At 67.5% G+C, this 115,343-nt stretch carries 100 protein-coding genes and 2 pseudogenes (2 of these 102 running past the window's edge); 53 read left to right on the forward strand and 49 right to left on the reverse strand.

Annotation, left to right across the window (positions count from 1 at the left end):
- The 4 genes in view from DM992_RS19210 to DM992_RS19225 are tightly spaced (at most 14 nt apart) and all read left to right on the forward strand, a layout consistent with a single transcriptional unit that may run on beyond the window.
- Positions 1-320 carry the 3' end of an acyl-CoA dehydrogenase family protein gene (locus DM992_RS19210; protein ID WP_111018202.1) on the forward strand. 877 nt of this gene lie to the left of the window's left edge, so only the last 320 of its 1,197 coding nucleotides appear in the window; the start codon falls outside the window, past its left edge; its stop codon occupies positions 318-320.
- A gap of 14 nt (positions 321-334) precedes the next feature.
- The gene (locus DM992_RS19215; protein ID WP_111018203.1) at positions 335-1,291 is read left to right on the forward strand and encodes an amino acid--[acyl-carrier-protein] ligase; all 957 of its coding nucleotides are present in this window, start codon (positions 335-337) and stop codon (positions 1,289-1,291) included.
- A complete protein-coding gene (locus tag DM992_RS19220) occupies positions 1,288-2,352 on the forward strand; it encodes a DUF1839 family protein (RefSeq protein ID WP_111020292.1) in 1,065 nt (354 codons plus the stop codon). The genes DM992_RS19215 and DM992_RS19220 overlap by 4 nt, the downstream gene beginning before the upstream one ends.
- Complete coding sequence (locus DM992_RS19225) at positions 2,349-4,832, forward strand: glycoside hydrolase family 2 protein (RefSeq protein ID WP_111018204.1); 2,484 nt, start codon at positions 2,349-2,351, stop codon at positions 4,830-4,832. The genes DM992_RS19220 and DM992_RS19225 overlap by 4 nt, the downstream gene beginning before the upstream one ends.
- 55 nt (positions 4,833-4,887) lie before the next feature.
- On the opposite strand, the gene DM992_RS19230 is transcribed toward DM992_RS19225, so the two are convergent.
- Positions 4,888-6,279: a sigma-54 dependent transcriptional regulator gene (locus tag DM992_RS19230; protein ID WP_162631694.1), complete on the reverse strand. Its 1,392-nt coding sequence runs from the start codon at positions 6,277-6,279 to the stop codon at positions 4,888-4,890.
- Between the two features lie 690 nt (positions 6,280-6,969).
- Positions 6,970-8,193: a glycosyltransferase family 4 protein gene (locus tag DM992_RS19240; protein WP_343212467.1), complete on the reverse strand. Its 1,224-nt coding sequence runs from the start codon at positions 8,191-8,193 to the stop codon at positions 6,970-6,972.
- Positions 8,194-8,493: 300 nt separating this feature from the next.
- On the opposite strand from DM992_RS19240, the gene DM992_RS19245 reads away from it, so the two are divergent.
- Both DM992_RS19245 and DM992_RS19250 read left to right on the forward strand, forming a co-directional pair.
- Entirely contained in the window at positions 8,494-9,078 is a 585-nt protein-coding gene (locus tag DM992_RS19245; protein ID WP_111020294.1) for a drug:proton antiporter, read from the forward strand.
- Positions 9,075-10,655, forward strand: coding sequence for a mannose-1-phosphate guanylyltransferase/mannose-6-phosphate isomerase (locus DM992_RS19250; protein WP_111018206.1), 1,581 nt, complete (start codon positions 9,075-9,077; stop codon positions 10,653-10,655). Before DM992_RS19245 ends, DM992_RS19250 begins: the two co-directional genes overlap by 4 nt.
- Before the next feature lie 45 nt (positions 10,656-10,700).
- Here DM992_RS19250 and DM992_RS19255 read toward each other — a convergent pair whose 3' ends face one another.
- The 5 genes from DM992_RS19255 to DM992_RS19275 form a co-directional block, all read right to left on the reverse strand.
- Positions 10,701-11,942 carry a right-handed parallel beta-helix repeat-containing protein gene (locus DM992_RS19255; RefSeq protein ID WP_239511456.1) on the reverse strand — a complete coding sequence of 414 codons (1,242 nt, stop codon included), beginning with the start codon at positions 11,940-11,942 and terminating at the stop codon, positions 10,701-10,703.
- A gap of 59 nt (positions 11,943-12,001) precedes the next feature.
- Entirely contained in the window at positions 12,002-13,060 is a 1,059-nt protein-coding gene (locus DM992_RS19260; RefSeq protein ID WP_111018207.1) for an acyltransferase, read from the reverse strand.
- 109 nt (positions 13,061-13,169) lie between these two features.
- On the reverse strand, positions 13,170-14,504 hold the full coding sequence (locus tag DM992_RS19265) for an oligosaccharide repeat unit polymerase (RefSeq protein WP_111020296.1): 1,335 nt from the start codon (positions 14,502-14,504) through the stop codon (positions 13,170-13,172).
- Between the two features lie 64 nt (positions 14,505-14,568).
- On the reverse strand, positions 14,569-16,836 hold the full coding sequence (locus tag DM992_RS19270; protein ID WP_111018208.1) for a polysaccharide biosynthesis tyrosine autokinase: 2,268 nt from the start codon (positions 16,834-16,836) through the stop codon (positions 14,569-14,571).
- Positions 16,837-16,891: 55 nt separating this feature from the next.
- A complete protein-coding gene (locus DM992_RS19275; RefSeq protein WP_111018209.1) occupies positions 16,892-18,100 on the reverse strand; it encodes a polysaccharide biosynthesis/export family protein in 1,209 nt (402 codons plus the stop codon).
- Between the two features lie 127 nt (positions 18,101-18,227).
- Here DM992_RS19275 and DM992_RS19280 point away from each other — a divergent pair, with 127 nt between their 5' ends.
- The gene (locus DM992_RS19280) at positions 18,228-18,647 is read left to right on the forward strand and encodes a hypothetical protein (protein WP_111018210.1); all 420 of its coding nucleotides are present in this window, start codon (positions 18,228-18,230) and stop codon (positions 18,645-18,647) included.
- Between the two features lie 161 nt (positions 18,648-18,808).
- Here DM992_RS19280 and DM992_RS19285 read toward each other — a convergent pair whose 3' ends face one another.
- Positions 18,809-20,665: an alpha/beta hydrolase gene (locus DM992_RS19285; RefSeq protein WP_111018211.1), complete on the reverse strand. Its 1,857-nt coding sequence runs from the start codon at positions 20,663-20,665 to the stop codon at positions 18,809-18,811.
- 639 nt (positions 20,666-21,304) lie between these two features.
- Here DM992_RS19285 and DM992_RS19290 point away from each other — a divergent pair.
- The 3 genes from DM992_RS19290 (at position 21,305) to DM992_RS19300 (ending at position 26,368) form a co-directional block, all read left to right on the forward strand.
- Positions 21,305-22,561, forward strand: a complete 1,257-nt coding sequence (locus tag DM992_RS19290) for an oligosaccharide flippase family protein (protein WP_111018212.1) — start codon at positions 21,305-21,307, stop codon at positions 22,559-22,561.
- Positions 22,562-22,634: 73 nt separating this feature from the next.
- Entirely contained in the window at positions 22,635-23,714 is a 1,080-nt protein-coding gene (locus DM992_RS19295) for a glycosyltransferase family A protein (protein WP_111018213.1), read from the forward strand.
- 452 nt (positions 23,715-24,166) lie between these two features.
- Positions 24,167-26,368 (forward strand): glycoside hydrolase family 3 C-terminal domain-containing protein, encoded by a 2,202-nt coding sequence (locus DM992_RS19300; protein ID WP_111020297.1) that lies wholly within the window; start codon positions 24,167-24,169, stop codon positions 26,366-26,368.
- Between the two features lie 329 nt (positions 26,369-26,697).
- Here the strand turns inward: DM992_RS19300 and DM992_RS19305 are convergent, their stop codons facing one another.
- Positions 26,698-27,276 carry a DUF4865 family protein gene (locus tag DM992_RS19305; protein ID WP_111018214.1) on the reverse strand — a complete coding sequence of 193 codons (579 nt, stop codon included), beginning with the start codon at positions 27,274-27,276 and terminating at the stop codon, positions 26,698-26,700.
- A 129-nt stretch (positions 27,277-27,405) separates the two neighbouring features.
- Here DM992_RS19305 and DM992_RS19310 point away from each other — a divergent pair, with 129 nt between their 5' ends.
- From DM992_RS19310 to DM992_RS19320, 3 genes are all read left to right on the forward strand, one after another.
- Entirely contained in the window at positions 27,406-28,263 is an 858-nt protein-coding gene (locus DM992_RS19310; protein WP_111018215.1) for a LysR family transcriptional regulator, read from the forward strand.
- A gap of 196 nt (positions 28,264-28,459) precedes the next feature.
- On the forward strand, positions 28,460-29,047 hold the full coding sequence (locus DM992_RS19315; RefSeq protein WP_111020298.1) for a YigZ family protein: 588 nt from the start codon (positions 28,460-28,462) through the stop codon (positions 29,045-29,047).
- Between the two features lie 265 nt (positions 29,048-29,312).
- The gene (locus tag DM992_RS19320) at positions 29,313-29,603 is read left to right on the forward strand and encodes an H-NS histone family protein (protein WP_111018216.1); all 291 of its coding nucleotides are present in this window, start codon (positions 29,313-29,315) and stop codon (positions 29,601-29,603) included.
- A 55-nt stretch (positions 29,604-29,658) separates the two neighbouring features.
- Here DM992_RS19320 and ppk2 read toward each other — a convergent pair whose 3' ends face one another.
- From ppk2 to DM992_RS19335, 3 genes are read right to left on the reverse strand one after another with little or no spacing between them, the layout of a single operon-like run.
- A complete protein-coding gene (gene ppk2 / locus DM992_RS19325; protein WP_111018217.1) occupies positions 29,659-30,609 on the reverse strand; it encodes a polyphosphate kinase 2 in 951 nt (316 codons plus the stop codon).
- 57 nt (positions 30,610-30,666) lie between these two features.
- Complete coding sequence (locus tag DM992_RS19330; RefSeq protein ID WP_239511413.1) at positions 30,667-30,882, reverse strand: hypothetical protein; 216 nt, start codon at positions 30,880-30,882, stop codon at positions 30,667-30,669.
- A 35-nt stretch (positions 30,883-30,917) separates the two neighbouring features.
- Positions 30,918-31,367 (reverse strand): helix-turn-helix domain-containing protein, encoded by a 450-nt coding sequence (locus tag DM992_RS19335; protein WP_089453165.1) that lies wholly within the window; start codon positions 31,365-31,367, stop codon positions 30,918-30,920.
- A 348-nt stretch (positions 31,368-31,715) separates the two neighbouring features.
- Here DM992_RS19335 and DM992_RS19340 point away from each other — a divergent pair, with 348 nt between their 5' ends.
- Positions 31,716-32,639, forward strand: a complete 924-nt coding sequence (locus tag DM992_RS19340; RefSeq protein WP_111018218.1) for an alpha/beta fold hydrolase — start codon at positions 31,716-31,718, stop codon at positions 32,637-32,639.
- A gap of 84 nt (positions 32,640-32,723) precedes the next feature.
- On the opposite strand, the gene ggt is transcribed toward DM992_RS19340, so the two are convergent.
- A complete protein-coding gene (gene ggt / locus DM992_RS19345) occupies positions 32,724-34,445 on the reverse strand; it encodes a gamma-glutamyltransferase (RefSeq protein WP_111018219.1) in 1,722 nt (573 codons plus the stop codon).
- Positions 34,446-34,844: 399 nt separating this feature from the next.
- Here ggt and DM992_RS19350 point away from each other — a divergent pair, with 399 nt between their 5' ends.
- The 3 genes from DM992_RS19350 to DM992_RS19360 all read left to right on the forward strand — a co-directional run bounded on the left by DM992_RS19350 (position 34,845) and on the right by DM992_RS19360 (position 41,461).
- Positions 34,845-35,369, forward strand: a complete 525-nt coding sequence (locus tag DM992_RS19350; RefSeq protein WP_072436609.1) for a metal-dependent hydrolase — start codon at positions 34,845-34,847, stop codon at positions 35,367-35,369.
- Between the two features lie 227 nt (positions 35,370-35,596).
- Positions 35,597-40,051 (forward strand): DEAD/DEAH box helicase, encoded by a 4,455-nt coding sequence (locus tag DM992_RS19355; protein WP_111018220.1) that lies wholly within the window; start codon positions 35,597-35,599, stop codon positions 40,049-40,051.
- 135 nt (positions 40,052-40,186) lie between these two features.
- Positions 40,187-41,461 carry an amino acid permease gene (locus DM992_RS19360; protein ID WP_111018221.1) on the forward strand — a complete coding sequence of 425 codons (1,275 nt, stop codon included), beginning with the start codon at positions 40,187-40,189 and terminating at the stop codon, positions 41,459-41,461.
- Between the two features lie 155 nt (positions 41,462-41,616).
- Here DM992_RS19360 and DM992_RS19365 read toward each other — a convergent pair whose 3' ends face one another.
- From DM992_RS19365 to DM992_RS19380, 4 genes are all read right to left on the reverse strand, one after another.
- Positions 41,617-41,913, reverse strand: a complete 297-nt coding sequence (locus DM992_RS19365; RefSeq protein ID WP_111020299.1) for an XRE family transcriptional regulator — start codon at positions 41,911-41,913, stop codon at positions 41,617-41,619.
- A gap of 71 nt (positions 41,914-41,984) precedes the next feature.
- Complete coding sequence (locus DM992_RS19370; protein ID WP_111018222.1) at positions 41,985-42,344, reverse strand: type II toxin-antitoxin system RelE/ParE family toxin; 360 nt, start codon at positions 42,342-42,344, stop codon at positions 41,985-41,987.
- Between the two features lie 125 nt (positions 42,345-42,469).
- A complete protein-coding gene (pcaQ, locus tag DM992_RS19375; protein ID WP_111018223.1) occupies positions 42,470-43,456 on the reverse strand; it encodes a pca operon transcription factor PcaQ in 987 nt (328 codons plus the stop codon).
- Between the two features lie 77 nt (positions 43,457-43,533).
- Positions 43,534-44,271, reverse strand: coding sequence for a helix-turn-helix transcriptional regulator (locus DM992_RS19380; RefSeq protein ID WP_111018224.1), 738 nt, complete (start codon positions 44,269-44,271; stop codon positions 43,534-43,536).
- A gap of 120 nt (positions 44,272-44,391) precedes the next feature.
- Between DM992_RS19380 and DM992_RS19385 the strand changes: the two genes are divergently transcribed.
- The 3 genes from DM992_RS19385 (at position 44,392) to pcaG (ending at position 46,540) form a co-directional block, all read left to right on the forward strand.
- Positions 44,392-44,955, forward strand: a complete 564-nt coding sequence (locus DM992_RS19385) for a YiiX/YebB-like N1pC/P60 family cysteine hydrolase (RefSeq protein WP_111018225.1) — start codon at positions 44,392-44,394, stop codon at positions 44,953-44,955.
- 280 nt (positions 44,956-45,235) lie between these two features.
- Positions 45,236-45,943 carry a protocatechuate 3,4-dioxygenase subunit beta gene (gene pcaH / locus DM992_RS19390; protein ID WP_034179751.1) on the forward strand — a complete coding sequence of 236 codons (708 nt, stop codon included), beginning with the start codon at positions 45,236-45,238 and terminating at the stop codon, positions 45,941-45,943.
- 3 nt (positions 45,944-45,946) lie between these two features.
- Positions 45,947-46,540 (forward strand): protocatechuate 3,4-dioxygenase subunit alpha, encoded by a 594-nt coding sequence (gene pcaG, locus DM992_RS19395; RefSeq protein ID WP_111018226.1) that lies wholly within the window; start codon positions 45,947-45,949, stop codon positions 46,538-46,540.
- Positions 46,541-47,006: 466 nt separating this feature from the next.
- On the opposite strand, the gene DM992_RS19400 is transcribed toward pcaG, so the two are convergent.
- The gene (locus DM992_RS19400; protein ID WP_111018227.1) at positions 47,007-47,786 is read right to left on the reverse strand and encodes a helix-turn-helix transcriptional regulator; all 780 of its coding nucleotides are present in this window, start codon (positions 47,784-47,786) and stop codon (positions 47,007-47,009) included.
- Between the two features lie 142 nt (positions 47,787-47,928).
- Between DM992_RS19400 and DM992_RS19405 the strand changes: the two genes are divergently transcribed.
- Positions 47,929-48,708 (forward strand): alpha/beta hydrolase, encoded by a 780-nt coding sequence (locus DM992_RS19405; RefSeq protein ID WP_111018228.1) that lies wholly within the window; start codon positions 47,929-47,931, stop codon positions 48,706-48,708.
- Positions 48,709-48,743: 35 nt separating this feature from the next.
- Here the strand turns inward: DM992_RS19405 and DM992_RS19410 are convergent, their stop codons facing one another.
- The 8 genes from DM992_RS19410 to DM992_RS19445 all read right to left on the reverse strand — a co-directional run bounded on the left by DM992_RS19410 (position 48,744) and on the right by DM992_RS19445 (position 58,082).
- On the reverse strand, positions 48,744-49,571 hold the full coding sequence (locus DM992_RS19410; protein WP_111018229.1) for a M55 family metallopeptidase: 828 nt from the start codon (positions 49,569-49,571) through the stop codon (positions 48,744-48,746).
- Complete coding sequence (locus DM992_RS19415) at positions 49,568-50,650, reverse strand: P1 family peptidase (RefSeq protein WP_111018230.1); 1,083 nt, start codon at positions 50,648-50,650, stop codon at positions 49,568-49,570. Before DM992_RS19415 ends, DM992_RS19410 begins: the two co-directional genes overlap by 4 nt.
- Positions 50,650-51,543, reverse strand: coding sequence for a glutathione ABC transporter permease GsiD (gsiD, locus tag DM992_RS19420; RefSeq protein ID WP_111018231.1), 894 nt, complete (start codon positions 51,541-51,543; stop codon positions 50,650-50,652). Before gsiD ends, DM992_RS19415 begins: the two co-directional genes overlap by 1 nt.
- A gap of 7 nt (positions 51,544-51,550) precedes the next feature.
- Positions 51,551-52,471 (reverse strand): glutathione ABC transporter permease GsiC, encoded by a 921-nt coding sequence (gene gsiC, locus DM992_RS19425; protein WP_111018232.1) that lies wholly within the window; start codon positions 52,469-52,471, stop codon positions 51,551-51,553.
- 67 nt (positions 52,472-52,538) lie between these two features.
- The gene (gene gsiB / locus DM992_RS19430) at positions 52,539-54,101 is read right to left on the reverse strand and encodes a glutathione ABC transporter substrate-binding protein GsiB (RefSeq protein WP_111018233.1); all 1,563 of its coding nucleotides are present in this window, start codon (positions 54,099-54,101) and stop codon (positions 52,539-52,541) included.
- Positions 54,102-54,230: 129 nt separating this feature from the next.
- A complete protein-coding gene (locus DM992_RS19435) occupies positions 54,231-56,117 on the reverse strand; it encodes a dipeptide ABC transporter ATP-binding protein (protein WP_111018234.1) in 1,887 nt (628 codons plus the stop codon).
- 25 nt (positions 56,118-56,142) lie between these two features.
- Positions 56,143-57,141, reverse strand: coding sequence for an isoaspartyl peptidase/L-asparaginase (locus DM992_RS19440; RefSeq protein ID WP_111018235.1), 999 nt, complete (start codon positions 57,139-57,141; stop codon positions 56,143-56,145).
- Entirely contained in the window at positions 57,138-58,082 is a 945-nt protein-coding gene (locus tag DM992_RS19445; RefSeq protein ID WP_111018236.1) for a MurR/RpiR family transcriptional regulator, read from the reverse strand. The genes DM992_RS19440 and DM992_RS19445 overlap by 4 nt, the downstream gene beginning before the upstream one ends.
- 464 nt (positions 58,083-58,546) lie before the next feature.
- Here DM992_RS19445 and DM992_RS19450 point away from each other — a divergent pair, with 464 nt between their 5' ends.
- The 5 genes from DM992_RS19450 to DM992_RS19470 all read left to right on the forward strand — a co-directional run bounded on the left by DM992_RS19450 (position 58,547) and on the right by DM992_RS19470 (position 66,264).
- Complete coding sequence (locus tag DM992_RS19450; RefSeq protein WP_111018237.1) at positions 58,547-59,818, forward strand: MFS transporter; 1,272 nt, start codon at positions 58,547-58,549, stop codon at positions 59,816-59,818.
- A 27-nt stretch (positions 59,819-59,845) separates the two neighbouring features.
- A complete protein-coding gene (locus DM992_RS19455; protein WP_111018238.1) occupies positions 59,846-62,266 on the forward strand; it encodes a glycoside hydrolase family 31 protein in 2,421 nt (806 codons plus the stop codon).
- Between the two features lie 106 nt (positions 62,267-62,372).
- Entirely contained in the window at positions 62,373-63,560 is a 1,188-nt protein-coding gene (locus tag DM992_RS19460; protein ID WP_111018239.1) for a porin, read from the forward strand.
- Positions 63,561-63,869: 309 nt separating this feature from the next.
- Complete coding sequence (locus tag DM992_RS19465) at positions 63,870-65,891, forward strand: BCCT family transporter (RefSeq protein ID WP_111020300.1); 2,022 nt, start codon at positions 63,870-63,872, stop codon at positions 65,889-65,891.
- Between the two features lie 61 nt (positions 65,892-65,952).
- On the forward strand, positions 65,953-66,264 hold the full coding sequence (locus DM992_RS19470; protein WP_111018240.1) for a hypothetical protein: 312 nt from the start codon (positions 65,953-65,955) through the stop codon (positions 66,262-66,264).
- A gap of 105 nt (positions 66,265-66,369) precedes the next feature.
- Here the strand turns inward: DM992_RS19470 and DM992_RS19475 are convergent, their stop codons facing one another.
- Positions 66,370-67,218 carry a class I SAM-dependent methyltransferase gene (locus DM992_RS19475; protein ID WP_111018241.1) on the reverse strand — a complete coding sequence of 283 codons (849 nt, stop codon included), beginning with the start codon at positions 67,216-67,218 and terminating at the stop codon, positions 66,370-66,372.
- 136 nt (positions 67,219-67,354) lie between these two features.
- Between DM992_RS19475 and DM992_RS19480 the strand changes: the two genes are divergently transcribed.
- The 3 genes from DM992_RS19480 (at position 67,355) to DM992_RS19490 (ending at position 70,591) form a co-directional block, all read left to right on the forward strand.
- Positions 67,355-68,818, forward strand: a complete 1,464-nt coding sequence (locus DM992_RS19480; RefSeq protein ID WP_111018242.1) for a metallophosphoesterase — start codon at positions 67,355-67,357, stop codon at positions 68,816-68,818.
- Positions 68,815-70,218, forward strand: a complete 1,404-nt coding sequence (locus DM992_RS19485; protein ID WP_111018243.1) for a cytochrome c peroxidase — start codon at positions 68,815-68,817, stop codon at positions 70,216-70,218. Before DM992_RS19480 ends, DM992_RS19485 begins: the two co-directional genes overlap by 4 nt.
- A gap of 97 nt (positions 70,219-70,315) precedes the next feature.
- Positions 70,316-70,591 carry a hypothetical protein gene (locus tag DM992_RS19490; RefSeq protein WP_111018244.1) on the forward strand — a complete coding sequence of 92 codons (276 nt, stop codon included), beginning with the start codon at positions 70,316-70,318 and terminating at the stop codon, positions 70,589-70,591.
- A gap of 193 nt (positions 70,592-70,784) precedes the next feature.
- On the opposite strand, the gene DM992_RS19495 is transcribed toward DM992_RS19490, so the two are convergent.
- From DM992_RS19495 to DM992_RS19525, 7 genes are all read right to left on the reverse strand, one after another.
- Complete coding sequence (locus DM992_RS19495) at positions 70,785-71,213, reverse strand: DUF6691 family protein (RefSeq protein ID WP_111018245.1); 429 nt, start codon at positions 71,211-71,213, stop codon at positions 70,785-70,787.
- Position 71,214: 1 nt separating this feature from the next.
- Positions 71,215-71,649, reverse strand: a complete 435-nt coding sequence (locus DM992_RS19500) for a YeeE/YedE family protein (RefSeq protein ID WP_111018246.1) — start codon at positions 71,647-71,649, stop codon at positions 71,215-71,217.
- A complete protein-coding gene (locus DM992_RS19505; RefSeq protein ID WP_111018247.1) occupies positions 71,639-71,989 on the reverse strand; it encodes a metalloregulator ArsR/SmtB family transcription factor in 351 nt (116 codons plus the stop codon). Before DM992_RS19505 ends, DM992_RS19500 begins: the two co-directional genes overlap by 11 nt.
- A 357-nt stretch (positions 71,990-72,346) precedes the next feature.
- Positions 72,347-73,615, reverse strand: a complete 1,269-nt coding sequence (locus DM992_RS19510; protein WP_111018248.1) for an FAD/NAD(P)-binding oxidoreductase — start codon at positions 73,613-73,615, stop codon at positions 72,347-72,349.
- Entirely contained in the window at positions 73,612-73,845 is a 234-nt protein-coding gene (locus tag DM992_RS19515) for a 2Fe-2S iron-sulfur cluster-binding protein (protein ID WP_111018249.1), read from the reverse strand. The genes DM992_RS19510 and DM992_RS19515 overlap by 4 nt, the downstream gene beginning before the upstream one ends.
- Entirely contained in the window at positions 73,842-74,969 is a 1,128-nt protein-coding gene (locus tag DM992_RS19520) for an FAD-dependent oxidoreductase (protein ID WP_111018250.1), read from the reverse strand. Before DM992_RS19520 ends, DM992_RS19515 begins: the two co-directional genes overlap by 4 nt.
- On the reverse strand, positions 74,966-75,898 hold the full coding sequence (locus DM992_RS19525; RefSeq protein WP_111020301.1) for a 4-hydroxyproline epimerase: 933 nt from the start codon (positions 75,896-75,898) through the stop codon (positions 74,966-74,968). The genes DM992_RS19520 and DM992_RS19525 overlap by 4 nt, the downstream gene beginning before the upstream one ends.
- Before the next feature lie 251 nt (positions 75,899-76,149).
- On the opposite strand from DM992_RS19525, the gene DM992_RS19530 reads away from it, so the two are divergent.
- The 5 genes from DM992_RS19530 to ilvD all read left to right on the forward strand — a co-directional run bounded on the left by DM992_RS19530 (position 76,150) and on the right by ilvD (position 83,758).
- Complete coding sequence (locus DM992_RS19530) at positions 76,150-77,070, forward strand: dihydrodipicolinate synthase family protein (RefSeq protein WP_011547925.1); 921 nt, start codon at positions 76,150-76,152, stop codon at positions 77,068-77,070.
- A gap of 232 nt (positions 77,071-77,302) precedes the next feature.
- Positions 77,303-78,928 carry an APC family permease gene (locus tag DM992_RS19540; protein WP_111018251.1) on the forward strand — a complete coding sequence of 542 codons (1,626 nt, stop codon included), beginning with the start codon at positions 77,303-77,305 and terminating at the stop codon, positions 78,926-78,928.
- Between the two features lie 76 nt (positions 78,929-79,004).
- Complete coding sequence (locus DM992_RS19545; RefSeq protein ID WP_111018252.1) at positions 79,005-80,597, forward strand: aldehyde dehydrogenase (NADP(+)); 1,593 nt, start codon at positions 79,005-79,007, stop codon at positions 80,595-80,597.
- Positions 80,590-81,612 carry an Ldh family oxidoreductase gene (locus tag DM992_RS19550; protein ID WP_111018253.1) on the forward strand — a complete coding sequence of 341 codons (1,023 nt, stop codon included), beginning with the start codon at positions 80,590-80,592 and terminating at the stop codon, positions 81,610-81,612. Before DM992_RS19545 ends, DM992_RS19550 begins: the two co-directional genes overlap by 8 nt.
- A 286-nt stretch (positions 81,613-81,898) precedes the next feature.
- Positions 81,899-83,758 carry a dihydroxy-acid dehydratase gene (ilvD, locus tag DM992_RS19555; RefSeq protein WP_111018254.1) on the forward strand — a complete coding sequence of 620 codons (1,860 nt, stop codon included), beginning with the start codon at positions 81,899-81,901 and terminating at the stop codon, positions 83,756-83,758.
- A gap of 156 nt (positions 83,759-83,914) precedes the next feature.
- Here ilvD and DM992_RS19560 read toward each other — a convergent pair whose 3' ends face one another.
- Both DM992_RS19560 and DM992_RS19565 read right to left on the reverse strand, forming a co-directional pair.
- Positions 83,915-84,835: a peptide-binding protein gene (locus tag DM992_RS19560; protein ID WP_111018255.1), complete on the reverse strand. Its 921-nt coding sequence runs from the start codon at positions 84,833-84,835 to the stop codon at positions 83,915-83,917.
- Positions 84,836-84,868: 33 nt separating this feature from the next.
- Positions 84,869-85,291: a hypothetical protein gene (locus DM992_RS19565; protein WP_111018256.1), complete on the reverse strand. Its 423-nt coding sequence runs from the start codon at positions 85,289-85,291 to the stop codon at positions 84,869-84,871.
- Positions 85,292-85,586: 295 nt separating this feature from the next.
- On the opposite strand from DM992_RS19565, the gene DM992_RS19570 reads away from it, so the two are divergent.
- The gene (locus DM992_RS19570) at positions 85,587-87,131 is read left to right on the forward strand and encodes a sigma-70 family RNA polymerase sigma factor (protein ID WP_111018257.1); all 1,545 of its coding nucleotides are present in this window, start codon (positions 85,587-85,589) and stop codon (positions 87,129-87,131) included.
- A gap of 174 nt (positions 87,132-87,305) precedes the next feature.
- Positions 87,306-88,187, forward strand: coding sequence for a helix-hairpin-helix domain-containing protein (locus tag DM992_RS19575; RefSeq protein ID WP_111018258.1), 882 nt, complete (start codon positions 87,306-87,308; stop codon positions 88,185-88,187).
- 55 nt (positions 88,188-88,242) lie between these two features.
- Here the strand turns inward: DM992_RS19575 and DM992_RS19580 are convergent, their stop codons facing one another.
- Positions 88,243-88,668, reverse strand: coding sequence for a helix-turn-helix domain-containing protein (locus tag DM992_RS19580; protein WP_111018259.1), 426 nt, complete (start codon positions 88,666-88,668; stop codon positions 88,243-88,245).
- Positions 88,669-88,808: 140 nt separating this feature from the next.
- Between DM992_RS19580 and DM992_RS19585 the strand changes: the two are divergent.
- Positions 88,809-89,314, forward strand: a pseudogene (locus DM992_RS19585) (DUF2938 family protein).
- Positions 89,315-89,431: 117 nt separating this feature from the next.
- On the opposite strand, the gene DM992_RS19590 reads toward DM992_RS19585, so the two are convergent.
- Positions 89,432-90,946, reverse strand: a complete 1,515-nt coding sequence (locus tag DM992_RS19590; RefSeq protein ID WP_034179788.1) for an acetyl-CoA hydrolase/transferase family protein — start codon at positions 90,944-90,946, stop codon at positions 89,432-89,434.
- Between the two features lie 653 nt (positions 90,947-91,599).
- Between DM992_RS19590 and DM992_RS19595 the strand changes: the two genes are divergently transcribed.
- From DM992_RS19595 to DM992_RS19625, 7 genes are read left to right on the forward strand one after another with little or no spacing between them, the layout of a single operon-like run.
- A complete protein-coding gene (locus DM992_RS19595; protein ID WP_111018260.1) occupies positions 91,600-92,280 on the forward strand; it encodes a CDP-alcohol phosphatidyltransferase family protein in 681 nt (226 codons plus the stop codon).
- Positions 92,277-93,086, forward strand: a complete 810-nt coding sequence (locus DM992_RS19600) for a 2OG-Fe(II) oxygenase (RefSeq protein WP_111018261.1) — start codon at positions 92,277-92,279, stop codon at positions 93,084-93,086. Before DM992_RS19595 ends, DM992_RS19600 begins: the two co-directional genes overlap by 4 nt.
- Complete coding sequence (locus DM992_RS19605) at positions 93,083-94,084, forward strand: HpnL family protein (protein ID WP_111018262.1); 1,002 nt, start codon at positions 93,083-93,085, stop codon at positions 94,082-94,084. The genes DM992_RS19600 and DM992_RS19605 overlap by 4 nt, the downstream gene beginning before the upstream one ends.
- Before the next feature lie 36 nt (positions 94,085-94,120).
- A complete protein-coding gene (locus DM992_RS19610; protein WP_111018263.1) occupies positions 94,121-94,888 on the forward strand; it encodes a phosphocholine cytidylyltransferase family protein in 768 nt (255 codons plus the stop codon).
- On the forward strand, positions 94,885-96,573 hold the full coding sequence (gene aepX, locus DM992_RS19615; protein WP_034179793.1) for a phosphoenolpyruvate mutase: 1,689 nt from the start codon (positions 94,885-94,887) through the stop codon (positions 96,571-96,573). Before DM992_RS19610 ends, aepX begins: the two co-directional genes overlap by 4 nt.
- Complete coding sequence (gene aepY, locus DM992_RS19620) at positions 96,570-97,751, forward strand: phosphonopyruvate decarboxylase (protein ID WP_111018264.1); 1,182 nt, start codon at positions 96,570-96,572, stop codon at positions 97,749-97,751. Before aepX ends, aepY begins: the two co-directional genes overlap by 4 nt.
- Positions 97,751-98,815: a 2-aminoethylphosphonate aminotransferase gene (locus DM992_RS19625; protein ID WP_111018265.1), complete on the forward strand. Its 1,065-nt coding sequence runs from the start codon at positions 97,751-97,753 to the stop codon at positions 98,813-98,815. The genes aepY and DM992_RS19625 overlap by 1 nt, the downstream gene beginning before the upstream one ends.
- Before the next feature lie 316 nt (positions 98,816-99,131).
- Here the strand turns inward: DM992_RS19625 and DM992_RS19630 are convergent.
- Positions 99,132-99,821, reverse strand: a pseudogene (locus DM992_RS19630) (CHAD domain-containing protein).
- A gap of 315 nt (positions 99,822-100,136) precedes the next feature.
- Entirely contained in the window at positions 100,137-100,460 is a 324-nt protein-coding gene (locus DM992_RS19640; protein ID WP_111018268.1) for a hypothetical protein, read from the reverse strand.
- Between the two features lie 203 nt (positions 100,461-100,663).
- Between DM992_RS19640 and DM992_RS42775 the strand changes: the two genes are divergently transcribed.
- From DM992_RS42775 to pstS, 3 genes are all read left to right on the forward strand, one after another.
- Positions 100,664-100,879 carry a hypothetical protein gene (locus DM992_RS42775; RefSeq protein WP_111020302.1) on the forward strand — a complete coding sequence of 72 codons (216 nt, stop codon included), beginning with the start codon at positions 100,664-100,666 and terminating at the stop codon, positions 100,877-100,879.
- 95 nt (positions 100,880-100,974) lie between these two features.
- A complete protein-coding gene (locus DM992_RS19650) occupies positions 100,975-101,241 on the forward strand; it encodes a hypothetical protein (RefSeq protein ID WP_162631696.1) in 267 nt (88 codons plus the stop codon).
- A 51-nt stretch (positions 101,242-101,292) separates the two neighbouring features.
- Positions 101,293-102,318, forward strand: a complete 1,026-nt coding sequence (pstS, locus tag DM992_RS19655) for a phosphate ABC transporter substrate-binding protein PstS (protein WP_111018270.1) — start codon at positions 101,293-101,295, stop codon at positions 102,316-102,318.
- 28 nt (positions 102,319-102,346) lie between these two features.
- Here the strand turns inward: pstS and DM992_RS19660 are convergent, their stop codons facing one another.
- Positions 102,347-102,655, reverse strand: coding sequence for a hypothetical protein (locus DM992_RS19660; RefSeq protein WP_111020303.1), 309 nt, complete (start codon positions 102,653-102,655; stop codon positions 102,347-102,349).
- Between the two features lie 475 nt (positions 102,656-103,130).
- Here DM992_RS19660 and DM992_RS19665 point away from each other — a divergent pair, with 475 nt between their 5' ends.
- The 3 genes from DM992_RS19665 to DM992_RS19675 all read left to right on the forward strand — a co-directional run bounded on the left by DM992_RS19665 (position 103,131) and on the right by DM992_RS19675 (position 105,189).
- Positions 103,131-103,958: an AraC family transcriptional regulator gene (locus tag DM992_RS19665; RefSeq protein WP_111018271.1), complete on the forward strand. Its 828-nt coding sequence runs from the start codon at positions 103,131-103,133 to the stop codon at positions 103,956-103,958.
- Between the two features lie 86 nt (positions 103,959-104,044).
- The gene (locus DM992_RS19670; protein WP_111018272.1) at positions 104,045-104,470 is read left to right on the forward strand and encodes a cupin domain-containing protein; all 426 of its coding nucleotides are present in this window, start codon (positions 104,045-104,047) and stop codon (positions 104,468-104,470) included.
- Between the two features lie 386 nt (positions 104,471-104,856).
- Positions 104,857-105,189: a putative quinol monooxygenase gene (locus DM992_RS19675; RefSeq protein WP_111018273.1), complete on the forward strand. Its 333-nt coding sequence runs from the start codon at positions 104,857-104,859 to the stop codon at positions 105,187-105,189.
- A 476-nt stretch (positions 105,190-105,665) separates the two neighbouring features.
- Here the strand turns inward: DM992_RS19675 and DM992_RS19680 are convergent, their stop codons facing one another.
- From DM992_RS19680 to DM992_RS19695, 4 genes are all read right to left on the reverse strand, one after another.
- A complete protein-coding gene (locus tag DM992_RS19680) occupies positions 105,666-106,280 on the reverse strand; it encodes a hypothetical protein (protein WP_162631697.1) in 615 nt (204 codons plus the stop codon).
- Between the two features lie 93 nt (positions 106,281-106,373).
- A protein-coding gene (locus DM992_RS19685) for an IS3 family transposase (protein WP_111016761.1) occupies positions 106,374-107,461 on the reverse strand; the annotation gives its coding sequence in 2 pieces (ribosomal slippage) (positions 106,374-107,200 and positions 107,200-107,461; 1,089 coding nt in all).
- A 60-nt stretch (positions 107,462-107,521) separates the two neighbouring features.
- Entirely contained in the window at positions 107,522-108,025 is a 504-nt protein-coding gene (locus DM992_RS19690) for an epoxide hydrolase N-terminal domain-containing protein (RefSeq protein WP_111018275.1), read from the reverse strand.
- Positions 108,022-108,951 carry an NmrA family NAD(P)-binding protein gene (locus tag DM992_RS19695; RefSeq protein WP_111018276.1) on the reverse strand — a complete coding sequence of 310 codons (930 nt, stop codon included), beginning with the start codon at positions 108,949-108,951 and terminating at the stop codon, positions 108,022-108,024. The genes DM992_RS19690 and DM992_RS19695 overlap by 4 nt, the downstream gene beginning before the upstream one ends.
- A 117-nt stretch (positions 108,952-109,068) precedes the next feature.
- Between DM992_RS19695 and DM992_RS19700 the strand changes: the two genes are divergently transcribed.
- Positions 109,069-109,965, forward strand: a complete 897-nt coding sequence (locus DM992_RS19700; protein ID WP_111018277.1) for a LysR family transcriptional regulator — start codon at positions 109,069-109,071, stop codon at positions 109,963-109,965.
- Between the two features lie 211 nt (positions 109,966-110,176).
- Positions 110,177-110,986 (forward strand): multidrug ABC transporter ATPase, encoded by an 810-nt coding sequence (locus tag DM992_RS19705; RefSeq protein ID WP_111018278.1) that lies wholly within the window; start codon positions 110,177-110,179, stop codon positions 110,984-110,986.
- 46 nt (positions 110,987-111,032) lie between these two features.
- Here DM992_RS19705 and DM992_RS19710 read toward each other — a convergent pair whose 3' ends face one another.
- Positions 111,033-112,184 (reverse strand): acyltransferase, encoded by a 1,152-nt coding sequence (locus DM992_RS19710; protein WP_111020304.1) that lies wholly within the window; start codon positions 112,182-112,184, stop codon positions 111,033-111,035.
- Positions 112,185-112,516: 332 nt separating this feature from the next.
- On the opposite strand from DM992_RS19710, the gene pip reads away from it, so the two are divergent.
- Positions 112,517-113,449: a prolyl aminopeptidase gene (gene pip, locus DM992_RS19715; protein ID WP_111018279.1), complete on the forward strand. Its 933-nt coding sequence runs from the start codon at positions 112,517-112,519 to the stop codon at positions 113,447-113,449.
- Between the two features lie 60 nt (positions 113,450-113,509).
- Here the strand turns inward: pip and DM992_RS19720 are convergent, their stop codons facing one another.
- The 3 genes from DM992_RS19720 to DM992_RS19730 all read right to left on the reverse strand — a co-directional run.
- Positions 113,510-113,782 carry a hypothetical protein gene (locus tag DM992_RS19720; protein ID WP_034179800.1) on the reverse strand — a complete coding sequence of 91 codons (273 nt, stop codon included), beginning with the start codon at positions 113,780-113,782 and terminating at the stop codon, positions 113,510-113,512.
- Between the two features lie 184 nt (positions 113,783-113,966).
- Positions 113,967-115,019 (reverse strand): transglutaminase family protein, encoded by a 1,053-nt coding sequence (locus DM992_RS19725; RefSeq protein ID WP_111018280.1) that lies wholly within the window; start codon positions 115,017-115,019, stop codon positions 113,967-113,969.
- Positions 115,013-115,343: the end of a circularly permuted type 2 ATP-grasp protein gene (locus tag DM992_RS19730; protein ID WP_111018281.1), read on the reverse strand. It continues 2,276 nt past the right edge of the window; the window shows 331 of its 2,607 coding nt (coding positions 2,277-2,607); its start codon lies off the right edge, out of view; its stop codon occupies positions 115,013-115,015. Before DM992_RS19730 ends, DM992_RS19725 begins: the two co-directional genes overlap by 7 nt.

Raw genomic sequence — 115,343 nt, forward strand, 5'->3', positions numbered from 1 at the left:
AGGCGATGCAGGCCCGCGTCGACAACGTGCTGCGGCTCCATGCGAATACGTCGGCCCGCTCGTGGTCGGCCGGCATGGCCTGGGCCGCCGAGATCAACACGCTGAAGACCTACGTGTCGTCGACCGCGCTGGAAGTCGCGCAACAGGCGATGATGATCTGCGGGATGGCCGGCTACAAGCAAGGCACGCCGTTCAGCATCGGCCGCCACATCCGCGACCTGCACGCGGCGCCGCTGATGATCAGCAACGACCGCATTGCCGCCAACACCTCGAGCCTGCTGCTCGCGCTGCGTCCTGCGACGCTGGAGAAACATTCGTGAACGATCGCCTCGCCATGCCCTCCGCCGCCTCCTCTCCCGCCGACGCGCCGCTCGACCGCGCGGGCGTCAACCCGCTGCGCGATGCGCTGATCGACGCGGGCCTGCTGGTCTCGACCGGCATCCAGGGCCTGTTCGGCCGCAGCGAACGCTTCGAGCGGGTCGTCGAAGCGCTCGACGCGTTCGTCACGCGCCTCGGCGCGGATCAACAGGCCGAAGTGCTGCGCTTCCCGCCGGCGATGAGCCGCACCGAATTCGAGCGCAGCGAATACATGAAGAGCTTCCCGCAGCTCGCGGGCAGCGTGCATGCGTTCTGCGGCGACGAGCAGCAGCACCAGCGCCTGTTGCAATGCCTCGATCGCGGCGACGACTGGACGGAAAACCAGAAGCCGACCTACGTCGTGATGACGCCGGCCGCGTGCTACCCCGTCTATCCGGTCGTCGCGCGGGCGGGTGCGCTGCCCGGCGACGGCCGGGTCGTCGACGTGTTCTCGTACTGCTTCCGCCACGAACCGTCGCTCGATCCGACCCGCATGCAATTGTTCCGGATGCGCGAATACGTGCGGATCGGCACGCCCGAGCAGATCGTCGCGTTCCGCGAGACATGGATCGAGCGCGGCACGCGGATGATCGACGCGCTGCGCCTGCCGAACGCGATCGATCTCGCGAACGACCCGTTCTTCGGGCGCGGCGGCAAGATCGTCGCGAACAGCCAGCGCGAGCAGAACCTGAAATTCGAGCTGCTGATCCCGATCGAGCACGACGACCGCCAGACCGCGTGCCTGAGCTTCAACTACCACATGGACCATTTCGGGCTGCTGTGGGACATCCGCACCGCGACGGGCGACGTCGCGCATACGGGCTGCGTCGGCTTCGGCCTCGAACGGCTCACGCTCGCGCTGTTCCGCCACCATGGCTTCGACATCGACGCGTGGCCGCGCGACGTCCGCGACGTGCTGTGGGGCACGCCATGAGGTTCGTTTCCCGCGACGGCGAAGACGCGTCGTTCGACGACGTGCGCCACCGTGCGCGCCACTACCGGCCGCACCCGCTGCACAGTCAGGAGATGGTCTGGAAGCAGACCAACTGCTACGTCGACATGTGGCTCGAGGTGCTCCGGTGGTGGGGCTTCAATCCGTACGCGGCGCTGCCGTTTACGATCGCACTCGATTTCGAGGGCGACCAGTTCACGTTCTTCAAGTTTCCGCACGACGAACTGGAGCGGCTCTACGGAATCGTCGTGCAGGAGCACTCGATCTACGAGCCACTCGACCAGCACATCGAAACGCAGGTTGCGCGCGGTCACCTGATGATCGTCGAGGTCGACGCATGGTTCCTGCCCGACACGCGCGGCAGCAGCTACCGCACGCAGCACACGAAGACGACGATCGGCATCGACGCGATCGACCGCGCGAAACACCAGATCGGCTATTTCCACAACAGCGGCTATTACGTGGCCGAGGATTTCGACTACAACGGTCTCGTCGGCGGCAGTTCGCCGATGACGCTGCCGCCGTATGTCGAAATCGCGAAACGGCGCTTTGCGCCGCTCGACGAGCGCGCGCTCTGCGACGCGTCGCTCGCCGCGCTGCAGCGCCACCTGCGGCGCCTGCCGGTCGTCGATCCGATCGCGGCATTCCGGCGGCAGTTGCAGACCGATGCGAAGACGCTCGCCGATGCGCCGCTCGAACACTTCCATGCGTACTCGTTCAATTCGGTGCGGCAGCTCGGCGCGAATTTCGAACTGTTCGGCCATTACGCGCGCTGGCTGCAGGCCAGCGGCTGCGTCGGGCCGTTCGCCGAGATCCGCGCCGCGTGCGACCGCATCGCATCCGAAGCGATGGTGCTGGAGTTCCGGCTCGCGCGTGCCTGCGCACGCGGCAAGGAAGAACGCGGCGATTCGACGCTCGACGCGATCGCGGCCGCCTACGTCGATCTCGTCGCCTGCGCGCGGCAGATCGGCTCGCCGCCGCGGCACGTGGCGCCCATGACGCCTGCACGCAGCGACGCGGCGCCCGTGCCGGCCATGCGGTGACGCGCGCACGTGCCCTGCCCGCGTGGTCGATGCTGGCGACGGCCGCCGGCGCCGCGCAGGAACCGCGCGACCTCCCGGCCGCCGGCGACGGCTGGATCGCGGCGCCGGTGCCCGGCACGGTTGCGCAGGCACTCGCGCTGGCCGGCCGGCTCGACGAAGCGGCGTCGCTCGACGAACGCGATCACTGGTACCGGATCGAGCTGCGCGGGCGCGGGCCGCGCGTGCTGCGCTTTCACGGCCTCGCGACGCTCGCGCAGGCGTGGCTCGACGACACGCCGATCCTCCACTCCGACAGCATGTTCGTCGCGCACGACGTTCCCGTGTCGCTCGACGGCGCGCACCGGCTGATGCTCTGCTTCCGCGCGCTCGCGCCGCACCTGCGCGACGCGCGCGCACCGCGCCGTGCGCGCTGGCGCACGCGGCTCGCCGAGCCGGCGGCGCTGCGCACGGTCCGCACGTCGCTGTTCGGACACATGCCCGGCTGGTTTCCACCGTACGTGCCCGCCGGCCCGTGGCGCCCCGTCGACGTGCTCGATCCGGCCGACGGCTTCGTTCCGGTCGACTGCGACCTGCGTACGCGCATCGAAGGCGACACGGGCTGGCTCGATGCGGAACTGACATTTGCCGCACCGTTGCCCGACGCGCTCGCGGCGCGGCTGTCGTGCGGCGAACATCATGCCACGCTCGAACGCGCCGGCGCCGACCGGCTGCGCGCGAGCGTCGCGGTGCCCGACGTGCGCCGCTGGTGGCCGCATACGCACGGCGAGCCGGCACTCTACGAGATCGTGCTGCATATCGGCGACGAACGGCGGCCGCTCGGCTCGACCGGCTTCCGCACGATCGAGATCGACGCCGGCGCCGACGGCAAGGGTTTCGGGCTGCGCATCAACGGCGTGCCCGTGTTCGCGCGCGGCGCATGCTGGAGCAGCGCCGCGCCGCTCGCGCTGCATGCGGACGACGCCACCTACGGCCGCCTGCTTGGGCTCGCGCGCGACGCCGGCTTCAACATGATCCGCGTCGGCGGCACGATGACCTACGAGGCCGACGCATTCCACGCGTGGTGCGACCGGCTCGGGCTGCTGGTCTGGCAGGACTTCATGTTCGCGAACTTCGACCTTGCGCTCGACGATCCCGCGCTCGCGGACAACGTCGACCGCGAAGCCGATCAATTCCTCGCGCGCCACGGCGCGTCGCCGTCGCTCGCGGTGCTGTGCGGCGGCAGCGAGATCGCGCAGCAGGCGGCGATGTCGGGGCTCGGACCGAAGCAGCGCTTCCTCGAGCTGACCGCCGAACGGCTGGCCGGCCATGCGGCCGCGCGCCGGCCCGACGTCCCGTACGTGCCCGATTCGCCCGACGGCGGCGTGCTGCCGTTCGCGCCGCGCGAGCGCGTGTCGCACTACTACGGCGTCGGCGCGTACCTGCGCCCGCTCGACGACGCGCGCCGCGCGGACGTGCGCTTCGCGAGCGAATGCCTCGCGTTCGCTAACGTGCCGTGCGATGCGACGCTCGCCGGCCTCGGCTGGCCCGGCGTGCATGAGCCGCGCTGGAAGGCGGCCGTGCCGCGCGACCCCGGCACGTCGTGGGATTTCGAGGACATTCGCGACCACTATCTGCAGACGCTGTACGACGTCGCGCCCGACCGGCTGCGCCGCGAGGATCCGGCACGCTACTTCGAACTGTCGAGGGCCGCGATCGCGGACGTGATGCGCGACACGTTCTCCGAATGGCGGCGCACCGGCTCGCGCTGCGCCGGCGCGCTCGTGTGGCAGTTCCAGGATGTCATGCCGGGTGCCGGATGGGGTGTGATCGACGCCACGCACCGGCCGAAATCGGCGTGGTATGCGCTGCGCCAGGTACTGCAGCCCGTGCAGGTGCTGCTCGTCGACGAAGGCTTGAACGGGCTCGACGTGCATGTAGTCAACGAGCGCCCGGCGCCGCTGTCGGCGGCCGTCGAACTGGTCGCGCTGCGCGACGGCCGCACGCCGGTCGCGCGGGCCGGCTGCCCGGTACGGATCGCCGCGCACGACACGATGCGGATCGGCTCGGCCGAACTGCTCGGCCGCTTCTTCGACTGGACCTATGCGTACCGTTTCGGGCCCTGCGAACACGACACCGTCGTCGCGACGCTGCGCGCCGACGACGGCACGCTGCTGTCGCAGGCGTTCCATTTCCCGTCCCGCACGCATCCGGCCGTGCTGGCGCGCCGCGAACTCGGAATCGAAGCATGCGTGTCGCGCACCGGCGACACGTGGCACGTCGACATCGACACGCGGTACGTCGCGCGCCACGTACAGATCGACGCGCCGGGTTTCATGCCGCGCGACGACTGGTTTCATCTCGCGCCCGGCACGCCGGCGCGCGTCGCGCTCGTTCCGCTGGAAACTGCCGGGAAGATTCAGGATGCAGACCGCGGGCCGCCTTCCGTGGAAATCCGTGCGGTGAACGCCGCGCGAGCGGTGCGCGCCACGCAGGCCGGTTGACGCGACGCTCGCGGCCCGGGTGTGCCGGTGCGCCGCGAACGTCGCAATTCGAACGTCAGTCGGACGAACCCGTGCCGCGCGGCCGCTCGATCCCGTATGCCTCCATCCAGCGATACAGCGTCGCGCGCGACACGCCAAGCTCGCGCGCCGAAGCCGCAACGCGCCCGCGCGTGCGCAGCAACGCGGTTTCGATCGCCTCGCGCTCGATCGACTTGCGGATGTCGGCCACGGACGGCGACGCCGCATCGAGACAGTATTCGAGCTCGAGATCCCGCGCGGTGATCAGGCGCCCTTCGGTCATCACGACCGCGCGGCGCACGCGGTTGATCAGTTCGCGGACATTGCCGGGCCAGTCGTGCTTGTAGAGTGCGGTGATCGCGTCCGTCGAGAAGCCGCGCACGCGATGGCGCGCATCGCCGCGAAAGCGTTCGAGCATGTGGTGCGCGAGCAGTTCGATGTCCTTGCCGCGCGCGCGCAGCGGCGGCTGGTCGATGCGCATCACGCACAGGCGGTGGAACAGGTCCGCGCGAAAACGCCCTTCCCCCATCGCGTCGCGCAGGTCGACGTGCGTCGCCGATACGATCCGGACGTCGACCGGCACCGGATCGCTGCCGCCGAGGCGATGGATCGAGCGCTCCTGCAGAAAACGCAGCAGGCTCGCCTGGCTCTCGTGCGGCAGGTCGCCGATCTCGTCGAGCAGCAGCGTGCCGCCGTTCGCGGCCTCGACATAGCCGATCTTGCGCGCGTTCGCGCCGGTAAACGCGCCGCGCTCATAACCGAACAGCTCCGATTGCAGCAGATGCGGCGGAATCGCGCCGCAGTTGACCGCGACGAACGGGCCGTTGCGCCGCTCCGAATGACGATGGATCGCGACGGCCGTCAGCTCCTTGCCGGTACCCGTTTCGCCGAACACGAACACCGGTGCGTCGGTGCGTGCGAAGCGCCGCACCGTGTCGAACAGCCGCAGCATCGCGCTGCAGGTGCCGACGATGCCTTTCTCGTCCGATTCGAGCTGTTCGCGGTCGCGCGCGAACAGGCATTCCATGCCGTACGCATGGCCGACCGTATCGGCGATTCGCTGGTGCGACGCGGGCAAGGTGACGTAGTCGAAGCAATAGTCGCGCAACAGCGCGCGCACGTTCGGGGAAGCGGTCTGGCCGACGTCGACGAGCGCGACCCACACGACGTCGCGCATCGACGCACAGGTCGACGCGATGCTGCCGATCGCATCGGCATGACCGCCGCTCAGGTCGAGAATGCCGCAGGTGATTTCGCCGGGCGTATTGCGCAACTCGCTCGCATGCTCGACGATCGACACCTTCCAGTCGCGTCGCGCCAGTTCCTTTCGCAGCATGACGGACGCCGACTGCGTCCAGTAAATCAGCGGACGCTGCCCGTTACCGCTTCCCCCGCCGGCGCTCTTATCGCGCGTTATTGGCATATTCATAACGAACCATCACTTTCTCCACTCCGCGAACCATTCGCGTGCGCTGCGGCCGGCGGCACATGGCCGCGTGTCCGCGCTGCGTTTCCGCAGCTTTGGCGAAGATCGAAACTGCACACGGCGAGAACCCCCGGAGGTCGAGCCGGATGTCATCCGGCCTCGTTGCTATCGAACTCGAAGGAAACGCGCAGCCGCGGGAGCCACGACGTTCCGGCTTTGATGCTACGCGCCGCCAGGCGGGGCACGTCGGCAAACGGGAAATCCGTCCGCATGTGCGTCGCGTGGTACACGACCGTCGCGCCCGATGCCGAACCGGATGGCCGCCAACCCGCTCCCGGAATGACCGCAGCATTTCATCCGTTCCGGAATCTACACCCCGTTTCGAGATGGCCGTGTTACCAAAAGATAAACATGATTCAGCCCATTACGCCACCGGTTGGCCCGCACAACGCGCCTTTGACCACTGAAATTTGATTATCTATGACTATTCCCGTCAATCAGTGGAAAATCCCACTTTTCGGCCCGATCGGTGTATCCATTGCGCGCAATTTTCACCGAAATCCCGGAATAAAGCCGGACGTCCCGTTCGGCGAGTCGATAATCGCGGCGCGCATGCCCCGCCGGCACCGCACCGCGAACGTACGCGCCCGGGTCGTCCGTTACAGCGTCGTAACCAAACGCCGGCGCCGCCGGTCAGGTCCGCAGTGCCGCCTCGCGTTGCCGGGCCTGCCGATCGTGCAGGCTGCCACGGACCGAAACGCCGTCGCCCGGCGTGAAACCGGCGGTGCCGGCCATCTCCTCCTGCAATGCAGCATAGCCATCCATCACGAAGCGCGTGAGCTCGTCCCGAAAACGCGCCGAGCCGAAGTATTCGGCATTTGCGCGGCACGCGTGCGGGTCGAACGAACCGCGCGGCAGTGCTTCGAAGTGGGCTAGCGCGTCGACCAGCGCATCGACCGTCTGCGCGCGATAGAACAGGCCCGTTGCGCCGGCGCACGGCCACGCGCGCACCGACTCGCGCACGCCGCCCTTCCCGTACGCGATCACGGGCGTGCCGCACGCCTGCGCCTCGACCGGCGAAATGCCGAAATCCTCTTCGGCCGCGAACACGAACGCGCGTGCGCGCTGCAGGTGGTCGTGCAGCACATCGAACGGCTGGTAGCCGAGCAGCGTGACGTTCGGCCCGGCGAGCGCGCGGATCTTCGCCATTTCGGGGCCGTCGCCGATCACGACGAGACGGCGCTCCGGCGTACGCGAGAACGCGTCGACGATCAGGTCGATCCGCTTGTACGGCACGAGCCGCGACGCGGTCAGGTAGAACGCGTCCTTGTCCGTGCGCAGCGACAGATGGTCGACGTCGACAGGCGGATAGATCACCGTCGCCTCGCGCCGGTAGGTCTTGCGGATGCGGCGCGCGATGAAGTGCGAATTCGCGGCCACGCGATCGACGCCGTTCGCCGAGCGCGCATCCCAGTTGCGGATGTAATGCAGCAGCGCCCGCGCGATCGCCGATTTCGGCCCGCGCGCGAGCCCCGCCTCGTTCAGATACTGGTGCTGCAGATCCCATGCATAGCGCACCGGCGAGTGCACGTAGCTGGCGTGGAACTGGTCCGGGCCGCTGAGCACGCCTTTCGCGACCGCGTACGAGCTCGACAGCACGATGTCGTATTCCGACAGGTCGAACTGTTCGATCGCGAGCGGAAACAACGGCAGATAGCCGCGGTAGCGCTTGCGCGCGAACGGCAGCTTCTGGATGAAGGACGTGCGTACAGCGCGGCCGCGCAGGCAGTCCCGATCCTCGAGGAAATCGACGAGGCTGTAGATATCGGCCTGCGGAAAGCAGTCGATCATGTGCGCCAGCACGCGTTCGGCGCCGCCAGGCACGACCAGCCAGTCGTGAACGATCGCAATCTTCAAGTACTGCCCCCGGGTTCTTCATTCACATTCGATGTCGGCAGATCGCGCAGTGCAGTGCGGACGCCGTGACATGCCAATTATCGGAAAGCCCCGGCACGGCCGGTGTGTGCTACCGCACATTGCGCCGCTGTCGGCGTGCGCATTGCCGCGCGGCACGCCGGCCGCGCGAAACCGCAGCGTGAGTGCGCTTTCGAACAGACCGGCGCGCGCGGCATCCGCATCATGACCATTGCCGCACCGCACGGAACGAACGCGTCCGTGCGGTACAGCGTGCTGAAGGCTTCACGCGAGGACCGCATCATGGAATGGCATTGTTGTGAATTCGAACATCTGAGCGCCGTCGATCTCTATGCAATCCTGCGCGCGCGCAACGCCGTGCTGGTGGTCGAGGATGCACACACGCATCTCGACATCGACGGCAAGGACGCCGGCGCGCTGCACGTGTATGCAAGCGTGCACAACGGCGACACGGCGGAAGTCGCGGCCTACGCGCGCATCCTGCCCGGCGACGACATCGATCCGGATGTCGTGATCGACAAGGTACTGACAAGCGAGGCGTGCCGCGACGGCGATACGCTCGAACGCCTGATCGAACGCGCGCTGACCGCCGCGCTGGCCGCGTGGCCGGACGCGGCGCTCCGCACGCACGTTCCCGCGCCGCGCCAGGCGTTCTACAAACGCTTCGGATTCCGCAAGGCGTACGGCCCGTATCTCGAACTGGGCGCGCCGTTCGTCGGCATGATCCGGCCGGCCGATCGTGCCGCCGGTGCGCTGCGTCAACTGCTGTCCCGGGCCGTTTCGACGCCCCGGCCCCGAAACGAAGACGTGCTCGCCGACGGCCGCGCGCACAACCGGCTGCCCGCCGATACCGGAGCCAATCGATGACCCGCACCCTTCGCCCGGTTCCCGAACCCGACCTGCCGCGCATCCTGCCGGTCATCCTCGCCGGCGGCTCGGGCACGCGCCTCTGGCCGCTGTCGCGCGAGCAGTATCCGAAACAGCTGATCGAGCTGACCTCGAACGAATCGCCGCTGTCGGCGACGGCGCGCCGCCTGAACGGCATCGCGAACGCGTCGCTCGGCGACACGCTGCTGCTGGTGTGCGGCGAACAGCATCGCATCATGAGTGCCGCGCAAGTGGTCGACCGTGCGGCGCCGGCGCGCATCCTGCTCGAGCCGGCCGCACGCAACACGGCACCGGCGCTCACGCTCGCCGCGCTCGACGCGAGCGTGCTCGCGGACGATCCCGTGCTCGCGGTGATGCCGGCCGATCACGTGATCGCCGATGTCGGCGCATTCCAGGACACCATCGCACGCGCGGCGCGTTACGCTCAGGAAGGCGCGATCGTCACGCTCGGCGTGCTGCCGCGCCGCGCGGAAACGGGCTACGGCTATATCCAGGTCGGCGAGCCGCGCACGGGCCGCCACGGCGGACAAGGCGGCTACTCGATCGGGCGCTTCGTCGAGAAACCCGACGCGACGCTCGCCGAACGCTACCTGCAGTCGGGCGACTACTGGTGGAACAGCGGGATTTTCGTCACGCGCGCGTCGGTCTGGCTGAAGGCGATCCGTGCACTGGCGCCCGAGATCCATGCGGCCTGCGAGGCGGCGTGGCGCGCGGGCGTCGCCGAGGATCCGTTCTTCCGGATCGACGCGGCGGCGTTCGACGCCTGCCCGTCCGACTCGATCGACTATGCGGTCATGGAGCGCCTCGCCGAAAGCAGCGAGCTCGGCATCGAAGGGATCGTGGTGCCGCTCGCGGCCGGCTGGTCGGACGTCGGCACGTGGGACGCGATCTGGGAAATCATGCCGAAGGACGATCACGGCAACGTCGCGCGCGGCCCGATTGTGTTCGAAGACACGCAGGACAGCTTCGTGCGTTCGGAGGGCCGGCTCATCGCATGCGTCGGGATGAAGGACGTCGTCGTGATCGAAACGCCCGATGCGGTGCTGGTCGCGAACAAGCACGACGTGCAGCGCGTGAAGAACATCGTCGCACGCCTGAAGAGCGACCGGCGTCCGCAGGCGAGCGAGCATCGCAAGGTGCAGCGTCCGTGGGGACATTACGATTCGATCGATCTCGGCGAACGGTTCCAGGTGAAGCGGATCGTCGTCGAGCCCGGCAAGCGGCTGTCGCTGCAGATGCACTACCACCGTGCGGAGCACTGGATCGTCGTGCGCGGCACCGCGAAGGTGACGCGCGGCACCGAGACGTTCCTGCTCAGCGAGAACGAATCGACGTACATCGCCGTCGGCGAGGTGCATCGCCTCGAGAATCCCGGCCGGATTCCGCTCGAGATCATCGAGGTGCAATCGGGCAACTATCTCGGCGAAGACGATATCGTGCGCTTCGACGACCAGTACGGACGCGCGGTCGTCGACGCGCTGCCGGAAACACGTGCGGTGCCGCTCGCTTCGCGTGAACCGCATGAGCGGGTTGTGGAAGGAGATATCGTGCGGTAAGCGCGTTAAGCGCGGGCAGTGCACGGTAGCGCGCGCATCGCGTCGTCAATCGATGCCGCGCTGCGACCAGCGTGCCTGCCTCAGCGATTCGCGCACGCGCGGCAACTGCGACGTGTCCGCGCCCACCGTCACGCCTGTCGCGAGCGGCTGTACGACCGCCGCCCCGCACTGCTCCACCTTCGATCCTCCTGCATCCGGGTGGCCCGCGGTACAGCCTCCTCCGCCACCGCCCACCTGCACCGGCATCCCGCCGATCGCGGACAACCGGTTATCCGCGATCCGGTATTGCGACACGTTTCCCCATACGCGAATGCCGGCGAACCGCGCGCGCGACACGCGGTTGCCGACCACGACCACGCGCGTCACCGAGCCCGACCACGTACTGACGTCGATCGCGGCCTGCTGCGTCAGCGGACGCGGATCGGTGCGCGCGGTCGCGGTCTGGATATCCGAGATCTCGTTGTTCTCGACCAGCACGCCGGACGCGCCGTAGGTCCGGAAGCTGTCCTCCTGCGCGACGAGAATGCCCGCACTCACCTGCACGTTGCGTACGATGTTGTTCGCGATCGTCACGTCCGCGCCGCCGACCACCGTGATGCCGCGCCCCCACGCATTGCCCTCGAGCGAGTTGCCGGTAATCAGCACGTTGCGGCTGAGCACGCCGTCGCCCTGGTAGCTCACCACCGCAATCATGTCGTCGCCGGTGCCGCGCACGACGTTACCCTGCACGAGCACGTTGCGCGCGCCGTGCGTGATGTGGATGCCGTCCGCCAGCGTCGCCAGCACCTCGTTGCCGACGATCGCGACATCCGCTCCGCCGAACACGAAAATGCCGCCTCCGCCGCCGTCGATCGCGTTGTCGAGCACCTGGACGCCGCGACCGGTCACTTCGATCTTGGTCGATTTCGGCGTTTCCATCCGCGTCGAGCCGGTTCCTGCGAGCCTGAATCCGACGATCGTCGTACCGTCGCCGCGCATCTCGATCGTCTGGTCGTCCGGCACGGTCGCGATCAGCGTCGCGCCGTAACCCGACAGCACGACCTGCGCTTGCCGAACGACGAGCGAACGGCCGACGATGTAGCGCCCCGGCGCGAACACGAGCCGCTGGCCGGGATGCAGCGCGTCCAGCGCGCGTTGCAGCGCGTCGGCCTGATCCACGCCGTCGGGTGCGGGGTCGACATGCGCATCCGGCACAGTCGCGCGGATCGCGCCCTGCGCCGCGGGTACGGCCGCTGCCGCTGCGTGCGCCGCCAGCGCGGGACTACCCATCGCCCATACGCCGAGCATCGCGCAGCAGAGACGGGAAAGGCATCGGCGTCTATGCATGCCGGCCGCTTCCACGCGTGTCATGCGGCCTGCGGGCGCACGACCGCCCCGCGCCCCGGCCACGACGGGAATCCGGCCACCCGCGCGATCCCCGTGCGCAACGCGATCAGGTAGACCGCCATCGGAACCGCCACGCCGGCGAGCGTGCCGAGCGCGAGGTGAGCCGCGAGACTGCCGACGCCCGCGCGCATCAGCACGATGCGCACGCCGGCCATCACCACGATATGCATCAGGTAGATCGGCATCGACGCCCACCCGACCACTGCCAGCCACCCGGCCCGCGCGGGGGACGATGCGTACCGGTACGCGAACTGCAGCATCAGCGCGATGCCGGCGAACGCGGCGGGCACGGCCCAGATGCTCGTTGCACCGCCCAGGCCGTGCGCCAAAACGACCGCCGCGACGAAGACCGCCGCCGTCACCGCGCATGCGGCTGGATCGCTGTGGCGTTCGAGCCAGCCCGGCAACGCGCGCGACGCAACGATACCGGCCACGAAGAACGGCCAGTTCATCAGCGTCGTCGACAGGATGCCCCATTGCGTCGCCGCGCCGATGGCCAGCCCGAGCACCGCGCTTGCAATGAGCGCGCCGCGAATGCGCGACGGCATCGGCACCTGTGCAAGCGCAGGCACCCGCCGTGCAAGCAGCCGGACGCCGATCATGCAAAGCATCAGCGCATACAGGAACCAGAACTGCGCGAACGGCCGCCAGCCGATCGCCAGCAGGTCGTCGAGCGTGAACGGATGATTGGTGCCGTGCGACGCCATCGCGATCTGCACGCCGCCTTGCAGGACCGACCACAGCAGGTACGGATAGGCGATCGTCCGCACCTTCGCCCCCATGAACCGGTGCGGCGCGCTGCGCAGCGAGCCGCACACGTGCAGCCCTGACAGGTAGAAGAACAGCGGCATGTGGAACGTGTAGATCACATAGTCGATCCATGCGAACACGGTATCGGGCAGGCCCGCCGGCACGAGGCCCGACGACGCGGCTCCGCGCAACACGTGTCCGTAGACGACAAGAATGATTCCCGCGCCACGGGCGACGTCGAGACTGGTTTCGCGTGCGGTCGTAGTCATGTGAGCGGTCGATGCGGCGGCCCCGTCAGGGCCCGCACGCGTTGCGAGTGGTCATGAGACGCTCCACTCTATGCATGCCAGCGGCGAAAGACTGTGGGCTGGACGACAGTTAGCCGATGTCGGGCGCATGCCGGATCGCGGCGACCCGCGCGGCTGCGGGCGACACACGTTGCGGCCGCTTCGCGAACCACCGGAACACGACGATCAGCAGCACGACCGGTACGAAGTTGCGTCCGCTGAACAGGTTCGGAATCCGCAGGATTTCCATCAGCGACACATAAAGCACCGCATGCGCGCAACACCAGAAGCCGTTCCCGCTCCGCCAGCCCGCGTAGCCGCGACCGAACACCCAGCCGGCAAACGCCGCGTTCAGCAACCCGAACCAGCCCCATTCGTAGAAATGAACGAAGATGCCCGACAGATTGTTGAACTCGGGGTCGGCGTAGCTGTTCAGGAACAGGTCGAGACTGCCGCCCGAATCGAGCCACGGCTGCAGCGTTGCGCCGATCACCGGGAAGCGCAGCAGCCAGTCGAACGTGAACATCGGATGCCCGCTGCCCCAGCCGAGCACGTTGAGAATCCCTGCGCCGTTGTTCAGCGAAGTCGAGTAATACAGGCCCAGGCGTTCGAGCGCGAAATCGAAGATGTTGTCGTAGATGTTGATGTAGTAGGTTTCCCACGAACGGTTGTATTCATTCACGATGAACAGGCCGAGCAGCAGCGGAATCGCCGCATACGGCCCGAGCGCCAGGAGCCGCGAACGCTTGCGGCCGAACCGGAACCGCACGACCATCAGCGCGAACGGCAACACCACCTCGATGATCGCGAGCCGCTCCGCGAAGATGAAGCTGCGCAGCAGCGTCAGCACGGTGAGCACGGCCAGGTACGCCTTGTAGCGGTTGAACCCCTTGACCGGCGTCCTGAACACGTAGAAATACAGCGCGACGAACGGCGCCGTCGCCTGCGTGAAGGTGCTCAGGCCGGTGACGCGCCCTTTCAGTTCGATCAGCTCGAACGTGTTCGCCGTGCCGGACAGGAACGACAACAGCACGGCCGGATGCGCGAGGATGCCGCTCATCATCACGAGATAGCCGAACAGCGAGAGCGCGAACACGAAATCGAGCACGCGCGGCGACAGCTCGACCGGCCCGTCGTTCGGCGCGCGCCGGAACTGCGCGTCGGTCGCCGCAAACCACGCGGACGCGGTCAGCACCAGCAGGAACAGGCCGCCCGCGAACGCGGCGTAGCCGTCGAAATAGATGCGCGTGATCGACTTCTGATCGCCGAGCAGGCCGATCGACAGCATCGCGTACAGCGGCAGGATGAAGATCAGCACGAGCCGCGCCGGATCCTCCCACCAGTAACCCGCGTAACCGGCAGCCCGGCGCACCGTCGCCGGCTGTCGCTGCCGCACGCGCACGCCGGCCGCCACTCGTTTGTTCATGATGTTTGTTCCATCGCTTCCCGTGCGCGCACCGCGCGAAACCCCGGTGCCGCGCGTTCGCCGCTCAGCGCGCCGGCCGCCGCGCCGCCATCGCGCCGGCAAAGCCGGACGCGGCCTGATGGGTGTTCGCCTCCGTGTATCCGTAGTCGTACCGTCCCGGCATACCCTTGAAGTCGTTCAGGATCACGCCGCGTACGTCGATGTGCGCTTGCTCGAGCCGCCGTGCGCTTTCGTCGAGTTCCGTCAGCGTCGTCACGCCGCTGCGCGCGACGAGGAACACGGTTCCGGCCAGGCGCCCGAGCACCAGCGCGTCGGCCACCGGCAGCAGCGGCGGCGCATCGATCACGACCATGTCGTAGCGCGACGCGACGCGCTCGATCAGTTCGGCGAGCGCGGGCTGCAGCAGCAGTTCGCCCGGATCGGGCACGACGTTGCCCATCGGCATGAAATCGAGGCCGGGCATCGCGTCGCGCTTGATCGCCTGGTCGAGCGCGTGCGTGCCGGCCACCACATCCGCCAGGCCCGGCGCGCGGCTGTAGCGAAACCGCTCGTGCAGCGAGCCCTTGCGCAGGTCCGCGTCGATCAGCAGCACGCGCCGCTTCGCGGCGCCCACCAGCGACGCGAGATTCGCGGCGACGAACGACTTGCCGACGCCCGTCGTCGGCCCCGAGATCAGCACGACGCGGTTCGGCGCGTCGGGCATCGACAATTGCAGCGCCGTGCGGAAATTGCGCAGGCTTTCGAGCGCCGCGCCCTCCGGAGCGCCCGGCGGTTCCGGCGTGCGCGCGGCGCGCCGCCGCGCTGCCTTCGACGGCGGCCCGGCTTGCCCCGACGCGGGGCTGTGCGGCACCGCCGCGAACACCGGCAGGCCTGTCGACCATTCGATTTCCTCGGCGTCGCCGACCGTGCCGGCGACACGCTGCCGCACGATCACGACCGCGGCGCCGGCCAGCAGGCCGAGGATCAGCGACGCAATCACGGCCATCCCGCGATGCGGCCCGGTGGGCGTCTCGGCGACCTTCGCGGCATCGACGATCCGCACGGTACCGGTCTTGCTGGCCCGCGCAAGGATCATCTGCTGGCGCGTGTTGAGCAGGTTCGTGTAGAGCGCAGTATCGACGGCCACGTCGCGCTGCAGCTGCAGCACGCCCTGCTCGACGGTCGGCAGCTGCTGGATCTGCTTGCGCACCGTGTCGAGCGAATGCTGTGCGTCGGCGAGCTGCGCGTCGACCGCGACGACGGCCGGATGCTTCGGCATGAACCGCGTCAGCAGCTCTTCGCGGCGCTGCTGCAGCGTCTGCACGCGCGTCTCGATGTCGACCGACTGCTGCCGCAGCGCCAGCCCTTCGTCGCTGGTGTTGACGGTGCCGTGCGACGCGCGGAACGCGTTGAAGCGGCTTTCCGCCTGTTCGAGCTGCGCCTTCAGTTGCGGCAACTGCGCGTCCATGAAACGGATCAGCTTGTCGGCCGCCGCGGACTTGCGCTGTGTGTTCTGCGCCAGATACGCGTCGCCTACCGCGTTCAGCACGCGGCTGTCATGCACGGGATCGGTGCCGTCGAGCGTCACACCGATCATGTTCGACTGCTTGCCGCGCTCCGAGATCAGCGCGTTCTTCTGCAGCCACGCCGTCGCCTCCTCGTCCGCGTAGCGCGTCAGGTCGAAGCGCGCGCCGGGCTCGCCCGCGACGCCGCGCACGAACACGTCGAGCGGCCCCTGCGGCGTCTCGACGTGCAGCGGCTGGCCGATCCTGCCCTGCCATACTGGGCCTGTCCGGCCGAGCAAGCCCGTGCGCTGCAGCGTATAGGCGCCGTCGTTGCCGACGGTCAGCGCGAAACGCTTGCCGAGGAAACGCTTCGGCACGTCGAAGGTCGCTACGTCGATGCGCTCCGTACCGTACACGTAACCGCCCGGCAGCGGCGACGACAGCCCGTCGGCCGCGTTCACGAACCGCCAGCCGACGATCGGAAGGTAATGCGGCCGCGCGTCGACGGCCAGGTTGGTATCGTCGACCGCCCGCGCCATCACCGCGCGCGATTTCAGCACCTCGATCTCGGTCGATGCATCGGTCTTCAGGTCGAACACCGACGACGGATCGCCCGGCGGCGAGTTCGGCTTCGACTCGGTCGGAGTCTGCTCGACCTGGAACAGGATGTCGGTCCGGTAGACGGGACGCGCGCAGAGCGCATAGACGGCCCCGGCAAGCGCGCCCGCGAGCGCCGTGCACAGGATCAGCCGCCGGCCGCAGACCAGCATGGTCCAGTAGCGGCGGTACGGATAGGACGGCCGCAACGCGGGCCCGTCGTGCTGGTCAGGCAGGGTCAGTGAGTTCATGCAGGATCAGTCCCGTAGGCGCGACGAGTCGCGATTGCGAAATCGGTCACGAGGTTCACGGCGAAATGGCCTTGGCCGTCAGCGCGCCCTGCGCGGACGACGGAATCAGCAGGTTGACGACACGGCTCCAGCGCACCAGCGACGACGCATCGACGAACACGACATCGCGACGCTCGAGCGGGAACCGGTCGGCCAGCGCGAACGAGGCCGGCGAACTCCCGTCGAGGTGAAAGACCTGCGGCCGGTTGCCGGGCCCGCGCCGCACCACGTACACCTGCCGCGCGTCCGCCGTGTACTGGCTGACACCGCCCGTGTCGCCGAGCGCTTCGCCGAGGCTCATCCGGCCGTCGGTCAGCGTCAGCGTCGCCGGACGCGACACTTCGCCGAGCACGAACACCTTGCTGTCGCTCGCCGCCCGCACGCGCACGAGATCGCCGTCGTGCAGCAGGATGCTGGTCGGGTTGATGCCGGCAGCCAGCAGGGCCGGCAGGCTCACCATCACGGTCTTGTCGCCGCGCGTCACCGACACCCGGGAGCGGTCGGCCGTCGCGGTGAAGCCGCCCGCGCGGTCGATTGCCTCGGGCAACGTCATGGGCATGTCGTTGACGATCTGCAGTCCCGGCGTGCGCACTTCGCCGTCGAGATAAACACGCTTGCTGCGGTATGCCTGGACGCGCACCGCGATCTGCGGCTTGCGCACGTATTCGCCGAGCCGCTTCGTCAGCACCGCGCGCGCCTGTGCCTCGGTCAGCCCTGCCACGTGCACGAGGCCCGCATAGGCGAACTGCACGCTGCCGCTCGCGTCCACCGTATAACCGGTCGCGACCGAGCTGGCGCCGACGCCGTCGCCGCCGCCCGTCGTCTGGGTCGTCGGCAGGTTCAGTTCCGGGTGATCCCAAACGACGATGCTCAGCACGTCGCCGGGGCCGATCACGTACGGCTTCGGCGTGCCGAACAACTGGCGGATTTCCGCGTCGACGCTGGCCGACCGTGCCGCATGCTGCTGCTCGACGAACGCCGGCGTGATCTCGATCAGATCCTCGCCCGATACGCTCTGAACGCCGTCGAGGCCGCCCGAACCCGATGCGTCGGCACCCACGCGCGCATTCGCGTCGCGTTCGGCAGGCGCGCGATACGTCATGCCCGGCGCCAGCGCGCACGCGCTCAGCGCGCACACGGAGGCCGCCAGCGCCACGCGCGACAGCCAGCGCGTGCGTGACAGCAGCCTGCCGGCCGTCGATTCCTTTTGCGTCGTCGTTGACATGGTGTCCTTCCGAAACTGTGCGGTAACCCGCCAAACGCGGCGGGCTCCGGCATTACGCTTGCCAGCGCGGCTCGCCATGCGGCGCCGCGCCTCCCTCGTCACCGCACGTCATTCCGTACGATTCGTCATGAACTGCTCTTCGTCACTTTCGTCGCTTTCATCGCTCGTCTGCATCCTGTCGGCCGGTTTCGCGTGCGCTGCCAGCGCGCAATCCGCGCGGTCCGACCCGGCCGACGCGCCGGCCTTCGCATCGTCGGCGCTGATTGCGCCGGCACCGCTGCAGCGTTCGGCGCAAACCGCGATTGCCGGCATCGCAACCGCGGCATCCGATGCCGCGGCACCGGACCTTGCGCTTCCCGGCATTCGCACCGCCGCGGAACCGGCATCGCGCGCCCGCAGCACGCTGCGGCGGCCGCTCGTGCCGGGCCGTCCGAGCCGCCCAAAAGCGGCCAGCGCGCCCGCCGACGACGCGTGGCGCAGCGACACGCTGTACGCATCGCCGTACACGACGTCGCCGCCCTATGCGCAGCCCGGCGATCCGGACTGATGCGATCCGGCCGGTCATGCACGGGCGTGACGGCGCCTGCACCGATACAGGATTGGACACCGCCGCGACAGGCGCGTCTGTGAGCGAGCCCACCGAACGCCGATCTTCATACGAAGCGCGGATCGAACCCCGTAATCCGCGCAACCGCGACGCGATGCGCGTCACGAACTTCCGACCGATACGTTCGCGTACGGCCGCCCGGCTGCGTCGGGTGCCGACGGATCGGCGACGCGTGCGGCCGGCCAGCCCGGGTCGCCGCCCAACGCCTGCATGCAGAGATCGATCACGGCGGCCGTTCCCGCCGCGCCGTACAGCGCGTGATCGACCTGCGGCATCAGGTGCAGGCGCACATGGCGCGAGCGCCGAAACGCGCACTCGACCGCGCCGAAGTGGCGCCGGACGTCGTCGATGCCGGGATCGAGCGCGCCGTACACGAGCATCGTCCACACGTTGCGCTGCGCGAGTTCGCGCATCACGCCGCGCGGCGTGCCGGCGCGCGGCTTCCAGCCGACGCGCGCGGCCGCCGCCTTCACCGGCACGCTGATGCGCGCGATACCGTTCGCCGCCACCGCGCGCAGGATCGGACGCAGGTCGCGCCGCTCGGCGACGAGCCGCTTCCAGCGCCGCCAGTCGCGCACCGACAGCCAGTAGCCGCGCACGGAGTTGATCCGCTGCTTCTGCGCCGCTTCGAGCGTGAGGCCGGCCGGCCACACGAAGCGCGCGAGATTGATCGCGATCACGCCGCCGAGCGACGCGGTTTTCACCGCCGCATGCAACGCCGCATACGCGCCGGAACAGATGCCGGCCGCGATCACGTCCGGATGGCCGATCGCGCGCAGCCAGTCCGCCGCCGCCGCGACGTCCTCGATCGCCTGCGGCGAATACACGACGCCCGCCTGGTCGTCCGGCGCACCGGGCCCGCTGTCGCCGACGCCGGTCACGTCGATCCGCAACGTCGTCACGCCGGCCCGCGCCAGTGCGCGCGCGATGCGCGCGCCGAAGCGCCCCTCGCCGCTGCGCGGATTCGTCGACGTGTTCGCGATCACGAGCGCCGGGCCGACCGGCGTTGCCGGCCGGGTCTCCGCCGGACGGCACAGCACGCCGACCAGCCGGCCCGGGCCGACCGCGACGACCTGCTCCGTCATGTCGCCCATGTCGAGCGCGACGGCCGACTCGCCGCTCCACATGCCGACCGTGTGCGGTGAAACGCGGGCTGCGACGGCCGTATCCGGTGCGCGCTCGACGATCCAGTTCACCAGCGCGTCGATCGCCGCGTGCGGCAGGCGCGAGCGCGTGCCGTCCAGCATCGTCGTCGGCCATTCGCGGAACGGATCGCACGTCACGTCCACGCCGCGCGCCAGCAACGCGTCGCGCAACGCGGGCCCGTCGCCCTGCTCCGGCTGGATCAGCAGCATCGCGCCGGGCAGCGCGGGCGCGTCGCGCACCACGTCGCACAGATCGGTCGCCTTCAGCGCATCGACGAGATCGGCCGGGTAGCGATGCCCGAGCACGTTCATGCACGGTTCGTCGCGGTGCGCGACACGGATCGCGGGCGGCGTCGTATCGAGCCACTGGCGATGCACGAACGACAGCTCGCGCAGGTATGCACGGCCGCGCACGACCGGCGACAGCGCCACCATCGCATCGACGCGCGACGACGTGTGCCGGCCCGCGCCCGCGGCGGCCAGCATCGCGAACAGCGCACCCGCGCGGAGGCCGACGAGCGTCAGCGCGGTCACGCCCGCTTCGTCGCGCAGCAGGTCGATCGCGCGATGAATGCTGTCGAGGCTGGCGGCATGCCGCCCGGCGTCGAGATCGTCGCCAGCCGAATCGCCGGCGCACGGATAGTTGAACCGCAACACCGTGACGCCCGCGCGGGCGAGACGTTCCGCGATCGCCCGCATGAGCTTGTGCGTCCACGCGGCCTCGTGACCCAGCGATTCGCACAGGATCACGCCCTGCCCCGTCTGTCCTTCGTGCAGCCACCCCACACAGCTGCCGAACGTTATCGGTTTCACTCGGTACTCCTCGGATCGGTATTTGTTATTCCATGCGCACGCGCGCCGGCGGCTCCACCGGATTGCGCGGCTGCGCGATTCCCGCGGCGGGTCTGCGACAGCATGAAGACCGGCGGCGGTCTTCCGCCGCGCCCCTGCGCGGCCCGCTCACCGTGTTCCATGTGTCGCACTGCCCCACGCGCGAGCCGACCTCGCGCAAGCGTGCGCCGGCCGGCATGCGTGACATTCGCCGCGTTGCACCGGCTTCATCCGCTCGCGGGCCGGTCGTGCTGCCGGTTGCAGGCTACGCCTGCATCACTTCCGCCGCGGACGAAACAGTGCATCTGATTAGATCATTCGGCCCGATCGGCCTTCGGTGCGCCAGCTTACAAATGCATTCATCACCGCGGCGATACAACACGGCGCGCCCTTTCGTGATTCGTTCCGCTTGTGTGAACGGAATCCGCGAACGGTAGGCTCGCGAACAATGCATCGCCGCACGGCCCGTATCATGGCCGCCATACGATGCGACGGAGCCGTGCCGGCATCACCGGAACGGGTCGCGAATCCTCGCAGCCGGGTCAGCGCCGACCGGCCGCGCATCCGCACGGCAGCACGCAACCCGCCGCCATGCGACACCCAACGGCGCCGACCGAGCGAATGTCAAACCTCAAGAAGAACTTCCTGCTGCTGCTGACGCTGCAGATTTCGATGTATGCGGTGCCACTGCTGATCGCGCCGCTGCTGACGCACGCGCTGGGCCCGGAAGGCTATGGCCAGCTCGCGTTCTCGCTCGCGGTCATCGCGTATCTCACCAATTGCACGAGCTACAGCTTCGACCTGACCGCGACGCCGCGCATCGCGCTCGCCCGCGACGACCGCGCCGAACGCTCGCGCATCTTCTGGGCGACGCTGTACGCGCAGATCGGGATCGCGGCCGTCTGCTTCGTCGTGCTGGTGGTACTGACGCTCGTGATCGGGCGCTTCGGCGAGGATCGCGACCTGCTGCTGATCGGGTTCGGCATGGTCGCCGGCGTGGCATTCACGCCCGGCTGGTATTTCCAGGGCATGGAGAAGCTGCGCGCGCTCAGCCTGATCCTGTTCGTCGGCCGCGTGCTGAGCCTTCCCGCGATGTTCGCCGTCGTGCACAGCCCGGCGGACATCGATCGCGCGATGATCGTCAACGCCGCCGTGCCGGTGCTGTCGGCGATCGCGCTGGCCGTCTACCTGTATCTCCATCGCGAAATCGACTTCGTGCGCGTCGGCGTTTCCGACATTGCCGAATCGCTGAAAGGCGGCTGGCAGGTGTTTCTCGCATCCACGTCGATCGCGTTCTATGCATCGACCAACACCGTGCTGCTCGGCTTCGTGTCGGGCAACGTCGCGGCCGGCTACTTCGCCGCCGGCGACAAGCTGATCCGCGCGGCGCTCAGCATGCTCCAGCCGCTGAAGGCCGCCACCTATCCACGCATCAGCTACCTGATGCGGCATGCGCGCAACGACGCGTTCTCGTTCCTGCGCAAGCTGTTCGTCGTGCAGGTCGTGATGGTGCTCGGCATCTCGCTCGTGATCTTCTTCGGTGCGCCGCTGGCGGTGCGCATCCTGTACGGCCCGTCGTACGAACCGACGGTTCACGTGCTGCGCTGGATGGCGTTCATCCCGTTCATGGCCGGCATGACCGACCTGTTCGGCGTGCAGACCATGCTGCCGCTCGGCATGAAAACTGCCTTCACGCGCATCCTGATGTCGTCCGGTATCCTGAATATCGTGCTTCTGCCGGTGCTCGCGAAGTATTTCGCCGAACTGGGCGCCGCCGCCGCCGTGCTGCTCGCGGAGGCCGCGGTTGCCGCCGCGCTCGCGGCCGTGGTCTATCGCGCCGGCATCCCGCTGCTCGGCAGCTCCGTTGCGCGCCGCTAGCGTGAGGCCGTACGACGGCACGGCACGGGCCGCCCGCGCCGGAAGACTCGAACCCGCTTCACCGGAGCTGCTCATGGCAGACCTGACCATTGCAATCTGCAACTACAACCACGGCGCCTATCTGCGTGCCGCGATCGACTCCGCGCTCGCCCAGACCGTGCACGGCATTCGCGTGCTGGTGATCGACGACGGATCGACCGACGATTCCCGCGACATCATCCGCTCGTACGGCGAGCGCATCGCGTCGGTCTTCCAGGAGAATCGCGGCCAGGTCGCCGCGTACAACCGCGCGCTCGAGCATATCGCGACCCGATACGTCATCCTGCTCGACGCGGACGACCTTCTCTATCCCGACGCCGCCGCCCGCGTGCTGGCCGCGTTCGCGGCCGGCGACTTCGTGAAGGTGCATTTCCGGCTCGACGTGATCACGCGCGACGGCGCCGCAACCGGCGTCACCGTCCCGCAGTCGGGCGTCGACACGGATTGCGGGCGCCTGCTGCGTGCGGGCTGGCTGTATCCGTCGCCGCCCGCGTCGGGCAACGCGTACCTGAGCGACGCGCTCCGTCGCATCTTCCCGGTGCCCGTCACGGCCGACAACCTGCACGGTGCCGATTTTTATGCGATCTACGGGATCGCGCTGCTCGGCGCCGTCCACATGATCGACGCGTCGCTCGGCGGTTATCGCGTTCACCAACCGGCCGCACACGCCGCCGGCGACGCGAACCGCGATACCGCCGATCTCGCGTTCGCCAATGCGGAGGACGCAGCCACGGGGGCGTCGAAGGCTGAACGCCGATGGTCGACGCTGCGCACGATTGCCCGCTCGCGGCTTCACGAAGCGCTGCCGCGCGAACCGTTCGATTTCTCGATCGAGAAGGCCCGCTTCGCGAGCACGCTGTACCGTGCGCCGCTCGCGCGCCGCTGGCGCTGGTTCCTGTCCGATTCGGGCCGTTACTGGCATACGGTGCTGCGCAATCCGTTCTGGCGTCCGTTCAAGAAACTGGCTGTCGCCGGGCTGTCGCTCGCGTGCCTGCTGCCATCGTCGACGCTCAGCGACCGTGCGATCCGCTACATCGCCAATCCTCTCGCACGCGCCCGCAAGCCGTCCGATCCGCGCACCGCACGCGATCCGGGATCCCGCGCCGCCGGATAACGACGGGCCCGCTCGATTCGATGCGCACGCAACGAGACGAATCTCCTTCATCTCCACGCTTCCCGGTGCAAACGCCTGTACGCAGGTACTTCTTACCCCGCCACACGGCCGCAATCGGGAACGATGACCGCCTTTTCGTCGCGTCGCGCGGCCGTCCCGAATAAAGATCGTACGTATCGGTAGAAACACCGATGCTGTAGTCGGACTACATTCATAACATTAGTCGCTGCTGAGAGTCGCTACATCCGATTCGGCAGCGTCGGACGGCCTGTGCGTCGCCGCCCGCGTTGACCGGTCGAGCCCAACCGGTCGTAACGATTCCCCGCCTGGCCTGGCATGCCGACGCGCAACCACCCTGCATCGCCAGCCGAATGCGTCCGGTGCGAATCCACCGGACGTGCGCAGCTCCAGACATCATCCGAACAACGAGCAATACGATCATGGAGAGCAACATGCGGGACAAACTCTGGCCGGCCGTCGTGCTGGCAGCGACCCTCTGCACTACCGCCTATGCGGGCAACGCCGAATTCAACTCGCAGGGCGACGCCACCGACGCGTTCGGGTCGGCTGCCGCGCAACGGCGCGCCGACCTGCTCGTGCGCAAGATGACGCTCGACGAAAAACTTCAGTTCATTCATTCGCAATACGAAATGTCGAAGGTGCCGGGCGGCGGCGCCGGCTACATCCAGGGCGTGCCGCGGCTCGGCATTCCCGATCTCAACATGGTCGACTCGGCGACCGGTTCCGGCAGCACGTCGCAGGCCAGCACGACGTTCCCCGCGACGATCGCCGTCGCCGCGAGCTGGGATCGCCGCCTGTCGTACGACTTCGGCAAGCAGGTCGCGATCCAGTTGCGCGCGCAAGGGTTCGGCATGGGTCTCGCCGGCGGCACCAATCTCGCGCGCGAACCGCGCGGCGGCCGCCTGTTCGAGTATCTCGGCGAGGATCCGCTGCTCGCCGGCGACCTGCTCGCCGAACGCACGCTCGCGACGCAGCGGCAGAAAGTCATCGCGACCATCAAGCACTACGCGGGCAACGAACAGGAGCACGGCCGGATGGGCGGCAACACGCAGATCGACGAACGCACGCTGCGCGAGCTGTACCTGCTGCCGTTCGAGATCGCCGCGAAGCGCGGGCGGCCCGGCAGCGTGATGTGCAGCTACAACCGCCTGAACGGCACGTATGCGTGCGAGAACAATCACCTGCTGAACGACGTGCTGAAGAACGAATGGGGCTTCCAGGGCCAGGTGCAGTCCGACTGGGGCGCGACGCACAGCACCGCCGCCGCGATCAACGCCGGGCTCGACGAGGAAGAGGACGTCGGGCCGAGCGTGTACCTGACGCCGGCGGCAGTCAAGCAGGCGATTGCGAACGGCTCGGTGTCGACCGCGCGCCTCGACGACATGGTGCGCCGCAAGCTCGCCGTGATGATCCGCGTCGGCGTGATGGACGATCCGGCCAAGGGCGGCGGCACGATCGATTTCGCGGCCGCGAACCGGTTCGCGCAGGCGGCGTCCGAGCAATCTATCGTATTGCTGAAGAATGACGGAAACCAGTTGCCGCTTGCCGCGTCCGCGCCGTCGCATATCGCCGTGATCGGCGGCCATGCCGATGCGGCCGTGCTGTCGGGCGGCGGTTCGGGCAACACGCGCGACCCGGTGACGGGTTCGTTCGCGGGCTGCGGCGGCCTGACGTTCGGGTCGTCGACGGGTTGCAGCTGGTGGCGCAATCCGTGGCTGAAGGTCGACGTGCCGATCGTCGCGGCGATCCGCGCGCTCGCGCCGGCCGCGCAGGTCACGTACGCGGGCAACAGCGACCAGCAGTCGCCATTCCGCGCGTACACGCAGCAGGAGATCGACCAGGCCGCCGCGCTCGCGGGCCGCTCGGACGTCGCGATCGTCGTGGTCGCGCAGCCGGCCGGCGAGGATTTCGGCGATCTGCAAAGCCTGAGCCTCGCGAACCCGTCGAACCAGGATGCGCTCGTCGAAGCCGTCGCGCGCGCGAATCCGCATACGATCGTCGTCGTCCAGAGCGGCAATCCGGTGCTGATGCCGTGGAAGGACCGGGTGTCCGCAATCGTCGAGGCGTGGTATCCGGGCGAAGCCGGCGGCAAGGCAATCGCGAACGTGCTGTTCGGCGCCGTCAATCCGTCCGGCAAGCTGCCCGTCACGTTCCCCGCCCGCGACCAGGATTCGCCGACGTGGGGGCAAAACGGCGCGTTCGACAACGATCCCGTCTACGCGGAGAAGCTGAACATGGGCTACCGCTGGTATGACGCGCGCAACATCAAGCCGATGTTCGAATTCGGCTACGGGCTGTCGTATACGCACTTCGCGTATTCGGGGCTGTCGGTGTCGCGGCAATGGGACGGCTCGCTGAGCGTCGCGTTCACCGTGCGCAACGACGGGCGCGTCGCCGGCGCGGAAACGCCGCAGGTCTATCTGGGCGTGCCGTACAAGGACGAACCGCCGAAGCGGCTGGTCGGCTGGGAGAAGATCCGGCTGAATCCGGGCGAGGCGCGGCATGTTCGCGTCACGGTGTCGCCGCGGATGCAGAGCGTGTGGGATACGTCGCGCAACGGCTGGCGCGTCGTGCCGGGCGGGACGGTGTATGTCGGTGCGTCGTCGCGCGATATCCGGCTGCAGGGTAACTGAGCGGCGATGTGAAGCAGCCGGAAGCGCCGCGCGTATCGCGTGCGGCGCTTCCGGTCATGCGACGGCGCGACGACTGCATCGCGTCTCGACTTGTTCACTTGTTCTTGGACGCCCCCGGGCTTGCCCGCCCGCTGACGATCTTTATCGGGCCATCAGCGCCAGCAACATCGTCAGCACGGCGATGGCAGCTATCCCTGCCGCCACGCCCGCCAGATGAGCCGCGACCGCGAGGCCGGCGGGCAACCGCATCGATGGCGCATCGCCCGCCCTGCCGAGCGATCGGCCGCGGGTCGCCGGCCGGGCCCGCGATCGCGACCCAACGCCGGCCATCACGCGCCGCTCCCTTCCAGCGTGTCGAGCAACGGTTTGGCCAGATGCAAGACCTGGTACACCGTGCCCGCACCGCCGTCGTCCGGTTCGTGTTCCGATACGAGGATCCGCGTCAGCCGCCAGCGCAGCGGATCGAGGCCGACCGCGGCCACGACGACACCCGGCTGCGCCGCCGCTTCGCGGTTGCGCGCGAGCTCCCGTGCGAGCGTCGCGTCGAGATCGGCATCCGCCGGAATATCGAGCGCCTCCAGACGAGCGAAACGCCCCGTCGACGCGCTGCCCTTGCGCGCGTCGAGCGCGACCTGCACGTCGATCGGCGCGCGCCCGAAGCTGTCCGTCACGACCCGATAGCGGCCGTCCGTCACGAACCCGGCGAACGCGCGGTCATTGCGCCACAGATAAAGCGACGCGTAGCCGTTTTCTGTCGCGCCGTAGCAGCCGGCCTCGCGCAGCAGGAATCCCTTGAACACCAGTTCCGGTGTGTCGTCCCAAAGCCTGCCGCGTTCGCGGACGCGATTGCGGATGATGTCGAGGTCGTAGTCCGCCGGCAGGCGGTGCACGTAGTACGCAGTCAGCATGCGTCGACTCCTGACGAAAGAAACGGGGGAATTCCGGACGGCTTGGGGAACAGAATAGAAGGCCTTGAATCATTTGAAAATACGATGGCAGAATATTTCAATGATTCAATTTCGAAATGAATAAGTGCGATGAAAACGCTCGACATCGAAGCTGTGCAGGCGTTCGTGCTGACCGCCGACCTCAAGAGCTTCACGCGGGCCGCCGAGGCGATGGACACGACGCAGTCCGCGGTGAGCCTGAAGATCAAGCGCCTCGAGGAGGGTCTCGGCCGCCGCCTGCTGGAACGCACGCCGCGGCAGGTCCGCCTGTCGGCCGACGGCACCGCGTTCCTGGAACCGGCGCGCGAACTGGTGGCCGCGCACCAGGGTGCGGTCGACGCGTTCGGCACCGGCCAGCGGCGGCTCGTGATCGGCGTCAGCCACCATGTCGTCGGAGCCGATCTTCCGATGCTGCTTCGGCGCATCAGCGAGGCCGAGCCGGGGCTCGTGCTGGAGATCCGCGTCGCCGCTTCGCGCGACGTGCTCGATGCGTTCGACCGCGGTCAGCTCGACGCGGCCGTCGCACTGCAGCTCGGCAGCCGGCGGCTGGACGGCGAAACCATCCTGTCGGAGTCGTTCGGCTGGATGGCAGCGGCCGATTTCGAGTACCATCCGCCGCAACCACTGCGGCTCGCGACGCAGGCCGAGCCCTGCAGCGTGCGCCGCATGGCGGTCGGTGCGCTGGACGAAGCCGGTATCGCATGGACGGAAGTCTTTGTCGGCGGCGGCGTCGCGACGATCGGCGCGGCGGTATCCGCGGGGCTGGCCGTCGCGGCGCTCGGGCATCGCGTGGCGCCCGCCGGTACGGTCGACGTGGGCGCGCGATACGGACTGCCGCCATTGCCGGCGCGCGATGTCGTGCTCTACTCGGGCCTGACCGATGCGCGGGCCCGGCAGGCGCTGCGCACGCTGGGTGCGGCGCTGCGGTCGTCGGTCGGGATGCGGTGACGTCGAACGCGGCATCGACGGATCGGCATGTGCGCCGGCTGCCGAACAAAAAAGCGTTCGCCGGACGTTTCTCCGCCCTCCCGCCTCGCACGCGGTATGCTTCGACACGCGCAGCGCATCGGCCGCGGCCGATCCAGACAACATCCGGAATACGGGCGAGCGATCGCATCGATCGCGCTTGCCCATGACGATCAACGTGACTTACACCCTATCCGCTTCCCGCACGACCGAACTCGAGATCCGCAAGAGCCGCTTCATCGCGTACGCGATTCCCGTCGACGACCGCGACGCCGCGATGCAGGTGCTGCAGCGCCTGCGCGACGAGCATCCGACCGCCACCCACGTTTGCTGGGCACTACTGGCGGGCGGCCAGTCGGGCATGTCGGATGACGGCGAGCCGTCGGGCACCGCGGGCCGGCCGATTCTCGAAGTGCTTCGCCATCACGATCTCGACGGCGTGCTCGGCGCGGTCGTGCGCTACTACGGCGGCGTGAAGCTCGGCGCGGGCGGGCTGGTGCGCGCGTACACGGATGCGATCGCGTCGGCGCTGCTCGATGCCGAGCGCGTCGAACGCATCCGCCAGACGCGGCTCGCGATCGAGATCGGCTATCCCGAGGAGGCACGCGTGCGCCGCTGGATCGAACAGGCCGGGTATGAACTGGTGGACAGCGCGTACGGGATGACGGTGAAGCTCGTGATCAAGCTGCCGGAGACCGCCGAGGCCGATGCGAGAACCGAGCTGTTCGATCTGACCCAGGGGCGGTCGGGGTTTCCGGAGCTGTAACGAACTGATGCGCCCCTCCCGCTTCGCCATCACGGCCTCATGCAAATTCAGCCGAGAATTCAGATACGTCCGATAGAAAAACGGCGCGCCGAATCTTAATCTCACCGGGTTCCCGGCGACACACTCCGCAAATGCCTTGCCGTCGGGCCGGGGCACGCTGCATGAGATGCGCCTCCGGCCAAGGCAGCACGCCATGGCCGGGCGTGCTGCCATGCAGCTCATCACGCGTCGCCAATAATCAAATCAGCCACGGGATAACGGACGCATGCAGCAAATCCAAAAACTGCAAGCCCAACTTGCAGAACTCGATCAGCGCATCAAGGCGGCCCGGCGCCGCGAACGCAATGTGGTGCTGGAGCAGGTGCGCGAACTCGTCACGAGCTACGCGCTGACCGCACGTGAAATCTTCGGTCACGGTTACAGCGACCGTGCGAAGCTGTTCACCGTCGGCGTGAAATATCGCGACCCCGTGACGGGCGCAACGTGGAGCGGGCGCGGCCGCGCACCCGCATGGATTGCCGGGCGCGACCGGGCCGCCTTCCTGATCCGGGAGTAACACGCGCCGCCTTGCGCGGCCGGTTCCTCGTCGCGGCCCAAACCCGTCCAGCCGCTCAGTAAATATCCGGCACGATCATGTTGTCCGGCACCGGCCGGCGGATGTAATCCTCGTGATGCTCGCGCTGCGGCAGATCGATCGTCGGGCGCGGCACGTCGTGATACGGCACCTGGCCCAGCAGATGGTGGATGCAGTTCAGCCGCGCGCGCTTCTTGTCGACCGCCTGCACGACCCACCACGGCGCCTCGGGAATATGCGTGCGCTGCAGCATCTCTTCCTTCGCGGCCGTATAGGCTTCCCAGCGGCGACGGCTTTCAAGGTCCATCGGGCTCAGCTTCCACTGCTTCAGCGGATCCTGGATCCGGGCCTGGAAGCGCACCTCCTGCTCGTGATCCGTAATCGAGAACCAGTACTTGACGATCTGGATCCCGCTGCGCACGAGCATCTTCTCGAACTCGGGCACCGAACGGAAAAACTCCTCGTACTCGTCATCGGTACAGAAATTCATCACGCGCTCGACACCCGCCCGGTTGTACCAGCTGCGGTCGAACAGCACGATCTCGCCGCCGGCCGGCAGATGCGCGACGTAGCGCTGGAAGTACCATTGCGTGCGCTCGCGGTTGTTCGGCGCGGGCAACGCGGCGACCCGGCACACGCGCGGGTTCAGGCGCTGCGTGATGCGCTTGATCACGCCGCCCTTGCCCGCCGCATCGCGCCCCTCGAAAATGACGATGAGCCGGTGCCCGGTGGTCATGACCCAGTCCTGCAGCTTCACGAGTTCGCCCTGCAGCCGGAACAGCTCGCGGAAATACTCCTTGCGCGCCTCGCGACGCTCCAGCGAGAACAGCAGGTCCTCGCCGTTGTCGAAGCGGCGGTCGTCGAGTTCCATCTCGAGCTCTTCGTCGTAAGCATCGACGAGGTCTTCCTCGAAGCGGCGCTGACGCGTCTCGATCGATTCCATATCGGTGAGGTTGTCGGTCTCGGCGCGGGTATCGTTGTCGCCCATGGGGCCTCCTTCCATCATTGACGCAGCCAAACCCGGCCATTATCTCAGTGTCGCGCGTCAAATTGATGAAAAACGCCTGGCCAGCACCGGGTTCGCCGAAATGTCGAACGTATTCGATGCGCGCGTCCGGTTCGGCTGGCTGATGTCGAGCGCAATTTTCGTACGCAGCGGAATGCAGCCAACCATCCCGGCGATACAGAACCGGCGCGTGATCTGGTAGCTCGCGCCGATGGCGAACACCGGCTCCCGCACGCTCTTCACATTTGCCGACACGTTGGTCCGCCCCGACGGCGGCAGGTCGCCGCGCGTCAGTCGGGCGGCGGCAGCACGACCGTATCCTCCGGCCCGAGCACGCGCCCGTCTTGCGAACGAAGCTCCAGTTTCCTGACCGGCAGCCCGGTCTTCCTGTCGACGAGCAGCACATGCGCCTCGTCCGGTTCGAAGAAGAAATCCTCGCCCCACTGCCGCAGCGCGACGAGCAGCGGAAACAGCCCGCGCCCCTTCTCGGTCAGCACGTATTCGTGATGCGCGCCGCCGTCGGCCGCCGGCACGATGTCCATGATCCCGTGCGCAACGAGGTTGCGCAGGCGCGCTGCCAGGATGTTCTTCGCGAGGCCGAGGTTCTTCTGGAACTCGCCGAAGCGGCGCAGCCCGTCGAACGCGTCACGAACGATCAGCAGCGACCACCAGTCGCCGATCGCGTCCAGCGGGCGGGCAACGCCGCATGGGGAATCCTCGTGCGTGGTTCGTCTGTTCATCGATGCGGGGGCGATGCCGTGCCCGGGATACGGGCAGGACAGCGGTCGTTTCCACTGAAAATAATAGTTTCAATATAAAACTAACTTCGCAATAGATCAATCATCCTGGCGCGACTGTTCTCGATGGACGAACGGAACCGGAGCTGCAGCGCGGATTGGTGATCCATTCTTGCTGTTCGGTCAATATTTCCCGGAATTTTCCTTCCTTTCGCTTCAAGGCGCGCCACGACTCCACCATTCAGCGGCTGAACGGATCATTCTTTCAGTTGCAACTTGAAACCACATATCCTACGCTCCTAAACGGTTTCAACTTGAAACCAAATTACTCGACTACCGAAGGAGCGCTCGATGATCCGGTCCGATGCCACGTTCGATGGCACCTTTCCATTCGCCCCGCATTTCGACGACGCATCCGGCTTCCGGATGCACTACGTCGATGAGGGCCCGCGCGACGGCGAAACCGTCCTGTGCCTGCATGGCGAGCCCACCTGGGGTTATCTGTTCCGCCATCTGATTGCGGCGCTGAGTCCGATGCACCGCGTCATCGTGCCCGATCACATGGGATTCGGAAAAAGCGCGACGCCGCAGGACCGCAGCTACTGGCTGCAGGATCATGTCGACAACCTGGAGCGTTTCGTCCTCGCGCTTGACCTCGATCGCATAACGCTCGTGATGCACGACTTCGGCGGCCCGGTCGGCATGGGGTTCGCCGCGCGTCATCCGGACCGTATCCGGCGCATCGTGTCGGCGAACGGACCGACGCCGTTCGGCCAGCCCGATCTCGTCGAGCGCCTGACTGCGAACGGCCGCGATGCGCCGTGGTTCCAGTGGATCACGCGCGCGGCGGCGGACGACACGCTCGAAACGGTACTCGGGCAGCTCGGCTTCAATATCCTGAGCACGCTGAAGCTCAACGGTTTCGAGAATCACGCGGTCATCGACGACACCTGGCTCGCCGCATACGGTGCGCCGTTCGCGCAACCCGCCGATTGTCTCGGCGCGATCGGATGGGCACGCGGGTTTGCAACCGGCGCGCACCGGTTCGAGGAACCCGATGCGGCGGCGATGCACGCGATACGCGCAAAGCCCGCGCTCGCGATCTGGGGAGACGCCGATCGAACGCTCGGCGCCGAACACTTCCTGCCGCTCTTTACCGCACTGTTTCCATCCGCGCCTGTCGAGCGGCTGGCGGGCGTCGGGCACTACTGTTTCGAGGACGCGCCCGACGAGATCGCGGCGCGGATCGCCGGATTCATCCGGACCACCGGCTGAATGCGTTGCGCGGCCGAAATCGGGCACCCGGCCGCGCAACGGCATGCGCGCCCGCTGTCGCGAACGCGCACGCATCGCGTCATGTCAATGGATGATCCGCGTCACCCCGCGCCCGCGCGGGTCGGCCATCGCCTCCGGCGTCTTGCCGTCGATCTTGATCACCTGGATGTCGCCGCTGAAATCCTGCCCCTTCAGCGTGTAGCCACGCGCCTCGATCTGCTTCGCGAGTTCGCCTTCGATCGGGTGGTACGGCTCCCAGAAGATCGTGTTCGGCGGCAGCAGCTGGTGATGGAAGCGCATCGCGCCGACGGCTTCCTTCAACGGCATCCTGAAGTCGTAGATGTTGTTGATCACCTGGAAGATCGACGTGAAGATACGCGAGCCGCCCGGCGTGCCGATCACGAGCGACACCTTGCCGTTCCTGGTCATGATCGTCGGCGACATCGACGACAGCGGCCGCTTCTTCGGTTCGATCGCGTTCGCGTCGCTGCCGACCACGCCGAACATGTTCGCGACGCCCGGCTTCGCGGAGAAGTCGTCCATCTCGTCGTTCAGCACGATGCCCGTGCCGTCGGCGATCACGCCCGAGCCGAAATAGCCGTTGATCGTGTACGTGTTAGACACAGCGTTGCCCCACTTGTCGACGACCGAGAAGTGCGTCGTTTCGGCCTTCTCCGGCATCGTCGTACCGAGGCCCGGCTGCACGCTCTTCGTGTCCGACGGCTCCTTCGGGTTGACCTCGCCCGCACGCTTCGCGATGTACGCGTCGTCGGTCAGCTGCGCGATCGGCACCTTGTAGAAGTCCGGGTCGCCGAGATACTGCGCGCGATCGGCGAACACGCGCTTCTCGATTTCCGCGACGAGGTGGATGTACTGCGGCGAGTTGAGCTTCACGCCCTCGAAATCCTGCTTGCGGTCGGCCTTCATCTTCAGCAACTGCACGAGGCCGATGCCGCCCGAGCTCGGGGGCGGCGCGGTGATCACGTCATAGCCGTTCCACTTCGCCTGCACCGGCTGGCGCCACACCGCGCGGTATTGCGCGAGATCCTCGGTGGTGATCAGCCCGTTGCCGTCGCCGGTCTTCATCGAAGCTGCGATCAACTCGGCCGTCTTGCCCTTGTAGAAACCTTCCGCGCCGTCGTTCGAGATTCGCGTCAGCACGTCGGCGAGATCGGGCTGCTTGAAGTTCGCGCCGGCTTTCAGCCCGGAGAAGTACTTGTCGAAGTTGGTCTTGCCGCCGAACTCCTTCGACGCGTCGACGCCGCGCTGCGCGAGCTGCTCGTCGACGACGAAGCCGTCGCGCGCATAGTGGATCGCCGGCGCGAGCACCTGCTTCCACTTCAGCTTGCCGAAACGCTTCTGCGCTTCCCACATGCCCGCGACCGTGCCCGGCACGCCGACCGCACGCGGGCCGTACAAGCTCATGCCCTTGACGACGTTGCCGTCCTTGTCGAGGTACATGTCCTTCGTCGCGGCGAGCGGCGCGCGCTCGCGGTAGTCGATGAAGTACGGCTTGCCGTCCTTGTAGATCGTCATGAAGCCGCCGCCGCCGATGTTGCCGGCTTCGGGGTACGTGACGGCGAGCGTGAATGCGATCGCGACGGCCGCGTCGATCGCGTTGCCGCCTTCCTTGAAGATCCGCTCCGCGGCATCCGCGCTGTACTTGTCGGCCACCGCGACCGCCGAGCTCGTCAGGACCGCCGGCTGCGGCCCTTTCGCATAGGCGGGCGCGTTCGGCAGGAAACCGATGCCGGCCACCGTCGCGAGCACGACCGCGGATGATTTGAAGCGATTCAGCGTAGTCATTGCATGTCCCCCATGTGGATCTCGTTCAGGCAGGAAAAGCACCTGTCCGTTTATGGCCGCTGGCGCGCCGACGGCCATATGCCGGTTTCGTAGTATAGGGGGACAAAAAGGGTCGAACACGCGGCGCGGCACGAAAGCCCGTCGACTGCGTACGCCCGGTCACGCAGCGGCGCGCCAGCATGCATACGAACCGGTCGAAATTGCATGCGGTACGCGTCATCACGTAACGCATAAAAACGGAAAGTTGCGAACTGCGCTGCATGCAACACATGCACACAAAAAAATCTGCGGACGAGCCGCCCGTTTACCGGACCGATCTGAGAAGATAGCGCCCCGCTTTCGCGCCGAATCATTTTCTTTCGCTCACGCGCCGCTTCACGTTTCTTCGTCTCGCTCCCTATGGCATCACACAATGCGCATCATGCGTCCGGCTTCGCGGCCGGCGTCGCCGCCGCCGTCCTCGTCGCGCAGACCGGCACAACGGGTCCGTGGCACGCGGGCATGCTCGCCGCGTTCGCTATGGGCGTCGCGGGCGGCACCGCACCCGACTGGCTCGAAGTCGCATGGTGGACCCGCAAGCGCCGGCTGTGGATCACGCACCGCACCGTCACGCACTGGGGCATCGGCTGGATCGCGCTGCTCGCGCTCGGGTGGCACGGGCTCACCCATCATCCGCATCCGCTGTGGGCCGCGCCGCTGTTCGGCTTCGCGTGCGGCGGCGTGATGCACCTGCTCGCCGACTGGCCGAACCCGCTCGGCGTGCCGTGGATCTGGCGGCGCCATTCGCTCAACCTGTGGAACAGCGGACACTGCGACCTGATCGTGGTGGCCGCCGCATGGGGCGGCACGCTGTGGCTCGCACAATCGCTGTGGACGCGCGCGCCGCTGCTCGAACACTGGCTCGGCTGGCTGCATCGTGTGTAGTCGCTTGCAGTGTCGTGGTGTCGCTTCGGCGCAATATCGGCGTGCCGGCGCGCACGCAACTTTACGTCCGTTGAAAGTGCGGGGCGAGCCCCCATCTCGATCTGAATCGTCGACACGCAAGCCCGAACGGCACGCGATGCCCGGCACGCTCGCGCGACGTCTGGCACACTGGCGATTCGATTCGCGCGCGATCCGTCCGCGCGCTCGCACCCTATTTCAACGCTCCGATGGACGTCACCGCTACCCGCCCTGCCGCCAGTGCGCTCGACGTGTTCCACCCGGCCGTCGCCGCGTGGTTCCGGCGCACGTTCGCCGAACCGACCGGCGTGCAGGCGCTCGCGTGGCCGCACATCAAGGCCGGCCGCTCGACGCTCGTCGCCGCGCCGACCGGCTCCGGCAAGACGCTCACCGCGTTCCTGTGCGCGCTCGACGATCTGGTGCGCGATGCGCTGTCGCACGACGGCACGCTTCCCGATGCGACGCTCGTCGTCTACGTGTCGCCGCTGAAGGCGCTGTCGAACGACATCCACGTGAACCTTGACGCGCCGCTCGCCGGCATCGCCGAATCGCTCGCTCAACTCGGCCTGCCGGTGCCGGCGATCCGCACCGCCGTGCGCACCGGCGACACGACGCAGGCCGAACGCGCCGCGCTGCGCAAGCGCGCGCCGCACGTCCTCGTCACGACGCCCGAGTCGCTGTACGTACTGCTGTCGTCCACATCTGGGCGGCAGATGCTGTCGAACGTGCGCTCGGTCATCGTCGACGAAATCCACGCGCTCGCATCGTCCAAGCGCGGCAGCCATCTCGCGCTGTCGCTCGAACGTCTCGACGCGCTGGCCGGCCATGCGCTACCGCGCATCGGGCTGTCGGCGACGCAAAAGCCGATCGACGCGGTCGCGCGATTCCTGGTCGGCGGCCCGGCCGATGCGCCGCGCAACTGCACGATCGTCGACACGGGCCACACGCGCGAGCGCGACCTCGCGCTCGAACTGCCGAACGTGCCGCTCGAACCCGTGATGGCGACCGACGTGTGGGAACAGATATACGACCGGATCGCGGGGCTCGCGGCCGCGCATCGCACGACGCTGGTGTTCGTCAACACGCGGCGCACCGCCGAGCGCATGGCGCGCCATCTCGCCGACCGGCTCGGCAAGGAAGCGATCGCCGCGCATCACGGCAGTCTCGCGAAGGAGCACCGCTTCGACGCCGAGCAGCGCCTGAAGCGCGGCGAACTGAAGCTGCTCGTCGCAACCGCATCGCTCGAACTCGGCATCGACATCGGCGATGTCGATCTCGTCTGCCAGGTCGGCTCGCCACGCGGGATCGCGCCGTTCCTGCAGCGCGTCGGCCGCTCGGGGCACCACGTCGGCGGCGTGCCGAAGGGCCGGCTGTTCCCGCTGTCGCGCGACGAACTCGTCGAATGCGCGGCGCTGCTCGATTGCGTGCAACGCGGCGAACTCGACGCATTGCGGATTCCCGAAGCGCCGCTCGACGTGCTCGCGCAGCAGATCGTCGCCGAAGTCGCGTGTACGGAATGGCAGGAGGACGCGCTGTATGCGAGCTTCACGCGCGCGGCGCCCTACGCGCGGCTGACGCGCGAGCGCTTCGACGAAGTGATGAAGATGCTCGCCGAAGGCTTCACGAGCCGCCGCGGCGTACGCGGCGCATACCTGCATCGCGACGTGGTCGGCGGCACGGTGCGCGGGCGCCGCAACGCGATGATGACCGCGACCACCTCGGGCGGCACGATCCCCGACATGGCCGACTACGCGGTGCTGCTCGAACCGCAGGGCATCCAGGTCGGCACCGTCAACGAGGATTTCGCGATCGAGAGCCTGGCAGGCGACGTGTTCCAGCTGGGCAACCAGTCGTACCGGATCATTCGCGTGGAAACGGGCCGCGTGCGCGTCGAGCATGCGCAGGGCCAGTCGCCGAACATTCCGTTCTGGCTCGGCGAGGCGCCGGGGCGCAGCGACGAGCTGTCGGCTGCGGTCGGCCGGCTGCGTGCACGGCTCGACGGGCTGTTCGCCGACGGCGACCGGCAAGCGGACGCCGGCGAACGCAAACGCGCGGGTGGTAAAGCCGCGAGCACCGCGAAAGCCAACGCGGAAACCGGAACAGGCACCGCGATCGCCCCTGCCGAAAGCCGCCTCGCGCCGGCGTTGCGCTGGCTCGTCGACGATCTTCGCCTATCGCCCGACGCCGCGCGCCAGATCGCCGACTACCTCGCCCGCACGCGCGCCGCGCTCGGCGCGCTGCCGACGCAGGACACGCTCGTGATGGAGCGTTTCTTCGACGAATCGGGCGGCACGCAGCTCGTGATCCATTCACCGTTCGGCAGCCGCATCAACCGCGCGTGGGGGCTCGCGCTGCGCAAGCGCTTCTGTCGCAGTTTCAACTTCGAGCTGCAGGCCGCCGCGACCGACGACGCGATCATCCTGTCGCTGTCGCTCGCGCACAGCTTCGCGCTCGACGAAGTGTGGCGCTACCTGCGTTCGGCCAGCGCCGAGCACGTGCTGGTCCAGGCGCTGCTCGACGCGCCGATGTTCGGCGTGCGCTGGCGCTGGAACGCGACGACCGCGCTCGCGCTGCCGCGCTTCACGGGCGGCCGGCGCACCGCGCCGCAACTGCAGCGGATGAAGAGCGAGGATCTGCTCGCGACCGTGTTCCCGGATCAGGTCGCGTGCCTAGAGAACATCGTCGGCGAACGCGAGATACCGCATCACCCGCTCGTCGACCAGACGCTCGACGATTGCCTGCACGACGCGATGGACACCGACGGCTGGCTCGCGCTGCTGCGCCGGATCGAAAGCGGCGCGATCGAACTCGTCGCGCGCGACCTGCCCGCGCCGTCGCCGCTCGCGGCCGAAATCCTGAACGCGAAACCCTACGCGTTCCTCGACGATGCGCCGCTCGAGGAGCGCCGCACGCAGGCCGTGCAGTCGCGCCGCTGGAGCGATCCCGAATCGGCCGACGATCTCGGCGCGCTCGACGCCGATGCGATCGATGCGGTGCGCGACGAAGCATGGCCGCTCGTGCGCGACGCCGACGAAATGCACGATGCGCTGCTCACGCTCGCGTGCGTCGCCGACAGCGAAGCACAGGCACACGAAGGCTGGCCCGACCGGCTCGCGGAACTCGCGGAGCGCCGCCGCGCAACCAAACTCGTCGCGCCGGGCGGCGCCGCGCTGTGGGTGCCGGTCGAACGGCTCGTATGCATGCGCACGCTGCATCCCGACGCGCGCGTGACGCCGGCGCTCAAGGTGCCGGCCGCCTGCGCGCAGCCGTGGGAAGCCGATGCCGCACTCGTCGACGTGGTCCGCGCGCGGCTTACCGGCTTCGGGCCGCTTGCGCTCGACGCGATCGCGACACCGCTCGGCCTGCCGCCGGCGTCGATCGCGACGGCGCTCGCGGCGCTGGAGCGCGAAGGCTATGTGATGCGCGGCCGGTTCACGCCGGGCGCGACGACGGACGAATGGTGCGAACGCCACCTGCTCGCGCGCATTCATCGCTATACGGTGAAGCGGCTGCGCCGCGAGATCGAGCCGGTCGAGCGCGCCGACTTCATGCGCTTCCTGTTCCATTGGCAACACCTGACGCCGGACACGCGCGGCACGGGCCGCGACGCGCTCGCGGCCGTCGTCGAACAACTCGAAGGCTACGAAGCCGCGGCAAGCGCGTGGGAAGACGCGCTGCTGCCCGCACGGCTCACCGACTACATGGCGGGTGGCCTCGACGAGCTGTGCCGCTCGGGCAAGCTCGTGTGGACACGCATCGGCGCGCCGGCGCGCACGGCCGGCACACCCGTGAAGACGACGCCGATCGTGCTGCTGCCGCGCCGCCACCTCGCCGCATGGCAGGCACTGCGCGACCCCGACGCGCAACCGGCACTGTCCGCACGGGCCACGCAAGTGCGCGACGCGCTCGCCGCGCACGGCGCGATGTTCTTCGATGCACTGCTCGACGACCTGCACATGCTGCCCGTCGAACTCGAACAGGCCCTCGGCGAACTGGTATCGGCCGGCCTCGTGAATGCGGACAGCTACGCGGGCCTGCGCGCGCTGCTGAAGCCGGCCGTCAAGCGCAGCGCGACCTATGCGCCTCGCACGCGGCGCGGCGGCGCGCTGATCGGCGGGATGGACGACGCGGGCCGCTGGGCGCTCGTGCAGCGTCACGCGTCACAGGACGATGTGCCGACGCCGAAACGCGGCCCGGCTGCGACCGATCCCGACGCGCTCGAACACATCGCGTGGACGCTGCTGCGCCGCTACGGCGTCGTGTTCTGGCGGCTGCTCGAACGCGAGGCCGACTGGCTGCCGAGCTGGCGCGAACTCGTACGCGTGCTGCAGCGCCTCGAAGCGCGCGGCGAAATTCGCGGCGGACGTTTCGTCGCCGGGCTCGCGGGCGAGCAGTTCGCCCTACCCGAGGCGATTCCGATTCTGCGCGAACTGCGGCGGCAACCCGGCGACGGGCAGTACATATGCGTGACCGGCGCCGACCCGTTGAATCTCGCCGGCACGCTGCTGCCCGGCGACAAGGTGCCGGCACTGGCCGGCAATCGCGTGCTGTTCCGCGACGGCGTGCCCGTCGCATCGCTCGTATCGGGTGCGTTCCACTACGCGCCCGAACTGTCACCCGCCGCGCGCGAGGATGCGCGCCTGCGGCTCGCGCGCCACTGCTGACATCGGCTGACAGACGGCGCGGTACAGACTACTGATCGCAGGGCCGCGCTGCCGCCGTCGTTCGGGTAGCATCGAGCGATTGACCGCGCGGGCTACCGCGCCCACATACAACAAGACTTCCGGAGACTGCCGCTCATGCCCGCGCATGCCGACTCGCCCGCCGATCATCACGCGGGCTCGCTGACCATTTTCCAGGGTGCCGCGCTGTATATCGGCGCGGTGCTCGGCACCGGCGTGATCGCGTTGCCTGCGCTGGCCGCCGAGGTCGCCGGCCCGGCGTCGCTGCTCGCGTGGGCCGCGCTCGTCGTGCTGTCCGGGCCGCTCGCGGCCACCTTCGCCGCGCTCGGCGCACGCTATCCCGACGCGGGCGGCGTGTCGACTTACGCACGGCGCGCATTCGGGCCGAAGGCGGCGGCGATCGTCGGCTGGTGCTTCTACTTTGCAGTGCCGGCCGGCGCGCCGGCCGCCGCGATGTTCGGCGGCGCGTACGTTGCGGCCGTCACGGGCGGCGGCCACACGACGGTCATCGTCACGGCTGCCGCACTGATCGCCACCGTGTCGGCCGCGAATGCATTCGGCGTCACCGTATCGGGCCGCATGCAGCTCGTGTTGTCGGCGCTGCTCGTCGCGCTGCTGCTCGCCGCGGTGCTGGCGTCCGCGCCGCATGCGCGTACCGCGAACCTGCAGCCGTTCGCGCCGCACGGCTGGCTCGCGGTCGGCCAGGCTGCCGCGCTGCTCGTGTGGAGCTTCGCCGGCTGGGAAGCGATCACGCATCTCGCGGCCGAATTCCGCCGGCCCGCGCACGACATGCCGCGCTCGGCCGGCATCGCGGTCGTGGTCGTCGGGTTCCTGTATCTGTCGGTCGCCGCCGCAAGCGTGACGGTGCTCGGGCCCTCTGCAGGCGCATCGGGCGCACCGCTCGCCGAACTGATCGCGGGCGGCATCGGCGGCCACGCTCAGGTGCTCGCGGCCGCGGCCGCGCTGCTGCTCACGCTCGGCACGATGAATGCGTATTTCGCGGGCGCGGCCAAGCTCGGCGCGGCGCTCGGGCGCGACGGCGCATTGCCCGCGTGGCTCGCGCAAGGCAGCCAGGTCGGCGGCGTCCCGCGCCGCAGCCTCGGCGTGATCGCCGTGCTCGCGGCCGTCGCGCTGGTCGCGACGACGATCTCGGACGTCGGGCCGAAACCGCTCGTGCTCGTGACGTCCGGGTGTTTCGTGATGGTGTACGGGCTCGGAGCGGCCGCTGCGCTGAAGTTGCTGCCGCGCGGCAGCATCGCTTACCGCTGCGCATGGATTTCGCTGGTGGCAGTTGCCGGGCTGTTCCTGACGACGGGCTGGTATCTCCTGTGCCCGCTGCTGCTCGCGGGCGGCGCGCTGCTTTATCTGCAGGTGACCGGGCCACGCAAATGACCCGGCATATGCGACCCGGCGAATACGCATGGCTTGAAGCCCGTCCGCATGCGGCGACGCACCGGTGAATCGCAGGCCGAATCACCGGCCAATTCTCCGCGCGCATCACGCGGACGGCCGCCGCCAACCGACCGCGCGCCGTTTCGTCACGCCGGTCAGGCCGGCACCAGCTCGAAGCTGAGCCGTTTGCCGAGTGCGGCGGCCGCGCTCGCGAGCGTCGCCAGCGTGAGGCTCGTGTCGGTTTCGTCGAGCAGCCGGTTGAGCGCGGCACGGCTGGTTTTCATCCGCGCGGCCATCGCGGTTTTCGTAATGTGCTGCGCCTTCATTTCCTGCCCGATCTGCCACGCGATCACGCGTTTGATCGCGGTGGCGGTGGCCACTTCGAGATTGCCGTCCTCTTCGAGGAAGGTATCGAAGTCGCTGCCGATATGCGGGTTGTTCGTGGTCGTCATGTCGTACTCCAGTGCATGGCGTTGCGGCTGCCCGACCGTCGGAGACGGTGCGTTCCGGCGCAACCGGGAATTCAAATGGCGTGCGTCAGCGCCTTCAGGCGCGCGACGGTGACGTCGAGATCGTCCGACGGCGTGGCCCGCGACTGCTTGAAGAAGCCGTGCAGCAGGACCATCGCGTCGCCGACGACCGTGAACAGCACGCGGGCGCTCCGCCCCGGCAGCATCACGCGGATCTCCCATAGATCCTTCGACATCTTCCGGACCAGCGGCATGCCGAGCGGCCAGCCCAATTGAACGGTCTTGATCTCTTCGCCGATCGCCCTTCGCTCCACCTGCCCGAGTGCCTTGAGCCATTCGCGCACCGGCTCGTTGCCTCGGACCGTGCGAAAGAACCGCACACCGAGCGTGACCTGAATCTGCTGTCTCGCCATCGTCTTGTCACCGAGCGTACCAAAAACGATACGATATGCCAAGCACCACGAGGACGGCTACTGGCCGGATGGCAGATCCGGAAGCGAGGAAAGGGATTGCCGGGCTTGCCGCGCGGCCCGAAGGATCAGCGATCCGCGCGACCCGGCTTGCGCGCGGCGCGCGGCGTCCGGTGCGGGCGCTTGTCGCCGAACCGCGACCGCGCGATGTCGCGCACGGCATCGATCAGCGTCCGTGCGACCGGCGACGGCTGCGCATCGGTGCGCAGGATGAGCCCGACCGGCTCGTCGGTACCCGCGGACGGCAGCGGCAGGCGCGCCAGCGCACCGGCCGACAGATCGTATTCGGCCGCATAGAGCGGCACGAACCAGACCGCGTCGTTCTCGAGCGCCAGCGCACGCGCGACCGATACCGACAGCACCTCGATGAACGAATCCAGCGGCGGCGCACCGCATGCGCCGAGCAGTTGCTCGGCCGACTGCCGGATCAGCGTGCCGTACGGCGGCAGCACGACCGGATAGCGCGCGAGTTCGGTAGCCGGCGCCGCGCTCGACAGCAGCGGGTGCCCGGCGCGCACGACCGCGACGAGCGGCTCGTTGTACAACTGCTCGAACGCGAGCCCGATCATCCGCTCCGGTTCCGACAGTCGCCCGATCGCGCATTCGATCGCACCGGACTTCAGTCGCTCGAGCAGATCTGCGTTCGCGGCCGTCGCGATCCGCACGACGATGCGCGGCCAGCGCTCCGCCAGCGCCTTCATCACCGCGGGCGCGAGCGATGCCGCGACGGTCGGCAGCATGCCGATTTCCAGCGTCGCGGCGGCGGCCCCGCCCTCGCGTGCAAGCAGCCCGACGCCCTGCCGCAGCGCCAGCACGCATGCGTTTGCGTGCGGCATGAACAGCTGCGCTTCGCGGGTCGGCTGCGCGCCCTGCCGGCCGCGCTCGAACAGCTTCACGCCGAGGATCGCCTCCAGTTCGGCGATCGTCTTCGACACGGCCGGCTGCGTGATCGACAGGCTTTCGGCCGCCTTCTGCACGCCGCCCAACTGCGCGACCGCGAGAAAGCACTGCAGGTGCCGAAACTTGACGCGGCCGTCGGCAATACGGTTATTCATAACGAGTGGTTATGCGAATGACAGTGAAATACCATTTTGCATAACTTTCCGGATAAGCCCAAGCAGTCGGTGAAACGTCACGAGCCACGCCGCAGCGCGTGGAAACCGGTCGGCTCCCAGATCCGCTTCGCGATCAGCAAGCCCGTCCCGTGCTTCTGCCCGAGCGGCGCGGACGACGATTCTGCATGCAGCGCGGCCGCCTTGCTGCGCAACCGGCGCAACTCCAGTTCGAGTTCCGCGGCGGCCGCCTCCGTCAGCATCCCTTGCGAGAACGTCATCGTCTCGCCCGCGCCGTCGAAACGGCTGTCGAGAAAATCGCCGAGCGCGTGCGCATGGAAATAACGGCGGATCGGCCCGCCCGGCAGCCAGTCGAAATCGCGCGCGACGCGCACGCGAATCCGGTCGCCCGGCAGCAGCGCGACGACGTTCATCCGGTCGAGCATCAACAGGTATTTCACGCACTCCGCCTTCGTCACGCGATAGGCCGACACGATGTCCTGCACGGTCCAGTAGTTGATCGCGCAGACGGCGACGAGCAGCAGTTTCTCGTCCGACACGAGCAGCGCCTCCTGCTGCTCGGTCAGCACGTGCAGCCTCGGCGCCGACGCCGATGCCTCCTGCACGAGCTCGGCCAGCGTATAGCCGAGCAACTGCGCGATCTCCGCGACGCGCTCCAGCGTGAAGCGGCCGCTCGCGAACAGCCGCTTCACGCTCGTCTCGGACACGTCGAGCGCACGCGCGACGTCGTGATAGGTCATTCCCTGCGCCTTCAACTGGCGCTTCAGCGTTTCGATAAGTTGGGCGGTTTCGGTCATTTTGGTATCGAAAAACGATGCTCCAGGTCGGATATTAGGCTACCTGCGCATGCAGACAAACACTTTTGGATACTTGTCTGCATAATCCGCTCCGTCCTGTCACTCAACGACGGAGCCGAAATGGCCACCCGAACCGAAACCGCCGCTTACGAACCGCAACACACCGCACCGCGCGATGCACGCGACACGGATCGCACGATGCCGCTCGCCACCGTCCGCACGCTGGCCGCCGGCGCGCATGTCGGCGATCTCGTGTTCATTCGCGTGCCGGCCGGTTCGCCGCGCGACGCGGCAGGCACGACAGGCGCATGGGCCAATCGCTTCGGCATCGTCGTCGATACGTCGGGCGACGAACCCGTGATCGCCGAGCCGGCGTTTGCGTGGACGAAGCTCACGCCGCTGTCGCGCTTCGTCGCCCATGCCGACGGCGGACGCATCGCGCTGGCGCGCCGCGTCGCGGCACCGACCGCCGACGAGCAGCGCCGGTTGCATGCAACGGCCGAACAGCGGATCGACGCATTGCTCGGCAACCGCTTCAACCTGCGGGTGCGGCGCGCGTTCTGCGCGCAGTACGTGAGCGACGTGATCGGTGCCGAGCAGGCGGCGACGCCGGCCGCGCTGCTGCGCAGCGGCACGCTGTCGCTCGAATTCGACGGGATCGTGTTCGATCCCGGCCGCAAATAACGACGGGCAGGCTCGGGGAGGCCGGATAACAAGAACAAGAACAAAAGACAAAAAATAGCGACGGGCTGGCTGGAGGGCCGTGCACGGGGTCGTCACCGACGACGCGAAGCCCGATCGCTTTCATCCGCCGGACAGGCATCCTGTCCGGCGGATTTTTCGTGGGTGCCGCGAACATAACGAACGGTTATGCGTCTCGCGAAAAAAGGTCATTTTGCATAACTTTCCGGATTGGCTAAAGTCCTGCCATCCACTTCGCGAAATACCTATCAGGAGACGCCCGATGGATTCCCCCACGATCCTCACGCCGCGCGACTGGCCGTCGCATCCGGCCTATGTCCACCCCGAATACCGCTCGTCGGTGAAGCGCGGCCCGACCCGCCCGCTGATCCCGCTGAAAGACAAGCTGCGCGACCAGTACGCGCCCGTCTACGGCGCCGAAGATCTCGGCGCACTCGATCACGACCTGACGAAGAACGCCGTGAAGAACGGCGAGCCGCTCGGCGAGCGCATGGTCGTCACGGGCCGCGTGCTCGACGAAGGCGGCAAGCCCGTGCGCAACACGCTCGTCGAGGTGTGGCAGGCGAACGCGGCCGGCCGCTACGTGCACAAGGTCGACCAGCACGACGCGCCGCTCGACCCGAACTTCCTCGGCGCGGGCCGCTGCCTGACCGACGACGAAGGCCGCTACCGCTTCCTGACGATCAAGCCCGGCGCGTATCCGTGGGGCAACCATCCGAACGCGTGGCGCCCGAATCACATCCACTTCTCGCTGTTCGGCGATTACTTCGGCTCGCGTCTCGTCACGCAGATGTACTTCCCCGGCGACCCGCTGCTCGCGTACGACCCGATCTTCCAGGGCACGCCCGAGGCCGCGCGCGATCGCCTGATCTCGCGCTTCTCGATGGACATCACCGAAGAAGGCTATGCGCTCGGCTACGAATTCGACATCGTGCTGCGCGGCCGCGACGCTACCCCGATGGAGCGCTGAACCATGACGACGCTGAAGCAAACCCCTTCGCAGACGGTCGGCCCGTACTTCGCATACGGCCTGTGCCCGCAGCAATACGACTACGACCTGAAAAGCCTGTTCACGCCGACGATCGCCGCGACGCACGCCGAAGGCGAGCACGTGCTGCTGGTCGGCCAGGTGTTCGACGGCGACGGCATCGTCGTCAGCGACGCGGTGCTCGAATTCACGCAGGTGGACGGCGCGGGCCGCTACCCGGCGTCGCGCGACGACATCGCGAAATCCGGCTTCACCGGTTTCGCGCGGGTCGGCACGGGCACCGATGCGCAGCACCGCTTCGTCGTCGAGACGGTGAAGCCGGGCCGCATCGCCGCCGACGAAGCGCCGCACGTCAACGTGACCGTGATGATGCGCGGGATCCTCTCCCATGCGTTCACGCGCGTGTACTTCGACGACGAAGCCGCGGCGAATGCGGCCGACCCCGTGCTGAACGCGGTGCCGGCCGAACGCCGCGCGACGCTCGTCGCGAAACGCGACGCGCAGCCGGGCCGCCCGATCGTCTACCGCTTCGACATCCGCATGCAGGGGCCGGACGAGACGGTGTTCTTCGACGTCTGACGCACGCGCCGGCGCAGGCCGGTCCGGATGCAGACGCACCGCCGCGTGGCGCGATACCGACAGGGATCGCGCCACGCGGCGTTTTTCGTGTTTCGACGCAATCTTTCGATGCTGCGCCGCATGGCACCGGGCCGCGGTTGCCGATGTCCATTGCTCGGGCCTTCTGCCCCCGCATCGAACGCACGATTGAAACGCATGCTGCGACAGCACATGAATCGTCGGGCCGGCAGGATATCGTTTGCGTGTTATGCGGCGTATTCTTTGTTATCCACAACGAGCCAGCAGGATTAAATCCAAAAACGAAATAATCCCGCAAGCAATGCGCGACACTGCCCTGCTGGCTGTGCGCGCTTTTTTCTGACCGGGTGCCTTTAAACGCGTCTGACCGAATCGGGCAGGCGCGTATTTTTTTGCGGCTGCGACCGGCGCACGGACGTGGCGCGCGTCGGTCGCCGCTTCCTTCCGCCTAGCGCCGAATCTCCAGATACCGGCTTGGCGTGTCGCCCAGAATGCGGCGAAACGCCGACGTGAACGCACTCGCGCTCGCATACCCGAGATCGAGCGCGACGCGCGTCACCGGCTGCCCGGCGCTCAGGCGGGAAATCGCCGCGAGCATGCACACCTGTTGGCGCCATGCGGCGAAACTCACGCCCGTCTGCGCGCGGAACTGCCGCGTGAACGTGCGCCGGCTCACGCCCGCGTCGGCGGCCACGCGGTCGAGATCGGCCGCGATCGACGGCGACGCGAACAGGTGCCGGCACACCTTCGCGAGCCGCGCGTCGGCCGGCAGCGGCGCATGCAGCGACAGGCGCGGCATCGTCGCGATTTCCGCGACCAGCAGCGCCATCAGCTTGCCAGCACGGCCGTCGACGTCGTACATGGCCGGCAGGTCGATCGCATCGTCGATCAGTTGCCGCAGCAGCGCGGATACGCCATACACGCCGCACTGCCCGGGCAGGCCCGCTTCCTGCGCGGCGTCGCCGGACACGAACGTGTTGAGCATCGTGACCGGCCCCGTCATCGTCATTTCGTGCCGCACGCCGGCCGGCACCCAGCACGCGCGCTGCGGCGGCACCAGCCAGCGGCCGTGCGGCGTCGACACGCTGATCGTGCCGCGCGACGCGAACGCGAATTGCCCGCGCCCGTGCGCGTGTTCCGGAAACGTCGTGCCCGCCGCATAGTCGTTGGCGGTCACGACCACGCTCCGGGGAATGTGTTCGTAGGGATCTAGCAGCGTATTTCTCACGGCCCGAATTCCATCATCAATGACCCGATATCGAAGGCGGGTCTCCTTCGATCCATCTACGATCCGCTCCACGCTTGCGCGACCTGACGGCCGCAAGACCCGCCGGCCTGATCGGCCGGATTGCAACCTCATCGGAGCGGACATGCCGAATACGTTTCATCGCGTGGGGGACGGCCCCCACCCCGTTCTCGTGCTGCACGGCTGGTTCGGCGACGCCCGCGCGTTCGAACCCGTCGAAGCGTGGCTGTCGCGCGAGCGCTTCAGCTATGTGTTCATGGACTACCGCGGCTACGGCCGCATGCGCGACGCCCCCGGCGACTACACGATCGACGAGATCGCCGCCGACACGCTAGCGCTCGCAGACGCGCTCGGCTTCCCCACCTTCAGCCTCGTCGGCCATTCGATGGGAGGCATGGCGATCGAGAAGATCGCCGCCGTCGCGCCCGACCGCGTGCGCGCGCTGGTGCCGATTGCGCCCGTGCCTTGCGGCGGCCTGCCGTTCGACGCCGAGCGGCGCGCACTATTCGAGCGCGCCGCCGACAATCTTGCCGATCGCAGGACCATCATCGATCGCAGCACGGGAGGCCGGCTGCCCGCCGCCTGGGTCGAGTGGAAAGCCGCGTATTCGGCAGCCTGTTCGTCGCCGCATGCGTTCGGCGCGTACTTCCGCGCGTGGGCCGATACGGATTTCAGCGACGGGATCGCGGGCGTCCATCCGGTGAAAGTGCTGATCGGCGAGCACGATCCGGCGTTCGACGCGGCGCTGATGGCACGCACCTACCTGCGGCGCTATCCGCGCGCCACCGTCGACGTGCTGCGCAACGCGGGCCACTATCCGATGAACGAGACGCCGCTCGCGCTGGTCGCGGCGATGGAAGCATTCCTGCTCGCCGCGACGGCACACCCCGTCGCCATCGACTGACCCGCCGCACTCAAGCAGCATCGTTGCGGCGCGCATCACCGCAGCATGAACGACATCGCCGACAGGCTGTTCAGCGTGCGCACCACGTGCTCGACCGACGGCCCGTCGAAACGCAGCGTCACCGCATCGACTCGCTCGATCGACGGCAGCATGCAGAACAGGTCGGCAAGCGCGGCCGTCTGCACGCGCAGCGTGCAAGCGGCCGGCGCGGGCCGATGGGCGCCGGCACACAAGCCTGCCGACAGCGCGTGCGCGACCGTTTCGCGCGCGGCGGTCGCGATTCGCGCACACGACGCGGCGGGCGTGAGCGTGTCGCCGCTCGATGCGCCGCCGGCCGTCTTGATCGTCTCGAAACGCGCATCCGGAAACAGCGGCTGCGTTTCCTCGGCGAACACGTCGTCGCCGGTTGCCAGTGCGACGTGCGCGCCATATTCGCGCGCCAGCGCGCCGTACAGACCGGCTTCGCCGAGCTCGACACCGTTCAGCCATATCTGCGTGAACGCGAAGCTGTTGATCGTGTGCGCCAGCACGCCGCGCGTCTGCGATTTCGCGTGATAGCCGATCATGAACACGAGGTCCGGACGCTGTTCGAGGCCCGCCATCATCCCGAGCGTGCGCGGCTTGCCGAGCACGACGCGCGAGCGTGCATCGAGCCCGTCGGGCAGCAGGTTGCGAAAGCCACCATGCGAATCGTTGATCCAGACGGCCTGCGCGCCGCCCGCGAACGCGCCTTCGATCGCCGCGTTCGCCTCGGCCGTCATCCAGCGGCGCGCGCGCTCGTATTCCGGATTGCCGGCGCGCGTCTGCTCGGTAGCGAATACGCCGGCGACGCCCTCGATGTCGGTCGAGATCAGGATCTTCATGACTGGGTAAGACGCCCTTCGTTGCCTTCGTTGAACAGGTGATCGAGATCGGGCACCGCATCGCGCAGCGATTGCCGCACATGGCCGTCGCGCCCGGCGACCGTGACGGCCTGCAGCAATGCATCGGCGATCGCATGCTCGACGCTTTCGGCCGCGGCCATGAACAACGAATCGAGCGCCGCATCGGCCACGAGGGCCGGCAGCGCGATGGTCGACGCGTCGTGCGCGATCGTGTACGCGGTCGAGAACGCGAGCGCGATGTCGCCGCTGCCGTGCCCGTAGACGGAACCCGTGCGGGCCAGCCCCGCGCCCGCGCGGCGTGCGAGCCGCGACAGTTGCCGCGCGTCGAGCGGCGCATCGGTCGCGAGCAGCAGGATGATCGAACCCTGCTCGGGCGCCGCCGCGTGCGCGGCCCCGGCCGCACGCCGTTGCGCGACGATGCGCCCGAGCGGCACGCCGCCGAGCGTCAGCTTCGGCAGCCGGCCGAAATTCGCGAGCACGAGCGCGCCGACCGTATAGGGCCGGCCGGCTGCGACGGCGACGCGCGACGCCGAACCGATCCCGCCCTTCAGGTCGAAGCACGACATCCCGCGCCCGGCGCCCACCGCGCCGCGTGCGACGCCGCGCGACGCGGCGCGGCATGCGTCGTCGTAATGTGCGGCCGTCACCGCGAACGCCTGGATGTCGTTCAGGTAACCGTCGTTGCACTCGAACACGAGCGGATTGACGGTCGGCCAGTCGCGGCCGATCTGCGGATTCGCGGCGATCGCCGCGCGGATCTGCGCCTGCGCGACCGCGCCGACGCCGAACGTGTTGGTCAGCGCGATCGGCGTATCGAGCGTGCCGAGCTCGTCGACCTGCACGAGCCCGACGCTCTTGCCGAAGCCGTTGATCACGGCCGCGCCGGCCGGCACCTTGCTGCGGAACACGTCACCCTGATGCGGCTTGACGACGGTCACGCCGGTCTGCACGTTGCCGGCATCGAGCGTGCAATGGCCGACCGTCACGCCCGGCACGTCGGCGATCGTGCCGCGCGGCCCGGCCGGCAGCGTCGCGGCCCACATCGGTGCAGCACGCATCAGCGGCGCTCCAGCTTCGGATCGAGCGCGTCGCGCAGCCCGTCGCCGAGCAGGTTGAACGCGAGCACAGTCAGGAAGATCGCGAGGCTGGGGAAGATCGCGACGTGCGGCGCCGTCACCATGTCCGCGCGCGCCTCGTTGAGCATCGCGCCCCACTCCGGCGTCGGCGGCTGCGCGCCGAGCCCGAGGAACGACAGGCTCGCGGCCGTGATGATCGACGTGCCGATCCGCATCGTGAAGTAGACGACGACCGACGACACGGTGCCCGGCAGGATGTGCCGCATGATGATCGTCCTGTCCGACGCGCCGATGCTGCGCGCGGCCTCGACGTAGGTCATGTGCTTGAGCATCAGCGTGTTGCCGCGCACGAGCCGCGCGAACGCCGGGATGCTGAAGATCGCGACCGCGCAGATCACATTGACCATCCCGTTGCCGAGGATCGCGACCACGCCGATCGCGAGCAGGATGCCCGGGAACGCGAACAGCACGTCGGCGATGCGCATCGTGATGCGATCCCACCAGCCTTCGTAGTAGCCGGCGAGCAGCCCGAAGACCGTGCCGATCAGCGCGCCGAGCGCGACCGAGAAGAAACCGGCCGCGAGCGAGATGCGCGTGCCGGTGACGATCCGGCTGAAGATGTCGCGGCCGAGCGAATCGACGCCGAACCAGTGCACGGCCGACGGCCCCGCGTTCAGCGCGTCGTAGTCGAAATAGTTCTCCGGATCGAACGGCACGATGTGCGGGCCGATGAATGCCAGCACGACGAGCGCCAGCACGAAGCCGCCCGCGACGAGCGCGACGGTCTGCTTGCGGAACTTGCGCCAGAATTCGCGCCACGGCGTGCGGATCGCGGTCGATGCGGCCGGTGCCGCGGTCTGGACAGTCGCGTTCATGCGCGCCTCACTTGAACCGGATGGTCGGGTTGATGACCGCGTACAGCACGTCGACGGTCAGGTTGATCAGAATGAATTCGAGCGAGAACAGCAGCACGATCGCCTGGATCACCGGGTAGTCGCGCATCGTCACCGAATCGACGAGCAGGCGGCCGAGCCCCGGCCAGTTGAACACGGCCTCGACGACGATCGAGCCGCCGAGCAGGAAGCCGAACTGCAGCCCCATCATCGTGACGACCGGGATCATCGCGTTGCGCAGGCAGTGCTTGAGCACGACCATCGGCTCGTGCACGCCCTTCGCGCGCGCGGTGCGCACGAAGTCCTCGTTCAGCACCTCGACGAACGACGCGCGCGTGAAGCGTGCCATCACGGCCGCGACCGCGGCGCCGAGCGTCAGCGACGGCAGCACGTAGCTCTTCCACGTGCCGTCCGGCACGACCGGCAGCCAGCCGAGCTTCACCGAGAAGATTTCCATCAGCAGCATGCCGAGCGCGAACGCGGGAAACGAGATGCCCGACACCGCGATCGTCATGCCGATTCGGTCGGGCCAACGATTGCGCCACACCGCCGACGCGATCCCGATCGCCATCCCGAACAGCGTCGCCCACGCCATGCTGACGAGCGTCAGCAGCAGCGTCGGCATGAAGCGTTCGCCGATCTCGGTCGATACCGGCCGCTTGCTGCGCGTCGACACGCCGAAGTCGCCGTGCGCGATCTTCACGAAGAAGTTCGCGAACTGGGTTGGCATCGGCTTGTCGAGCCCGAGATCGGCGCGCACGAGCGCGACCGTCGCGTCGTCGGCCTCGGGGCCGGCCGCGAGCCGCGCGGGATCGCCCGGCAGCAGGTGCACGAACAGGAACACCAGCACCGCGACGATCGCGAGCGTGGGCAGCAGGCCGAACAGGCGTTTGACGAGGAAATTCAGCATGGGGCACCGATCGGGTCAACGCGCCGGCGGATTGCGCCGCCGGCACCGCGTGGCGGGTGAACCGCCGTCATTTCAGCGAGATTTCGTCGAAGTTGAACGAGCCGTCCGGCATCACGTACGCGCCCTGCAGCCGCTTGCTGCGTGCATACACGATCTTCTCCTGCACGAGGAAGATCCACGGCGCATCGGTCCAGATCTGCTTCTGCGCGTCGCCGTAGAGTTCGGCCTTCTTCGTGCGATCGACTGTCTCGAGCGCCTTCGTGAGATCGCCGTCGACCGTATCGTTCTTGTAGTACGCGGTATTGACGAGCTTCGGCGGCGCCGACGCGGCGGCGAGCAGCGGCGTGATCGCCCAGTTCGCCTCGCCCGTCGACGACGACCAGCCGATGTAGTACATCCGCACCGGCGCCTTCGCCGGATCCGGCGCGCTCTCGACCTTCGCGACGCGCTCGCCGGCTTCCAGCGCCTGCACCTGCACCTTCACGCCGACCTGCGCGAGCTGCTGCTGCACGAACTGGATCGCCTTCTGCGACGTCGAGTTGTTATACGCGGACCACAGGGTCGTCTCGAAGCCGTTCGGATAACCGGCCTCCTTCAGCAGCGCGCGCGCCTTCGCCGGATCGTACGGCCAGGGGCCGAGCTTCGTCGCGTAGTCGACACCCTGCGGCACCACGCCGGTGGCCGGCGTCGCGAAACCGGAGAACGCGACCTTCGCGAGCGCTTCCTTGTTCACCGCGTAGTTCAGCGCCTGGCGCACCTTCGGATTGTCGAACGGCTTCTGCAGCGTATTCAATGACACGAAGCGCTGCACGATCGACGCCCGCTCGACGACATCGACCTTCGGGTTGCCCTTCAGGTCGGCTGCCTGCTCGAACGGAATGCGGAACGCGAAATCGGCTTCGCCCGTCTTCATCAGCGCCGCGCGCGTGTTGTTGTCGACCACCGGCTTCCAGTCGATCGCGTCGATCTTCGGGTAACCCTTCTTCCAGTAGCCGGCGAACTTCTTTACCTTCAGGTCGTCGGTCTGCTTCCATTCGACGAACTCGAACGGCCCGGTGCCGACCGGATGCAGCGCGATGTCGCGGCCCCACTTCTTCATCGCGGCCGGCGAGATCATCACGGCCGACGGGTGCGCGAGCGTGTTGATGAACGCCGAGAACGGCTCGCGCAGCGTGACCTTCACCGTGTACGGATCGACGACCTCGGTCTTCTCGATCACGCGGAACATGTTGTAGCGCTTCAGGTGGTTCGCGGGATCGGTCACGCGGTCGAAGTTCGCCTTCACGGCCGCCGCGTTGAAATCGGTGCCGTCATGGAACTTCACGCCCTGGCGCAGCTTGATCGTGTAGGTCTTCGCATCGGCGCTCGCGTCGTAGCTCATCGCCAGCACGTTGACCAGCTTCATGTCCTTGTCGAAGCCGAACAGCCCCTGGTAGAACGACTTGACGACGGCCTGAGACACCGTGTCGTTCGCGTCGTACGGGTCCATCGTCGTAAACGTCAAATCCACCGCCATCACCGCGGTCTGCTGCGCGAACGCGGGCACCGCGGCCGACAGCGCGAACGCGCCGGCACCCGCAGCGAGCAGCGCGCGCGGACGGAACATCGGGAACGAATACGGCTTGTTCATCTTGTTGGGCTCCTGTGGATGATTCGGTAACGCATGGTTGAAATCGCGGCGTGACTGCCCCCGCTCGGGAAAAAGACGCCGTTGCCTTGCTCGTGCGCAGCTGCGGTCCATATGCAACCTCCCGCGCGCTCAGTACGCGCCGCCGACGCGATGCGCCGCGACGTAATGATCGGGACCGACCGCGACGAGCGGCGCAACCACCGGCTCGTCGCCGGCCGCGCGGATCGGACTCGGGATTTCGTCCGCCGCGAGCTGGCGCGGCGCGTGCCGGCGCGCGGGGTCGGCCACGGGCACCGCGCTCATCAGCTTCCTCGTATACGGATGCTGCGGCGCTTCGAACACCGCGCGGCGCGGGCCGATCTCGACGATCTGGCCGAGATACATCACCGCGACGCGATGGCTGACGCGCTCGACGACGGCCATGTCGTGCGAGATGAACAGGTATGCGACGCCGAGCTCGCGCTGCAGGTCGAGCATCAGGTTGACGATCTGCGCTTGCACCGACACGTCGAGCGCCGATACCGATTCGTCGGCGATCACGACCTTCGGGTTCAGCGCGAGCGCGCGCGCGATCGCGATCCGCTGGCGCTGGCCGCCCGAGAATTCGTGCGGATAGCGGCGCGCGGCCTCGGGCGGCAGGCCGACCTTGTCGAGCAGCCAGTCGACGCGCGCCTGCGCTTCGCGGCCGCTCGCGACGCCGTGCACGAGCAGCGGCTCCATGATCGAGAAACCGACCGTGAGGCGCGGGTTCAGCGACGCGAACGGATCCTGGAAGATGAACTGGATGTTCCGGCGCAGCGCCTGCAGGTCCGGGCCCTTCAGCGCGCTGATGTCGCGGCCGTCGAATTCGATCGAGCCGCTCTGCGATTCGACGAGGCGCAGCAGCGAGCGGCCGGTGGTCGACTTGCCGCAGCCCGACTCGCCGACCAGTGCCAGCGTCTCGCCCGCGCGCAGCTCGAAGCTCACGCGTTCGACCGCATGCACGTACTGCGACACGCGGCCGAACACGCCGCTCTTCACCGGAAAGCGCGTGACGAGATCGCGTACGCGCAGGATCGGCGTCGAAGCCGGGTCGACGGGCGGCTGCGCATCGTCGTTCGCCGCAGGCCCGGCGCTTGTGCCGTCCACCTTCAGCAGCGGGAATTTCTCGGGTATGTCGGTACCCTGCATCGAGCCGAGCCGCGGCACGGCCGCGAGCAGCGCACGCGTATAGCGATGCGCGGGCGTCGCGAAGATGCGCTCCGATTCGCCCTCCTCGACCTTCTCGCCGCGATACATCACGAGCACGCGGTCGGCCACTTCGGCCACCACGCCCATGTCGTGCGTGATGAAGATCACGCCCATGTTCATCTCGTCCTGCAGCCCGCGAATCAGTTGCAGGATCTGCGCCTGGATCGTCACGTCGAGCGCGGTCGTCGGCTCGTCGGCGATCAGCAGCGCCGGTCGGCACGACAGCGCCATCGCGATCATCACGCGCTGCCGCATCCCGCCCGACAACTGATGCGGATAACGCACGAACACCCGGCGCGCTTCCGGGATGCGCACGAGATCGAGCAGCCGCAGCGCTTCCGCGCGTGCTTCGGCCGCGCTTTTCGACTGGTGCAGCGCGATCGCCTCGCTGATCTGGTCACCGACCGTAAACACCGGGTTCAGCGACGTCATCGGCTCCTGGAAGATCATCGCGATGTCCGAGCCGCGGATGCCGCGCATCGTCGCGGCGCTCGCCTGCGCCAGATCCAGCAGCGCGCCGCCGCGGCGCCGGAACGCGATCCGGCCGCTCGTGATCGCGCCGCCGCCATGCTCGACGAGCCGCATCAGCGCGAGCGACGTGACCGACTTGCCGGAACCCGATTCGCCGACGATCGCGAGCGTCTCGCCGCGATCGACGTGAAACGACACGTTGCGCACCGCGTCGAACGTCGCGCCTTCGCGGCGGAACGTGACCGACAGGTCGTCCACGGCGACGACGCGCTGCTCGGGCAGCGCCAGGCCGGACGGGTTACGGCTCGAAGTCATGCGTATCTCCTCGTACGATCCGGAATCAGGCTGCGTCGTCGCGGTAGATGCCGACGACAGGCGCTTCGCCGACGCGCGCGTAGCCGCGGTACATCCCTTCGGTGTTGAACGGCATCGCGACGTTGCCGTGCGCGTCGACCGCGATGATCCCGCCGCGGCCCGCCAGGCGCGGCAGCTTGTTCATCACGACGTCGTGTGCGGCGTCGGCCAGCGACGCGCCGCGATACGCGATCTGCGCGGCAACGTCATGCGCGGTCGCGAGCCGGATGAACGTCTCGCCGGTGCCCGTCGACGACACCGCGCAGGTTGCATCGTCCGCATAGCAGCCCGCGCCGATGATCGGCGAATCGCCGACACGCCCCGGCTGCTTGTTCGTGATACCGCCCGTCGACGTCGCCGCGGCGATATGGCCGTGCAGGTCGCACGCGACCGCGCCGACCGTGCCGTGCTTGCGGTCCGGATCGAGCGGTTCGGCCGGCTGCGGCTGCGATTGCGATTTGCCGAACGCGAACGTCGCCGCGTCGTGATCGAGCATCATCCCGGCCGCCGCGCGCGCCTTGAGCCACTGCGCGTGACGCATTTCAGTGTCGAAGTAGCCGGGTTCCGCGAGTTCGAGCCCCTGCGCGGCCGCGAACGCATCGGCGCCCGCACCGGCAAACAGCACATGTTCGCTCGCCTCCATCACGCGCCGCGCGGCCAACACGGGATTGCGCACGCGCGTCGCGCAGCAGATCGCGCCGGCGCCGAGCGTCGCGCCGTCCATGACCGCCGCGTCGAGCTCGTGCTTGCCTTCGGCCGTATACACGGCGCCGCGTCCGGCGTTGAACAGCGGGCAGTCCTCGAGCATCCGCACCGCGACGGTGACGGCGTCGAGCGCGCTGCCGCCGTCGGCCAGCACCTGCTGCGCGGCCTGCAGGATCGCGGTCAGTTCGGCACGGTACCGGCGTTCGGTTTCGGTATCCATCGCATCGCGCAGGATCGTGCCTGCGCCACCGTGAATCGCGACGATCGCGGGAGAAGTCATGATTTTTTCGGACGGGGGGAAGAAGGGTTGGCGGCCGACAGCGCCGCTTGCGGCTGCACGAGCCACGGCAGCAGGAATTCGGTCATCTCGGCGGCGGACTTCGCGGACCGGTGCGTGCGCAGCGCGACCGCGTCGATCAGCGCCTCGATCATCGTGAGCACGGCCGCTTCCGACGTGGCCGCGAAGCGCCGTTCGGCCTTGACGTACAGGTTCAGCGACGCGATCGGTGCGAGCGGCGATTCCGGGCCGTCGGAGATGCCGAGCACGCGCGCGCCGCGCGCCGCCGCGCGGCGGGCCAGCTCGATCGTGTCCTTCACGTAGCGCGGAAACGCGAGCGCGATCACGAGATCGCGCGAGTCGGCCGTATACAGGCGCCGCGCCGCGTGCGACGGGCCGCCGAGCAGCGCGAGCGACTGCACGTTGTCGTGACACACGGACAGCCCGTGCTCCATCAGCCCGGTGAGAAACGCGCTCGATCCCGCGCCGAGGATCAGCACGCGCCGCGCGCCGACGATCGCCTCGACCGCAGCCTCGACATCGGCCGCGTCCAGTTGCGCACGCGTGTTCTCGATGTTCGCGACGGCCTGGTCGAACACCGCGTCGATCCATGCCGCGCCGCGCACGCCGGACTCCTGCTCCTGCGCCGAGCGCAACCGTTCGACCGGCCCGAGCGTCGCTTCGAAGCCGCGCACGAGTGCCGCGCGCATCGCCGGATAGCCGTCGAAGCCGAGCGCCTTCGCGAAGCGGTTCGCGGTCGCGATCGACGCATTCACGGCCTGCGCGAGTTCGTCGATCCGCATCGTCGCCGCGCGAAACGGATTCGCGAGCACGAATTCGCCCATGCGCCGGTGGATCGGCGTCATCAACGGCATTGCCGACGCGATCCGCTCGGCGATCGCGGGTTCGTCGTGACTGGCGTCGTGCGGAACGAGAGGCGTCATGCGAATGGTTGTTGCAAGGAAGATGAAAATCAATTTACACAATCCGCAGCCTGAAAAAAAATAAATTTTCATCAGGGTTGTCACGCCCCGTCCTGCGCCCACCGATCGCCAGGCCATCGCACGGCCCCGCCGCACGGGCTTTGGCACGCAACCGCCATGCGCTTCCGCTCACGCCGCCCCTCTCATCGGGAAAACCCCAAGCAAGTTCGTTCGAATGCAAATTCACGTTGACCGGATTCGCATTCGAACATAGGATGTTCGAAAATGATCAGTCGTCAGATAACAACCGTATCCAGTGACGACAAAATGTTCGCTCGAATAGCGTCATTTCGATGAAAACCGGCAAAAGCGGCGCCCATCAAGATCGGACATCGTACAAATAAGCTGAAAAAGCCTTCCTGACCGGACGGCTTGCATGGATCAGGCAGGTGCCGCATGCCCGCCCTGCCCAACAGGAGACAGCAGTGAAAACAGTCAAGGCGTTGCGCTGGTGGATCATCGTGCTCGTGTGTCTCGGCACGATCCTCAACTACCTCGCACGGAACTCCCTCGCGGTGCTCGCCCCCGAGCTGAAGCAGGTATTCGCGATCTCGACGCAGCAGTATTCGTACATCGTCGGCGCGTTCCAGATCGGCTACACGATCATGCAGCCCGTGTGCGGGTTCATCGTCGACCTGATCGGGCTGCGGCTCGGGTTCGCGCTGTTCGCGATGCTGTGGTCGGTGGTCGGCGTCGCGCACGGCTTCGCGTCGGGCTGGCTGTCGCTCGGCATCCTGCGCGGCTTTCTCGGGCTGTTCGAGGCCGCCGCGATTCCGTCGGGGATGAAGGCCGTCGCCGAATGGTTTCCCGATCGCGAGAAATCCGTCGCGGTCGGCTACTTCAACGCGGGCACGTCGCTCGGCGCAGCGATCGCGCCGCCGCTCGTCGTGTTCATCTCGATGCGGTTCGGCTGGCAATCGGCGTTCATGGTCACCGGCGCGCTCGGCTTCGTGTGGGCCGCGCTCTGGTACACGCAGTACCGGTCGCCCGCCGATCATCCGCGCATCACGCCGCAGGAGCGCGCACTGATCCGCGACGGCCAGGCCACGATGCCGCCGGTGTCGAAGCGCCGCATCCGCGACGTCGTCACCGCGCGGCGCTTCTGGGCCATCGCGCTGCCGCGCTTCTTCGCCGAACCCGCGTGGCAAACCTTCAGCTTCTGGATTCCGCTGTACCTCGCGACCGAGCGCCACATGCCGCTCACGCAGATCGCGATCTTCGCGTGGATGCCGTTTCTCGCGGCCGACGCCGGCGGCATCGCGGGCGGCTACCTGTCGCCGTATCTCGCCAACCGCTTCAAGCTGCCGCTCGTGTGGTCGCGCGTCGCCGGCGTCGCGCTCGGCGCGGTGCTGATGCTCGGGCCCGCGATGATCGGCCTCGTGTCGTCGCCGTACACGGCCATCGCGCTGTTCTGCGTCGGCGGCTTCGCGCACCAGATGATCTCCGCACTCGTCAACACGCTGTCGGCCGACGTGTTCGATTCCGAGGAAGTCGGCACCGCGAGCGGCTTCGCCGGGATGGCCGCATGGATCGGCGGGCTCGGTTTCTCGCTGCTGGTCGGCGCGCTCGCGGACAAGATCGGCTATGCGCCGCTGTTCGCGTGCCTCGGCCTGTTCGACATCATCGGCGTCACGCTGCTCGCGGTGCTGATCCGCGGACAATCGAAGCAGGAACGCCTGCTCGCACGACACGCCTGACATTCGCTCTCACCAGGAATCGCCTTCATGACTTCGCTTCTTCATCCGCCCGTGTTCCGCATCGCCGCCCGGCACGCGAACCGCCTGCTGCTCGCGTCCGACGCGGGCGCGACCCTCGAAATCTTCGTGCTCGAGGACGACATCGTGCGCGTGCGCGTGCTGCCCGACGCTACGGCACGCACGCCGCGCACGTGGTCGATCGCGCCGGGCCTCGACGACGTGCCGCTCGACGGGCGCGACCGCCTCGACCTGGACGGCTTCGCGCTGCCTTCCTGGAGCCTCGCCGAAGACGACGACGGCCTGCGCATCGAAACCGCGCAGATCCGGCTCGCGGTGCGCTGGCAAGGCGGTCATTGCACGTGGTCGATGCGCGGCGCGGACGGCGCATGGCGCGTCGCGCTCGCCGACCGCGCGACGCAGGCGTACAACTTCGGCTGGTGGGACGATCGCACGTATCACTACGTCGCCCGCGAGCGCGGCGACAAGGTGTTCGGCCTCGGCGAACGCGCGGGCGACCTCGACCGCACGGGCGCGCGCTTCGAGATGCGCAACATCGACGCGATGGGCTACAGCGCGAAGCACACCGACCCGCTGTACAAGCACATCCCGTTCTACATCACGTGGTCGCCCGATGCGTGCCAGGGGTTCGGCCTCTTCTACGACACGCTGTCGGATTGCTCGTTCGACATGGGCCGCGAACTCGACAACTATCACGGCCCGTACCGCTATTTCGTCGCCGAGCACGGCGACCTCGACTACTACTTCATCGCATCGCCCGATACGCCGCTCGCGGCCGCGCGGCGCTTCACGTGGCTCACCGGACGCCCCGCGCGCACGCCGAAATGGGGCCTCGGCTATTCGGGCTCGACGATGAGCTACACCGATGCGCCGGACGCGCAGCAGCAGATGAACCAGTTCGTCGAGCAGTGCGACGCGCACGACATCCTGTGCGACTCGTTCCACCTGTCGTCGGGCTATACGTCGATCGGCGCGAAGCGCTACGTGTTCAACTGGAACCGCGACAAGTTTCCCGACGCGAAGGGTTTCGTGAAGCACTACCGCGACCACGGCATCCGTCTGTGCGCGAACATCAAGCCGTGCCTGCTGCGCGACCATCCGGCGTTCGACGATGCCGCAAAACGCGGGCTGCTGATCCGCTCGGCGTCCGGCGAGCCTGCGTGGGTGCAGTTCTGGGACGAGGTCGGCGCGTATCTCGACTTCACGCAGCCGGACGCGTACCGCTGGTGGTGCGAGCAGGTCACGTCGGCGCTGCTCGAATACGGGATCGAGTCGACCTGGAACGACAACAACGAATACGAGATCTGGTCGCCGGATGCGATCGCGCACGGCTTCGGCCAGCCGTTCCCCGCACGCGAGGCGAAGGTGCTGCAGACGATGCTGATGATGCGCGCGTCGCGCGACGCGCAGCGCGCGCATGCGCCGGCGCAGCGTCCGTTCCTGGTGTCGCGCTCCGGCGGCGCCGGCATGCAGCGCTACGTGCAGACCTGGTCCGGCGACAACACCACGTCGTGGGAAACGCTGCGCTACAACCTGAAGATGGGCCTCGGGCTCGCGCTGTCGGGCGTGTCGAACATCGGTCACGACATCGGCGGCTTCTCCGGGCCCGCGCCGTCGCCGGAACTCCTGCTGCGCTGGGTGCAGTTCGGCATCTTCATGCCGCGCTTCAGCATCCATTCGTGGAACGACGACGGCACCGTCAACGAGCCGTGGATGTATCCGGAGATCGCCGCTCAGGTCGCGTCGCTGATCAAGCAGCGCTACCGGCTGCTGCCGTACCTCTATCACCTGCTGTGGCTGTCGACGACGCGCTACGAGCCCGTGCTGCGGCCGACCTTCGCCGATTTCCCCGGCGATGCGCGCTGCTACGACGAGTGCGACGACATGATGCTCGGCGACGGGCTGCTGGTCGCGCCGGTCGTCGATCCCGGCCGCACCGAACGCACGGTCTACCTGCCGTCGGGCGCGCGCTGGACGTGCTGCGCGAGCGCGCAGTCGTTCGACGGCGGCGCGAGCGTCACGCTGCCCGCGCCGCTCGATACGCCGGTGATGCTGCTGCGCGAAGGCCGCGCGCTGCCGCTGAACGTCGCGGCACAGCATTTCGGCGCGCGCGCCGACACGCGCGGCTTCCTCGTCGCGCCGCGCATCGAGGACGGCGTCGCGTACGGCGAATGCGTCGAGGACGATGGCGAGACGGAAGCGTGGCGCGACGGCGAATACGGGCTGTGGCGGATCGAGACCGGCCGCGAGGCGTCGGGCGCGCTCGGCGTGTCGGTCCGCTGGGACGGCCGCCCGATCCGCCCGGCCGACCGCGTCGAGATCCTGCTGCCCGCCTCGGTGCAAGGCCCGCTCGCCGTCCGCGGCGCGCGCGTCGAGCAGGATGCGCAGGACGGCGCATGGCGCCGCATCGTCGTCGCGTTCGATCACTGACCGCACGCGCCGCATCAATCAGGCAGGCCGTTCGCGCGGCCCGCCGCCCGCCCCAGAGGAGGCCTCCGAACCTCCCGCTCCCTTTGAAAAGATCTGGAGATCGACAATGAAATCACCCGTCAATCGATATGCAATCCTGATTTTATCGGCCGCATCGCTCGGCACGACCGCCGTCCGCGCGCAGAGCAGCGTGACGTTGTACGGCGTCGTCGACGATTCGATCGCGTACGTGAACAACCAGCAGGGCCACTCAAACATCTACATGCGCGACGGCAACCTGTATGCGTCGAAGTTCGGGCTGCGCGGCGACGAGGATCTCGGCGGCGGCACGCACGCGATCTTCGACCTGCAGTCCGGCTTCAACCTGAACAACGGCGCGCAGGCTGCCGCCGGCACGATATTCAATCGCCAGGCGTTCGTCGGCCTGCGCAATGCTCGCTACGGCACGCTGACGGCCGGCCGCCAGTACACACCCTACTTCCTGTTCGTCGGCCCGTACGCGTCGAGCAGTTGGCTGACCGGCGCGACGGGTGCGCATCCGGGCGACATCGACGGCCTCGACACGACGATCCGCGTAAACAACTCGGTCACCTATACGTCGCCGACCTTCGCCGGGCTGAGCGCGAGCGCGATGTACGCATTCGGCGGCATTGCCGGCGCGACCGGCAAGGGCAACACGTTCAGCGCCGCGCTGCGCTATGCGAACGGGCCGATCGGGATCGCGGCCGGCTACCTGCGCATCAACAGCTCGGGCTCGTCGGCGGGCTTCCTGAACCCGGCCGCCGCGTCGTCGGGCAGTTTTGCGGTGTCCGTGCTGAACCAGGGCTACCTGACCGCGAAGGCCGTCGAGCAGGTCGCGGCGGCAGGCAACTACACGCTCGGCGACCTGACGATGGGCATCAACTATTCGAACGTGAAATACTTGCCCGGCAACGGCTCCGCGTTCACGGACACCGCCGTGTTCAACACCTACGGCGCGCTCGCCGCATACCGTTTCACTCCGGCATTCTCGGTGGCCGGCGCATTCGCATACACGTTGGCATCGAAGGCGAACGGCGTCGCGAGCGCGGCCCGCTACCAGCAGTATTCGCTGAAGGAGTCGTACAGCCTGTCGAAGCGCACGACGCTCTATGCGCTGCAGGCGTACACGCATTCGAGCGGGCAGACGCTCGGCGCGCAAGGCGCCGGCCACGTCATCGATGCGGCGCCGATCGTCGGCGATTCGCAGCAGCTCACGCCGTCGACGACGCACGGTCAGTTCGTCGGCATGGCCGGCATCGCCGTCACGTTCTGAACCCGCACGGGCAGCGCCTTCAGTGCGCTGCCCGCGCCCCGGACGATGCGCGTTGCACGCGCGCCGTCCGGGCGCGCGAGACCCCGCGTTCACCGGGCTTTCGACGTCCCGTCTGCCCGCCGTGCAAACCGCGCGGGTTTTCTCGGTCGCGCCGATACCTTACAATCCGTCAGGTTAATCCCTCCTGCATGCCCCTTCTTGCAGTCCTGACACCGCGGTACACTCGACGCGCGCCGTATCAGGGTCCGACGCGCAACGTGCGCGCCGGATGGCGTCGCGCCTCGTTGCGCCCACAACTGGATGCCCGACATGCCAGATTCCCGTCCCTCCCCGCGCACGACATTCAAGCCGCAGGTCGTCCTGCCCGCGCTCACGGTCATCGGTGCATTGCTGGCCGTCTGTGCGCTGCTCCCGAGCGAAGCCGGCATGCTGTTCTCCGCCGGCCAGCAATGGGTCATCGCGCGCTTCGACTGGTTCTACGTACTCGCCGTCACCGGCTTCCTCGTGTTTCTCGTACTGATCGCCGCGAGCGATTTCGGCAACATCCGGCTCGGGCCCGACGACGCCGAGCCCGAATTCAGCTTCTTATCGTGGACGGCAATGCTGTTCGCGGCCGGCATGGGCATCGGCCTCATGTATTTCGGCGTCGGCGAGCCGATGCAGCACTTCCTGAAGCCGCCGACCGTCGACCCCGGCACGCCCGCCGCCGCGCGCGAGGCGATGCTGATGACCTTCTTCCACTGGGGCTTCCATGCGTGGGCGATCTATGGGCTGATGGGGCTCGTGCTCGCATATTTCGGGTTCCGCTACAACTTGCCACTGACGCTGCGCTCGGGCCTGTATCCGGTGCTGCGCGAACGCGTGAACGGCTGGATCGGCCATACCGTGGATGCATTCGCGCTGGTCGGCACGGTCGCCGGCATCGCGACCACGCTCGGCTACGGCGTGATGCAGTTGAGCGCGGGCCTGCATACGGTCGCCGGCTGGGACACCGGCAGCAACGTGTTTCGCATCGGGCTCGTCGTGATCGTGGTGCTGCTCGCGGGCCTGTCGGCCGCCAGCGGCCTCGACAAGGGCGTACGCCGGCTGTCCGAGCTGAACCTGCTGCTCGCGTTCCTGCTGCTCGGGTTCGTGGTCGTCGCGGGCCCGACGGCATTCCTGTTCCGCGCGCTCGGCGACAACATCGGCCAGTACCTGTCGAATCTCGTCGACCTGTCGTTTCGCACCTATGCGTATGCGTCGCCGCGCGAGGAAGGCTGGTTCGGCGGCTGGACGATCCTCTACTGGGCGTGGTGGATCTCGTGGTCGCCGTTCGTCGGCATGTTCATCGCGCGCATCTCGCGCGGCCGCACGATCCGCCAGTTCGTGATCGGCGTGCTGCTCGTGCCGACCGCGTTCAACCTCGCGTGGATGACCGTGTTCGGCAACAGCGCGATCTGGCTCGACACGCACGGCGCGGCCGGTGCACTCGCGCAGACGGCCACCAACGTCGATGCGCTGCTGTTCCGTTTCTTCGATTTCCTGCCGCTGTCGCAACTGCTGTCGATCGCCGCGATCGTGCTGATCGCGGTGTTCTTCGTCACGTCCGCCGATTCGGGCGCGTTCGTGATCGACCAGATCGCGACGCGCGGCAACGCGCATTCGCCCGTCTGGCAACGGCTGTTCTGGGCCGCGCTGCTCGGCGTGACGGCCGCGGTGCTGCTGGTTGCCGGCGGGCTCGGCGCATTGCAGGCGATGACGCTGATCGCCGCGCTGCCGGTCGCCATCATCATGCTCGCGCTCTGCTACGGGCTGTGGCGCGGGCTAGCGGCCGACCGCGCTCACTATTCGCAGGAGATCGCGCCTGCGGCGAGCTTCTGGACCGGCCAGCACTGGCGCCACCGCCTGACGCACATCCTGCGGCAGACGACCGAGGCCGAGGCGCGCCAGTTCGTCGCCGAGACGGTCGAGCCCGCGCTGCGCAAGGTCGCCGACGAACTGCGCGCAAGCGGCGTCGATGCGCACGTGCAGCGCGACAACGACGACGCCGTGCGGCTCACCGTGCCGACCGCCGAGCACCGCGATTTCGTGTACGGCGTGCGCGTGACGGTGAAATCCGCGGCCGCGTTCCTGGTGCGCGAGGCGGCCGAGCCGGAAGCAGCGCGTGCGCACGTGTGCGGGATCGTCACGTTCTTCGAGGATGGTCGACTCGGCTACGACGTCGAATACCTGCGCGGCGACGAAGTGATCGCCGATGTGCTGCGCCAGTACGAACGCTACGTGTCGCTCGCGGCCGACAAGCGTACGCATCTGCTGAGCCGCGCGCCGGGGCACGCGACGGAGGCCGAATGAGCGCACACGCCGCAGCCTTCGCTGCGCCGCTCCGATCCGCCACGTCCGACGGAGCCGCACGATGAACGGGCTTCTGCAAAGCCGCGCCGCCGACCTCGTCGCGCTCGGCACGCTCGCCGTGCTCTATCTCGGCGGAGCCGGCATCGCGCTGTGGCGGATCCGGGCCGCTGCGCCGCGCGGCAAGGCCTACTGGATCGTCTGCATGGCGCTGCTGGCCGGCGGCGCCGTCGCGATGGGCGGCAACCTGTCGCCCGTGCCGAACAGCGGTGAAATGCCGCCCGGCTTCGCGCTCGGCGTCGAAGCCGTCCTGCTCGGCCTCGCGCTGGTTGCCGGAGGTTGCGCGTGGCTGATGCTGCGCGCGAGGAAACGCTGACGCGTACATATCGCGCAGCGCGGCTTCGTCAGTCAAGCGCGAACGGCAACACGCGGGGCGAACAGGCGGCCGACGCGCCTTCTCTGATCCGTTTTATCGCACGCGTTACGCGGACGGCGCGCGCGCCGTCACGAGCCAGCAGGCCGCGTCGAAACGCACCTCCGTGCCGTGCACGTAACGCTCGAACGCGGTACGCACCTTCCCGACCACGCGCCACCGCGTCGCGTCGTCCGTCTCCAGCAGCGCGAGCCCGACCGGGCCCAGCCGCGCGATATAGTCGTCCAGCGCGGGCTCGGGCAACACGCACGCCATATCGACCGGCTCGATCGCAATGTCGGCCCAGCCGCTGCCCAACAGCACCGACGCGATCCGCTGCCGGTCGCCGAACGCGAACTGCCCCGGCGCGCCGGGCCGCCGCGCAGGCAGGTTCGGCAGCAACGGCGCGGCGGCCCGCTCGGCCGTCGTCATGAACGGGTTGTCGGCCGCGCTGCGCCACGCGACGAACCGCATCTGCGCGTCCGGCCGCGCCGCGTGCCGCAGATTCGCGAAGGCCCGGACCGGGTCGTCGAAGAACATCACGCCGAGGCGCGACACGATCAGGTCGACGCTCGCGGGCTCGAAAGCATGAGTCTGCACGTCCGCGCACACGAAGCGGGCGCACAGGCCGCTGCGTTCGGCGCGCACCTGCGCTGCATCGATCATCCGGGCCGAGATGTCGATGCCCGTGCATTGCGCGTCCGTGCCGAGCCGGCGCGCGATCGCGAGCGTAACCGCGCCCGTGCCGCAGCCGACGTCGAGCACGCTGCGCGCGGACGACGCGGCCGCCGCATCGGCGAGCAGCGCCTCGAACGGCTCGAACATCCGGTCGATCGGCGCCTGCGCATCGACCCATGCACGCCCCGACGGGCCATTCCACAGCGCCGATTGTTCGTCGTTGGGCCGGTTGGTTTCCATCGTCGATTCCCCTTCTGGTTCGTTGATCATGAAGCGCACTGTGCTGCTTCAAGCCGGCTTGAGGTCAAGGCCCCGGCTTTTCACATTTCTTACATTCGTGCTGCGTATCGTTGACGACTTTCCTACGGTGCCTCCCATGCGACGACTCCTCCCGCGCGTACTGCTCGCGCGCTGCGCCCCCCTTGTTGCCCTCGCCGCGCTGTCCGCGTGCTCGAATCACATCGATTCGCCGGCCGACCCGGCCAGTGCATCGGTCAACGTCCAGGCCGCATGGGTCGAGATCGGCGACGCGAACCAGGCGATCGCGCGCGTCATCACGAACTACACCCCCGCGTCGGCCGGCGATCCACTGTGTCCGCAACTGACCGTCGACGGCAAGCTGTCGCGCATGACGCTGCGCGCCGGCGCCGCGACCCCGGCCCAGCGGTCGACCGCCAGCGACCCGGCCGATTCGAAGCCGTCGAGCTTCCCGGTCTCCGTCTGCGAAACGACGTTACCGGCCGATGCACAGGCGGCGAGCGTCGCGGGCCGCACGCTGCCGCTGCCGAAGGCACAGCCGCAGCGCATCGCGATCATTGCCGACACCGGCTGCCGGATGAAGAAGGCCGACAACGCATGGCAGGCGTGCAACGACGCGACGGTCTGGCCGTTCGACACGATCGCGGCCAGCGTCGCGAAGCTGTCGCCCGACCTGGTGCTGCACGTCGGCGACTACCACTATCGCGAGAACGCATGCCCGCCGGACATCGCCGGCTGCAAGGACAGCCCGTGGGGCTATGGCTGGGATACGTGGCAGGCCGACCTGTTCCGCCCGGCCGCACCGCTGCTCGCGAAGGCGCCGTGGGTCGTCGTGCGCGGCAACCATGAGGAATGCGCGCGCGCGGGCCAGGGCTGGTTCCGCTTCCTCGATCCGCGCCCGTATTCGGCCGCCCGTTCGTGCGACGATCCGGCCAACGACACCAACGCGAACTATTCGGAACCCTATGCGGTGTCGCTCGGCGGCGGCTCGCAGGTGATCGTGTTCGACACCGCGAAGGTCGGCCGCGCGCCGCTGAAGACGACCGACGCGCAATTCGGCATCTACCAGAAGCAGTTCCAGACCGTGGCCGCGCTCGCGTCGAAGGCCGGCATGACGACGACGATCTTCACGAACCATCATCCGATCCTCGCGTTCGCGCCGATCGCAGGCAGCACACCCGCGCCGGGCAACCTCGCTCTGCAGTCGGTGATGGCGAGCCTCAACGCGCAGGCGTACTACCCGCCGGGCGTGCACGTCGCGCTGCACGGTCACGTGCACGACTTCCAGGCGATCAACTTCTCGTCCGGGCATCCGGCGACGATCGTGTCCGGCAACGGCGGCGACAACCTCGACGTCGCACTGCCGGACCCGTTCCCGGCCAGCCTGACGCCGGCACCGGGCGCCGTGATCGAGCGGCTGTCGCACAACAACAGCTTCGGTTTCCTGATCATGGAGCGCCGTGCGGCACCGGCGACGGGCTGGGTGTTCCGTGCGTATTCGGCAGCAGGCAAGCTGCTCGCATCGTGCAATCAGTCGGGCACGACGCTCGCATGCGACAAGACGGGGTTCATTGCGCCGTGAGTGAAGAGGTTCGATGCGACGGCCGCGTTGCGCGCGGCCGGCAAACGCTGCACACGCTTGCCGCGGCCGTGCTCGCCGGCCTGGCGCTGGCGGCGCACGCGGCGCACGCCGTGCCGTCCGAAACGGTCCTGCTCCCCGGCGCGCCGCCGTCGCGCGTCGTCGGCACGATCGGCAAAGGCACGCCGCAAGTGACGGACAAGATCGACGCGGCCACCGCGCGCTTCGCGCCCGCCCCGACACTCGTCGCGCTCGGCCGCCGGATCTTCTTCGACCCGCGGCTGTCCGAGCCGCGCGGCATGTCGTGCGCGGGCTGCCACGATCCGGGCCGCGCATTCGCGCCGACGCTGTCGGCGGCTTCGCTCGCGGGGCCCGGCGTACCGGAAGGCAGCCGGCCCGGGCGCTTCAGCCAGCGCAATGCGCCGTCGCTGCTCTATGTGCGCTACGTGCCACGCCGCCACTTCTACCAGGACGACGATGCGCCCGCGCCGTCGCCGTTCGGTGGGCTGTTCAGCGATGGCCGCGCGGATACGCTCGCCGAGCAGATCCGCGGGCCGCTGTTCGATCCGAACGAGATGAACAACCGGTCGCCGGCCGCGCTGCTGCGCAAGGTCAATGCGACCGAGCTCGCGCCCGATCTCGCCGCGCGCTTCGGCGCGCCGGTGCGACGCGACCCCGAGCAACTCGTGCGCGCGCTGGGTTCGGCCGTCGAGGCCTATCTGCAGAGCGACGAGATGGCGCCGTTCACGTCGCGCTTCGACGCGTTCCTGCGCACCCGCAAACCGCTCGCGCCGGCCGAGATGCGCGGCCTCGCGCTGTTCCGGAATCCGGACAAGGGCAACTGCATGACCTGCCATACGCTGTCGGACACGTCGAGCCGCCCGGAGCGCTCGCTCTTCACCGATTTCGGTTATGACGCGATCGCCGTGCCGCGCAACCGCGCGCTGCCGGCGAACCGCGATCCGCGCCATTTCGACAACGGGCTGTGCGACACCGCACGGCGGCTGCGCTGGCCCGAGCCGACGCAATGGTGCGGCTACCTGCGCACGCCGGGGCTGCGCAACGTCGCGGTCAAGCAGACCTTCATGCACAACGGCGCGTTCACGACGCTGCGCGACGCGGTCGCGTTCTACAACACGCGCTCGACCGACCCCGGCTTCTGGTATCACGGCGCCACGACGTTCGACGACGTGCCGGCCGCCTATCGCGGCAACATCAACGTCAACTCGACGCCGATGAACCGCCGGCCCGGCACGCCGCCCGCGCTGACCGACGCGGAAATCGACGACATCGTCGCGTTCCTCGGCACGCTGACCGACGCGCGCTATACGGGCATCGCCGCGGCTGCCGCCCCTGCCGCCCGGATCTCCCGGATCTCCCGGACCGCCGCGCCGGCGCGCTGACCCTGGCCGAACGGCCAGCCGCAGGCGCGCCCGCTTGCGGCCGCCGCAAACACTGGTTATATTTACAGCACTGTATTTATGAACAGTGAGGTGCGCGATGGAACATCTGGTCCGTATCGTCAACGACACCGATCGCCAAGTGCTGGCGTGGCTTCGCGCCCAGGTCGGCGACGCCCGCGTCGAGCGCGCGGCGCGCCAGCTCGGGCATACGCGCAAGCCGTTTCCGTCGGCCGTCTGCCGGTATCTGGGCATGAGCGCGCCGGCTACGCTGCGCCAGGCGGAGCGGCCGCGCGTCGCACGCGATTGCTCGGTCGGCGATCGTTACCTGTCGTTGATCCGCCAGCACCTCGCTTCGCACTCGGCAGGCCGCTGATATGGCAGCGGCCTGCCGCCGCCGCGCAGCGGGCCGGAGCGATCGCGCATGCGTAAGCCTGGCCGGCGGCTGCCGTGCTTATGCAGCCGCCGCCGCGTGTCGGCGGCGAGCGAACGCGGTCCGCCCCGGTCTTCGTCACCCGGAAAGACCGCCTCGACAGCCGCGGCCTGCCCGGCACGCGGCAATCGCCGCGTCACCGCACGTTCCGGCTCCTGCGGCGCTCGATCCACTCAAATATCGCCATCCCGGCCAGCATCGCGACGACGAACCCGATCCCCTTGGCCGATCCGAAGCCGATCGACACGATCGCGGGCCCCGGGCAGAACCCGGCCATCCCCCAGCCGATGCCGAACACGGCACTTCCGGCGACCAGGCGCACAGTGACCGCCCGCAAGGCCGGCAACTGCATCGGCAAGCCGAGCCACGATCGCGTCCGGCGTTTCGCCCATGCGAACGCGAACACGGCAACGCCCGTCGCGCCGGCCATCACGAACGCGAGCGACGGATCCCAGCGGCCCGCCAGGTCGAGAAAGCCGAGCACCTTCTGCGGATTGGCCATGCCCGACACGATGAGGCCGACGCCGAACAGCAGCCCCGCCAGAAACGCGAATCCTGCCTGCATGTCAGCCTCCCAGCACGTGCCGCCGCACGAATACGGTCACGAAGCCCGCGATCATGAAAGTCGCGGTCGCGACCACCGAGCGCAGCGCGCCGCGCGATATCCCGCACACGCCGTGGCCGCTCGTGCAGCCGCCCGCGTATCGCGTGCCGATCCCGACCAGCAGGCCGGCCGCCATCAACTCGGGCCAGCTTGCGTCGACCTGCGGCGTCAGGCCGGCTCCGGCGACGCGCATCGCGAGCGGTGCGGCGATCAGCCCGGCGACGAATGCGACGCGCCAGTCGCGCTCGCCGGAACCCGCCGCGAACAGGCCCCCGACGATGCCGCTGATGCCGGCAATCCGGCCGTTGAACGCGACCAGCCAAGCGGCCGCGAGCCCGATCAGCACGCCGCCGGCCAGCGACAGCCACGGCGTGAAATGAAGCGTATCAAGCTGCATCGCGTGTCCCCTTCGCGGCCGGGCCGCAGAACTGTTCGTACAGCACGCCCATTACCGCGATCGCGGCCGGACTGTCGAGCGAATAGTGGATGTTCTTGCCTTCGCGGCGCGTGCGGACCAGTGCGTTGTCCCGCAACACGCCGAGTTGCTGCGACAGCGTCGGCTGGCGGATGTCCAGCTTCGTCTCGAGATCGCTCACGCAGCGCTCGCCCTGCGACAGTTCACAGAGCAGCAGCAGCCGGTCGGGATTCGACAGCACCTTGAGGAACGCGCAGGCCGATTCGGCGGCTGCGCGCATCTGGTCGGGTTCGGGCAGCCCGGCGGGAAGATCGATGTTCATCGGGGCGGGGAGTCAATTAAAGAACAAATAATATATCAAATCATATAATGTTGCTTCCTGCTATTTGTCCATCGGAGACCTTGCGCCCTCTTCGCTCAGGCTTGCTCGCCGCGATCGCACTGGCGGCCGACGCACGCACCCCATCGGCACGAACCATGCATCGCGCCGGCCTCGTGCCGATGGAACTCGAGGGCCCGCGCGCGGTATCGATGTCCAGGCACCTCGACAGCGCGAATCGCGCGGCCGTGGCCGCGACGATCGAGTGCCCGTCGGCGCCTCAGGGGGATGGATGGGAGAAAGTGAAGATGGGGCGAATGGCGCGGCCCGGCACCTCCCGGGCCGCTTCGCTGCGACGCGTCACGCGCCGTCGCAGGACGCCGTGCCGTCGAGCATCAGCGTGCCGACCCGCGCGGGCACGAGCGGCGTGCGCGGCACCGGCGGCGTCCAGCCGAACAGCACCTGCGCGGCCGCGCCGCAAACACGGCCCTGGCATGCGCCCATCCCGCAGCGCGACTGCAGCTTCGCGGCCGTCCAGCCCGGCTCCAGCGCGACCGCATCGAAGCGCACATCCTCGCAGCGGCACAGCAGCGTCTCGGGCCGAGCAAGCCGGCGGATCGGCTCGCGGATCGCGAAACGCTCGCGTACGGCATCTGCGAAAGCCTGCCAGTGCGCGCGCCGCGCGACGAGCGCGGCCAATGGCGCCGTCTGCCCGGTCGCCGCATAACCGGCGATTTCGCCTTCGACCATCGCCAGCTCGCTGCCGCCGACGCCGGTACACTCGCCGGCCGCGAAGTACCCGTCGCGGCTCGTGCGCTGATGCGCGTCGACCGCCACCGCGCCGTTCTCGATCCGGCAGCCGAGATGGCTCGGCAGCACGGTGTTCGGCACGAGGCCGAAGCCGCACGCGAGCCGGTCGCAATCGACGTCGAACTCGCGATCGCCCTGGCGGATCCGCACGCGTTCGAGCCGCTTGTCGCCGAACGCTTCGACGACGTGCGCGTCGGGCCGATAGGCGGCCGTGACGAGCTTCGCGGCCTGCACAAGCTTCGACGGCCAGCGCCACAGCTCCGCACCGAAGCCGGCCACGTCGCCCCACGCGGCCTGTTCGAGCACGTGCGACACGCGCGCGCCGGCCTGACGCGCTGTCGCCGCACTCGCCAGCAGCAGCGGTCCGCTGCCCGCGATCACCGTGCGCTGCCCGCGCACGTCGAGGCCGTACTTGATCAGCGCCTGCAAGCCGCCCGCGCCCGTGACGCCCGGCAGCGTCCAGCCCGGAAACGGCAGCAACAGCTCGCGTGCGCCGCAGCAGACAATCAGCGTCCGGAACTCGAGCAGCAGCCCGCGCTCGTCGTCCTCGAGCAGCAGCGTGCCCGGCTGCGTTTCGGCGACGATGCGCGTCGCTGCAAGGTGGGTAACGTTCGGCCGCCGCAGTACGGCGAGGCGTTCGGCGGCGGCCTGCACCGGCGTGGCCGCTGGGCCTTGCCGCCAGATCTGCCCGCCCGCCCGCGGGTTGTCGTCGACGATCGCAACCGTTGCACCGCTTTGCGCGGCGGCCCGCGCGGCCGACAGCCCGGCCGGGCCCGCACCGACGATCGCGACATCGACGCTCAGTCGTTCCTGTTTCATCGTGCGCGCTCCACCTGCATTCCGTCGCGGCACAGCGTCTGGCAGGCCAGCCGGCGGCGGCCGTCGATCGTCATCCGGCACTCCTGGCAGATGCCCATTCCACAAAACGGCGCGCGCGCCGCACCCGTGCACGACACGCGCGTCGTGTCGTCGCCGCTCGCCGCGACGGCGGCCGCGACGGTCGCGCCGTCGGCCACCGTCAGCACGCGGCCGTCCAGATGAATGATCATGTCAGCGCTCCGGCTACGGGGGACGCGGTCAAAAAGCGTCCCGGCAAATACGGTTCGATATCGATGGGCGGCCGTTCGCCGGCCATCTGCGCGGCGACGAGCCGCGCGCTGCCCGGCGCGGTCGTCACGCCGAGCCCTTCGTGCCCGACCGCGAGCCACACGCCCGGCCGCGCCGGGTGCTCGCCGAGCAGCGGCAGGCCGTCGGGGCTCGCGGAACGGAACCCTGTCCATGAGCGGATCCCGTTCAGGTCGGCCAGATCCGGCAGATAGCCGACCGCACGGCGCAGCATCCGTGCGAGCACGGGCGGCTCGACGCGCGCGTCCTCGGTATCGAACTGGCGCGACGAGCCGATCAGCAACTGGCCGGTCGGCCGCGGCTGCACATTGAACGCGACCGACGTGCCGTCGCTCGCATGCGCGCTCGCCGCATAACCAAGCTCGACGAGCTGGTGCGACACGCGGCCCGGATAGCGGTCGGTGATCAGCAGGTGGCCCTTTTTCGGGCGCAGCGGCAGCTCGGGCAGCAGCGTGCGCGCCGCGACGCCGTTCGCGACGACCACGCGTTCCGCACGCAATGTGTCGCCGCTCGCGAGCGTCACGCACGGGCCGTCGACCGCAACGGCCCGGTCGCGGCGCAACGTGATGCGCGGAGCGCGCTGCAGCAGCCAGTTCGCGGTGACGGGCGCATAGAGGATCGCGTCGCCCGGAATCTTCAGCGCGCCGCCTAGCCCCGCGCGCAGCATCGGCTCCAGTCGCGCGAGCGTCGCCGCATCGATCAGCTCGCCGGCCACGCCGTGCGCGGCAAGCGTCGCCTGCTTCGCGCGCGCGAGATCCATTTCGTGCGCGTCGGCCGCGAGCCACAGCGTGCCGCAGTTGCGGTACGCGCAGCCTTCCGGCATCTTGCCGCTCAACGCGCGCCACAGTCCGATCGAGTAATGGCTCAGCGCGAGCTCGGCCGCGTTGTCGTCCATCGCGACGAGGTGGCCCATCCCCGCGCCGGTCGCGCCGCCGCTCGCGTCGTCGACGACGAGCACGCGCAGCCCGCGCTGCGCGAGTTCGTGCGCGCACGCCGCGCCGACGATGCCGGCGCCGATCACGACGACGTCGGTACTTGCGTTGCTCACGACACGATGCCCCAGCCGAACGGATCGTCTTCCTCGATCAGCAGCGTCGCTTCCGCGCTCAGGTGCGCGCTGCCTCGAATCGTCGGCACGATGCCGCTGTCGGCCTGCTCGTAGCTCGCCTGGAACACGCTGCCGATCACGCTTGCCTGCCGCCACACGGCGCCCGGCGCGAGCTTGCCGTCGGCCGCGAGGCACGCGAGCTTCGCGCTCGTGCCGGTTCCGCACGGCGAACGGTCGTATGCGAGGCCCGGGCACAGCACGAAGCTGCGGCTGTCGTGCTCGGGATCGTCGGCGAACAGCTCGATATGGTCGATCTCGCCGCCGTTCGCACCGGTGATGCCCGCGCGTTCGAGCCCTTCGCGCACGGCCGACGCATATGCGGTAAGCGCCGCGACGTTGTCGCCGGCGACGCGCTGCCCGTGGTCGCTGATCAGGAAGAACCAGTTGCCGCCCCACGCGATGTCGCCCTTCACGGAGCCGTAACCCGGCACATCGACCGCGACGCCCTTCGCGTGGCGATATGCGGGCACGTTGCGCACGCTGACCGACAGATCGTCGTGCAGCGTCGCCTCGACGGTGCCGACGGGCGTTTCGATCCGATGCACGCCGGGCCGGATGCGCCCCATGTGATGCAGCGTGCGCACGACGCCGATCGTGCCGTGCCCGCACATCCCGAGATAGCCGCTATTGTTGAAGAAGATCACGCCGGCCGCCGCGTCGGGCGATACCGGCTCGCACAGCAGCGCGCCGACCAGCACGTCGCTGCCGCGCGGCTCGAGGATGCACGCAGTGCGATAGCGGTCGTGTTCGCGCGCGAGCAGGTCGCGTCGCTCGGCCATCGTGCCGTTGCCGAGCGACGGAAAACCGGACACGACGAGCCGAGTGGGTTCGCCGCCCGTGTGCGAATCGATGATCTGGATGCGCTTCATCATGAGCCGTCCGAAGTGGGGAAAGGAGCATAGCTTCCTCCGTCACGCGTCGGTCCGCTTGTGGCTTTTCGATGAGGACGACGACGAAATCGGCATAGTGCGAGGCGCCCTTCGCGCACCGGGCGGCCGCTGTGCCGATTTCGTCATTTTGCTCCGCGATACGACTCAAGCGTGATGGGCATTTGCGCGGCGATACTGGTTGCCACACCGACACACCTGTCGGCCGACCGATACGAACGTAGGAGATTTCAGTGAGCCGCAAAGCCATTCAGTGGACCGGGGTTTTCCCGGCCGTCAGCACCCAGTTCAAGCCGGACTTTTCCCTCGACATCGACGCCACTCACCGCGTGGTGAAGAACCTGGTGAACGACGGCGTGTCGGGCCTCGTGGTCTGCGGCACGGTCGGCGAAAACACATCGCTGTCGACGAGCGAGAAGCTGCAGGTGATCGAGGCCGCGCGCGATGCGGCCGGCGGCAAGATTCCGGTGATCGCCGGCATCGCCGAATTCACGACCGAATTCGCGCGCAACACGGTGCGCGAAGCGCAGCGCGTCGGCGTCGACGGCGTGATGGTGATGCCCGCGCTGGTCTACTCGGCGAAGCCGCATGAAACCGCTGCGCACTTCCGCGCGGTCGCGACGAGCACCGACCTGCCGGTGATGGTCTACAACAACCCGCCGATCTACAAGAACGACGTGACGCCCGACGTGCTGATCGCGCTGCAGGACTGCGAGAACATCGTCTGCTTCAAGGATTCGTCGGGTGATACGCGCCGCTTCATCGACCTGCGCAACGCGGTCGGCGATCGCTTCGTGCTGTTCGCGGGCCTCGACGACGTCGTGGTCGAGAGCATCGCGGTCGGTGCCGAAGGCTGGGTGTCGGGCATGTCGAACGCGTTCCCGAAGGAAGGCGAGACGCTGTTCCGCCTCGCGAAGCAAAAGCGCTTCGACGAAGCACTCGCGCTGTACCGCTGGTTCATGCCGCTGCTGCACCTCGACGCACGCCCCGACCTCGTGCAGTGCATCAAGCTGTGCGAAGAGCTGGTCGGCCGCGGCAGCGCGATCACGCGTCCGCCGCGCCTCGCGCTGCAGGGCGACACGCTCGCGGAAGTGAAGGCAATCGTCGCGAAGGCGCTCGAAACGCGCCCGGCACTGCCCGACGTCGGTCTCTGACCGACTCCCCCCTGCGGCGGCGCAAGGCTTTCCCCCTCGCGCCGCCGTCTCCGGTCCGGCATGGCCTACGGGCCCGTTCGCCCCGGCGCCGGCTTGCGCCGCGCGTGAACGGCCCGCGGCCCGCCCCGGTCGTTCGAACCGGGCGACGCCGGCCGGCAGGCGCGCGCCGCTGCTCCATCGGAGCGCGGCGCACCAGACGCCAGCACCGATATTCCTCCTAGGAGACAAGCCCATGCCAGGCCAAGGCAACGCGCATCCGTCCGTCCCGCTTTCCCGTTCCGCGCACCCCGACGCGGGTCACGGCAAGTTCAAGAAACAGCTGTCGCTGACCGACCTCACGTTCATCGGTCTCGGCGCCATTTTCGGTTCGGGGTGGCTGTTCGCCGCGAGTCACGTGTCGACGATCGCGGGCCCGGCCGGCATCTTCTCGTGGCTGCTCGGCGGCTTCGCGGTGCTGCTGCTCGGCATCGTCTACTGCGAACTCGGCGCCGCGCTGCCGCGCGCGGGCGGCGTGGTCCGCTACCCGGTGTTCTCGCACGGCCCGCTGCTCGGCTACCTGATGGGCTTCATCACGCTGATCGCATTTTCGAGCCTGATCGCGATCGAAGTCGTCGCCGCGCGCCAGTACGCGGCCGCGTGGTTTCCGGGCCTGACCGTCGAAGGATCGAGCGATCCGACGACGATCGGCTGGCTCGTGCAGGCAGCACTGCTCTGCTTCTTCTTTTACCTGAACTATTCGAGCGTGAAGACGTTCGCGAAGGCGAACAACATCATCAGCATCTTCAAGTTCATCGTGCCGCTCGCGGTGATCGGCGTGCTGTTCACGTTCTTCAAGCCCGTGAACCTGACCGTGCACGGCTTCGCGCCGTTCGGCATGCCGGGCATCGAGATGGCCGTATCCGCGGGCGGCATCATCTTCGCGTACCTCGGGCTCACGCCGATCGTTTCGGTCGCGAGCGAGGTGCGTAATCCGCAGCGCACGATCCCGATCGCGCTGATCCTGTCGATCCTGCTGTCGACGCTGATCTACGTGCTGCTGCAGCTCGCGTTCATCGGCAGCATCCCGACCGCGATGCTCGCCGGCGGCTGGCACGACATCAGCAAGGCGTTCACGCTGCCGTACCGCGACATCGCGCTCGCGCTCGGCGTCGGCTGGCTCGCGGTGATGGTCGTCGCCGACGCGATGATCTCGCCGAGCGGCTGCGGCAACATCTACATGAACGCGACGCCGCGCGTGGTCTACGGCTGGGCAAAGACGGGCACGTTCTTCAAGGTCTTCACGCGCGTCGACGAAGCGTCGGGCATCCCGCGCGCGGGCCTGTGGCTCACGTTCGGCCTCGCGATCTTCTGGACAATGCCGTTCCCGTCGTGGGAAGCGCTGATCAACATCGTGTCGGCCGCGCTGGTGCTGAGCTACGCGGTCGCGCCGGTATCGGTCGCCGCGCTGCGCCGCACCGCGCCCGACCTGCCGCGGCCGTTCCGCGCAAGCGCGTTCGGCATCACCGGCCCGGCGTCGTTCATGATCGCCGCGCTGATCGTCTACTGGTCGGGGTGGAGCACGGTGTCCTGGCTGCTCGGCCTGCAGATCGTGATGTTCGTCATCTATCTCGCGTGCCGCCGCTGGGTGCCGACCGCGCACCTGAGCCTCGCCGAACAGGTGCGCTCGTCCGCGTGGCTGATCGCGTTTTATGCGGCGATGATCGTGCTGTCGTATCTCGGCGGCTTCGGCGGCACGGGCCGGCTCGCGCATCCGTACGACACGGTCGTGGTCGCGGCTGTCGCGCTCGTCATCTACTACTGGGGCGCGAATACCGGCGTCCGTTCCGACAAGCTGCAGCTCGACGACGACGAGGGCTGACGCACCCGCTCCCTCTTCGCACCATCCCTTCGGCCGGGCGCCCTATGCCCGGCCCCTGTTTTTTTCGAGGAAAACCATGCAACTCACAGGTCAGCTCCTGATCGGCCAGTCCGCCGTCGCCGGACAGAACGGCACCCTCCACGCGATCGCCGCCGCGACCGGCGAGCAACTCGAACCTGCCTTCGGCGGCGCGAGCCTGCACGACCTGGAGACGGCCTGCGCGCTCGCCGACGACGCGTTCGACACGTATCGCGAAACGACGCTCGACGCGCGCGCCGCGTTTCTCGACGCGATCGGCCGGCACATCATGGCGCTCGGCGACGACCTGACCGAACGCTGCGTCGCCGAAACGGGCCTGCCGCGCGCGCGCGTCGAAGGCGAACGCGGCCGCACGGTCGGCCAGCTCGCGCTGTTCGCGTCGCTCGTGCGCGACGGCGGTTTTCTCGACGCGCGGATCGATCCGGCGCGCCCCGAGCGCAAGCCGCTGCCGCGCGTCGACCTGCGCCTGCGCAACGTCGCGGTCGGGCCCGTCGCCGTATTCGGCGCGTCGAACTTCCCGCTCGCGTTCTCGGTCGCCGGCGGCGATACGGCCTCGGCGCTCGCGGCCGGCTGCCCGGTGATCGTCAAGGCGCATTCCGCGCATCCGGGCACGTCGGAACTCGTCGGCCGCGCGATCCAGCAGGCCGCGCGCGAATGCGGGATGCCGGCCGGCGTGTTCTCGCTGCTGTTCGACGCGTCGCGCGAGATCGGCCAGGCGCTCGTCGCCGATCCGCGCATCAAGGCGGTCGGCTTCACCGGCTCGCGTCGCGGCGGCGTCGCGTTGATGCATATCGCGGCCGCGCGCCCCGAGCCGATTCCCGTCTATGCGGAAATGAGCTCGATCAATCCGGTGCTGCTGTTTCCCGCCGCGCTCGCTGCGCGTCACGATGCGATCGCACCGCAGTTCGTCGCGTCGCTCACGCTCGGCGCGGGCCAGTTCTGCACGAACCCGGGCCTCCTGCTCGCCGTCGACAGCCCCGCGCTGCGCGCGTTCGAAGCCGCGGCGGCCGATGCCGTGCGCACAGCAGCCGCGCAGACGATGCTGACGCCGCACATTCACGCAAGCTATGCGCAAGGCGTCGCGGCGCTGCGCGGGCACGATGCGGTCGAGCTGCTGGCGGAAGGCGTCGAAGGCAGTCGCTACCAGGCCCGCGCGGCGCTGTTCGCAACGTCGGCCGACGCGTTCATCGCGCGCCCCGAACTGCGCGAGGAAGTGTTCGGCCCCGCTTCGCTGATCGTGCGCTGCCCGGATGCCGATACGCTGCATCGCGTGCTGAAGTCGCTCGAAGGCCAGTTGACGATCGCCGCGCATCTCGCCGACGGCGACGCGCCGCTGTTCGCCGCGCTGCGCCCGACGCTCGAGCGCAAGGCCGGCCGCATTCTCGTCAACGGCTTCGGCACCGGCGTCGAGGTCGGCCATGCAATGGTGCACGGCGGCCCGTTCCCGGCGACGTCCGACACGCGCACGACGTCCGTCGGCGCACGCGCGATCGAGCGCTTCCTGCGTCCCGTGTCGTACCAGGACCTGCCGGACGCGCTGTTGCCGGAAGCAATCCGCAACGGCAATCCGCTGAACGTGCCGCAGCGCATCGACGGCGTGCCCGCGCCGCGCGAGGTGAACCATGTCTGAGCAAACCGCCGAAGTCGTCCTGTCGCTCGACGAAGTCCGTGCGCTCGCGCTGCGCGTACTGACGCACAACGGGATGTCCGCTGCGCATGCGCGGGCGATCGCCAATGTCATCACGCAGGGCCAGCGCGACGAATGCCATTCGCACGGCGTGTACCGGCTGCTCGTCTGCGTGCGTTCGCTGAAGAAGGGCAAGGTCGATCCGCAGGCGGTGCCGACGCTGCGCCGGCTGTCGTCGTCGATCGTCGCGGTCGACGCGCATCGTGGCTTCTCGCTGCTGAGCTTCGAAACCGGGCTGCCCGTGCTCGTCGAGATGGCGAAGCAGCACGGGATCGCCGCGATGGCGATCAACCACTGCTACCACTTCTCCGCGCTGTGGCCCGAGGTCGAGGCGATCGCGGCCGAGGGGCTGGTCGGCATCGCGATGAACCCGAGCCACAGCTGGGTCGCGCCGGAAGGCGGCCGCGAGCCGGTGTTCGGCACGAACCCGATCGCGTTCGCATGGCCGCGCCCGGGCGGCGAGCCGTTCGTGTTCGATTTCGCGACGAGTGCGATCGCACGCGGCGACATCGAGCTGCACGCGAAGCAAGGCAAGGCGATTCCGCCGCACTGGGCGATCGACGCCGACGGCCAGCCGACCACCGACCCGAAGGCCGCGCTGCAGGGCGCGATGCGCACGTTCGGCGGCCACAAGGGCTCGGCGCTCGCGGCGATGGTCGAATTGCTCGGCGGCGCGCTGATCGGCGACATGACGAGCCGGGAATCGATGGACTTCGACGAAGGTGTCGGCGCGACGCCGTGCCACGGCGAGCTGGTGATCGCGTTCGATCCGAAGGTGTTCCTTGGCGACGATCTCGACGCGGGGCTCGCTCGCGGCGAGCGGATGTTCGGGTCGATCGTCGCGCAGGGCGCGCGGCTGCCGTCGCAACGGCGCTTCGACGCCCGCGCGCGCAGCATCGCGAACGGCGTGCGGATTCCGCAGGCGCTCTACGACGAGATCCTGGCGCTGCTCGACTGACGCCGGAACGCGGGGGCGGCGCGGATGGATCGTCGACACAAGCGCGATCCGGCCGCCTCCCGAACCGGCCGCGCGGGGCGTCCCTCAACCGCCCTCGCGTTCCACGCCGCGCCGCGCCCGCCGCCCGCACCGGTTGCCGGCCCCGCGGGCGCCACGCCCGCGGCGGCTGTGGGATAATCGCCCGGTTTGCCCAGGGCGCAGCTCAAGAGGTTGTTCGCACGGGCGCGAGAGAGGCCTTTATTCCCGTGCCTCCACCCTTTTCCGCGATATTTCTTCAGCAACCACAATGCCCACTTACCGTTCCAAAACCTCCACCGCCGGCCGCAACATGGCAGGTGCGCGCTCGCTGTGGCGCGCCACCGGCATGAAAGACGACGATTTCTCGAAGCCGATCATCGCGGTCGTCAACTCGTTCACCCAGTTCGTGCCCGGGCACGTGCACCTGAAGGATCTCGGCCAGCTCGTCGCGCGCGAGATCGAGGCTGCCGGCGGCGTCGCGAAGGAATTCAACACGATCGCGGTCGACGACGGCATCGCGATGGGCCATGACGGCATGCTTTATTCGCTGCCGAGCCGCGACATCATCGCCGACTCGGTCGAATACATGGTGAACGCGCACTGCGCGGACGCGATGGTGTGCATCTCGAACTGCGACAAGATCACGCCGGGGATGCTGATGGCCGCGATGCGCCTGAACATTCCGGTGATCTTCGTGTCGGGCGGCCCGATGGAAGCCGGCAAGACGCGCCTCGCGAACCCGGTCACCAAGACCGTCGAACTGAAGAAGCTCGACCTCGTCGACGCGATGGTGATCGCGGCCGACCAGTCGTATTCGGACGCCGATGTTGCCGAAGTCGAACGCTCGGCCTGCCCGACCTGCGGCTCGTGCTCGGGCATGTTCACCGCGAACTCGATGAACTGCCTGACCGAAGCGCTCGGCCTGTCGCTGCCCGGCAACGGCACGGTGGTCGCCACGCACGCCGATCGCGAGCAGCTGTTCAAGCGCGCCGGCCGCCGCATCGTCGAACTGACGCGCCAGCACTACGAGCAGGACGACGAACGCGTGCTGCCGCGCTCGGTCGGCTTCAAGGCGTTCGAGAACGCGATGACGCTCGACATCGCGATGGGCGGTTCGACCAACACGATCCTGCACCTGCTGGCGATCGCGCAGGAAGCCGGCATCGACTTCACGATGAAGGACATCGACCGCCTGTCGCGCACCGTGCCGCAGCTGTGCAAGGTCGCGCCGAACACGAACAAGTACCACATCGAGGACGTGCACCGCGCAGGCGGCATCATGGCGATCCTCGGCGAGCTGGAGCGCGCCGGCAAGCTGCACACCGACGTGCCGACCATCCACGCACCGACGCTGAAGGATGCGCTGGACCAGTGGGACATCGTGCGCACGCAGGACGAAGCGGTCCGTACGTTCTACCTGGCCGGCCCGGCCGGCATCCCGACGCAGGTCGCATTCAGCCAGAACACGCGCTGGCCGAGCCTCGACCTCGACCGCGCCGAAGGCTGCATCCGCTCGTACGAGCATGCATTCTCGAAGGAAGGCGGCCTCGCGGTGCTGACGGGCAACATCGCGCTCGACGGCTGCGTGGTGAAGACGGCCGGCGTCGACGAAAGCATCCTCGTGTTCGAAGGCTCGGCTCACGTGACCGAATCGCAGGACGAAGCGGTCGAGAACATCCTGAACGACAAGGTCAAGGCCGGCGACGTAGTGATCGTGCGCTACGAAGGCCCGAAGGGCGGCCCCGGCATGCAGGAAATGCTCTACCCGACCAGCTACATCAAGTCGAAGGGGCTCGGCAAGGCATGCGCGCTGCTGACGGACGGCCGCTTCTCGGGCGGCACGTCGGGCCTGTCGATCGGTCACTGCTCGCCGGAAGCGGCAGCGGGCGGTGCGATCGGCCTCGTGCGCGACGGCGACAGGATCCGCATCGACATCCCGAACCGCACGATCGACGTGCTGGTATCGGACGAGGAACTGGCGCGCCGCCGCGAAGAGCAGAACGCGAAGGGCTGGAAGCCGGCGCAGCCGCGTCCGCGCAAGGTGTCCGCGGCGCTGAAGGCGTATGCGAAGCTGGTCATGTCGGCAGACAAGGGTGCGGTGCGCGACCTGTCGCTGCTCGACGACTGACGGGACGGTTTACCGACGACGGGCAACCGGCGACCGACAGTCCGCTCAGGCTGCGGCGCCACGCAACCGCCCGGCGCCCGCTCGCCTGATCCAGAAACCGCTCTCCGGAGCGGTTTTTTTTCGTCCTGCGCGCGGAGAAATCGCGGGCTGGTGCGGTCAATGACGGTATTCGTCGGTACCGCCGCCTCCGCCACCACCGCGGTTACCGCCGCCATTTCCGCCGCCTTGCGGCCGCGCGTAACCACCGCCACCGCCGCCACCTCCCTGATGCACAGGCGGCATCGGACGGGCTTCACCTCCCGGTGCGGGGGGCGGGCGCAATACTGCCGGCGGCGGGCCCGCCGGCCGGGCATTGCCCGGTGCGGCCTGCATCGGCGCAGGCGCAGGTGCCGCCGGCGCCGGCATGCGGTTCGCTCCGTTCCAGCCGCCGCGCGTGGCCGACGGCTGCACATCATGCGACCCCGGTGCCGGGCCGCCCGGCGCGGCCTGCATCGGTGCAGGTGCCGCCGGCGGCGGCGTGCGGTTCGCCCCGTTCCAGCCGCCGCGCGTGGCCGACGGCCGCGCATCGTGCGGCGCGGACGGCGGGCCGCCCGGCACGGCCTGTATCGGCCCGCCCGGCCGCGGACGGCCCTGTCCCGGCGGGAATCCGCCGGGGCCGAGCCGCGGTTCCGCGCGATGCGCCCAGCGATCGCGGTCGTGGTACCACGGGCGGTGCCGGTAATAACGATCCCAGTACGCGCCGATCGCGAATCCGGTCACCGGGACCCCGATGATCGCGCCGTATTCGAGCAACGGCACATAGTTGCCCTGGTACGGATATTCGAGCAACTGCGCATCGATCCAGCCGCGCACGCCCGGCAGCGCGACGTCGCACCAAGAGTAGTCGCTCAGGCAGCCGAATACGTCCAGCGCCGTGTCGGGCGGGATCTCCGCGACCACCGGATAATCGGGTGCCGGCCCGGCGTACAGTTCGGCCGGCGAGTTCGTGTAGGCGCTTCTCTGCGCATCGGCGACGCCCGGCGCGGCCGCGAGGCCAAGCAGGACGACGCACAGACTTCGGACAATCGCGTTGCTCATGATGCTCTCCCGCGCGGCCCCGCCGCGCGCCCGTCAGTGCCGATGGCCGCCGCCCCCGTGGCCGCCGCCCCAATGCCCGCCGCCCCACGGACGATGCCAGTACCCGCCGCGCCCACCCCAGTATCCGCCGCCCCAACGGCCCCAGAAGCCGATCGTGACGGGCGGCCCGTACCAGCCCGGGTAGTACGCGGGGTAGTAGTACGGATACGGCGGCGGCACATAGGCCGGCGCAACATAGACCGGCACCGGCGCAACGACGTCGGCCGGCGTGTCGGGGGCCGGCGAAAGGGCCGCGCCGGGCGCGGCCGGCGCAACCGGGATCTCGCGCTGTGTTACCGTGGCGGGCGCCGGCGCGTAATAAGGCGCATACCCGTACGGGCTCGTGTAGTAGCAGCCGCCGAGCGTCAGCGCGGCCAGCGCGATGACGGCGGGCCTCGCGGCAGGAATCGGGTTCATCTAGTGCTCCGGCATGATCCGCGCGCCGCGCCGGGCGCGCGCCTGACTCTAGCTTACGTCCCCTGCAGATTTCCGCGGGTATGATCGGTTACTTTTTGTTTCTTGCGCCGGGCGGTCTTGCGGGCATGCCGCATGCTGCCCGTCTGTCGCACCCGCGTTGAAGTTGGCGCAAATGCCCTCAACTTGAACGATGTCAGGCTGACCGGCGCGGACGGGCGTTCGCGGCCACCCGGCAGCCGCAAACCGGCGGACTTCGGCCCGCCCCGACAGGAGCGCGGCTCACGCCGCCATCGACATGACTACGCCACGCCCCACTCCACGGGCGGACACGCCGCTCGATCCGATCATCCAGTTGCTGGCGCTCGCCGGCGAACAGGGTTATCTGACGCACGCCGCCCTCGTCGACGCGCTGCCGCCCGAAAGCGACAGCCCCGACGCGCTGGACGTCGTGCGCGCCGCGCTCGCCGACATCGGCATCGCCGTGCTCGACGAGCCGGCCGCGCCTGCGCCGTTCGCCGGCACGGCACCTGTCGATGTCGATCGCGACACGCTCGACGAAGGCCGGGCCGTGCTCGGCGACCTCGCGCGCGGCACGAGCGCATCGACCGATCCGCTCGCGCTCTACATGCGGCGCATGCAGGCGGTACCGCTGCTCACGCGCGAAGGCGAAATCGTGCTCGCCCGCGAAATCGAGACGGGCCGCCACCAGGTGCTGCACGCGCTCGCCGGCTGCCCGGCGGCGGTCGACGCGCTGCTTGCGCGTCACCGTGCAACGGCGGGTGCCGCCGGCGCAACCGGATCGCCCGATGACGACGACGGCGACACGCCCATGCCCATGCCCGCCAGCTACGACGCGCTGCAGGCAGCCGTGTCGGCACTGCGCGGCGCCTTGCTTGCGCATGGCTGCCGTTCGGCCGAATACCGCGACACGCGCAACCGCGTGGCCGCGCTGCTCGGCACGATCGCGTGGGTCGCGCCGGCCGTCGACGACGCAAGCCGCGTCGTGCGCGCGCTCGCGGCAGCACCGCACGACGCCGCAGCGGGCGAAGCCGCCCGCTTCGACGCGGTCGCCCGGCGTGCCCTCGCGGCAGCGCTGACCGACGGCCAGCAGAAAGTGCACGATGCGACCCGCGCGATGCTCGAGGCGAACCTGCGGCTCGTGCTGTCGATCGCGCGCAAGTACATGAACCGCGGCATCGACCTGTCCGATCTCGTGCAGGACGGCTGCCTCGGCCTGATGCGCGCGATCGAGAAATTCGAATACCGGCGCGGTTTCAAGTTCTCGACCTATGCGACCTGGTGGATCCGTCAGGCGGTCGCGCGCGCGGTCGCGGATCGCTCGCGCACGATCCGCGTGCCGGTGCACGTCGGCGACCAGTACCAGCGTGTACGGCGGCATGCGCTGCGCTTTCGCCAGCACACGGGCCGCCAGGCGACGCCCGCCGAACTCGCGGCCGAAACCGGGCTCGACGAGGACAAGGTTCGCGCGGTGCTCGCGCTGCCCGCCGAGCCCGTCTCGCTCGACACGCCGCTGCCCGACGCGGACACCGGCCTCGTGGACCTGATCGAGGACCAGGCGTCGGCCAGCCCGTTCGAGCAACTGGCCGACACGCGCATGCGTGAATGCGTGACGTCGCTGCTGCGGTCGGTCACGCCGGCCGAGGCCGATGTGCTGCGCCGGCGGTTCGGCCTCGGCGGCGCCGAGCCCGATACGTACGACGCGATCGCGCAGGACGCGGGCATGTCGCGCGAGCGCGTGCGGCAGATCGAGAAACGTGCGCTCGCCGCGCTGCGCACGGCCGCCGAGGCCGAGAACGCGCAGTCGTTTCTCGACGCGTAAGCGCGACGCACGGTCGTGCCCACATGCGGCACGACCGTGCGCTTCGCGCCTGTGCTACGTTTGCCGTTGACGCGCGTCAAGTTTTGTTCGTCGCGTGTCGCGACAATGGTCAAGAGCCGACCGGCGCATCGCTCGTCGCGTCCATTCCGTTTGTGCTTCCCCGGGTCCCTCGCCATGCAGTCGACCGCCAGCCAAACGTACGAGGAAAACCGGCATATCGCGGCATGCCTGCGCGAGGCCGCGCAGTGGCTCGCCGATCAGGGCGCGAACCCGTACCGGGTCGCTGCGTACCGCGCGTCGGCCGATACGATCGATGCGCTCGACCGCGACATCCGCACCTTGTTCGAAGCCGGTGGCGTCGACGCGCTGGGCGCGCTGCCCGACATCGGCACGGGCGTCGCGCAGGCGATCGCCGAACTGCTGGTGACGGGACGCTGGCGCCAGCTCGACCGGCTGCGCGGCGATACCGAGCGGATATCCGCATTCGAGGCCGTGCCGGGCATCGGCCACGCGCTCGCACTGCGCATTCACGACGCGCTGCACATCGACACGCTCGAGGAGCTCGAACGCGCGGCCCGCAACGGCCAGCTCGAAACCATCGCGGGCGTCGGCCCGCGGCGCGCGGTCGGTATCCGCACCGCGCTCGACGACGTGCTGAGCCGCCGCCGGCGCTGGCAGGGGCACGTCCATGACGCCGGCCCCGGCACGGAGCCGCCCGTCGAGCTGCTGCTCTATATCGATCGCCAGTACCGCAACAAAGCCGCCGCCGGTGTGCTGCCGATGCTCGTGCACCGACGCCTGAACGCGGACGACTATGTGCCGCCGCCCGTGATGCACATGACGAAAGGCGGCTGGCATTTCACGGCGCTGTGCCAGCACGCCGCCGCGCGCACGCCGGAATCCGGCCACACGATGGACTGGGTTTCGCTCTACTTCTACGATGCCGTGCAGCGCGAACATCAGCGCACCGTTTTCACCGAAACGTTCGGGTCGCTCGTCGGCAAGCGCATCGTGCGCGGTCGCGAGATGGAGTGCCGCGTGTATTACGCGGGATGAGTCATGCGTCGGCAGCTTCGCTGACGTCGAATGCCGCATCGAACCGGCCGACCGCTTACGCGCCGTCCACCTTCGTGCGGCGCGCCGGATGACGATGCGCGGCAATGCGCAGCAGCTTCTGGAACGAAGGGCATTCGAGATGGTTCTGCGCCGGACACACGGCCGCATGCCGCAGCGCATCGCGCACGGCGCCGAGACGGCGGATCGTGCGATCGAGTTCGTCGGCCTTGCCGTCGAGCTTCGCGCGATCGATCGCGGGCCGGCCGTCCGCGCCGACCATCGCGAGGATGTCGTCGAGCGAAAAACCGGCCTCGCGGCCGAGCGCGATCAGCGCCAGGCGCTCCAGCACCGACTCGTCGTATTGCCGCCGCAGCCCGTGCCGGCCGGTCGGGACGATCAGCCCCTTTTCCTCGTAGTAGCGCAGCGTCGACGCGGGCAATCCCGTGCGCCGAGCGACGTCCGCAATGTCCAGACGGCTCATGCTTGACCTCAAGTGAACTTGAAGTTGCAAGATAGTCGCCCGACTCCGTAAAGACAAGCGTGGACCGACATGAAATCGATGAAACCGATTCGTATTCCGCTGCGTCGCGCAGCCGTCGCCGTTCGCCGCGGAGGTGCGCGATGAGCCCGCCCGACCTCCTGCTCGACGTGCTGCCGATCGGCGCGGGCGCCACGCTCGTGATGGATCTGTGGACGCTGTTCCGGCGGCGTGCGTTCGGCATTCCGTCGCTCGACTATGCGCTGGTCGGCCGCTGGGTCGGCCACCTGATGCACGGCCGGTTCCGGCATGTATCGATCGTCGCCGCGCCGCCCGTGCCGGGCGAACGCACGCTCGGCTGGATCGCGCATTACGCGATCGGCATCGCGTTCGCGGCGCTGCCGGTCGTGATCGCGGGCACGGAGTGGATCGGCGCGCCGACACTGCTCCCCGCGCTCGCGGCCGGCCTCGCCAGTGTGGCCGCACCGTTCTTCGTGATGCAGCCCGCGTTCGGCTTCGGCATCGCGGCGTCGCGGCGTCGCGCACGCCGCATCCGCGCGTCGCGCGCCGGCGCAGCCTCGTCACGCATCTGTCGTACGGCGTGGGGCTCTATCTGGCGGCGTTCACCCTCGCGGCGCTGGCCCGTTGAGCACGCGGCTTCGCGGGAGCCATGCCGGGTGGGTCCGGCTCAGGCGGCCGTCGCCGAAACCTGCGACGCGCCGTGCCTGTGCCATGCATCCATCCGGCGCGCCCGCTTCGTGCCGCGTCAGGCCTTCATCGTTCCGGTCCGCACGTAGCGCTCGTGCCACGACAGCGCTTCGGCGAGCAGGTGCGGCGTGTGCTTGCCGAAGCTTTCGCGCGACGCACGCTCGAAGTAGTCCTCGAGCATCGGCCGGTAGTCGGGGTGAGCACAGGTCGCGATGATCTTGCGCGCGCGCTGCTTCGGCGACAGGCCGCGCAGGTCCGCGAGGCCCTGCTCGGTGACGACCACCGCGACGTCGTGCTCGGTATGGTCGACGTGGCTCGCCATCGGCACGATCCGCGAGATCGCACCGCCCTTCGCGGTACTCGCCGACATGAAGCACGACAGGTAGCCGTTGCGCGCGAAGTCGCCCGAGCCGCCGATGCCGTTCTGGATCTTCGTGCCCATCACGTGCGTCGAGTTCACGTTGCCGTAGATGTCGGCCTCGATCATCCCGTTCATCGCGATGCAGCCGAGGCGGCGCACGAGTTCCGGATGGTTGCTGATCTCCTGCGGGCGCAGCACGATCTTCTCGCGGAACGTCGCGATCTCGTCGGCGAAGCGCTGCACGGCGGCCGGACTCAGCGACAGCGCGGTAGCCGATGCGAAGCTCAGCGTGCCGTCGTCGAGCAGGTCGAGCATGGCGTCCTGGATCACCTCGGTGTACGCGGTCAGGTTCGAGAAGCCGGCCGAGCTGAGTTCCGCGAGCACCGCGTTCGTGATGTTGCCGACGCCCGACTGCAGCGGCAGCAGGTTCTCCGGCAGGCGGCCGCGCTTCACTTCGTGGCGCAGGAAGTCGATCAGTTGCAGCGCGATCTGCTTCGACGTCTCGTCCGGCGCGGAGAACGCGTTGCTGCGATCGGGTGCGTCGGTCTCGACGATCGCGACGATCTTGTCGGCCGGACAACGCAGGTACGGCTCGCCGATCCGGTCGTCGCTCTTCGTCAGCGGAATCGGCTTGCGATGCGGCGGCAGCGCGGTGCCGTAGTAGACGTCGTGCATCCCGTCGAGGCCGAGCGGCTGGCGCGAGTTGACCTCGAGGATCACATGCTTCGCGCGTTCGAGCCACGTCTTGTTGTTGCCGATCGATGCGGACGGAATCAGCAGCCCGTCCTCGCGGATGCCCGCGACTTCGACGATCGCGACGTCGAGATCGCCGTACAGCCCGAACCATGCGTATTGCGCGACGTGGCTCAGGTGGACGTCCTGGTAGTCCACTTCGCCGCTGTTGATCTTGTCGCGCAGCGTCGGGTCGGACTGGTACGGCAGCCGCATCGAGATGCCGTTGGTGCGGGCGAGCGCGCCGTCGAGTTCCGGCGCGGTCGATGCGCCCGTCAGCACGTTGATCCGGAAGTCCTCGCCGCGCGCGTGGGCCGCGTCGATATGGGCGGCAAGTGCGGCCGGCACGGCCTTCGGATAGCCCGACCCGGTGAAGCCGCTCATGGCGACGGTCATGCCGGGACGGATCAGCGCGGCGGCTTCGTCGGCGGTGCGGACGAGCGAACGCAGGGCGGGAGCGAGGATGCGTGATGAAGACATGGCTGGTTTCTGACGCTTTGGTCTGTCGTTGACGTCGCGGGGGGTGTCTCCTGAGCGACATGAAGCCCTTGGGGCCGCAAGGAGCGGCCGGCACCACAGGCACGGTCGGAGTATCGCAGAGGCGACCGCCGCGAAATGTCCGCCGGATGCAAAAGATCCTTGCCGGATTTGCCGGGTATCGAACGACCGTTCTGTGACAGGCGATCCCAATGAACCGGATGCACGCGAAAGGTGCACGAAAGCATCGGGACGAATGACCGGTCGCCGATCGCCAACCTTCGCAAATCAATCGGCGGATTTCCATTGCAATTTGCCGCCCGTCGATCGGCAATTGTCGATACGGATGCGGCGCGGCCAATTGTCGCCCGATGCATCTTTTCCCGGCCTGACGCAGGTCAAGATCGCACGCGCCGCGCGCCGTCCGACGGCATGCGCGAAAAGCACCGCCGCACCGGCCTTCGAGGCCCGTCCGCCCTTGACAGCCGCGCGATGCGAACCACACTGGAATACGGGTCCGGCCGCCGCGCTTGCGCGCCCTTTCGCACGCCCGGTTTTCGACCGGCCGCGCCCCGCAAGACGCGGTAACACTCCCGTATGTCAGGACATTGATCGAATAAAAAGCAACAAATTACAATTCCGTATATATTTCGCCGATGGACCAAAGAAAAACCGCCACACGTTCCGAGCCCCCCCTGCCACGCACCTGGGATGCGCGGCTCGCGCGCTCGCTTGTCCGACCGCTTGTCGATACGCCGGTCACCCCGAATCACCTCACTACCCTTCGTCTGCTGATTGGCCTCGCCGGCGCCTGGTGCCTCGCGCACGGCGGTTTCGGCTGGAGCAACGCAGGCGCGTTCCTGATCGTGCTGTCGAACTTCGTCGACCACACCGACGGCGAACTCGCGCGCATCAGCGGCAAGTCCAGCAAGATCGGTCATTTTTACGACCTCGCGGCCGATGCGCTCGTGACGATCGCGCTGTTCGTCAGCATGGGCCTCGGCATCGTCGCCCAGGGCGGCCAGATGGCCGCGTCGCCGGTGCTGCTCGGCGCGGTGGCCGGCGCGGCCGTCGCGCTGATCTTCTTCCTGCGCATGCGGATCGAATCGATCGCCGGCAAGGCCGGCACCAAACAGGCATTCGCCGGCGGCTTCGAAACCGAAGACGTGCTGTACCTGCTGCCGATCGTGACGCTCGTCGACGGCGTCGAACCGTTCGTGCTCGCGGCGTCGATCGGCGCCCCGCTGTTCGCGGCATGGGTCGTGATCGACTGGTGGCGCATCGTCCGGCGCGGCAACCTCCCGCAGAATTCAACCGAAATCCAGGCTTCCAAATGACTCCGAGCACGCGCGACGACTCCGTGCTGAGCCCGGCACGCCCCGCGCCTGCGCGCGCGGCCGCGTCCGATCCCGATCGCACCGTGGCCGACTGCGTCGGCCGTCTCGACCTCGACCGCCTGCGCGGCGACTACACGCGCCAGGGGTCGTTCCTGTACCTCGACGCCTTCCTGCCGGCCGACGCGCACGCGAAGCTCGCAGCAGCCGCCCGCGCGATGCAGGCCGGCCTGAACCGCAATTACCTGCCCGGCCACAAGCAGGGCGGCAGCGTGAGCCGCCACACGATCGACGAGCAGGCGCCCTACATCGCCGAGCTATATCGTTCGAAGGCGCTGATCGGCTTCCTCGAGAAGCTCACGGGCGACAAGCTGATGCTGTCGCCGGACGACGATCCGCACGCGTACGCGCTGTATTACTACACGAAGCCCGGCGACCACATCGGCTGGCACTACGATACGTCGTACTACGACGGCCGCCGCTACACGCTGCTGATCGGCGTGATCGACGAATCGTCGTGCCGGCTCGACTACGAACTGCACACGCGCAACCCGGACGTGGCCGACGAACCGGGCTCCGTGCAGATCGCCGACGGCGGCATCGTGCTGTTCGACGGCGACAAGCTGCGCCACCGCATCACGCCGCTCGGCCAGAACGAGATGCGCGTGTCGCTGACTTTCGAATACGTGACGAACCCCGGCATGCGGCCGTGGAAGCGCTTCATCTCGAACATGAAGGACGCGATCGCGTATTTCGGCTTCCGCCAGGTGTTCAAGCAACTGGCCACGCGGCGCACGGCCGGGTCATGACACGCGCCGGCCTGATCCTGCTGTCCCTCGGGACCGCACTCTTCATCGCACTCCTTGCATGGCAGGGCGTCGGCGCGGTCGCGTCCACGTTCCTCGCGGCCGGCTGGGGCCTCGCGCTCGTCGCGGCGTTCCACGTCGTGCCGCTCGTGATCGACGCGATCGCGATCTCCGTGATGTTCCGCCGCGGCCAGCCGGGCGCCGAGCTCGGCAACGCGCTGCGCGCGCGCTGGGTCGGCGAATCGGTCAACAGCCTGCTGCCCGCCGGGCAGATCGGCGGCCCCGTGCTGATGGTGCGCCACCTCGCGCAGCGCGGCACGCGGATGGCCGACGCGGCGGCCGCCGTCACCGTCGGCACGACGATGCAGGCGCTCGCGCAGATGGCGTTCGCGCTGATCGGCATCGCCGCGTTCAGCCTGTATGCAACGCACGAATCGGTCGCGCACCTGCGCACGCCCGCGCTGATCGCCACCGGCGTGCTCGGCGCGCTCGCCGCGCTGTTCTACGTGGCGCAGCGGCGCGGGCTGTTCGGCCGCGGCCTGCGCCTCGCGTCGAAGCTGCTGGGCCCGCGCGACTGGTCGTCGCTCGCGACCCGCGCCGACGCGATCGACGACGCGGTCGGCGCGCTGTACCGCGATCGTGCGAGGGTCGCGAAGACCTTCGCATTGAGCCTCGTCGGCTGGATCGTCGGCACCGCGGAAGTGTGGCTCGCGCTGCACTTCCTCGGGCACCCGGTGAGCTGGCTCGACGCGTTGCTGCTCGAAAGCGTCGGCCAGGCGATCCGCGGCGCGGCCTTCGCGATCCCGGGCTCGCTCGGCGCGCAGGAAGGCGGTTACCTGCTGCTCGCGCCGCTGGTCGGACTGCCGCCCGACGCGGCACTCGCGCTGTCGCTCGCAAAGCGCGCGCGCGAACTCGCGCTCGGCCTGCCCGGCCTGCTCTATCTGCATTTCAGTGAAAGAAACTGGCAGCGGCGCCGTGCGCCGCAGCCGCTCGCCGACTGATCGTTCAGATCCGCCGGCTTTTTGGTTGGAGAACCCATGCGAGCCATCATTCTTGCGGCAGGCCTCGGCTTGCGCCTGCAACAACCGCCCGAGGCGCAGTTCCCGAAGTGCCTGCTGCGCTTCGACGACGTTTCGCTGCTCGAGCGCCATCTGCGTGTGCTCGATGCCGCGGGCGTCGACGAGATCGTGCTCGGGCTCGGCTTCCAGGCCGGGAAGGTCGAGCAGGAATTGAAGCGCCTCGGCCGCCAGGCAGAAATCGTGCTGAACGAGCGCTACGACCTCGGCAGCGTGCTGACCGTGCATACCGTCGCCGATGCGATGACGCGCGGCGGCGACGTGCTGCTGATGGACGCCGACGTGCTGTATGACGAGAACATCCTGCACGCGCTGGTGGCCGATCCCGACAAGCCGGTCGATCGCCTGCTGATCGACCGCGACTTCGAGGCCGGCGACGAACCCGTCAAGCTGTGCGTGAAGAACGGCGTACCGGTCGAACTGCGCAAGCAGCTCGCGGTCGACCTCGACTACGACACGATCGGCGAATCGGTCGGCTTCTTCCGCTTCACCGAAGGCACCGCGCGCCGCCTCGCGACAATCGTCGCGGGCTACGTCGACAGCGGCCGCGCGAACATGCCGCACGAAGAAGCCGTGCGCGACCTGCTGCTCGAAGGCGGCCATTCGTTCGACGTCGCCGACGTCACCGGCTCGCCGTGGATCGAGATCGACTTCCCGAACGACGTCGCACGCGCCACCCAAGAAATCCTCCCTCTGATTCAACGCACCACCGCAGGAGCCGCACGATGAACGCACGCGAACCCAATTTCACCGAATCGCGCAGCGCACGCCTGCGCCGCATGCTCGTCAGCAGCGACCTCGAATTCCTGATGGAAGCGCACAACGGCCTGTCCGCGCGGATCGTCCGCGAGGCCGGCTTCAAGGGGATCTGGGCATCGGGCCTCGCGATCTCCGCGCAGTTCGGCGTGCGCGACAACAACGAGGCCAGCTGGACGCAGGTCGTCGACGTGCTCGAATTCATGGCCGACGCGAGCGACCTGCCGATCCTGCTCGACGGCGACACCGGCTACGGCAACTTCAACAACGTGCGCCGCCTCGTGAGGAAGCTCGAACAGCGCGGCATCGCCGGCGTCTGCATCGAAGACAAGCAGTTCCCGAAAACGAACAGCTTCATCGACGGCGAGCGCCAGCCGCTCGCCGAGATCGACGAGTTCTGCGGCAAGATCAAGGCCGGCAAGGATTCGCAGACCGATCCGGACTTCTCGATCGTCGCGCGCGTCGAGGCACTGATCGCGGGCTGGGGGATGGACGAGGCGCTGCGCCGCGCGAACGCGTATGCGGAAGCCGGCGCCGACGCGATCCTGATCCACAGCAAGCTGTCGCGCCCGGACGAGATCCTGCAGTTCGCACGCGAATGGAGCGGCAAGGCGCCGCTCGTGATCGTGCCGACCAAGTACTACAGCACGCCGACCGACGTGTTCCGCCAGGCCGGCATCAGCACCGTGATCTGGGCGAACCACCTGATCCGCGCATCGGCTTCCGCGATGCAGGCCGTCGCACGCGAGATCCACGAGAACGAAACGCTGATCAACGTCGAAGACCGCGTCGCGTCGGTCAACGAGATCTTCCGCCTGCAGGACGCCGACGAGTACTCGGCGGCCGAGCGCATCTACCTGTCGTCGTCGTCGCGCGCGTCGAACGCGGCGGTCGTGCTCGCCGCGAGCCGCGGCAAGGGGCTCGAAGCCGTCACCGAAGACAAACCCAAGGTCATGCTGCCGGTCGCCGGCAAGCCGCTGCTGCGCTGGCTCGTCGACGGCTTCAAGAAGCAAGGCGTGAACGACATCACCGTGGTCGGCGGCTATCGCGCCGACGCGATCGACACGTCGGGCATCAAGCTCGTCGTCAACGAGCGCCATGCGCAGACGGGAGAACTCGCGTCGCTCGCATGCGCGGCGGAACGCCTGACGGGCGACACCGTGATCTCGTACGGCGACCTGCTGTTCCGCAGCTACATCCTGCGCGACCTCGCTGAAAGCGAGGCCGAATTCAGCGTCGTCGTCGATTCGTCGCTGACGGAGCCGACCAACCAGAGCGTGCGCGACTTCGCGCTCTGCTCGGCTGCGGACGATCGCGGCCTGTTCGGCCAGAAGACGTATCTGCAACGTGTATCGAGCGACGTCGCCGCAGGCACGCCGCACGGCCGCTGGATCGGCCTGCTGAACGTGCGCGGCGCCGGCGTCGATCGCCTGAAGGCAATGCTCGCGACGCTGCAGGCGCGCGACGATTTCGACACGCTCGACATCCCGATGCTCCTCAACGAACTGATCGCCGCCGGCGAGAAGATCGAGGTGCAGTACGTGCACGGCCACTGGCGCGGCGTCAACGATCTCGAAGACTTCCGCCGCGCGGGCGACTTCGCGCACGGCCAGACGCCGCTGTCAGAACCGGGCGCCGGCAACGGGGGCGCGCAATGATCGAAGCGGCCCAGTTCGTCGAGGCCGCGCGCGAACGCGGCTTCGACTGGTACGCAGGCGTGCCCTGCTCGTACCTGACGCCGTTCATCAACTACGTGCTGCAGGACCCGACGCTGCACTACGTGTCGGCCGCGAACGAAGGCGACGCTGTCGCGCTGATCGCGGGCGCGACGCTCGGCGGCAAGCGCGGGATCGCGATGATGCAGAACTCGGGGCTCGGCAACGCGGTGAGCCCGCTGACGTCGCTGACCTGGACGTTCCGCCTGCCGCAACTGCTGATCGTCACGTGGCGCGGCCAGCCGGGCGTCGCCGACGAGCCGCAGCACGCGCTGATGGGCCCGATCACGCCCGCAATGCTCGACACGATGGAGATCCCGTGGGAGACGTTCCCGACCGACCCCGAACAAGTCGGCCCGGCGCTCGACCGCGCGATCGCGCACATGGACGCGACGGGCCGCCCGTACGCGCTCGTGATGCAGAAAGGCAGCGTCGCGCCGTATGAACTGAAGGCGAACCCGGCGGCGCAGCCGCGCGCGCATGTCGCCGCGCAAGCGTCGTCGCATGCCGCGTCGGCCGATGCATGGCCGACCCGTCACGACGCGCTGCAGCGCGTGATCGCGCACACGCCGGTCGATTCGACCGTCGTGCTCGCATCGACCGGCTTCTGCGGCCGCGAACTCTACGCCATCGACGATCGCCCGAACCAGCTGTACATGGTCGGCTCGATGGGCTGCGTGACGCCGCTCGCGCTCGGCCTCGCGCTCGCGCGCCCCGACCTGCGCGTGGTCGCGGTCGACGGCGACGGCGCCGCGCTGATGCGCATGGGCGTGTTCGCGACGCTCGGCACCTACGGCCCGGCCAACCTCACGCACGTGCTGCTCGACAACGGCGCGCACGAATCGACGGGCGGCCAGGCAACCGTGTCGCAGCATGTGTCGTTCGCGGGCGTCGCGGCCGCATGCGGCTACGCGTCGGCGGTCGAAGGCGACACGCTCGACGTGCTCGATGCGACGCTGGCTGCGCCGGGCGACGGGGTGCAGTTCGTTCGTCTCGCGATCCGCACCGGCGTGCCCGATGGCCTGCCCCGCCCGACCGTCACGCCGGTCGAGGTCAAGACCCGTCTGATGCGGCACATCGGCGCCGCGCAGGCCGAAGCCCACGCTGAAGGAGCCCTTTGATGCTGCTGCTGAACCCCGGCCCGGTAACGCTCACCGAACGCGTGCGCCGCAGCCTGCTGCAACCCGACCTGTGCCACCGCGAAAGCGAATTCTTCGATCTGCAGGACGAAGCGCGCGCGCGCCTCGTCGCCGCATACGAACTCGATCCGGCCGAATGGGCGGCCGTGCTGATGACGGGCTCGGGCACGGCCGCCGTCGAGAGCATGATCGCGGCGCTCGTGCCGCAGGACGGCAAGCTGCTCGTGATCGAGAACGGCGTGTACGGCGAGCGGATCACGCAGATCGCGACGCAGTACGGGATCGCGCACGACGTGCTGAAGCATGAATGGATGCAGGCGCCCGATCCCGCGCAGATCGCCGCGCGCCTCGACGCGGGCGGCTTCTCGCACGTCGCGGTGATCCATCACGAAACGACGACGGGCCGCCTGAACGACCTCGGCGCGATCGCCGAAGTCTGCCGCGCACGCGGCGTGAAGCTGCTCGTCGACGGCGTCAGCAGCTTCGGCGCGGAAGCGATCGACTTCGCCGGCGGCGACATCGACGCGGTTGCCGCGACCGCGAACAAGTGCCTGCACGGCGTGCCGGGCGCGGCGTTCGTGATCGTGCGCCGCAGCGCGCTCGCGAAGGCCGCGAGCCGCACGTACTACCTCGACCTCGGCCGTCTCGCGAAGCTGCAGGACCAGCGCAACACGCCGTTCACGCCGTCCGTGCACGCGTACTACGCGCTCGTCGAGGCGCTGCGCGAATTCGATGAAGCCGGCGGCTGGCGCGCGCGCCACGCGCATTACAAGGCCCTCGCCGACCAGGTGCAGGCCGGGCTCGCCGCGCGCGGGATGCCGTTGGTGCTGCCGGAAGGCGCGTCGTCGGTCGTGCTGCGCGCATACCGGCTGCCGCAGGGTGTCACGTACGAAGCGCTGCACGACGGCCTGAAGGCACGCGGCTTCGTGATTTATGCGGGGCAAGGCGGGCTGTCGAAGGAACTGTTCCGCATCTCGACGATGGGCGCGATCGAAGCGGCTGATGTCGATCGGTTGCTGGAGGGGTTTACCGAGTTGACGCGGTAAGCGACTGACTTTTCTCGTCGACCTAAGGCCCGTGAGGGCCTTTTTTGTTTTTCGCGGATTTCTGCGGGTGTCGCTTGTCGACGGCGGACTCGGCCAGCTGCGGTCCCGGCATTCCGGGACCGGTTGAATCCGCCACCCTCAACAGCCGTTCGGGGTCCTTCTACCGCGAAGACCGCTTCCAAGCAGCAACCGCCGCTCGCTTGATCGCGTCAGCCAGACAGGCGTCCTGCGAATATCTTGCGCTATCCATCACGCCTGATATCGCAACGGCTTCATCTTGATCGCGGCAGATTCGTCTGGTTGAGTGATTTTCGAGCTATCGAGAACGGCGCAGCGTTTCGTACGCGCGGTGCACACGTCGTTTTTTTTGATCATGAAGATAGCTGACAGCCGCATCCACCATTTCGCGCTGGCCAAATTGAGGCCCATATTCTTGAAGCAGCGCCTCGCTCGCCACGACGTCGTTCAGCTCGCCCAGCTCGTCTTGGGTGGCCTTTAATCGTTTGATCGTCTCGCGGCGGCCAATGTCAAGAACTGGTGAGAAAAACTCGAGCAGATACCGCAATCTCTTTCCCGCAATTCGGACTTCGTGAAGCGCCGCACTGCCCGCCTCGCCGTGCGATGTTGCACGCCTGAGCCGCTTTTCCAGGGCGCGTTCCGCCACAAGCACGCGGCTCCTGATGAATTTTTCAAATGCAGGCGTCTCGGCAGAGGTGGTCAGTTGATGCAGAGCGCTTTCGACAGCACGGTCAAGAACGTGCTTAACATCCGCCTCTCGTATCGCCTTGCAACTGAACACCGCCGCGTCGCTACGACAACCGGCTACGAACATCAGCAGCGATACGCGAGGATGCTTCGCCGCTTCGTATTGGGTGAGCAGCCCCTGCAAAATGTCTCAGTCTCGCGTTTTGCCTGCAATGTTGGCGAGCGTTTTAAATTGGGCACGCCAGTTCGCAGCATCACCTTTGTCGAGCAACGGACCATATGCCCACCAAAGCGACCGCATGCGTCGCAGGGCAACCCTGCAACTTATGAAACACCTCCGGATCTTCTTGCGGATCGAGTTGAGCAGCCCGTCGCGATGCTTCGCGAGCGGTAGATGACGCTGACAGCACGAACGCCTCTGCGACGGTGGCCCCCGAAATTCCGAGGCTTTGGCTGGCACCGGCCGCCCGGCAACCAGGCCCTTTGTCGGACGCCTGCGTTGTTGCGCTTGAAGACGGGAGATCCATCGCAGCACCTTCGCAAATTCCGAGTGAACGCAGTCATAGGATAGCGTGCGACGAGAGCGGACTCCAAGGCTTGACGCCTATCCCCCCCTCTATGGTGCTCGCCGCGTCACCGCCGAAGAATCCTGCCCGGCGCGCGCCTTGCTCGTTCGTACGAAATCGGCAATGTTCAGCGAAACAGTATCCGCCTTGGCCTTCGAGCGCGCTTTCCGGGCGACGCTCAGGATCGGGCTCAGTTGCTCATAAAAGCATTCAAGCTGTCGCGCATCGGACGCCAATCGCTCAAGATCGAGCGCCTTTTCAAGAACCGTCCGCGCAACATGAAAACGCTGAAGTCCGCGCCCTACGCGCACCTGAAAGACCACTCCATCGCTGTTGTGCGGCACTCCTGCCCATACAAGCGAACCGCTGTCCATGCAGCCTCCGAAGAATCACAATCGCCATATCAATATGCCAGCAAGCTCTCACGACGCATATTGGTATTTCAAAATTGTGATGCTCGACGCATCGGAATTTTTACGGCAACCCGAATATTGCGGCGCAACACGAATGCCCGTAGACTGGGTTCGCACCTTCGATGTAGTTGCCCGGCAGTCGCCCCATGACGGGAGAGCACGCCATGACGACTTCTTCACCAGCACTGAGTCAAACGCTCCCCGCACTCCACGTATTCGAACAAGATGGGGGTTGGCATTGGGGCATCACGGTTCCTCGCTCCATGGGATGCGGCTTCAAATTGATCGCATTCAGCGAGCACAGCTTTTCCGCTGAAGACGCTACCCAACGCGACGGCGATCGAGCGTTGGCCTCCATCGTGGCAAGTGACGGGAACTGAACCTCGCGTTTCCGGCAGTTGCTCGCTTCTTGAGTTTTCACATCCAGATGCAATACTCCTATCACCCTCCGATGCGAGACCACTCATCGCGCACCATGACGGACCCCACCACTTGTCTGACATACCCGATCGTCTGCGACGATCTGAGCCTGTCGTTCTCTGCCTATGGCACCGGTTGGGGGTATGTTGCGATCAAGCTCCCGGCCGACATCATTCGAGAAAAGCTCGGCGCAAACATGGCGACACGCGAGCAGATGCTCGCCGCATTTGAAAGCAATCGCGACAAGATCACGATCGCGGTCCATCGACATGCCTTGCCGAGCGACGGCCGGCACATCCAGCTCGACAAATCAGACTTCTAGATCGTAACCAGCGTGTGAGCCAGCATGCCTACCGTCGACAGGAGGTGATACATGAACGTCCGGATCATGATTCCCTGCGCCCTCGCTCTTGTTGTCACTGCCGCTCAAGCTGCCGATATCACCGGCGCAGGCAGCACCTTTGCGGCACCGATTTACACAAAGTGGGCGGAGGCGTACCAGAAGGCGGGCGGCGGCAAGGTCAACTACCAGGGAATCGGTTCGTCGGGCGGTATCAAGCAGATCATCGCGAAGACGGTCGATTTTGCCGGGTCGGACGCCCCGCTGAAGGACGATGAGCTTGCGAAGGAAGGCCTGTTCCAGTTCCCCACGGTGGTTGGCGGCATCGTGCCGGTCGTGAACATTCCCGGCATGAAGTCCGGCGAACTGGTGCTGTCGGGCGAAGTTCTCGGCGACATCTACCTCGGCAAGATCAAGAAGTGGAACGCCCCGGCGATCGTCGCGCTGAACCCGAAGGTGAAGCTGCCGGACACGGAGATCGCGGTGGTACGCCGGGCTGACGGCTCGGGCACGAGCTTCATCTGGACGAACTACCTGTCGAAGGTCAACGGCGAGTGGAAGTCGAAGGTCGGCGAAGGCACGACGGTCAACTGGCCGACGGGCACGGGCGGCAAGGGCAACGACGGTGTCGCGGCCTTCGTGCAGCGCCTGCCGGGCGCGATCGGCTATGTCGAGTGGGCGTACGCAAGGCAGAACCAGATGACGTACGCGGCACTGAAGAATTCGACGGGCGCGGTGGTCGAGCCGAAGGCGGAAACCTTCAAGGCTGCGGCAGCGGGTGCGAACTGGTCGAAGACGTTTTATCAGATCCTGACGAACGAGCCGGGCAAGGATGCATGGCCGGTCGTCGGCGCGACGTTCGTGCTGCTGCACACGGTGCAAGACAAGCCTCAACGAGGCTCGGAAACGCTGAAATTCTTCGACTGGGCGTTCAGCAATGGCGGCCCGGCTGCAACGGACCTCGGCTACATTTCGCTTCCGGATCCGGTCGTGTCCGAAATACGCAAGCAATGGAAGGCGAAAATCAAGGACGCTTCCGGCAAAGCGCTCGTGGAATGAGCGCACAAGGCAGGCGCGATATCGACCATCAGGCGGTCGTCGTCGTTTCCGCCTCGCGAACGCCGGGCTGCGCCAGATCCTTTGCCGAGAGCGGGATCCGTTCGCCTGTCTTCGGCAACTCTTTCCGCTCGACCGCATGCAAGATCCGCCGCTTGCCCAATTCAAACGCAAGCAGCAACTGTCTCGATGTCCCATCGGCAGCGCCAAGTTGTTCGCAAATCACTTCGGACTTCAGTGAAAAGGCGCAATAGCCCCACCCGAACGCGTATGCCGAAAACCATAGCGTCGACCCGGAAGTGACGATTGGCATCGTCACGGTGGTACTCGGATGATCCATGGCCCTTACCTTTCCGTCCGATAGCATGACAGCCATTTCCGCATGGCGCACACGGAAGGCATGTGTGGGATTATGGCACGCATCAGCCTACCGACCAGGCTGTCATGAAATTTGGCAGCGATAGTCAATCGTGCAAGCTGTCGACGTCCGGCGTGCGCATTTGCGTGTCTTGGCGAGTCGGAAACAGCCTTTAATAGCTTGCCCCATATGCCTGGTTGAATCCGCGGCCGAATCTTAAATCGCTATCCGCCTGCTGCGATCGGGCGTGGCGACCCATTGCGAACCGCAGCAGCAATGGTAGGAACGTCGTTTGAGCCTGACAAAGGGGTCATTCGCATTGTCGACGCGGAGGACGACGCGACCAATTTGACATTGAAGCAGGCTGCGCGAGGCGCGCTCATGTGGTCCTCTGTAAAATCGATGTGCACGATTCGCCCCGGCGCGAATTCCATCCGACTCTCTTTTGCGACTCGTCATGCTCCCAAACGCCGCATCCGTACGTCCAGACTGGGTGGTGCGCGCCCAGCCGATAGAAGGCATCGAGCGCATCGAGGCCTGGTTTCACGGCAAAGCGTATGCCATGCATCGCCACGATACGTACGCGATCGGCCGCACGCTCGCGGGGGTGCAGAGTTTCTCCTATCGGCGCAGCAGGCGCGACAGCCTGCCGGGTAACACGATCGTGCTACACCCCGACGAAGCGCATGACGGCCAAGCGGGTACGGGCGAGGGTTTCCGCTACCGCATGATTTATGTGGAGCCCGCGCTTTTTCAGGACGTGTTAGGTGGCCGGGCGCTGCCGTTCCTCGAAGGCGGTGTGACAACCAATCCTCGTATCGCAGCGGCAACGGAAACCTTGCTGCAACGCATCGGCGATACGTTCGAGCCGCTTGAACAGAGCGACGCGCTGGCCGAGCTTGCGCATGCGCTCGCCGCCGTCGCGGGCATGCCACGCGAGCGAGGGAAAGGCGATTATCTCGCAGCACGGCGTGCGCGCGACTATCTGCGCGCGAACTTCACGCGCGTGGTCACACTCGAAGAAGTGGAAACTGCGACAGGCCGTGACCGCTGGAGCCTCTCGCACGATTTCCGAGCGTTCTACGGCACGAGTCCGTATCGCTATCTCACAATGCGGCGGCTCGATGCCGTGCGGCGCAAGCTGCTCTCGGGCATCTCGCTCGCGAACGCGGCGGCAGACGCGGGCTTCGCGGATCAAAGCCACATGACTCGTCATTTTCTGAAGACCTTCGGCCTCACGCCGGGACGCTGGCTCCAGATCGTGGACAACGTGCCCTGCGATTGAACGCTCACCCACGATCGTTCAATACGGCCCCCTGGCGACTGCGTATTCTCGACGGCACATCCACACCGGAACGAACGGAGAGAACAATGTCCAGATCAACACATTCCCGCACCGCATCCACCGCACGCGGCCAATGCGAGGCGATCGACCTGACTGGCAAGATCGCCCTGATTGACGGCCACTGGCAGCCGCGCGTGGTCGCGGAAATGAACGATTATCAGTTCAAGGTCGTCAAGATCGAAGGTGAATTCGTCTGGCACAACCACAGTGATACAGACGAGGCCTTTGTCGTGCTGGACGGCGAATTGCAAATCGATTTTCGCGGAGGGTCATCGGGCGACGGCTCGATCGTGTTGCGTGCCGGTCAGATGGCCGTCGTGCCGAAAGGCGTCGAACACAAGCCCTGCGCGCATGCCGAAGTGAAACTGCTGCTGATCGAGCCACGCGGTGTGGTGAACACCGGAGACGGCGCAACAACCGAACGCACCGTCGAGAACGATCAGTGGATTTAATGCCTCGACTTTGAAAAATAGGTTTCTTCGCGGATTTCCGTGGATGTCGCTGTCCGACCCACATCTGCCTCTCAAATCCGCTTGGAGTCGATGGCGGCTTTCAAATGTGCAACCGCCATTCGAGGAACATTGGAGAAATGTGTGTAAGTCGCAGTGGACTTGACTCGCCTCCGGCGAGTGAGTTAGCGTAGCAATATGCAACGCAATCTGATTCCTTTCGTGACCGTCATCACAACGGCGACCATCGGCAACGGTGGATCGTCCTTGATGCGCACGCGGTAATCTTCGTCGTTGCATATCTTCAATGGCCCCGCCGGCAAAAGACGGGGCCTTTCGCGTTTACGGCTGATCGTCTTTCGTCGGTATCACACCAGCACGGAGTCGTCATGAGCAAAGTAGAACATCACAGCCGAAATAGCGAACGGGAGGTGATGCTTGTTATCTCAATTCAAACCATTCCTGGGAAAGGCCACGAGCAAATCGCGGCGTATGAAAAGTTAGCGCCGCTTGTGCGTGCGGAACAAGGCTGTCTCCAGTACGATCTCCATTCTGTCGTCGGTGACGAAAACAGATTTGTCTTGATCGAGCGCTGGGCATCAACTGAAGCATTGGCGACACACGACGTAACGCCTCACATGATTGCGGCCGATGCACATAGCCCGAGCTTCAGGGTGGCACCCGCACGGGTTTTACAACTTGTCCCCGATAGCCTTGCATAGTCGATCTGCCAACTCAGCCAGCGATCAGGGCCGGCCCAGATGACGAAGTGATGGGCCGCCGATCGCCGAGTGGACTTCTGCCGAACGTTCGTCGCCAGAGGAAGACAGGCCGCTTGAACGCGAAGTGGCCATCTTTGGTGACGAAAGTCCGCATCGGCTTACGATTTATTCGATATCTCTCGGTCGCGAAGGTCCGCTGTCCCGTGCGGAATCGACATTCGACCGTCGGTGAGAGAGTGCAGGTGAATGGCGCTTGATGGCCGGACTCCGCCAACTGCGGTCCCGGCGGCCCGGGACCGGCTCAAACCGACCCAGTTCGGTCCATCAGCCGGGTTGAATCCGCAGGATATAACGGTCATTCCCGCAGGCGAAGTTGATGGACGAGTAATCAGCCTGCTTGCCTCGTCGACACTCGCAGCTAATTGCCGCATGATGGAAGTACCCGAACAACGTTTCGACGCAGGCATGCCATTGGGTTAGCTTTCGCGAAGGCTCGCAAAGGTCGAGCGAATATCGCCTACCAAAGCATGCGGGTTTTCCAACGCGGCAAAGTGGCCGCCCTGCTCGTGCTCAGCGAAGTGCCGCACATCGCTGTAGCGTTTTTCAATCCAGCGTCGCGATTTGCGCACCTGTTCGCCGCCAAGCATGGTGAATCCAGATGGCACGACAATTGGACGATCGATGCGAGCCGCAGAGGACCAGTTGGTTCGCTTTAATTCCCAATAAAGCCGAGCCGACGAAGCTGACGCATTGGGTATCCAATACAACATGATGTCGTCGAGTATTTCGTCGAGCGTGAAGGAAGCTTCTGCGTTGCCTGCCGTACCACACGTGTCCTGGAACATTGCGTAAATCCACGCTGCCTGCGCAACTGGAGAATCTGCGAGCGCGTAGCCTATCGTCTGCGGACGGGTCTGCTGTACCTGGGCGTATCCAGATAGCGTGCTCCAGAAATACCGGGCACTGGCGAGCATGCCCTCTTCATCCGGCGTAGCGTCGCGGATTTCGTCTGGCGTGGGCATGAACATCGCGAAGTTCAGATGGATACCGATAAGCTCGGGGAGCGCCAGTGACGCGACTTCGTCGGTCACTCCTGCACCAAAATCACCACCCTGCATAGCCCAACGGTCATAGCCAAGCCGTCGGGTAATCCCCCCGTTTTCCACGGGGTTCAGAAGTAGAAACTAAGCGGCCATGGCCAGCCGCTGCTTTGGCGTAAATCCGCCCAGGGCCATGTTCGGGCGGTCATGATTGTAAGTCCACATCCAATCGGTCGCGAAGCGCTGCACATGGTCCAAGTCTTCCCAGTGGTACTGCGACAGCCATTCGTACCGCACGGTCCGGTTGAATCGTTCGACATACGCGTTCTGCTGCGGCTTGCCCGGCTGAATGTAGTCGAGCCTGATGCCGTACTGTCGGGCCCATTCGATGATCGCCCCGCTCAGGTACTCGGGCCCGTTATCGCACCGAATCGCTTTGGGTCTGCCGCGCCAACCGATGATCTGCCGCAGCGCACGGATCACGCGTTCCGATGGCAATGAGAAGTCGATCTCGATGCCGAGTGCCTCGCGGTTGAAGTCGTCGATCACGTTGAACAGCCGGATGCTGCGTCCGTCGGCCAGTTGGTCGTGCATGAAGTCCATCGACCAGACCTGGTTGACGGCACGCGGCACCGCCAGCGGCTCTGGTACCTGCCTGACCAGTCGCTTGCGCGGCTTGATCCGCAGGTTCAGTTCCAGTTCGCGATAGATCCGGTACACGCGCTTGTGATTCCAGCCGAAGCCCTTCACGTTGCGCAGGTACAGGAAGCACAGCCCGAAGCCCCAGTTCCGATGGTTGTCCGTCAGGCGCAGCAGCCAGTTCGCAATCTCGTCGTTCTCGGCGCTGCGCCGACCGACGTATCGATAACAGGCCTGGCTGATCCCAAATGCCTCACATGCCAGCCGGATCGATATGCCCCGGCTGGACACGGCATGCATGGCCATCTCACGCCGGCGAGATGGCCTCAGTCTTTTTTTGCGAGCGCCTCCGCCACGATCTCGGCCTTGATCTTCTCCTCAACGTACATCTTGCGCAGCCGGGCATTCTCGGCCTCCAACTCCTTCATCCGCGCGATCAGCGAGACGTCCATGCCGCCGTACTTCGAGCGCCATTTGTAGAACGTTGCCGTGCTGATGCCCAGTTCCCGGCACAGGTCCGGCACCGACAGCCCCGACTCCACGCGCTTGAGCGCGTCCATGATCTGGCTGTCCGTGAATCTCGATTTTTTCATGCTGTAGAACTCCCTCAACGAGAAAATTCTACTTCTGATCACACCGGTTTTTCGGGGGGATTACCGTCGCATCAGTTGAACGTAAGCACGCCCAATGCGCGACATGTCCCACCCAGGTTCACCTGGTTTGTCAGAAAACCCAAATCCCGGCATCGACGGAATGACAAGGTGAAACGCCTGCCTCGGATCGTCGCCATGTGCGGCGGGATTGCTGAGCGGCGCTATCACCTTGCGGAATTCAAGCACAGATCCGGGCCAACCATGCGCCATCAGCAAGGGAATCGCATCAGGCTCAGGTGACCGAATGTGAAGAAAATGGATGTCCAGGCCGTCAATGGTCGTCTTGAACTGCCCGAAGTCGTTCAACATCGACTCGCAGCGACGCCAGTCGTAACCGTCTATCCAATGCGCGACCAGTGCCTGCAGCTTTAAAAGTTGCGGACCCTGGCTTGTGTCATTGACGGTTTCACGGTCTGGCCAGCGCACCCGCTGCAGTCGCCCACGCAAGTCCGACAGCTCCTGCTCAGACACACTGGGCTGAAACGGCTTGATCAGATCACTCATCGCTTGCTGCCTCTGGTTATGTAGTGACGTTTCATGAAGTCAAGGAGCGATATCGGCCGCACTGTCGGATATTGGTCATTTGCGATGTCGCGCAAAGTCCCTTCGCCCGACATCATCGGTAGCAGATACTGAAGCGGCAGCATTGCCATCGGATGAGCACCGGCCTTCGCCATTCGTCGTAGTTCGGCATATCCGTCCGCGATCGACCCTCTGCGCACCTGATGAAGCTCCTTGCCCGTTGCTGCCGCATAGTCAGCTGCAATCTGGGCAATGGTGCGACGGTCGCCCGCTACGGAAACCACGCTATTGACCGTCGTAGGATCGTCAATGGCAGCCACTGTCCAGGCTGCAACGTCTTTCATGGAGGCGAAATCGAGGGGCACTTCGTCGTCCCCCCAGTAAGTGATCGTGCCCGCCTCGGCGTCGATCAGGCCGGGGTTGGAGAACACGGCCTCCATGAATCCACCGTTCAGGATGTGGGTATAGCCGATGCCACTCGGGGCGACCTTGCGATCGAAGGTCCGCCGCATGTCGAGGTAAGGGTTAATGCCTTCAGGAATTGAGAACAGGTTCTCAGAAAAGTCCGACGGGACAAAGCGCCCGACGTCCGCCGCGAGCGCCGCCTCAAGCAAACGGGACTGGCCATCAATGATGGCGTCAGGGCCGCCCTGAACTGCTGAAATAACGGTACCGACGCCGGCACAGGCGTGCTTGAGGCTGAGCGGGTCGTCCAGGTCCATATTGACGACGGTTACGCCGTTCGCTATCCACCCTCTTGCACGATTGCCGTGTTTGCCTGCTGAACCGCCGCGAACACCCGCACGGATCTCCCTGGCGGGCCGTGTGCGAAGTAACGCATCGATGATTCGGTGCCCCAGATCGCCGGCGGCGCCGGCGATCAAATAGCTCGCGTGTGTGTTCTCCATATCTCCCTCGGTTCATCATGACGCGCGGTGTACGTCGTCGGGGAGAAGTCTAGGGCGTTCCGATTTTGAATATAAGATGACTAAATCGCGACTCGCTGTTCCGGAAAACGACACGAAATGGACCAAGCTGACCTCATCATATTTCTTCGATTAGCTGATAGCGGAAGCCTTTCGGGCACGGCACGGACGCTGAAGTCCCCCAAATCGACCGTAAGTCGGGCGCTCTTACGATTGGAGACGGAGATTGGATCAGCGCTCTTCGACCGGTCCACACGACACTTCCGGCTAACTGACGCGGGAAAACTGCTACTGCCCTACGCGTCGCGGGCAGTTCACGACCTGCAGGAAGCGCAGGCGATCATCGATGGTTACGCGGGGGAGCCACGCGGGCTCCTACGTATCAACACGACGCAATCGTTCGCACAGGGACTCATTGCGCCCATGCTGCCTGAGTTTCTCGACCGCTATCCGGAGCTGGCCGTCGAGCTAACCACGGACTCAAATTACGTCGACATTGCGCGCGAAGGTATCGACGTAGCGGTGCGCGTCGGTACACTTCCTGACTCGTCGCTCATCGCTCGCAGGCTGCCACCGGTCGAATTGTGGCTATGCGCAAGTCCATCTTACCTATCGCGGTCGGGCGTTCCGACGGCGGCAGCTGAACTTCATGGACATAGGCTCGTCGTTCGGGAGGCGCCCACGAGCTGGGTCTTTCAGGATGGCCAAACGGAATTGACCGTACAGCCACGCGGTTCGGCAATCATCCCTGACGCGGCTGCGCAGAAGATCGTTCTTGAAGGCGGCGGCGGGATTGGCTTTCTTCCAAGCTACCTCGCGGCTCCCGCCTTGACGGCCGGCACCCTGGTGCGGGTACTTCCGTCATTGAGGCGGGAACCCATTGAGCTTCACGCGCTGTATCCGACTCACCGCAGCATGTCAGCAAAGGTCCGCGCTTTCATTGATGCCCTTATTGGTCACCTGGATACAGTCAAGCTAACGTCCTCGCGCGACTAGCAACTGTCGTCCGCCAAACGAGCGCCAAGGCATCGATACCGGCAATTGACCCGACGAACAAAATCATGGACTGAACGTCGCTTAGCTGCGTGTAGCGGACCTTCGAATGTTCGACTCTTTCGCTGGTCGACTGACCGAAACTGGCGCCGAACACCAACGCTCTACCCCACGCCCCAGGAAATCTGCGAAGCCCCCTTTCCCCATCGAGACCATGAAAATCCGTCGCTTCTTTCCTTTGCTGGCGCTCGCCGCCGCTCCCACCGTGCACGCCGCCGACCGCCAGCCTTGCGGCGACGACACCGTCACGGCCATCGCCCGCTGGGCCGGCATTGCAAGCGCACGCATCGCCACGCGCGACGCGGACCGGCTCGTCGTCGCGTCGTCGTGCAAGGTCATGCCAAACGCGCCGGGCACGACGATCGCGGCTGTCGCGTTCGATTCGCTTCCGAAAAGCAAGAACCCGGACGAAAGCGACAAGTTGCAGGTCGTCGCACTCGTCGAGGGCGGCAAGGTCGTGGCAGCCGAGCGGTCGGTGGTCCAGGAAGATGCAGCGACAGAGATCGGCGCAAGCAGCTATCGCATCGACACCGCGCCGTACCAGCTGTCGCCCGACGTGCGTGCGTTCGGTGTCGTGTTCACGAGCAGCGCGCGTGGACCAAGCTGCCCCGATGCCGCTGCCAGCGAGGAACTGACACTGTGGGTACGTGAAGGCACTCGCATCCGCCCGGTGTTCGGTACCAACCTGTACGGCTGGGTCAGCAGTGAAGGCACGGCCTGCGGCGCCGGCGTCGGCGATGCGCGCAGCGAGGACGCACGCATGACGATCGCCGTCGAGAAAACGTCGAGCCACGGCTTCGCGGACTTGTCGATCACGGCCCGCATCACGAAGACGCAGCGCAAGGACGGCGAATATTCGGACACCGGCAAGCGAACGGCGCGCACGGTCGTGCATTACGACGGCAAGTCGTATGGCATCGACATGTTCCGAACCTTCTGGTATCCGCCTTCGGCGATGAAGTGACGCAGCGGCCGCGTCGCACTGCCCTGCCCGTTTGCACGCCGTCGGCCTACTCCGCGACCTTCGGCCCGATCGTGTCCGTCGCCACCGGCCCGAGCAACGCGTCATCACGCACACGCCGCGCCTCGCGTGCCGTATACCGATCCTTCAGCCGCTGGAACGGTTTTTCGACGAGGAGATAACTGGCCGTCGCAGCCAGCAGCGCCCACACGATGCCTAGCGGAAACGCATGCGCGACCGGCAGGTCCGGGTTCGCGAACGGCTGCTGCCACAGATAAAGGCTGAACGAGATCGTGCCGATGAACACGACCGGCCTCGCACGCAGCCAGCGCGCGCACCAGAACTCGCTGCGGAAATTCAGCACGACGATCACGATCGCGATCAGCGCGGCTTCGAGCGTCACGCCGTACGTCGCATTCCAGAAGCCGCCGAGCCGATGTTCGGCGAGCGGCATGCCGAGCAGCACGATGAAGACAATCGCCGTCACGATCTGCGTCTCGCCGCGCCACGAGCGGATCCACGCTTCGAGCCGTTCGCGGTTGAGCGACGCATAGCAGCCGATCAGGATCGAATCGACGCCGGTGTGGAGCATCATTCCGAGCTGCCCGCGCAGCGCCGGCGCAGCGAAATACGTGACGGTGCGCACCAGCGGCACGATCAGGATCAGCGCGGCCAGCCAGCGCGTGCCGCCGCGGCGGACGCCGTACACGAACAGCAGCGGCCAGAACCAGTAGAACTGCTCCTCGAGCGCGAGCGACCAGAAATGGCCGAGATACCACGCGCCATCCGGATGCAGCGCGTTGTCGCCGGTCAGTCCGAACCACGCCGAGTAATTCCACAGGTGCAGCGCGGCATACAGCCACTGCCGGCGATCGACGTCGAACCAGCCGGCGAAAGCCACGATCGCGACCGCCGCGAGATAGACGTAGCAGGCCGGCCAGATCCGCAGCGCGCGGCGCACGTAGAACGACGTCAGCGCGATGCCGCCCGTGCGCGCGAACTCGGCGCGCAGCACGTTGGTGATCAGGAAGCCGCTGAGGACGAAGAAGATCAGCACGCCGAGCCGGCCGTCGGCGATCAGCCGCAACGGCGCGTACCAACCCGTGTAGCCGCCGGGCAGCACATGCTCGGCATGGCCGACGACGACCATCGACACCGCGACGGCGCGCAACCCGGTCAACTGCGTGACGCGATGGTTCATCGGCTGGTTCCCGTTGGCACGGTATAGGAGCAGGAGATAGGCCGGCGCCCCGATTCGGCGCACCGATATGCCGCCGGGATTTTGTATGAAAAATATCGGAATGAAATTACTTCAAAAATCCCGGGGCGGACACCGGCGACGGCACGCCCCCTGGCGAGCCGACGTCCACGGCGGCGAATGGGCATAATGACAAGCCTTGTCCGGCGGCGGCCGGCCCGATGCCCACGCAACGAGTTTTTTTGCGGCGCCGCAATATCCCCCGTACCGTGCCCCGCCCGCACACCGGCCCGCGCCTCGTCCGCCTCCTGTCGACCCTCACCCGGAGCCTGCCTGTGTACCCACCGATCGAACCCTACGCCCACGGCCACCTCGACACCGGCGACGGCCATCGCATCTACTGGGAGCGCTGCGGCAACCCGGCCGGCAAACCCGCCGTGTTCCTGCACGGTGGCCCCGGCGCGGGCTGCAGCCCCGATCATCGCCGCCTGTTCGACCCGGAGCGCTACGACATCCTGCTGTTCGACCAGCGCGGTTGCGGGCGCTCGACGCCGCATGCGAGCCTGGAGAACAACACGACGTGGCATCTGGTCGCCGACATCGAACGCCTGCGCGAGATGGTCGGCGCCGAGCAATGGCTCGTATTCGGCGGCTCGTGGGGCAGCGCGCTGTCGCTCGCGTACGCGGAAACACACCCCGAACGCGTGAGCGCGCTGATCGTGCGCGGCATCTTCACGATGCGTCGCGCGGAATTGCTGTGGTACTACCAGGAAGGCGCGTCGTGGCTGTTCCCCGACTTGTGGGAAGCGTTCCTTGCGCCGATTCCGGAGGCCGAGCGCGGCGACCTGATGGCCGCCTACCATCGCCGGCTGACCGGCGGCGACGAAGCCGCGAAGCTCGAAGCCGCGCGCGCATGGAGCATCTGGGAAGGCCGCACGATCACGCTGCTGCCCGATCCGGCGCTCGCCGCGCATTTCGCGGACGGCCACTATGCGCTCGCGTTCGCACGGATCGAAAACCACTACTTCGTCAACAAGGGCTTCGTCGAAGAAGGCCAGTTGCTGCGCGACGCGCATCGCCTCGCCGGCATTCCGGGCGTGATCGTGCAAGGCCGCTACGACATCGCGACGCCCGCGCGCACCGCATGGGACCTGTCGAAGGCGTGGCCGGACGCGACGTTCGAGATCGTGCCCGGCGCCGGGCACGCGTACAACGAGCCGGGGATCCTGCAGGCGCTGCTCGCTGCAACGGACCGGTTCGCCGCGTAATCGACGCGACGCAATGCGGCGCGGGCGGCCATGCGTGCCGGCACGCGCCGCGCCGCCCGATCAAAGGGCGGTTTCGACGATCGTCCTGCCGCTGATCGCCCGCTCGACGAGCTGTTCGTCGCCGACCTTGCGGATCGCGTCGTCGAGCAGCCCTTCCGGCTCTTCGGTCGCCACCTTCAGCAGGCCCGACAGGCCGCGCGCGTCGAGCACCACCAGCGTCTCCATCGAATCCGCGCGACTCACGAGCACGCGGCGCAACGCCGGCCCCGCGCCGAAGCTCGCGCAGAGCGCAATCGTCTCGCTGCCGAGCGTGTAGTCGAAGTTCTTGATCATGATCTGTCGCCGTTGCTGGGGAATGGCGATGCGCGACGGCGCGGCGCCATGACGTCGACGCACCCGCGCGTGCCGCCGGTGCCGGACCGAGGCTCGATCCGTTCGCCGGCACGACCATGCTAGGCGTGCAGAATTAACGAAGACTTAAACGGCGAATCGCCCGGGCGGGCGGCATCGCGCGACATTATGGCGTGTCGAGCGGCTCGACCGTCACGCCGACCTTCAGCTCCTGATCCGCGCCGCCGCCGCGAATCACGCCGCGCAGCGGCGTCACGTCCGCATAGTCGCGACCGATCGACAGCATCACGTAGTCGTCTCCCGGCGCGCGGTCGTTGGTCGGATCGAGCTGCAGCCAGCCGTTGTCCTCGGGCCACGCCGGGTCGTACACCTCGACCCACGCATGCGACGCGTCGGCGCCGATCAGCCGCGGCTGCCCGGGCGGCGGCTGCGTGAGCAGATAACCGCTCACGTAACGCGCGGCCAGCCCGAGCGAACGCAGCGCGCCGATCATCACGTGCGCGAAATCCTGGCAGACACCCTTGCGCAATCGCAGCGCATCGAGTGCCGACGTCGTGATGTCGGTGCTGTTCGGCGTGTACGCAAAGTCGGCGTGCACGCGGCGCATCAGGTCCCATGCGGCCTGCACGAGCGGCCGCTGCGGCGTGAAGCTCGCGGCCGCATACGCGGCGAGTTCGGGATCGCACGCGACGTGCGGCGACGCGAACACGAATTCGCTCGCCGCGTCGTAAGGCTGCCCCGCGCGGAACCGTAAGCGGTCGCGCACGGCCTCCCAAGCAGTCGCGTGCTTTCCGTCGGGATGCGCGATCGCGGGCGGCGGCTCGCCGCGCGCACCGAGCGACCACACGGGCGGCGTCACGCGCACCGTGCTGCGGCTGCGCACGAGCAACGCGTCGTGCGGCTGGTTCAGCGCGAACGATGCGCGCGCGTTGCCAAATGCGTCGATCTCCGTGCAGATCGATTCCGGCGCGGGGTTGATGTCGAGCGAGAACGACAGCACCTGCTGGCGCGGCGTCGCGAGCGGTTGCAGACGCGCCTGGTGCTGTGCCGATTCGACGCGCGCCGCGTACCGGTATTCGGTATCGTGCGTGACGCGCAGCAATCGGCCGGGCGCAATGGCGGCAGGTGCGGCAGGCGCGGCAGGTGCGGCAGGCGCCGCTGTCTGTCGTCCGTTGCCGGAACCCAGCGGCGTTTTCGTCGTGCCTTTCGTCGTCACCATAGCGTCCTGCCCGCCTCGCGCACGTGGCTGAAATAGCGCTCGCCGATCCGGTTCGACAGTTCCCAGACCGCCTTCGCCGTCGCGTCGAGCAGATCGAGCAGCTTGTCGTGCCGTCCGCCGTCGGCGGTCTCGCACAGCTCGTGCAGCGACCACGCGGGCACGTCCGGAATCGTCTCGGCCAGCTCGGACAGTGCATAACCTTCGCTGCGCTCGACCTTCGCCAGCCGGCCGCGCAGCGTCTGCACGACCCAGCCGAGCGAGCGCGGGTTGTCGGTATCGAGCACGACGAGCGACAGCAGCGGCGCGACGTCGAAGCCGCGCTGG

Origin of the sequence: Burkholderia sp. JP2-270, from assembly GCF_003233675.1 — a bacterium.
Classification (GTDB): Bacteria; Pseudomonadota; Gammaproteobacteria; order Burkholderiales; family Burkholderiaceae; genus Burkholderia; species Burkholderia pyrrocinia_C.

Bases quoted from the DNA above. Each gene is read 5' to 3' on its own strand.
- DM992_RS19215 (WP_111018203.1), top strand. From the start codon at position 335: ATGCCCTCCGCCGCCTCCTCTCCCGCCGACGCGCCGCTCGACCGCGCG.
- DM992_RS19220 (WP_111020292.1), top strand. From the start codon at position 1,288: ATGAGGTTCGTTTCCCGCGACGGCGAAGACGCGTCGTTCGACGACGTG.
- DM992_RS19230 (WP_162631694.1), bottom strand. From the start codon at position 6,279: ATGAATATGCCAATAACGCGCGATAAGAGCGCCGGCGGGGGAAGCGGT.
- DM992_RS19245 (WP_111020294.1), top strand. From the start codon at position 8,494: ATGGAATGGCATTGTTGTGAATTCGAACATCTGAGCGCCGTCGATCTC.
- DM992_RS19250 (WP_111018206.1), top strand. From the start codon at position 9,075: ATGACCCGCACCCTTCGCCCGGTTCCCGAACCCGACCTGCCGCGCATC.
- DM992_RS19255 (WP_239511456.1), bottom strand. From the start codon at position 11,942: ATGCTCGGCGTATGGGCGATGGGTAGTCCCGCGCTGGCGGCGCACGCA.
- DM992_RS19260 (WP_111018207.1), bottom strand. From the start codon at position 13,060: ATGACTACGACCGCACGCGAAACCAGTCTCGACGTCGCCCGTGGCGCG.
- DM992_RS19265 (WP_111020296.1), bottom strand. From the start codon at position 14,504: ATGAACAAACGAGTGGCGGCCGGCGTGCGCGTGCGGCAGCGACAGCCG.
- DM992_RS19270 (WP_111018208.1), bottom strand. From the start codon at position 16,836: ATGAACTCACTGACCCTGCCTGACCAGCACGACGGGCCCGCGTTGCGG.
- DM992_RS19275 (WP_111018209.1), bottom strand. From the start codon at position 18,100: ATGTCAACGACGACGCAAAAGGAATCGACGGCCGGCAGGCTGCTGTCA.
- DM992_RS19280 (WP_111018210.1), top strand. From the start codon at position 18,228: ATGAACTGCTCTTCGTCACTTTCGTCGCTTTCATCGCTCGTCTGCATC.
- DM992_RS19290 (WP_111018212.1), top strand. From the start codon at position 21,305: ATGTCAAACCTCAAGAAGAACTTCCTGCTGCTGCTGACGCTGCAGATT.
- DM992_RS19295 (WP_111018213.1), top strand. From the start codon at position 22,635: ATGGCAGACCTGACCATTGCAATCTGCAACTACAACCACGGCGCCTAT.
- DM992_RS19300 (WP_111020297.1), top strand. From the start codon at position 24,167: ATGCGGGACAAACTCTGGCCGGCCGTCGTGCTGGCAGCGACCCTCTGC.
- DM992_RS19305 (WP_111018214.1), bottom strand. From the start codon at position 27,276: ATGCTGACTGCGTACTACGTGCACCGCCTGCCGGCGGACTACGACCTC.
- DM992_RS19310 (WP_111018215.1), top strand. From the start codon at position 27,406: ATGAAAACGCTCGACATCGAAGCTGTGCAGGCGTTCGTGCTGACCGCC.
- DM992_RS19320 (WP_111018216.1), top strand. From the start codon at position 29,313: ATGCAGCAAATCCAAAAACTGCAAGCCCAACTTGCAGAACTCGATCAG.
- ppk2 (WP_111018217.1), bottom strand. From the start codon at position 30,609: ATGGGCGACAACGATACCCGCGCCGAGACCGACAACCTCACCGATATG.
- DM992_RS19335 (WP_089453165.1), bottom strand. From the start codon at position 31,367: ATGAACAGACGAACCACGCACGAGGATTCCCCATGCGGCGTTGCCCGC.
- DM992_RS19340 (WP_111018218.1), top strand. From the start codon at position 31,716: ATGATCCGGTCCGATGCCACGTTCGATGGCACCTTTCCATTCGCCCCG.
- ggt (WP_111018219.1), bottom strand. From the start codon at position 34,445: ATGACTACGCTGAATCGCTTCAAATCATCCGCGGTCGTGCTCGCGACG.
- DM992_RS19350 (WP_072436609.1), top strand. From the start codon at position 34,845: ATGGCATCACACAATGCGCATCATGCGTCCGGCTTCGCGGCCGGCGTC.
- DM992_RS19355 (WP_111018220.1), top strand. From the start codon at position 35,597: ATGGACGTCACCGCTACCCGCCCTGCCGCCAGTGCGCTCGACGTGTTC.
- DM992_RS19360 (WP_111018221.1), top strand. From the start codon at position 40,187: ATGCCCGCGCATGCCGACTCGCCCGCCGATCATCACGCGGGCTCGCTG.
- DM992_RS19365 (WP_111020299.1), bottom strand. From the start codon at position 41,913: ATGACGACCACGAACAACCCGCATATCGGCAGCGACTTCGATACCTTC.
- DM992_RS19370 (WP_111018222.1), bottom strand. From the start codon at position 42,344: ATGGCGAGACAGCAGATTCAGGTCACGCTCGGTGTGCGGTTCTTTCGC.
- pcaQ (WP_111018223.1), bottom strand. From the start codon at position 43,456: ATGAATAACCGTATTGCCGACGGCCGCGTCAAGTTTCGGCACCTGCAG.
- DM992_RS19380 (WP_111018224.1), bottom strand. From the start codon at position 44,271: ATGACCGAAACCGCCCAACTTATCGAAACGCTGAAGCGCCAGTTGAAG.
- DM992_RS19385 (WP_111018225.1), top strand. From the start codon at position 44,392: ATGGCCACCCGAACCGAAACCGCCGCTTACGAACCGCAACACACCGCA.
- pcaH (WP_034179751.1), top strand. From the start codon at position 45,236: ATGGATTCCCCCACGATCCTCACGCCGCGCGACTGGCCGTCGCATCCG.
- pcaG (WP_111018226.1), top strand. From the start codon at position 45,947: ATGACGACGCTGAAGCAAACCCCTTCGCAGACGGTCGGCCCGTACTTC.
- DM992_RS19405 (WP_111018228.1), top strand. From the start codon at position 47,929: ATGCCGAATACGTTTCATCGCGTGGGGGACGGCCCCCACCCCGTTCTC.
- DM992_RS19410 (WP_111018229.1), bottom strand. From the start codon at position 49,571: ATGAAGATCCTGATCTCGACCGACATCGAGGGCGTCGCCGGCGTATTC.
- DM992_RS19415 (WP_111018230.1), bottom strand. From the start codon at position 50,650: ATGCGTGCTGCACCGATGTGGGCCGCGACGCTGCCGGCCGGGCCGCGC.
- gsiD (WP_111018231.1), bottom strand. From the start codon at position 51,543: ATGAACGCGACTGTCCAGACCGCGGCACCGGCCGCATCGACCGCGATC.
- gsiC (WP_111018232.1), bottom strand. From the start codon at position 52,471: ATGCTGAATTTCCTCGTCAAACGCCTGTTCGGCCTGCTGCCCACGCTC.
- gsiB (WP_111018233.1), bottom strand. From the start codon at position 54,101: ATGAACAAGCCGTATTCGTTCCCGATGTTCCGTCCGCGCGCGCTGCTC.
- DM992_RS19435 (WP_111018234.1), bottom strand. From the start codon at position 56,117: ATGACTTCGAGCCGTAACCCGTCCGGCCTGGCGCTGCCCGAGCAGCGC.
- DM992_RS19440 (WP_111018235.1), bottom strand. From the start codon at position 57,141: ATGACTTCTCCCGCGATCGTCGCGATTCACGGTGGCGCAGGCACGATC.
- DM992_RS19445 (WP_111018236.1), bottom strand. From the start codon at position 58,082: ATGACGCCTCTCGTTCCGCACGACGCCAGTCACGACGAACCCGCGATC.
- DM992_RS19455 (WP_111018238.1), top strand. From the start codon at position 59,846: ATGACTTCGCTTCTTCATCCGCCCGTGTTCCGCATCGCCGCCCGGCAC.
- DM992_RS19460 (WP_111018239.1), top strand. From the start codon at position 62,373: ATGAAATCACCCGTCAATCGATATGCAATCCTGATTTTATCGGCCGCA.
- DM992_RS19465 (WP_111020300.1), top strand. From the start codon at position 63,870: ATGCCAGATTCCCGTCCCTCCCCGCGCACGACATTCAAGCCGCAGGTC.
- DM992_RS19470 (WP_111018240.1), top strand. From the start codon at position 65,953: ATGAACGGGCTTCTGCAAAGCCGCGCCGCCGACCTCGTCGCGCTCGGC.
- DM992_RS19475 (WP_111018241.1), bottom strand. From the start codon at position 67,218: ATGGAAACCAACCGGCCCAACGACGAACAATCGGCGCTGTGGAATGGC.
- DM992_RS19480 (WP_111018242.1), top strand. From the start codon at position 67,355: ATGCGACGACTCCTCCCGCGCGTACTGCTCGCGCGCTGCGCCCCCCTT.
- DM992_RS19490 (WP_111018244.1), top strand. From the start codon at position 70,316: ATGGAACATCTGGTCCGTATCGTCAACGACACCGATCGCCAAGTGCTG.
- DM992_RS19495 (WP_111018245.1), bottom strand. From the start codon at position 71,213: ATGCAGGCAGGATTCGCGTTTCTGGCGGGGCTGCTGTTCGGCGTCGGC.
- DM992_RS19500 (WP_111018246.1), bottom strand. From the start codon at position 71,649: ATGCAGCTTGATACGCTTCATTTCACGCCGTGGCTGTCGCTGGCCGGC.
- DM992_RS19505 (WP_111018247.1), bottom strand. From the start codon at position 71,989: ATGAACATCGATCTTCCCGCCGGGCTGCCCGAACCCGACCAGATGCGC.
- DM992_RS19510 (WP_111018248.1), bottom strand. From the start codon at position 73,615: ATGAAACAGGAACGACTGAGCGTCGATGTCGCGATCGTCGGTGCGGGC.
- DM992_RS19515 (WP_111018249.1), bottom strand. From the start codon at position 73,845: ATGATCATTCATCTGGACGGCCGCGTGCTGACGGTGGCCGACGGCGCG.
- DM992_RS19525 (WP_111020301.1), bottom strand. From the start codon at position 75,898: ATGAAGCGCATCCAGATCATCGATTCGCACACGGGCGGCGAACCCACT.
- DM992_RS19540 (WP_111018251.1), top strand. From the start codon at position 77,303: ATGCCAGGCCAAGGCAACGCGCATCCGTCCGTCCCGCTTTCCCGTTCC.
- DM992_RS19545 (WP_111018252.1), top strand. From the start codon at position 79,005: ATGCAACTCACAGGTCAGCTCCTGATCGGCCAGTCCGCCGTCGCCGGA.
- DM992_RS19550 (WP_111018253.1), top strand. From the start codon at position 80,590: ATGTCTGAGCAAACCGCCGAAGTCGTCCTGTCGCTCGACGAAGTCCGT.
- ilvD (WP_111018254.1), top strand. From the start codon at position 81,899: ATGCCCACTTACCGTTCCAAAACCTCCACCGCCGGCCGCAACATGGCA.
- DM992_RS19560 (WP_111018255.1), bottom strand. From the start codon at position 84,835: ATGAGCAACGCGATTGTCCGAAGTCTGTGCGTCGTCCTGCTTGGCCTC.
- DM992_RS19565 (WP_111018256.1), bottom strand. From the start codon at position 85,291: ATGAACCCGATTCCTGCCGCGAGGCCCGCCGTCATCGCGCTGGCCGCG.
- DM992_RS19570 (WP_111018257.1), top strand. From the start codon at position 85,587: ATGACTACGCCACGCCCCACTCCACGGGCGGACACGCCGCTCGATCCG.
- DM992_RS19575 (WP_111018258.1), top strand. From the start codon at position 87,306: ATGCAGTCGACCGCCAGCCAAACGTACGAGGAAAACCGGCATATCGCG.
- DM992_RS19580 (WP_111018259.1), bottom strand. From the start codon at position 88,668: ATGAGCCGTCTGGACATTGCGGACGTCGCTCGGCGCACGGGATTGCCC.
- DM992_RS19590 (WP_034179788.1), bottom strand. From the start codon at position 90,946: ATGTCTTCATCACGCATCCTCGCTCCCGCCCTGCGTTCGCTCGTCCGC.
- DM992_RS19595 (WP_111018260.1), top strand. From the start codon at position 91,600: ATGGACCAAAGAAAAACCGCCACACGTTCCGAGCCCCCCCTGCCACGC.
- DM992_RS19600 (WP_111018261.1), top strand. From the start codon at position 92,277: ATGACTCCGAGCACGCGCGACGACTCCGTGCTGAGCCCGGCACGCCCC.
- DM992_RS19605 (WP_111018262.1), top strand. From the start codon at position 93,083: ATGACACGCGCCGGCCTGATCCTGCTGTCCCTCGGGACCGCACTCTTC.
- DM992_RS19610 (WP_111018263.1), top strand. From the start codon at position 94,121: ATGCGAGCCATCATTCTTGCGGCAGGCCTCGGCTTGCGCCTGCAACAA.
- aepX (WP_034179793.1), top strand. From the start codon at position 94,885: ATGAACGCACGCGAACCCAATTTCACCGAATCGCGCAGCGCACGCCTG.
- aepY (WP_111018264.1), top strand. From the start codon at position 96,570: ATGATCGAAGCGGCCCAGTTCGTCGAGGCCGCGCGCGAACGCGGCTTC.
- DM992_RS19625 (WP_111018265.1), top strand. From the start codon at position 97,751: ATGCTGCTGCTGAACCCCGGCCCGGTAACGCTCACCGAACGCGTGCGC.
- DM992_RS19640 (WP_111018268.1), bottom strand. From the start codon at position 100,460: ATGGACAGCGGTTCGCTTGTATGGGCAGGAGTGCCGCACAACAGCGAT.
- DM992_RS42775 (WP_111020302.1), top strand. From the start codon at position 100,664: ATGACGACTTCTTCACCAGCACTGAGTCAAACGCTCCCCGCACTCCAC.
- DM992_RS19650 (WP_162631696.1), top strand. From the start codon at position 100,975: ATGACGGACCCCACCACTTGTCTGACATACCCGATCGTCTGCGACGAT.
- pstS (WP_111018270.1), top strand. From the start codon at position 101,293: ATGAACGTCCGGATCATGATTCCCTGCGCCCTCGCTCTTGTTGTCACT.
- DM992_RS19660 (WP_111020303.1), bottom strand. From the start codon at position 102,655: ATGGATCATCCGAGTACCACCGTGACGATGCCAATCGTCACTTCCGGG.
- DM992_RS19665 (WP_111018271.1), top strand. From the start codon at position 103,131: ATGCTCCCAAACGCCGCATCCGTACGTCCAGACTGGGTGGTGCGCGCC.
- DM992_RS19670 (WP_111018272.1), top strand. From the start codon at position 104,045: ATGTCCAGATCAACACATTCCCGCACCGCATCCACCGCACGCGGCCAA.
- DM992_RS19675 (WP_111018273.1), top strand. From the start codon at position 104,857: ATGAGCAAAGTAGAACATCACAGCCGAAATAGCGAACGGGAGGTGATG.
- DM992_RS19690 (WP_111018275.1), bottom strand. From the start codon at position 108,025: ATGAGTGATCTGATCAAGCCGTTTCAGCCCAGTGTGTCTGAGCAGGAG.
- DM992_RS19695 (WP_111018276.1), bottom strand. From the start codon at position 108,951: ATGGAGAACACACACGCGAGCTATTTGATCGCCGGCGCCGCCGGCGAT.
- DM992_RS19700 (WP_111018277.1), top strand. From the start codon at position 109,069: ATGGACCAAGCTGACCTCATCATATTTCTTCGATTAGCTGATAGCGGA.
- DM992_RS19705 (WP_111018278.1), top strand. From the start codon at position 110,177: ATGAAAATCCGTCGCTTCTTTCCTTTGCTGGCGCTCGCCGCCGCTCCC.
- DM992_RS19710 (WP_111020304.1), bottom strand. From the start codon at position 112,184: ATGAACCATCGCGTCACGCAGTTGACCGGGTTGCGCGCCGTCGCGGTG.
- DM992_RS19720 (WP_034179800.1), bottom strand. From the start codon at position 113,782: ATGATCAAGAACTTCGACTACACGCTCGGCAGCGAGACGATTGCGCTC.
- DM992_RS19725 (WP_111018280.1), bottom strand. From the start codon at position 115,019: ATGGTGACGACGAAAGGCACGACGAAAACGCCGCTGGGTTCCGGCAAC.